108 protein-coding genes, 2 pseudogenes and 1 riboswitch (1 of these 111 running past the window's edge) are annotated in these 115,343 nt (G+C 52.5%); of the genes and pseudogenes, 30 read left to right on the top strand and 80 right to left on the bottom strand.

Annotated elements, in window-relative coordinates; genetic code table 11:
- Positions 1-748: the 3' portion of an oligoendopeptidase F gene (gene pepF, locus E1757_RS19050; protein ID WP_181956670.1), read on the top strand. The gene continues 1,043 nt to the left of window position 1, outside the view; only the last 748 of its 1,791 coding nucleotides appear in the window; its start codon lies beyond the left edge, outside the window; its stop codon occupies positions 746-748.
- Between the two features lie 79 nt (positions 749-827).
- On the opposite strand, the gene E1757_RS36545 is transcribed toward pepF, so the two are convergent.
- Both E1757_RS36545 and E1757_RS36540 read right to left on the bottom strand, forming a co-directional pair.
- The gene (locus E1757_RS36545; RefSeq protein WP_246079311.1) at positions 828-1,583 is read right to left on the bottom strand and encodes a class I SAM-dependent methyltransferase; all 756 of its coding nucleotides are present in this window, start codon (positions 1,581-1,583) and stop codon (positions 828-830) included.
- A 120-nt stretch (positions 1,584-1,703) separates the two neighbouring features.
- Positions 1,704-2,072: pseudogene (locus E1757_RS36540) on the bottom strand (GNAT family N-acetyltransferase); the annotation flags it as partial.
- A 303-nt stretch (positions 2,073-2,375) separates the two neighbouring features.
- On the opposite strand from E1757_RS36540, the gene E1757_RS19040 reads away from it, so the two are divergent.
- Entirely contained in the window at positions 2,376-4,856 is a 2,481-nt protein-coding gene (locus E1757_RS19040) for a beta-propeller domain-containing protein (RefSeq protein WP_133230991.1), read from the top strand.
- A 256-nt stretch (positions 4,857-5,112) separates the two neighbouring features.
- On the opposite strand, the gene E1757_RS19035 is transcribed toward E1757_RS19040, so the two are convergent.
- On the bottom strand, positions 5,113-5,970 hold the full coding sequence (locus E1757_RS19035; protein WP_133230989.1) for a DUF92 domain-containing protein: 858 nt from the start codon (positions 5,968-5,970) through the stop codon (positions 5,113-5,115).
- A gap of 120 nt (positions 5,971-6,090) precedes the next feature.
- On the opposite strand from E1757_RS19035, the gene E1757_RS19030 reads away from it, so the two are divergent.
- A complete protein-coding gene (locus tag E1757_RS19030) occupies positions 6,091-7,263 on the top strand; it encodes an HD domain-containing phosphohydrolase (protein WP_246079295.1) in 1,173 nt (390 codons plus the stop codon).
- Between the two features lie 88 nt (positions 7,264-7,351).
- On the opposite strand, the gene E1757_RS19025 is transcribed toward E1757_RS19030, so the two are convergent.
- Both E1757_RS19025 and E1757_RS19020 read right to left on the bottom strand, forming a co-directional pair.
- On the bottom strand, positions 7,352-7,978 hold the full coding sequence (locus E1757_RS19025; RefSeq protein ID WP_181956666.1) for a fumarylacetoacetate hydrolase family protein: 627 nt from the start codon (positions 7,976-7,978) through the stop codon (positions 7,352-7,354).
- A gap of 164 nt (positions 7,979-8,142) precedes the next feature.
- On the bottom strand, positions 8,143-9,606 hold the full coding sequence (locus E1757_RS19020; protein ID WP_246079293.1) for a CapA family protein: 1,464 nt from the start codon (positions 9,604-9,606) through the stop codon (positions 8,143-8,145).
- A 483-nt stretch (positions 9,607-10,089) separates the two neighbouring features.
- On the opposite strand from E1757_RS19020, the gene E1757_RS19015 reads away from it, so the two are divergent.
- From E1757_RS19015 to E1757_RS18990, 6 genes are all read left to right on the top strand, one after another.
- Positions 10,090-10,872 carry an ABC transporter permease gene (locus E1757_RS19015; RefSeq protein ID WP_133230987.1) on the top strand — a complete coding sequence of 261 codons (783 nt, stop codon included), beginning with the start codon at positions 10,090-10,092 and terminating at the stop codon, positions 10,870-10,872.
- The gene (locus E1757_RS19010; protein WP_133230985.1) at positions 10,869-11,660 is read left to right on the top strand and encodes an ABC transporter permease; all 792 of its coding nucleotides are present in this window, start codon (positions 10,869-10,871) and stop codon (positions 11,658-11,660) included. The genes E1757_RS19015 and E1757_RS19010 overlap by 4 nt, the downstream gene beginning before the upstream one ends.
- Positions 11,661-11,756: 96 nt before the next feature.
- Positions 11,757-12,725, top strand: a complete 969-nt coding sequence (locus E1757_RS19005; RefSeq protein ID WP_133230983.1) for an ABC transporter ATP-binding protein — start codon at positions 11,757-11,759, stop codon at positions 12,723-12,725.
- 143 nt (positions 12,726-12,868) lie between these two features.
- The gene (locus E1757_RS19000) at positions 12,869-14,080 is read left to right on the top strand and encodes an MFS transporter (protein WP_133230981.1); all 1,212 of its coding nucleotides are present in this window, start codon (positions 12,869-12,871) and stop codon (positions 14,078-14,080) included.
- 146 nt (positions 14,081-14,226) lie between these two features.
- Positions 14,227-14,514, top strand: a complete 288-nt coding sequence (locus tag E1757_RS18995; RefSeq protein WP_133230980.1) for a hypothetical protein — start codon at positions 14,227-14,229, stop codon at positions 14,512-14,514.
- Positions 14,515-14,584: 70 nt separating this feature from the next.
- Positions 14,585-14,773: a hypothetical protein gene (locus E1757_RS18990; protein WP_133230978.1), complete on the top strand. Its 189-nt coding sequence runs from the start codon at positions 14,585-14,587 to the stop codon at positions 14,771-14,773.
- Positions 14,774-14,885: 112 nt separating this feature from the next.
- Here the strand turns inward: E1757_RS18990 and E1757_RS18985 are convergent, their stop codons facing one another.
- Positions 14,886-15,524: an O-methyltransferase gene (locus E1757_RS18985; protein WP_133230976.1), complete on the bottom strand. Its 639-nt coding sequence runs from the start codon at positions 15,522-15,524 to the stop codon at positions 14,886-14,888.
- A gap of 408 nt (positions 15,525-15,932) precedes the next feature.
- On the opposite strand from E1757_RS18985, the gene E1757_RS18980 reads away from it, so the two are divergent.
- The 3 genes from E1757_RS18980 to sda all read left to right on the top strand — a co-directional run bounded on the left by E1757_RS18980 (position 15,933) and on the right by sda (position 19,089).
- The gene (locus tag E1757_RS18980) at positions 15,933-17,108 is read left to right on the top strand and encodes a THUMP domain-containing class I SAM-dependent RNA methyltransferase (RefSeq protein ID WP_133230974.1); all 1,176 of its coding nucleotides are present in this window, start codon (positions 15,933-15,935) and stop codon (positions 17,106-17,108) included.
- A 524-nt stretch (positions 17,109-17,632) separates the two neighbouring features.
- Positions 17,633-18,532 (top strand): SDR family oxidoreductase, encoded by a 900-nt coding sequence (locus E1757_RS18975; protein ID WP_133230972.1) that lies wholly within the window; start codon positions 17,633-17,635, stop codon positions 18,530-18,532.
- A gap of 395 nt (positions 18,533-18,927) precedes the next feature.
- Positions 18,928-19,089, top strand: a complete 162-nt coding sequence (gene sda, locus E1757_RS37240) for a sporulation histidine kinase inhibitor Sda (RefSeq protein ID WP_133230970.1) — start codon at positions 18,928-18,930, stop codon at positions 19,087-19,089.
- Between the two features lie 178 nt (positions 19,090-19,267).
- On the opposite strand, the gene E1757_RS18965 is transcribed toward sda, so the two are convergent.
- The 11 genes from E1757_RS18965 to E1757_RS18915 all read right to left on the bottom strand — a co-directional run bounded on the left by E1757_RS18965 (position 19,268) and on the right by E1757_RS18915 (position 29,913).
- Positions 19,268-20,137 (bottom strand): NAD-dependent epimerase/dehydratase family protein, encoded by an 870-nt coding sequence (locus E1757_RS18965; protein ID WP_165972180.1) that lies wholly within the window; start codon positions 20,135-20,137, stop codon positions 19,268-19,270.
- A 53-nt stretch (positions 20,138-20,190) separates the two neighbouring features.
- Positions 20,191-21,393: an enolase C-terminal domain-like protein gene (locus tag E1757_RS18960; RefSeq protein ID WP_133230966.1), complete on the bottom strand. Its 1,203-nt coding sequence runs from the start codon at positions 21,391-21,393 to the stop codon at positions 20,191-20,193.
- A gap of 372 nt (positions 21,394-21,765) precedes the next feature.
- Entirely contained in the window at positions 21,766-22,680 is a 915-nt protein-coding gene (locus E1757_RS18955; protein WP_133230964.1) for a DHH family phosphoesterase, read from the bottom strand.
- Between the two features lie 293 nt (positions 22,681-22,973).
- Complete coding sequence (locus E1757_RS18950; protein WP_246079291.1) at positions 22,974-23,228, bottom strand: hypothetical protein; 255 nt, start codon at positions 23,226-23,228, stop codon at positions 22,974-22,976.
- Between the two features lie 169 nt (positions 23,229-23,397).
- Positions 23,398-23,486: riboswitch (cyclic di-GMP riboswitch) on the bottom strand.
- A 302-nt stretch (positions 23,487-23,788) separates the two neighbouring features.
- Entirely contained in the window at positions 23,789-24,010 is a 222-nt protein-coding gene (locus E1757_RS18945; RefSeq protein ID WP_133230960.1) for a YuzB family protein, read from the bottom strand.
- 72 nt (positions 24,011-24,082) lie between these two features.
- Positions 24,083-24,385, bottom strand: coding sequence for an iron-sulfur cluster assembly accessory protein (locus E1757_RS18940; RefSeq protein WP_133230958.1), 303 nt, complete (start codon positions 24,383-24,385; stop codon positions 24,083-24,085).
- A 139-nt stretch (positions 24,386-24,524) separates the two neighbouring features.
- A complete protein-coding gene (locus tag E1757_RS18935; RefSeq protein ID WP_133230956.1) occupies positions 24,525-24,731 on the bottom strand; it encodes a CLC_0170 family protein in 207 nt (68 codons plus the stop codon).
- A gap of 42 nt (positions 24,732-24,773) precedes the next feature.
- Complete coding sequence (locus E1757_RS18930) at positions 24,774-26,009, bottom strand: Ger(x)C family spore germination protein (protein WP_246079289.1); 1,236 nt, start codon at positions 26,007-26,009, stop codon at positions 24,774-24,776.
- Positions 25,978-27,099, bottom strand: coding sequence for a GerAB/ArcD/ProY family transporter (locus E1757_RS18925; RefSeq protein WP_133230954.1), 1,122 nt, complete (start codon positions 27,097-27,099; stop codon positions 25,978-25,980). The genes E1757_RS18930 and E1757_RS18925 overlap by 32 nt, the downstream gene beginning before the upstream one ends.
- Positions 27,047-28,651 carry a spore germination protein gene (locus tag E1757_RS18920; protein ID WP_133231287.1) on the bottom strand — a complete coding sequence of 535 codons (1,605 nt, stop codon included), beginning with the start codon at positions 28,649-28,651 and terminating at the stop codon, positions 27,047-27,049. The genes E1757_RS18925 and E1757_RS18920 overlap by 53 nt, the downstream gene beginning before the upstream one ends.
- 392 nt (positions 28,652-29,043) lie before the next feature.
- The gene (locus E1757_RS18915; protein WP_133230952.1) at positions 29,044-29,913 is read right to left on the bottom strand and encodes an NAD-dependent epimerase/dehydratase family protein; all 870 of its coding nucleotides are present in this window, start codon (positions 29,911-29,913) and stop codon (positions 29,044-29,046) included.
- Between the two features lie 178 nt (positions 29,914-30,091).
- Between E1757_RS18915 and E1757_RS18910 the strand changes: the two genes are divergently transcribed.
- Together E1757_RS18910 and E1757_RS18905 are read left to right on the top strand one after the other, a co-directional pair.
- A complete protein-coding gene (locus E1757_RS18910; protein ID WP_133230950.1) occupies positions 30,092-30,463 on the top strand; it encodes a winged helix-turn-helix transcriptional regulator in 372 nt (123 codons plus the stop codon).
- A gap of 26 nt (positions 30,464-30,489) precedes the next feature.
- Positions 30,490-31,569, top strand: coding sequence for an AI-2E family transporter (locus E1757_RS18905; RefSeq protein WP_133230948.1), 1,080 nt, complete (start codon positions 30,490-30,492; stop codon positions 31,567-31,569).
- 308 nt (positions 31,570-31,877) lie between these two features.
- Here the strand turns inward: E1757_RS18905 and E1757_RS18900 are convergent, their stop codons facing one another.
- The 6 genes from E1757_RS18900 to melA form a co-directional block, all read right to left on the bottom strand.
- Positions 31,878-32,135 (bottom strand): YkvA family protein, encoded by a 258-nt coding sequence (locus E1757_RS18900; RefSeq protein WP_133230946.1) that lies wholly within the window; start codon positions 32,133-32,135, stop codon positions 31,878-31,880.
- Positions 32,136-32,178: 43 nt separating this feature from the next.
- The gene (locus E1757_RS18895) at positions 32,179-33,381 is read right to left on the bottom strand and encodes a M14 family zinc carboxypeptidase (RefSeq protein ID WP_133230944.1); all 1,203 of its coding nucleotides are present in this window, start codon (positions 33,379-33,381) and stop codon (positions 32,179-32,181) included.
- Positions 33,382-33,527: 146 nt separating this feature from the next.
- Positions 33,528-33,644, bottom strand: coding sequence for a LuxR C-terminal-related transcriptional regulator (locus E1757_RS18890; RefSeq protein WP_425464854.1), 117 nt, complete (start codon positions 33,642-33,644; stop codon positions 33,528-33,530).
- Positions 33,645-33,840: 196 nt separating this feature from the next.
- Positions 33,841-34,650 carry a glutamate racemase gene (racE, locus tag E1757_RS18885; RefSeq protein WP_133230942.1) on the bottom strand — a complete coding sequence of 270 codons (810 nt, stop codon included), beginning with the start codon at positions 34,648-34,650 and terminating at the stop codon, positions 33,841-33,843.
- Positions 34,651-34,876: 226 nt separating this feature from the next.
- Positions 34,877-35,947, bottom strand: a complete 1,071-nt coding sequence (locus E1757_RS18880) for a delta-lactam-biosynthetic de-N-acetylase (protein ID WP_133230940.1) — start codon at positions 35,945-35,947, stop codon at positions 34,877-34,879.
- Between the two features lie 277 nt (positions 35,948-36,224).
- The gene (gene melA / locus E1757_RS18875) at positions 36,225-37,523 is read right to left on the bottom strand and encodes an alpha-glucosidase/alpha-galactosidase (protein ID WP_133230938.1); all 1,299 of its coding nucleotides are present in this window, start codon (positions 37,521-37,523) and stop codon (positions 36,225-36,227) included.
- A 402-nt stretch (positions 37,524-37,925) separates the two neighbouring features.
- Between melA and E1757_RS18870 the strand changes: the two genes are divergently transcribed.
- Positions 37,926-38,786 carry an AraC family transcriptional regulator gene (locus E1757_RS18870; protein ID WP_133230936.1) on the top strand — a complete coding sequence of 287 codons (861 nt, stop codon included), beginning with the start codon at positions 37,926-37,928 and terminating at the stop codon, positions 38,784-38,786.
- Between the two features lie 129 nt (positions 38,787-38,915).
- On the opposite strand, the gene E1757_RS18865 is transcribed toward E1757_RS18870, so the two are convergent.
- On the bottom strand, positions 38,916-39,353 hold the full coding sequence (locus E1757_RS18865) for a hypothetical protein (protein WP_133230934.1): 438 nt from the start codon (positions 39,351-39,353) through the stop codon (positions 38,916-38,918).
- Between the two features lie 157 nt (positions 39,354-39,510).
- Between E1757_RS18865 and E1757_RS18860 the strand changes: the two genes are divergently transcribed.
- From E1757_RS18860 to E1757_RS18835, 6 genes are all read left to right on the top strand, one after another.
- Entirely contained in the window at positions 39,511-40,101 is a 591-nt protein-coding gene (locus tag E1757_RS18860; protein ID WP_133230932.1) for a CPBP family intramembrane glutamic endopeptidase, read from the top strand.
- 175 nt (positions 40,102-40,276) lie between these two features.
- Positions 40,277-40,969, top strand: coding sequence for a hypothetical protein (locus E1757_RS18855; protein WP_133230930.1), 693 nt, complete (start codon positions 40,277-40,279; stop codon positions 40,967-40,969).
- Positions 40,966-41,523: an accessory gene regulator B family protein gene (locus E1757_RS18850; RefSeq protein WP_133230928.1), complete on the top strand. Its 558-nt coding sequence runs from the start codon at positions 40,966-40,968 to the stop codon at positions 41,521-41,523. The genes E1757_RS18855 and E1757_RS18850 overlap by 4 nt, the downstream gene beginning before the upstream one ends.
- A complete protein-coding gene (locus E1757_RS18845) occupies positions 41,520-41,642 on the top strand; it encodes a cyclic lactone autoinducer peptide (RefSeq protein WP_133230926.1) in 123 nt (40 codons plus the stop codon). Before E1757_RS18850 ends, E1757_RS18845 begins: the two co-directional genes overlap by 4 nt.
- 78 nt (positions 41,643-41,720) lie before the next feature.
- Entirely contained in the window at positions 41,721-43,529 is a 1,809-nt protein-coding gene (locus E1757_RS18840; protein WP_133230924.1) for an EAL domain-containing protein, read from the top strand.
- A 94-nt stretch (positions 43,530-43,623) separates the two neighbouring features.
- Positions 43,624-44,760 carry a phosphodiester glycosidase family protein gene (locus tag E1757_RS18835; RefSeq protein WP_133230922.1) on the top strand — a complete coding sequence of 379 codons (1,137 nt, stop codon included), beginning with the start codon at positions 43,624-43,626 and terminating at the stop codon, positions 44,758-44,760.
- A gap of 64 nt (positions 44,761-44,824) precedes the next feature.
- Here E1757_RS18835 and E1757_RS18830 read toward each other — a convergent pair whose 3' ends face one another.
- Together E1757_RS18830 and E1757_RS18825 are read right to left on the bottom strand one after the other, a co-directional pair.
- The gene (locus E1757_RS18830) at positions 44,825-45,202 is read right to left on the bottom strand and encodes a YtxH domain-containing protein (RefSeq protein ID WP_133230920.1); all 378 of its coding nucleotides are present in this window, start codon (positions 45,200-45,202) and stop codon (positions 44,825-44,827) included.
- Complete coding sequence (locus tag E1757_RS18825; RefSeq protein ID WP_133230918.1) at positions 45,180-45,680, bottom strand: DUF948 domain-containing protein; 501 nt, start codon at positions 45,678-45,680, stop codon at positions 45,180-45,182. The genes E1757_RS18830 and E1757_RS18825 overlap by 23 nt, the downstream gene beginning before the upstream one ends.
- Positions 45,681-45,875: 195 nt before the next feature.
- Here E1757_RS18825 and E1757_RS18820 point away from each other — a divergent pair, with 195 nt between their 5' ends.
- The gene (locus E1757_RS18820) at positions 45,876-46,511 is read left to right on the top strand and encodes a bifunctional 4-hydroxy-2-oxoglutarate aldolase/2-dehydro-3-deoxy-phosphogluconate aldolase (protein ID WP_133230916.1); all 636 of its coding nucleotides are present in this window, start codon (positions 45,876-45,878) and stop codon (positions 46,509-46,511) included.
- Between the two features lie 184 nt (positions 46,512-46,695).
- Here the strand turns inward: E1757_RS18820 and E1757_RS37235 are convergent.
- From E1757_RS37235 to thiD, 4 genes and pseudogenes are all read right to left on the bottom strand, one after another.
- Positions 46,696-46,854, bottom strand: a pseudogene (locus E1757_RS37235) (transposase zinc-binding domain-containing protein); the annotation flags it as partial.
- A gap of 437 nt (positions 46,855-47,291) precedes the next feature.
- Positions 47,292-47,927, bottom strand: coding sequence for a helix-turn-helix transcriptional regulator (locus E1757_RS18810; protein WP_133230914.1), 636 nt, complete (start codon positions 47,925-47,927; stop codon positions 47,292-47,294).
- A 162-nt stretch (positions 47,928-48,089) separates the two neighbouring features.
- A complete protein-coding gene (locus E1757_RS18805; RefSeq protein ID WP_133230912.1) occupies positions 48,090-48,527 on the bottom strand; it encodes a DUF86 domain-containing protein in 438 nt (145 codons plus the stop codon).
- Positions 48,528-48,653: 126 nt separating this feature from the next.
- Positions 48,654-49,496 carry a bifunctional hydroxymethylpyrimidine kinase/phosphomethylpyrimidine kinase gene (gene thiD / locus E1757_RS18800; RefSeq protein WP_133230910.1) on the bottom strand — a complete coding sequence of 281 codons (843 nt, stop codon included), beginning with the start codon at positions 49,494-49,496 and terminating at the stop codon, positions 48,654-48,656.
- Between the two features lie 289 nt (positions 49,497-49,785).
- On the opposite strand from thiD, the gene E1757_RS18795 reads away from it, so the two are divergent.
- Both E1757_RS18795 and thiO read left to right on the top strand, forming a co-directional pair.
- The gene (locus E1757_RS18795; protein ID WP_133230908.1) at positions 49,786-50,415 is read left to right on the top strand and encodes a thiamine phosphate synthase; all 630 of its coding nucleotides are present in this window, start codon (positions 49,786-49,788) and stop codon (positions 50,413-50,415) included.
- A 94-nt stretch (positions 50,416-50,509) separates the two neighbouring features.
- Positions 50,510-51,640, top strand: coding sequence for a glycine oxidase ThiO (gene thiO, locus E1757_RS18790; protein WP_133230906.1), 1,131 nt, complete (start codon positions 50,510-50,512; stop codon positions 51,638-51,640).
- Here the strand turns inward: thiO and E1757_RS18785 are convergent.
- Positions 51,637-52,305, bottom strand: a complete 669-nt coding sequence (locus E1757_RS18785) for a tetratricopeptide repeat protein (RefSeq protein ID WP_133231285.1) — start codon at positions 52,303-52,305, stop codon at positions 51,637-51,639. The genes thiO and E1757_RS18785 overlap by 4 nt on opposite strands.
- 246 nt (positions 52,306-52,551) lie before the next feature.
- Here E1757_RS18785 and E1757_RS18780 point away from each other — a divergent pair, with 246 nt between their 5' ends.
- Both E1757_RS18780 and E1757_RS18775 read left to right on the top strand, forming a co-directional pair.
- Positions 52,552-52,809 carry a hypothetical protein gene (locus tag E1757_RS18780; RefSeq protein WP_246079285.1) on the top strand — a complete coding sequence of 86 codons (258 nt, stop codon included), beginning with the start codon at positions 52,552-52,554 and terminating at the stop codon, positions 52,807-52,809.
- Between the two features lie 411 nt (positions 52,810-53,220).
- A complete protein-coding gene (locus tag E1757_RS18775) occupies positions 53,221-53,847 on the top strand; it encodes an FMN-dependent NADH-azoreductase (protein WP_133230904.1) in 627 nt (208 codons plus the stop codon).
- 208 nt (positions 53,848-54,055) lie between these two features.
- Here the strand turns inward: E1757_RS18775 and E1757_RS18770 are convergent, their stop codons facing one another.
- Positions 54,056-54,349, bottom strand: coding sequence for a hypothetical protein (locus E1757_RS18770; protein ID WP_133230902.1), 294 nt, complete (start codon positions 54,347-54,349; stop codon positions 54,056-54,058).
- A 182-nt stretch (positions 54,350-54,531) separates the two neighbouring features.
- Here E1757_RS18770 and E1757_RS18765 point away from each other — a divergent pair, with 182 nt between their 5' ends.
- Both E1757_RS18765 and E1757_RS37230 read left to right on the top strand, forming a co-directional pair.
- Entirely contained in the window at positions 54,532-54,777 is a 246-nt protein-coding gene (locus E1757_RS18765; protein WP_133230900.1) for a hypothetical protein, read from the top strand.
- An 89-nt stretch (positions 54,778-54,866) separates the two neighbouring features.
- Entirely contained in the window at positions 54,867-55,034 is a 168-nt protein-coding gene (locus tag E1757_RS37230; RefSeq protein ID WP_165972179.1) for a DUF6254 family protein, read from the top strand.
- Between the two features lie 214 nt (positions 55,035-55,248).
- Here the strand turns inward: E1757_RS37230 and E1757_RS18760 are convergent, their stop codons facing one another.
- The 40 genes from E1757_RS18760 to E1757_RS18565 all read right to left on the bottom strand — a co-directional run bounded on the left by E1757_RS18760 (position 55,249) and on the right by E1757_RS18565 (position 103,490).
- Positions 55,249-56,013, bottom strand: a complete 765-nt coding sequence (locus E1757_RS18760; RefSeq protein ID WP_133230898.1) for a sugar phosphate isomerase/epimerase family protein — start codon at positions 56,011-56,013, stop codon at positions 55,249-55,251.
- 104 nt (positions 56,014-56,117) lie between these two features.
- The gene (locus E1757_RS18755) at positions 56,118-57,104 is read right to left on the bottom strand and encodes a cation diffusion facilitator family transporter (RefSeq protein WP_133230896.1); all 987 of its coding nucleotides are present in this window, start codon (positions 57,102-57,104) and stop codon (positions 56,118-56,120) included.
- Positions 57,105-57,515: 411 nt separating this feature from the next.
- Positions 57,516-59,129 (bottom strand): glycoside hydrolase family 43 protein, encoded by a 1,614-nt coding sequence (locus E1757_RS18750; RefSeq protein WP_133230894.1) that lies wholly within the window; start codon positions 59,127-59,129, stop codon positions 57,516-57,518.
- 401 nt (positions 59,130-59,530) lie between these two features.
- The gene (gene fdhD / locus E1757_RS18745) at positions 59,531-60,352 is read right to left on the bottom strand and encodes a formate dehydrogenase accessory sulfurtransferase FdhD (protein ID WP_246079309.1); all 822 of its coding nucleotides are present in this window, start codon (positions 60,350-60,352) and stop codon (positions 59,531-59,533) included.
- Complete coding sequence (locus tag E1757_RS18740) at positions 60,352-62,703, bottom strand: FdhF/YdeP family oxidoreductase (protein ID WP_133230892.1); 2,352 nt, start codon at positions 62,701-62,703, stop codon at positions 60,352-60,354. The genes fdhD and E1757_RS18740 overlap by 1 nt, the downstream gene beginning before the upstream one ends.
- Before the next feature lie 276 nt (positions 62,704-62,979).
- The gene (locus E1757_RS18735; protein ID WP_133230890.1) at positions 62,980-63,339 is read right to left on the bottom strand and encodes a Na-translocating system protein MpsC family protein; all 360 of its coding nucleotides are present in this window, start codon (positions 63,337-63,339) and stop codon (positions 62,980-62,982) included.
- 68 nt (positions 63,340-63,407) lie between these two features.
- Positions 63,408-64,109 carry a GntR family transcriptional regulator gene (locus tag E1757_RS18730; protein ID WP_133230888.1) on the bottom strand — a complete coding sequence of 234 codons (702 nt, stop codon included), beginning with the start codon at positions 64,107-64,109 and terminating at the stop codon, positions 63,408-63,410.
- Positions 64,110-64,236: 127 nt separating this feature from the next.
- Positions 64,237-64,893 carry an SGNH/GDSL hydrolase family protein gene (locus E1757_RS18725; RefSeq protein ID WP_133230886.1) on the bottom strand — a complete coding sequence of 219 codons (657 nt, stop codon included), beginning with the start codon at positions 64,891-64,893 and terminating at the stop codon, positions 64,237-64,239.
- Positions 64,894-66,142: 1,249 nt separating this feature from the next.
- A complete protein-coding gene (locus tag E1757_RS18720) occupies positions 66,143-66,934 on the bottom strand; it encodes an alpha/beta hydrolase (RefSeq protein WP_133230884.1) in 792 nt (263 codons plus the stop codon).
- Between the two features lie 302 nt (positions 66,935-67,236).
- Positions 67,237-68,007 (bottom strand): SDR family NAD(P)-dependent oxidoreductase, encoded by a 771-nt coding sequence (locus E1757_RS18715; RefSeq protein WP_133230882.1) that lies wholly within the window; start codon positions 68,005-68,007, stop codon positions 67,237-67,239.
- Between the two features lie 136 nt (positions 68,008-68,143).
- A complete protein-coding gene (locus E1757_RS18710) occupies positions 68,144-68,926 on the bottom strand; it encodes an SDR family NAD(P)-dependent oxidoreductase (RefSeq protein WP_133230880.1) in 783 nt (260 codons plus the stop codon).
- 93 nt (positions 68,927-69,019) lie between these two features.
- Complete coding sequence (locus tag E1757_RS18705; RefSeq protein WP_133230878.1) at positions 69,020-69,997, bottom strand: sugar phosphate isomerase/epimerase family protein; 978 nt, start codon at positions 69,995-69,997, stop codon at positions 69,020-69,022.
- A gap of 114 nt (positions 69,998-70,111) precedes the next feature.
- The gene (locus E1757_RS18700; RefSeq protein WP_165972178.1) at positions 70,112-71,374 is read right to left on the bottom strand and encodes an ABC transporter substrate-binding protein; all 1,263 of its coding nucleotides are present in this window, start codon (positions 71,372-71,374) and stop codon (positions 70,112-70,114) included.
- A gap of 40 nt (positions 71,375-71,414) precedes the next feature.
- The gene (locus tag E1757_RS18695) at positions 71,415-72,242 is read right to left on the bottom strand and encodes a carbohydrate ABC transporter permease (RefSeq protein WP_133230873.1); all 828 of its coding nucleotides are present in this window, start codon (positions 72,240-72,242) and stop codon (positions 71,415-71,417) included.
- Complete coding sequence (locus E1757_RS18690) at positions 72,239-73,165, bottom strand: carbohydrate ABC transporter permease (RefSeq protein ID WP_246079284.1); 927 nt, start codon at positions 73,163-73,165, stop codon at positions 72,239-72,241. The genes E1757_RS18695 and E1757_RS18690 overlap by 4 nt, the downstream gene beginning before the upstream one ends.
- Before the next feature lie 116 nt (positions 73,166-73,281).
- Positions 73,282-74,013, bottom strand: a complete 732-nt coding sequence (locus E1757_RS18685; protein WP_133230871.1) for a ThuA domain-containing protein — start codon at positions 74,011-74,013, stop codon at positions 73,282-73,284.
- Between the two features lie 89 nt (positions 74,014-74,102).
- Positions 74,103-75,149, bottom strand: coding sequence for a Gfo/Idh/MocA family protein (locus E1757_RS18680; protein WP_133230868.1), 1,047 nt, complete (start codon positions 75,147-75,149; stop codon positions 74,103-74,105).
- A gap of 145 nt (positions 75,150-75,294) precedes the next feature.
- Positions 75,295-76,797, bottom strand: a complete 1,503-nt coding sequence (locus E1757_RS18675; RefSeq protein WP_165972177.1) for a response regulator — start codon at positions 76,795-76,797, stop codon at positions 75,295-75,297.
- Positions 76,778-78,601 (bottom strand): sensor histidine kinase, encoded by a 1,824-nt coding sequence (locus tag E1757_RS18670; RefSeq protein ID WP_133230863.1) that lies wholly within the window; start codon positions 78,599-78,601, stop codon positions 76,778-76,780. The genes E1757_RS18675 and E1757_RS18670 overlap by 20 nt, the downstream gene beginning before the upstream one ends.
- A 315-nt stretch (positions 78,602-78,916) precedes the next feature.
- Positions 78,917-79,576: a GntR family transcriptional regulator gene (locus tag E1757_RS18665; RefSeq protein WP_133230861.1), complete on the bottom strand. Its 660-nt coding sequence runs from the start codon at positions 79,574-79,576 to the stop codon at positions 78,917-78,919.
- Between the two features lie 126 nt (positions 79,577-79,702).
- A complete protein-coding gene (locus E1757_RS18660; RefSeq protein ID WP_133230859.1) occupies positions 79,703-80,335 on the bottom strand; it encodes an ABC transporter ATP-binding protein in 633 nt (210 codons plus the stop codon).
- The gene (locus E1757_RS18655; RefSeq protein WP_133230856.1) at positions 80,325-81,257 is read right to left on the bottom strand and encodes an ABC transporter ATP-binding protein; all 933 of its coding nucleotides are present in this window, start codon (positions 81,255-81,257) and stop codon (positions 80,325-80,327) included. The genes E1757_RS18660 and E1757_RS18655 overlap by 11 nt, the downstream gene beginning before the upstream one ends.
- A 47-nt stretch (positions 81,258-81,304) precedes the next feature.
- Positions 81,305-82,120: an ABC transporter permease gene (locus tag E1757_RS18650; protein ID WP_133230854.1), complete on the bottom strand. Its 816-nt coding sequence runs from the start codon at positions 82,118-82,120 to the stop codon at positions 81,305-81,307.
- On the bottom strand, positions 82,117-83,106 hold the full coding sequence (locus E1757_RS18645) for an ABC transporter permease (protein ID WP_133230851.1): 990 nt from the start codon (positions 83,104-83,106) through the stop codon (positions 82,117-82,119). The genes E1757_RS18650 and E1757_RS18645 overlap by 4 nt, the downstream gene beginning before the upstream one ends.
- A 20-nt stretch (positions 83,107-83,126) precedes the next feature.
- Positions 83,127-84,677: an ABC transporter substrate-binding protein gene (locus tag E1757_RS18640; RefSeq protein ID WP_133231277.1), complete on the bottom strand. Its 1,551-nt coding sequence runs from the start codon at positions 84,675-84,677 to the stop codon at positions 83,127-83,129.
- A gap of 366 nt (positions 84,678-85,043) precedes the next feature.
- Positions 85,044-87,017, bottom strand: coding sequence for a YjhG/YagF family D-xylonate dehydratase (locus E1757_RS18635; protein ID WP_133230848.1), 1,974 nt, complete (start codon positions 87,015-87,017; stop codon positions 85,044-85,046).
- Positions 87,018-87,103: 86 nt separating this feature from the next.
- Positions 87,104-88,570 (bottom strand): alpha-ketoglutaric semialdehyde dehydrogenase GucD, encoded by a 1,467-nt coding sequence (gene gucD, locus E1757_RS18630; RefSeq protein ID WP_133230845.1) that lies wholly within the window; start codon positions 88,568-88,570, stop codon positions 87,104-87,106.
- A gap of 216 nt (positions 88,571-88,786) precedes the next feature.
- The gene (locus E1757_RS18625) at positions 88,787-89,668 is read right to left on the bottom strand and encodes a fumarylacetoacetate hydrolase family protein (protein WP_133230842.1); all 882 of its coding nucleotides are present in this window, start codon (positions 89,666-89,668) and stop codon (positions 88,787-88,789) included.
- A 14-nt stretch (positions 89,669-89,682) separates the two neighbouring features.
- Positions 89,683-90,453 carry an IclR family transcriptional regulator gene (locus E1757_RS18620; protein ID WP_133230839.1) on the bottom strand — a complete coding sequence of 257 codons (771 nt, stop codon included), beginning with the start codon at positions 90,451-90,453 and terminating at the stop codon, positions 89,683-89,685.
- Positions 90,454-90,462: 9 nt separating this feature from the next.
- On the bottom strand, positions 90,463-91,503 hold the full coding sequence (locus E1757_RS18615) for an NAD(P)-dependent alcohol dehydrogenase (RefSeq protein WP_133231275.1): 1,041 nt from the start codon (positions 91,501-91,503) through the stop codon (positions 90,463-90,465).
- Between the two features lie 214 nt (positions 91,504-91,717).
- Complete coding sequence (locus E1757_RS18610; RefSeq protein ID WP_133230836.1) at positions 91,718-91,897, bottom strand: hypothetical protein; 180 nt, start codon at positions 91,895-91,897, stop codon at positions 91,718-91,720.
- 412 nt (positions 91,898-92,309) lie between these two features.
- On the bottom strand, positions 92,310-93,098 hold the full coding sequence (locus E1757_RS18605) for a phytanoyl-CoA dioxygenase family protein (protein WP_133230834.1): 789 nt from the start codon (positions 93,096-93,098) through the stop codon (positions 92,310-92,312).
- A gap of 22 nt (positions 93,099-93,120) precedes the next feature.
- The gene (locus tag E1757_RS18600) at positions 93,121-94,104 is read right to left on the bottom strand and encodes a Gfo/Idh/MocA family protein (RefSeq protein ID WP_133230831.1); all 984 of its coding nucleotides are present in this window, start codon (positions 94,102-94,104) and stop codon (positions 93,121-93,123) included.
- 152 nt (positions 94,105-94,256) lie between these two features.
- Entirely contained in the window at positions 94,257-95,876 is a 1,620-nt protein-coding gene (locus tag E1757_RS18595) for a helix-turn-helix domain-containing protein (protein ID WP_133230828.1), read from the bottom strand.
- Between the two features lie 78 nt (positions 95,877-95,954).
- Positions 95,955-97,052, bottom strand: coding sequence for a Gfo/Idh/MocA family protein (locus tag E1757_RS18590; RefSeq protein ID WP_133230825.1), 1,098 nt, complete (start codon positions 97,050-97,052; stop codon positions 95,955-95,957).
- A 99-nt stretch (positions 97,053-97,151) separates the two neighbouring features.
- A complete protein-coding gene (locus E1757_RS18585; protein ID WP_133230822.1) occupies positions 97,152-98,828 on the bottom strand; it encodes a type 2 periplasmic-binding domain-containing protein in 1,677 nt (558 codons plus the stop codon).
- A gap of 37 nt (positions 98,829-98,865) precedes the next feature.
- On the bottom strand, positions 98,866-99,759 hold the full coding sequence (locus tag E1757_RS18580) for a carbohydrate ABC transporter permease (protein WP_133230820.1): 894 nt from the start codon (positions 99,757-99,759) through the stop codon (positions 98,866-98,868).
- 12 nt (positions 99,760-99,771) lie between these two features.
- Positions 99,772-100,734, bottom strand: a complete 963-nt coding sequence (locus E1757_RS18575; RefSeq protein WP_246079283.1) for an ABC transporter permease — start codon at positions 100,732-100,734, stop codon at positions 99,772-99,774.
- Between the two features lie 287 nt (positions 100,735-101,021).
- Positions 101,022-102,755, bottom strand: a complete 1,734-nt coding sequence (locus E1757_RS18570; protein WP_133230817.1) for a sensor histidine kinase — start codon at positions 102,753-102,755, stop codon at positions 101,022-101,024.
- A gap of 276 nt (positions 102,756-103,031) precedes the next feature.
- Positions 103,032-103,490, bottom strand: a complete 459-nt coding sequence (locus E1757_RS18565; protein ID WP_133230814.1) for a GNAT family N-acetyltransferase — start codon at positions 103,488-103,490, stop codon at positions 103,032-103,034.
- A 173-nt stretch (positions 103,491-103,663) separates the two neighbouring features.
- Here E1757_RS18565 and E1757_RS18560 point away from each other — a divergent pair, with 173 nt between their 5' ends.
- Positions 103,664-105,343, top strand: a complete 1,680-nt coding sequence (locus E1757_RS18560) for an S-layer homology domain-containing protein (RefSeq protein WP_133230811.1) — start codon at positions 103,664-103,666, stop codon at positions 105,341-105,343.
- A gap of 148 nt (positions 105,344-105,491) precedes the next feature.
- Here E1757_RS18560 and E1757_RS18555 read toward each other — a convergent pair whose 3' ends face one another.
- The 8 genes from E1757_RS18555 to E1757_RS18520 form a co-directional block, all read right to left on the bottom strand.
- Positions 105,492-106,319, bottom strand: a complete 828-nt coding sequence (locus E1757_RS18555; RefSeq protein WP_165972176.1) for a glycerophosphodiester phosphodiesterase — start codon at positions 106,317-106,319, stop codon at positions 105,492-105,494.
- A 26-nt stretch (positions 106,320-106,345) separates the two neighbouring features.
- On the bottom strand, positions 106,346-107,695 hold the full coding sequence (locus tag E1757_RS18550) for an ABC transporter substrate-binding protein (protein WP_133231270.1): 1,350 nt from the start codon (positions 107,693-107,695) through the stop codon (positions 106,346-106,348).
- Between the two features lie 62 nt (positions 107,696-107,757).
- Complete coding sequence (locus E1757_RS18545) at positions 107,758-108,498, bottom strand: carbohydrate ABC transporter permease (protein ID WP_425464853.1); 741 nt, start codon at positions 108,496-108,498, stop codon at positions 107,758-107,760.
- Between the two features lie 207 nt (positions 108,499-108,705).
- Positions 108,706-109,584 carry a carbohydrate ABC transporter permease gene (locus E1757_RS18540; RefSeq protein ID WP_133230803.1) on the bottom strand — a complete coding sequence of 293 codons (879 nt, stop codon included), beginning with the start codon at positions 109,582-109,584 and terminating at the stop codon, positions 108,706-108,708.
- The gene (locus E1757_RS18535; protein WP_133230800.1) at positions 109,581-110,642 is read right to left on the bottom strand and encodes an ABC transporter ATP-binding protein; all 1,062 of its coding nucleotides are present in this window, start codon (positions 110,640-110,642) and stop codon (positions 109,581-109,583) included. Before E1757_RS18535 ends, E1757_RS18540 begins: the two co-directional genes overlap by 4 nt.
- 43 nt (positions 110,643-110,685) lie before the next feature.
- Positions 110,686-111,447, bottom strand: a complete 762-nt coding sequence (locus tag E1757_RS18530; protein WP_133230798.1) for a DeoR/GlpR family DNA-binding transcription regulator — start codon at positions 111,445-111,447, stop codon at positions 110,686-110,688.
- A gap of 171 nt (positions 111,448-111,618) precedes the next feature.
- Entirely contained in the window at positions 111,619-112,815 is a 1,197-nt protein-coding gene (locus tag E1757_RS18525) for a sn-glycerol-1-phosphate dehydrogenase (RefSeq protein WP_181956668.1), read from the bottom strand.
- Positions 112,816-113,612: 797 nt separating this feature from the next.
- Positions 113,613-114,830, bottom strand: coding sequence for an aspartate aminotransferase family protein (locus E1757_RS18520; RefSeq protein ID WP_133230792.1), 1,218 nt, complete (start codon positions 114,828-114,830; stop codon positions 113,613-113,615).
- A 324-nt stretch (positions 114,831-115,154) separates the two neighbouring features.
- On the opposite strand from E1757_RS18520, the gene E1757_RS36225 reads away from it, so the two are divergent.
- A partial coding sequence (locus tag E1757_RS36225) for a hypothetical protein (protein WP_220446507.1) occupies positions 115,155-115,343 on the top strand: 189 nt, incomplete at its 3' end.

Below are 115,343 nucleotides of genomic sequence, written 5' to 3'. Positions count from 1 at the left end.
TGTGTACGAGAACGAAGGAAAGCGCAACGGCGCATACAGCTGGGGCGCGTTCGGTACGCATCCGTATGTGCTGCTCAATCATAAGGACAATTTAAACAGCATGTTTACGCTGACGCATGAGATGGGCCATGCGATTCATTCCTATTTGTCGGATGCGAACCAGCCTTACCGCTATGCGCAGTATACGATTTTCCTGGCGGAAGTGGCTTCCACGCTGAATGAAGCGCTGCTGATGGACTACATGCTGAAAAAATCGACCGATCCGAAGGAAAAAATGTACCTGTTGACGTATTACATGGATCAGTTCCGCACGACCGTGTTCCGGCAGACGATGTTCGCCGAATTCGAAAAAATTACGCATGAAAGAACGGAGAAGGGCGAATCCCTCACTCCGCAGGATTTGAGCAAAATTTATTACGACCTCAACCTGAAATATTACGGCAAGGATATGGTGGTCGATCAGGACATCGAGATGGAATGGGCGCGGATTCCTCATTTTTACAACAGCTTTTACGTATACAAATACGCAACCGGCTTCTCCGCGGCGACCAGCTTCGCCAAACAAATTTTGGAGGAGGGCCAGCCAGCGGTCGATCGTTATCTCGGCTTCTTGAAAAGCGGCGGCAGCGACTATTCGATCAACATTTTGAAACGCGCCGGCGTCGATATGTCTTCTCCGGAACCGATCAAGCAGGCGATGGAAGTGTTCAAAGGCTTGCTGCAGCAAATGGAACAACTGGCTCAATAAAAGCTTCTGATCGAAGCTTTTCTAAACACAACACACAAGCCCGGGGCGCGCCCCGGGCTTGTGTGTTGTGAACAGAGCTTTATTTCGTTGCAATCAGCATAAACCGACTGGCATTCGTTTGAATCCCTTTCTCGGTTTGATTCGCGTCGATAAACGACCGAAGCACGCTGAAATCATGTTCGTCGCGGCCAAAATCGGGTATGATTGGCGTATGCATCAGCAGAAACAACAAGTCCTCATACGTTGCGTAATATTCAACTGCGTCATATTCAAACGATTGGATATCCGAAAAACCGGCTTCTTGCAATTCTGTTATATATTTATTTTTCAGCGTCCCGTCGGCATCCGTATGCTGGCCCCTGCCAAACGCTTGCGCAAGATTGCGTTTATCGCTCTCTCCGACCTGCTGCGTAATAAAGACCCCGCCGCTAACCAACAATCGGGCGATTTCCCCGGCGCAAAACGGAGCATGACGGCAGGCCGCCACATGAAACAAACCATCCGGGAACAGGAGATGTTCCGAGTCCATTTGGAAAAACCGCACGTTCGCCGCATTCGCGCTTTGTGCATTCCGTTTCGCCGTTTCGATCATGCCGGCCGACCGATCGATTCCGATCAGCAGCAAGGCAGAGCCGGCGATCGTTAGCAGCCCTTCCCCTCCTCCCGTCCCCACATCGAGCAGCAAATCGGCTGTACCGCATCTGCGGGCCACTTCGTCATAATAATTCCAGGCAACGCCCTCGGAGCTAACTTTAAGCCGGCTGAAATTCCAGCCGTTCACGCGTCCGACCGCTTCGTAAAATTGATTAGTTGCCGATTCATTCGAACTTTTCATTTGTCCCCACTTTTCCGGTAAGTTTTTACGGTTTCCAGCATCGTCCAGCCACTTTATGAGGCTGACGCGAACGGTATCATCCCATATCGGACCTCGGCGCACTTCCCGGTAGCCCAGCTTCCAATTAAGCGCAACAACATGGTCATTCGCTTCCTCGGTATGCGTGTATATGACATCGATATGACGATCGCGGGCTTCCTCCTCCAGCTTCAGTTTGAGCCGGGTCGCCAAGCCTGACCTGCGATAGCCGGGATGGACCCATAATCCGAAAATTTCAATGAATCGGCCATCGTTTGGAAACCAGCTGCGATCTAGTTCATGGAAAATGGTTTTCCATGGATACTCTGCATCTCGATTGGCTATAGAGTACATGATCATGCCCACCCGTTCGTTCACTCCCGAAGCTTCAAACACAAATGCGCCTTTATAGTCGTCGGTGAGATAGCGTTTTATTTTGGCGCGATGCTCGGCCAGCTCCTGCTGCGTCATTTCCACTAGGTCTGAAGCTGTGTAACCGTCATTTTTCAAATCGATTCGTATTAAAAACTCCAGATCGGCGAGTCCCGCTTTGCGCATAGTAAGCATTTGAATCCATCACCTGCCATTTATCCCTATTGAACGCGGCTTTGTCCAGCCGGCTGAATTAATATCATTTTACCATAATTCCCCATTGGCTAAGCCGTATTTATTGATTATAAAATTTTCCTCCGCTTGCTGTAACATATCGGCCGCCTCCTTCGTTAGAAGAAATGATTGGAAACATTGTACAAAATGGTTCGGGAGGGGTTTGTAATGAAGAAAGTGTTACCGCTCGCATGTCTTCTTGCCGTTACCTTATTCTCATCAGGCGCTTCGATGCCCTCTGCGGCGACGGAAATACAGCCGGAAATCGGGTTAAGCCTGAACGGGCAAGCCGTCGCTTTCAGCTCCAGGCCGGTAATGGAAGGCAATTCGATCATGGTGCCGCTGCGCGATTTATCGGAAGCGTTGGGCGTTCAGGTCGACTGGAACGAGGGAGGACAGACGGCTTCCGCCGCAAAAGGCGAACGCAGCATCAAGCTGACGCTGGATAGCGTTCAGGCGACGCGCGGCGATCAGCCGGTTACGCTGGAAGCCGCGCCCAAGCTGGAGGATGGCAAATTGTTCGTACCGCTTCGTTTCTTCAGCGAATCGTTTGATTTTAACGTGTATTGGGACGGTATGAACAAAACGGTCGCTATTTATGATGCGGATCAGAGCTTGCCGACTGTCGGTTCCATTGAACATATGGTGGAATTGCTCAAAGAATCCGGCGCTTCCGACAATTTGACGATGAAAGCAGTAGCCATGCCTGCTATGAAGGAAAAATCGTCGGCATCCGTAACGTCGGACAGCGCATCCGCCTCTACCCCGGCCGCTGCAATGCGGGAACAGGCGCAGACGGAAGCGAAAGCGAATGTCAAGGCTGAATATTCCGAAACAAATGTGCAGGTCGAGGGCGTCGATGAAGCCGACATCATTAAAACGGATGGAAGCTACATCTATCAAATGAATAAAAATCGCGTCATCATTACAGCGGCTTATCCCGCCGACCAAATGAAGGTGGTCCAAACGGTCGCTTTCGAGGATAAAAGCTTCCGCGCGAGCGAGCTGTATATTGACGACAAGTATATGGTTGTAGTCGGAAGCACCGCCTATCGGAACGACGACAGAGCATACCCTGCCCAAAGCGGTCCCGCTGCCCCTGCATCCGTTCAATCGTCCGAACAGCGTTCCGTCAGCTCGCCTGCGGCTCAGAAAATGATCATGCAGCCGATCGGCAGCGTTGTTTCGACGACGAAGGCAATCGTATATGAGCTGGGCGACCGCACCAACGTGAAAAAAATCCGCGAAGCCGAGCTGGAAGGGCATTACGTCTCGTCGCGCAAGGTCGGTTCCTCCCTTTATCTGGTGGCAAACAAAGGACTTAACGTATATCCGCTGCTGCGCAAAGAAAGCTCGGCCGAGGAACGGCAGAAAGCCGCTGCGGAAGCAGTACCTTCCTATCGGGATTCAGCCTCGGGCAGCGAAGCGTTTGTAAAAATAGGCTTTGAGGATATCCGTTATTTCCCGAAATCCGTGCAGCCTAATTATTTGATGGTAGCCGGTCTTAATCTCGATCAGCCTGAGCAAAAAATAGATGTCACAAGCTATCTGGGCTCCGGAAATCAAGTGTACGCTTCACAGAAGCAACTGTATGTGACGACGGAAGAATACACCTCGGTCGTGCAGCCTATGGCCGAATCCGAGTCGATTGCCGCCCCGAAAAAAATACGTATCGGCCCGAGCGAAACGAACAGCGTTATTTATAAATTCGCTATGGACCAAGGCAAGGTGCTTTACACCGGACGCGGAAAAGTGCCGGGAAGAGCGTTGAATCAGTTTTCCATGGACGAGTACAACGGCTATTTCCGGATCGCAACGACAAAAGGCTTCGCCGGCATGGAAGGCGAGTTCACCTCCAAAAACAATATGTACGTGCTGGATGATGCGATGAACATTGCCGGAAAAATCGAGGATATCGCACCGGGCGAGCAAATTTATTCCGTTCGCTACGCCGGAAACAGAGCATATATGGTCACCTTCCGAACGGTAGACCCGCTGTTCGTCATCGACTTGAAGGAACCGCAGCAGCCAAAAATATTAGGAAAGCTGAAAATACCAGGCTACAGCAACTATTTGCATCCATATGATGAAAACCATCTGATCGGTTTCGGCAAGGATGCGGTCGAAGTGACGAACAATTACGGCAGCGGCGAAAATCAAAACACGGTCGCGTATTATCAAGGTATGAAAATGGCCATGTTCGACGTCAGCGATGTCGCCAATCCGAAAGAGCTGTACAGCGAAACGATAGGCGGCCGAGGCACTGAATCCGAGCTGCTCCATAATCATAAGGCGCTGCTGTTCTCGAAAGAGAAAAACCTGCTCGCATTCCCGGTCACCGTCAGAGAGACAAATTCGGCGAACGGCACGGCGTCTAAAGCGGATGCGGCTTCGCAGTACGGCCAATTCGCATTCCAGGGAGCTTATGTGTACAACATCGATTTGAGCGGAGGTTTTAAGCTGAAGGGAAAAATTACGCATCTGACCAGCGACGATTATATGAAAGCCGGTCAGTATATGGGTCCCGTCGGGCGCAGCATCGAACGAATTTTATACATCGGCGACATTTTGTATACCGCCTCGCAGCAAGTACTGAAAGCGACGGACGCGTCTTCGATGCAGGACGTTAAATCCATTGACCTGCCATAATCTCATCGTCATATAACGACCCGCTTCCCCCGGCTATGTTACCGGATAGGGACAGCGGGTTGTTTATGGTTTCAGACGGCTGTGCCGTTGTTTCATGCGGCCTGAAAAAGGTTAATGATCGATGAGTAAGCATACTGGAGGTAAGGCAATTGGTTACCGGAATTCTTGCCGTCTCATTTCTTATCGTACTTGGCGCGCTGGGCTTGTTGATCTGGGTTATGAACAAAACCGACCCTCGCTAGAACGGCGGGCGTTATTAACTAACCATCCACACATACAAACCCAGGCAGACAGCACCGCCCAATAATGAGCTGATCATATTCACGGCATCGTTAGTCATAACGGGAAGGCCGCGAATTCGAACCGCCGGCGAATCGCAGTGGCGGTTTTTTTCTATGTCTTTGCCACATACCCGGCAGCGGTACATAACCTGCAGGACAGCCCCGAGCCATGAATCGGCCAGCGAGCCTAGCAATCCCCCGGCTGCGCCCAGCAGCAGAAGGGCGCCCAAGCCGTAAAGCCAGGTCGACGAAAGCTCGGCGATTGCCGTTCCGGCCAGTCCCCCGCCGCCCCCCCAGCGGACAAATATCCACCCTGAGGCGCCGATGATCAAGCCGCCGCCCAAAGATGCGGCCAGTCCTAACCATGTAACGCCGCCTGACGTTCCGGCCGGCACCTTGCGGCCAGTGACGATTGATCGCGGGAGCTGACGGCTGGAGCCGCCAATTTCGGTCGCCCATGTATCCGCGTTGACGGTCGCCATCACGCCTATGTAGGCCGCCCACCATAACGGGTGCGGCCATAAGCTGCCGCCGATGCAGAGCAGCATGCCGATGCCGCCGTTCGCGAGAACCTGGCCCGCATCTCTGCGGCCGGACTTCGCATAGCCCTCCTCTATGACCGCTTTCTGTTTATGCCTCCACTTGGTCAAAGCGGTTGACGTAATAAAGAACACGAGCAGCGTGCCGTACCAAGGCAGCCCGCCCCACGCATACAAAATCGTTCCGACTGCAACCGCCGCCGCGGCGCCCGAGCCCGACAGCGACCTTTTCGCATAAGCGGCTCCGGCGATCAGCAGGCTGGCCGTCAGCCCTATGCATACATCGACCCACATTCCGGTTCCCCATTCCTATAGGTTTCGATAAAATCCAACAATAAATTTATTTACAGCCTACAGCCATTATAATATGATTTTCTTATGATGAAAAACGGCTAATCCATAGGGGGACAATTTGTGCACGAAACTCACCAATTAGGAATGCGCAAGCTCAAAAAGGATTTACAGCCTCAAGAAATGCTTCGAATTATATTCGAATATGCCGCGAAAATCGCCAATGAACGCCGCCTGGATCATCTGCTTATGCTGATGGCCGATATGGGACGCGAAATGATCGTTTCCGACCGTTGTACGGTATGGCTGCTGGATAAGCAAAAGAATGAAGTTTATTCAACGGTTGCCCACGGCGTTCCTCCGCTGCGCATGCCCGGCAGCGCAGGCCTGGTCGGTCATTCCATCGCCACCGGCAAGCCTATATTCATCGATGACGCCTACCAAAACATCGAGTTCAAGGACGTGCTGGAAAGCGGCGCCATCGCCATGGACAAAAAAACCGGCTACCGGACGAAATCGCTGATGGTTATTCCGTTTCGCAACAACGAAGGCGAAATTATGGGAGCTTATCAAGCGGTCAACAAGCTGACGGAGCAGGAGCAATTTTCCGTCAAAGATTTGGAGCATCTCTCGCTCGCGGCCTCCTACGCCGGGAAATCGCTCGAATCTGCGCTGCTCTCTCATGAAATCGAGGAAACGCAGAAGGAAATTATATTTACAATGGGCGAAATCGGCGAGAGCCGTTCCAAGGAAACGGGAAATCACGTCAAACGGGTGGCGGAATACTCGTATCTATTAGCGCTCGGCCTCGGAATGAGCGAGGAGGAAGCCGAGCTGCTGAAGATCGCCTCGCCCATGCACGATATCGGAAAGGTCGCCATTCCCGACGCCGTACTGAAAAAACCGGGCAAGCTGACCGACGAAGAATTCGATATTATGAAATCCCATACGGAGATCGGCTACGGGCTGCTCAAAAACTCCAAGCGGCGCATTTTGACTACGGCAGCCATCGTCGCCCACCAGCATCACGAGAAATGGAACGGACGCGGTTACCCGCAAGGCTTGAAGGGCGAAGAAATACATATATACGGCCGGATTACGGCAATCGCCGACGTGTTTGATGCGCTTGGAAGCGCTCGGGTATATAAAGCCGCCTGGGAGCTGGACCGCATTTTGAATTTATTCAAAGAAGAACGCGGCGAGCATTTCGATCCGCAGGTCGTCGACGCGTTCATCGAACAGCTGCCGAAAATTCTCGAAATCCGCGAGCAATACTCGGATATTGCACTTGGCTGAAGCCGAGCCAGACTGGATGCCATGCGAGTTTGTTTCTCTCCATGCAAACAGACAGGAGGCGCTGCATAAAGCGGCGCCTCCTCTTCTATTATTTCAGTTCTACCGTAAATGCTCCGAACAATTCCTCGCCCCATAACAGCTCCAGCCGGTCGCCCGACTTCAAAGACGCTACGCCTGCAGGCGTTCCGGTATAAATAATATCGCCTTTACCCAAGCCAAAATGCTCCGCAATATAATCGATTATTACCTGAAGGTTGAAGATCATGTCGTTAATATTGCCGCGCTGAACTTCCTCCCCGTTTTTGCGAAGTGAAAATTCCGTCTGTTTAACGGACTCGAAGCCGGTGAACGGACGAAACTCCGAAATCGGCGCCGAATTCAGGAAGCCCTTGGCCGGCAGCCACGGGTGCCCCTTTTTCTTAATGACCGATTGTACGTCGCGCAGCGTTAAATCAATACCGAGCGCCATTTGGTCCACCAGCTCGTCGACCTGGGCACCGGGCTTATAATCTTGGCCGATATGAAGAACAAGCTCCGTCTCATAATGGACCTCGCCGCGATTGCCGGGAAGTCCGATCGTTTGACCTTGAATCCCGACCAGCGAATGTGTCGGCTTGATGAAGATCATCGGTTCCTCCGGCACATCGTTCCCCAGCTCGGCCGCATGAAGACCGTAATTGCGTCCAACGCAATATATATTGCGAATCGATTCCATGATGCTCATCCTCCAGATGATAAAATAATAATGAATTGAAAACGTGTAACCTATCCTCACATTATAAGCCATCTTGATTGAAGCTACAATAAGAACCTCTATCGAGGCCTATCCAAGATGAGCGACCGCGGTTAAGCAAATACCGGCTGCCGCAGTCCGTAAAACTAAGGCTGTTTTTTCGAAGCTTCCGGCTCCTGATGCGATGCGGCATTTGGCGGCTCGTGCTTCGCCGCTCCGCCTGACGCAGGCTTTCCTGCGGGCTGGGCAGGGGTTGTTTTTCCGCTCGCGGCATTGGTACCGCCGTTGGCTCCTGCGGCGGCCCCTCCGCCTGCCGGTTTATTAGGGGCGTTCTGCTGCTTCTGCTGCGTTTGCGCCGCCGGCGGCTTGGCCGGTGGCGCAGAGTCGGAAGCTGGCGGTTCCGGCGCCTTATCGGACCAAGTCACCTTTCCATCCAAATCCAGCTTGGCGTTGACGGAGATCCGGGACATTTTATCAAACAGCTTGGCCCCATCCTCTTCGGTCATGCGAACCGGCTGTGCGCCTTTCGTCAAAATCGGAATCATTTGAAGATCGCATGACCGCTCCTTCGTACAGGTCGCGTTCAAAATCATCGACTCCCAAGTGGCCGGTTCCGTATTCGTCGTAAATATAAAGTTGCCAAGACTGTAAGCGATCCACTTGCCTTTGTACTGCTCGAAGCCCTGAAGCACATGCGGATGGCTGGCAATGACCAAATCCGCGCCCTGGTCGATATATTTATGCGCCAACTCCGTCTGCTCCTTGACGGGCCTATCCTTGCGCTCCACGCCCCAGTGGGCGAAGACAACGACCAGATCGGCCTCCTCGCGCGCCTTGGCTATCGCCTCGAGCGGCAGCTTGGTCGAATAGGTTTCCGCCAAGCCGGGCTTGTTGTTTCCGGCGAACCAGCCCGTTTCCGGAACGACGCGGCTAAATCCGAGGAACGCGACCTTGATTCCGTTATGTTCGATGATCTCGTGTCCGTACGCTTCCTGACTGTTTCGGCCGATACCGACACGCTTGATCCCGATTTTGTCCAGCTCATCCATCGTATCGAGCAGCGCGTCCTGGCCGTAATCCAGAATATGATTATTCGAAGCGTTGACGATGTCGAAACCGGCCTCTTTGAATGCAGGAAGCGCGTCCGGCGAGGAACGGTATATGTATTCTTTGAATTGGGGAGTGCCTCGCGTCGAGATCGGCGTCTCCAGGTTGGCGACTGTAATATCCGCTTTCGTCAAATAATCTTTGACGTAATGGTACGGATAATCCCAGCCGTTCTTCTTCAGCAAATCCTCCACCTTGCTTGCAAACATCACATCGCCCACAAACGACAGCTTGACGTCCGCAGCGGGCGGACTGACGACCGGTTTGCCGCTATCGGTCCCGACTGCCGTTCCGGCATTAGCCTCCGGCGCGGACCCCCCGGTCGACCCCGGCTGATCCTTCGCGCCGCTGCCCGGCTGTCCCGGGGCGGCCGGATTCGTCCCTCCCGGCTGCTTGGCCTGATCAACAGGCGGGCTTGCAGCGGCCGGAGGCTCCGAGGCTCTTGTCGTATCCTTCTCCGACAGCCACACCATCAAGTAGCTGAAGGAAGCGATCGTCAACACGGATAAAACCGCAATGGTGATCCACGTGTTCCGTTTATGTTTTACCGTTTTTTCCTTGCTGTATTTTTTTTTGCGAGATTCTATGAGTACCTACTCCTTTAATCGATCATTCCCCGGCATTGCGGTGCCGCAGCGCTTCATCGGTTAAAAACAGCCTATGGATTATTATAGCAAATATTAAACTTCAGGTCATGAATCCATAGAATTAAAATATCCCCACAAAGTGGGGCCTTGCTTCGAAGCTGATTCAGGTACTTTGCGGGGAGCCCCGAACTTATAATAAAAAAAAAGGATTGCCAACTGCACACCAATTTTGGTATGATATCTCTCGCGTCTCTTTTCAACTCTACGCATACACCCTCTCAAATCAGTCTTCAAGCTTTACAATTCTACTTCTTTCATTGAAGCTCTTGCTTGCTGCCGTTACCAGCAGGCCCATCACCAAGCTGCACGCAATTACAACTTCATCAGCCGGAGGTGTCTATGCTTTTTCCCGTATTAGTGAAAAAGGCGTATGCCCGAAACTTGCAGTACCGGTCCTCGCATGCGATCAATACCGTAGCCAGCGGGATATTCGGGCTTATTTACGTGTCGATTTGGAAAGGAATCGGAGATCCCGGTCAAGCGGGAGCATCCGGCTACACGCTGCAAAATGTCATTCATTACGTTGCCTTCAACCAGATCTGCCTATGGATTACGCTGTTCATCACCAATGGCCTGGGCATCGAACGCTCCGTCAGGACAGGACAGATCTCACTCGATCTGATGCGGCCGGTTCACCTGTTCTACCATTTGATGGCGCGGGAATGGGGGCAGGTCGGCTATCAGCTGCTTTATAAATCGGTGCCGATCTATTTTCTTTATTTATGGCTGCTGAACCTGCCGGTGCCGTATCATGCCGCAACCTGGCTTTGGACCGTGACAGCGCTTGTTTTGGCGGCTTACATGAATATTTGCATCAACTACTTGATCGGCGTGACCGCACTCTGGACAACGGAATCGAACTGGTTGTTTTGGGTGCATTTTTCGCTTTCGACCGTCCTGTCCGGGTTTTTGATCCCGCTGGAATGGCTGCCGGACTGGCTGCAGCGGATTAGCCGTCTCTCCTTTTACCCTTATTTACAGTATGTTCCGACCAAGCTGTATCTCGGCATGGAGCCTCCTTCCCTGCTGGCCGGTTCCGCCGTATGGAGCCTCGGGCTGACTGTGCTGTGCCTGGCGGTAACCGCCGCAGTCCGGAATAAGCTGGAGGTGCAGGGAGGATGAATATGATCCGGATGTACGGCCTATTGATTCGCGCCAGCATTCGCAGCAGAATGCAGTACAAATGGAATTTCTGGTTTTCCACCGTGCTGGCGGCGCTTATAAACGCGATGGAATTTCTGCTTATTTCCCTTATTCTGTGGAAGTTTGGCAGCTTAAAAGGCTGGTCCATTTATGAAATCGGTTACTTATATGCTACGATCCTGCTGTCCAAAGCGTTTTACCGCAGCCTGGCCAACGACGTGCATCACATTGAAAAATATTTAATTTCCGGCGACCTCGATCAGCTGCTGATCCGCCCTATTCCGCTGCTGCTTGCGCTCATGTCGCAAAACTTCCGCGTCATGGCCGGCGAATATGTTCAAAGCTGCGTCATTTTAACCATTTGTATGCAGAAAATGATGCAAACGGGACAAATCGGATGGTGGGCGATCCCCCAGACCCTGGCGCTCGTTCTTATCGGTTCCGTCATTTTATTCGCCATCGGGCTTGGTACGGCGACTGTCGGCTTCTGGATAACAAGGGTGAGCGATCTGCAAAATGTAACCGAGGATGCAGCCCGCACAGCCGTTCAATATCCGATGGAGCTGTACCCGATGTGGCTGCGAGGCATATTGCTGACCGTTATTCCGATGGGGGTAGCCAACTATGTGCCTGCCTTATATGTGCTGCGCCACGATTTCGGACATTGGCTGCTTCCTGCAACGTTGGCGTTCGCGGTTTTGTTTCTCGGAATCATGCTGCGGTTCTGGAAGCTCGGGATCAGCCGTTATCAAAGTACCGGAAGCTGAGCCTCTACGTTCAGCTTTACATCCTGCGGAAGATTTAGCCTGACCAGCCTGTTCGTTATACATGTTAATATAACGACTGAATAAAGGAGTGGTTCCATGATCCAGGTAAAAAATTTAACGAAATCTTTCCGCATTCCAATCGCCGGCAAAAGCCGCTGGCAGCGGTTCAAATCATACGTCAGCGGTGACCGTCGCGTAAAAACGGCTGTTAGCGACATCAGCTTTACGGTCCAAAAGGGCGAGTTTGTCGGCTACATCGGCCCTAACGGCGCGGGGAAATCAACGACGATCAAAATGCTGACAGGCATTTTGCACCCAACTTCCGGCGAAGTGCTGATTGGCGGCAGCAGCCCGCACAAGCACCGGCGCCAGGTTGTCCGCAAGCTGGGCGTTGTGTTCGGTCAGCGCTGCCAGCTTTGGTGGGATTTGCCCGTCCGTGATTCTTACGATATACTGGCGGAAATGTACCGTATCGAGCGCTCGATTAAAGAACGCACCTTGGCTGAACTGGGTGAACTGCTGCAAATGGACGAATTCATGGATACGCCGGTCCGCAAGCTGTCGCTCGGCCAAAGGATGCGCGCCGATCTAGCCGCATCGCTGCTGCACAACCCGGACATTTTGTTTCTGGATGAACCGACCATCGGACTTGATATCGTAGCTAAAAAGTCGATCCGCAGTCTATTAAAATCGTTAAACCGCGACTTCGGCAAAACGATATTGCTGACCACCCATGACATGGACGATATCGAACAGCTCTGCGCCCGTGTCATGGTCATTAATCATGGGCAGCTCGCCTATGACGGGACGATCGGCGAGCTTCGGGATAGAATCGGGCTGCCGACCGTCATGAAAGTCAGCTTCGCCGGCCCGGTAGCGGTTCCCGCCGAATGGAGCGGCAATTTCCTTATCGCCAACCATCAGGGCAATGAATTGACCATACAGTGCAACCGCCGCTCCATTCAGGCGATGGAAGTGCTGCGCCAGCTGGAGCAATGGGGCAGCATCGAGGATGTTCATATGGAAGAGCCTAATTTTGAAGAGGTTATTCACCGCATATATTAAAAAGCTTTATAAGCGCCGGAGCCTTGAATAGCGGATAAGACGCAAGGTCAGACCGCTACGAAGAGGGGACGGCGCTCGCTTGAATTATCCGCCCGCGAAGCGGGCATGGATATACCGTACATCCGGAAAGAGGCGAAATTGTTTTGGCGAACTGGAGAGTTAACTTATTCGTGCTATGGTTCGGACAATTTCTGGTCATGGCCGGAATGACGATGATTACCCCGTTCCTCCCTTTGTATTTGCAACAATTAGGGCTGCATGACCCGCATCAAGTTGCGACGTGGGCCGGGTTTATTTTCGCCGGCAATTTCGTCACCTCATTTATTTTTCAGCCGATCTGGGGCGGATTGGCGGACCGGTACGGCCGCAAGATGATGCTGCTTCGTTCCGGCTTCGGGATGGCGGTGGTCATGACATTAATGGGATTTGCCACCGGACCGTGGCATTTATTTATTTTGCGGATGCTGAACGGGACGATTTCGGGCTTTTTGCCTGCGGCCGTCGCCCTTATTTCAACGAATACGCCCAAAGACAGAATCGGTTTTGCCATGGGGACCTTACAGTCCGGTTCGATGGCGGGAGCAATTCTCGGCCCTTTTCTCGGAGGCTTAATGGCGGAATGGATCGGGTACCAGTACATTTTTTACATTACCGGCGTGCTGTTGTTTGCGGCTTCCTTGCTGGTCTTGTTTCTGGTCAAGGAAACGTTCGACACTGCGGCCGCCGCAAAAAAACCGAAGCAGTCGCTGGCCGAAGCCTTCCTTGCATTAAAACATATTCCGCAGCTGCCGTCCTTGTATACGGTCACATTTCTCATTCAATTTTCGCTGATGAGCACCATGCCGCTCATCCCGCTGTTTGTCCAAGAACTGCATGGACAAGGCGAATTTCTAGCCTTCTATGCCGGGCTGGTCGGGTCGGTAACCGGGTTCTCGAATATGATCGCCTCACCGCTGCTCGGCAAGCTTTCCGATCGGATCGGCCCCGAGAAAATATTGGGCGTTTGTCTGGTCGGCGCCGCCATAGCTACAATCCCGCAAGCATTCGTGCTCAATGTTTGGCAGCTTTTCGCCGCGCGCTTCTTTCTCGGCCTGTTTATGGGCGGGCTGCTGCCGACCGTCAATTCGTTGATCCGCAAATATACGCCCAACGGAATGGAAAGCCGTTCCTACAGCTTTAACACCAGCTTTTTAAGTCTGGGCAATATGATCGGCCCTGTAGTAGGCGGCTTTATATCCGGAATTTTGACGATTCAGCAGCTGTTTCTAATTTCTTCCGTGCTGTTGTTTGCCAATTCCTACTGGGTTTATTATACATTGGTTGTAAAAAACAAATCGGCTGTTGCCGGTAAATGACCCCGCTAACCGGAAATATCGCTTCTTCCTTTCGCGGACAAGCTGTACATTTTGTCAACAATCGGAAAATATTGTATACTTACCCTAACCGGAGCATAAGGTAAATGTAAAAATATGGTATGCACAACGGTTGCGGGGTGTACGCCTTGTTTACGATCTTATTTTATTTATTGGCATTCGTTGGAATATGGACGACTATACTGGCGATTTCGGCCCAAAGTCAAAAAATGTACGGGCTTGCGGGATTGTTTTGGTTCGGCGCGAGCGTACTGGGCATGTTTTCGATTGGAATTTATTTGCTCTTGCTGCCGTTCATTTTATGGACATTGGCGCTCGCGCACATGTTCGGTTGGGTACATTCGCGTTGGGGCACGGTACTCTTTATTACAATCGGCGCTGCTCTTTGGATGGTTTTTGCGCTGACATTAGGTTAATGGTCGAATGCCTTCCGTAAAGGTCTGGCACGTTTAGTTTACCGCGAGAAAAGTATTGGGGGTGCGCCGGTTGAAGGTTAGCCTGAAGAAGATTTTGTTTATTATCGTTTGCGCCGAACTGATGATTTTTTATTGGGCCTATTTGGACATTCACAAACCGGAACGGATCGTTTACAAAAACAATGAGCGTGAGCAGCCCGTGCCGGAAATCGCTCCGCCTGCGGAAACGGTCAGAGCCGACCTTAAGAAAGCATTGTGAACGAATTTGGAAGCGCTTATTGAAGCGCGCGCATGAAAAAAACACCGGCTGCTTCCGACCTCGGAGCTGCAGCGGTGTTTTGTTTATGTACGGCCGTTATGCAAAGGCTGAGTCAACGGACTCTGGCGATCGCCAAGCCATCGTAGGCCGGCAGAATGACGCCTTCCAAACGAGGATCGCCCGTCATTTTTTCGTTAAACAGGCGCATTTGGGTCACTGCGTTGCCTTTTTCCCGAGGATCCATGCTGCGGCCATGCATCAGGGTGTTATCTCCTACGATAATGGCACCCGGATTGGCCAGCTTGATCGCCCATTCCAAATAATTCGGGTAGTTGCCCTTATCCGCATCGATGAAAAAAACATCGAATCTTTGCCCTTCCTCGCCGAGCTGCACCAAGCTGTCCAACGCTTCTCCGATGCGGTATGACACCTTATCGCCCAGCCCCGCTTCCGTAAGATGCCGGTACGCCACATCCGCGTACTCCTGCTTCAGCTCCAACGAAATGAGCCTGCCGTCGTCGCTTAAGCCCCTCGCCAAACAAATGCCGCTGTAGCCGCCCAGAGCGCCGATTTCCAAAACCCGCTTGGCCCCGTTCATCTTCACAAGCAGCGTCAGCAGCTTGCCGTAGCCTGGCGCAATCGAAATTTCCGGCATCCCCTGTTCACGGATTCCTTCCTTCACCTTGTTCAGCATTGCATCCTGTTCCAAAAGCGACTCGACATACTGCTCGGCAGTCAAATTTCCCTTCATGTTCAGCCTCCCTATCATTAATTTGTGTAAACCAACCGTTTCGCCTATAATATCAAAAGAACCGATGGTACGAGGGAACTTTTTGATATTGCAAGAAATCATACCGCTAAGTCACGAATGTATCTTCGTCGAATTGCTTCGATCCGTTCCGATTTCTTATAATATCAAAAGAACCGATGGTACGAGGGAACTTTTTGATATTGCAAGAAATCATACCGCTAAGTCACGAATGTATCTTCGTCGAATTGCTTCGATCTGTATAAAAGAAGATCGCCGCTTCTCCACTTATTGTATGGTTTTTGCCAGCAGACTTCAACAAATGAATGTGTCCGGTAAGGCGCAGCGGATCGCAATATTGCGGTATCCGAACTGCCGTCTTTTTGTACATAGATATGGAGTGAGAGACGAGTGTCAGAAATTACTTTGATTGCGACCTGCGCTATGGGCCTGGAGGCCATAGTGGCGCGGGAGGTACGGGATTTGGGCTATGACCGGGTCACTGTGGAAAACGGGCGGGTCACCTTTGTCGGCGACGAGCTTGCCATCTGTCGTACGAACCTGTGGCTGCGTACAGCCGACCGCATCCTGATCAAGATGGGGCAGTTTAAAGCGCTCACCTTCGACGAGCTGTTCGAAGGCACGAAGGCGCTGCCCTGGTCCGACTGGATACCGGAGGACGGCGAATTTCCGGCCGAAGGCAGATCCCATAAATCTCAGCTGTCTAGCGTACCGGCCTGTCAGGGCATTGTCAAAAAAGCGGTCGTGGAGCATATGAAGCAGCGCTACAGCACGGAATGGTTCCGCGAGACGGGCGGCCGATACGTCATGGAGGTAGCGCTGCTGAACGACATCGCTACCTTGACGCTGGACACGACCGGTCCCAGTCTGCACAAGCGGGGCTACCGCAAGCTGATAACGGAAGCCCCGCTGAAGGAAACAATGGCGGCAGCGCTCGTGCTGCTGAGCCGTTGGCGGGCGGAACGCCCGCTGTACGACCCGTTCTGTGGGTCGGGCACCATCCCGATCGAGGCGGCGATGATCGGCTGGAATCTGGCGCCGGGCTTGCGGCGCTCCTTCGCCGCCGAGGCGTGGCCCGCCGTGCCGGAGGCCCTGTGGGCCGAGGCACGGGAGGAAGCTTTCGATCTCGTGCGGGACGACGTGCCGCTTGAGATCGTCGGCTCCGACATCGACAGCGCAGCGATCGATGTCGCTTTGGCCGCCGCCAAGGCGGCCGGGCTGGCGAAGGAACTGAGCCTGCAGGTGCTGCCGGTCGCGAAGGCCCGGCCGCGCGGCGACTACGGCTGCGTGATCACCAACCCGCCGTACGGCGAACGGCTGGGCGATCGGGACGAAGTCGAAAAAGTGCTCCGTCAGCTGGGCAGTATAACAGCCCGGCTGCCTACCTGGTCAACCTTCATACTGAACCCCAACAAACAGGTTGAGCATTATATGGGAAGACCTGCCGACAAAAAGCGCAAGCTGTTCAACGGCCGAATCGAATGCCAGCTTTACCAGTACTACGCTGCAGGCGGCCTGTACGGATGGAGAGACAATCCAAATAAAAGCAAGAGTCCCGAATCATAAGGTCGGGGCTCTATTCGTTTGGAAGCCGATATTGACGCACGCCCAGTTGGCCCACGTCACTTCCCCAGCCGGGCAATCTAAGAAAACCGCCTGACGACGTCTTTGAAAAAGCTCTATGCTGACCCCTACTCCCTGCGAGTTACCCTAACGGACACCAGAGTGTTTATTTGCTGCCAAATGAATGTTTTTCAAATCTAACGGACACAGGAGGCGCTGTTTTGCTGCAATTGGGGCAAATGAATGTCAGGCGAACCAGATAAGGTCTCACCGGTCCTTTAGAACGTCAAAAGGGCGAAATCGGGGCAAATAACGCCACTCAGGTCCGTCAACCCCGGCTTCGTCGAATCGAGCCGTTCGTACCTCGGGGATTTGAGCGTTCTCACCAGGTCATAGGCAATGCCTTCTCCGGATTGAAAAAAACTTCCCGGGATAAACCCGGCTCCCAGGCTCTGGGTGTACACTATTTTCCCTGGGTGAATATCCTGTATGTACGAGGAAAGTTCTTGGGGAGGTATTATTATAATATGTATCCTGTGTATCCGTATTACAGCATGGAAACGACCTGCAAACAGACGCCGGTCACGTTTCCGGCCCAACATCAGAACCGGCAGCCGGGCTTTGAATACGTCATGAATCCACTGCCTATATTTGATAATCCGTCTTATCGGGGAAGCGGCAAATTAGCCGGCAAAGTCGCCATTATTACAGGTGGAGACAGCGGCATCGGCCGCGCCGTCGCCGTCGCATTTGCCAAGGAAGGCGCGGATGTGGCCATTCCGTACCTGGATGAGCATCGGGACGCCGAGTATACGCGTCAGTACGTGGAGGCGTATGGAAGATCATGCCTGCTGTTGCCTGGAGATTTACGCGAAGAAGCCTGGTGCCGGGAAGTAGTCGATATCACATTAGACCATTATGGAAGATTGGATATTCTTGTCATTAATCAGGGCGTGCAGTTTCCGCAGACGAGTATTCTCGATATCAGCCGCGAGCAATTAGAGGACACGTTCCGCACCAATATATTTCCGAATTTTTTCTTGACTCAACAGGCGCTGCCGCATTTGAAGCCGGGAAGCTCGATTATTAGTACAACCTCTGTTACCGCCTATGCCGGTGCTCCGCTGCTGCTGGATTATTCCTCGACCAAAGGAAGCATCGTGTCCTTCACCAGATCCCTTTCACTTCAGTTGGTTTCCTATAGCATCCGGGTAAACGCTGTTGCTCCGGGCCCTATATGGACTCCGCTGCAGCCTTCCAGCTACTCGGCGGACTATATCCGGACGTTCGGAGCCAATACGCCGATGCGGCGCGCAGGTCAGCCCTTTGAGCTGGCTCCGACGTATGTATATTTGGCATCGGATGATTCCGGCTTTGTAACGGGCCAGGTTCTCCATGTGAACGGCGGAATTATGACGGAAACGTAAATAGCGGTTCAAGCTGATTATCATGGGCTGCGCAATTCGACTAAAACCGCACAGGTTTTAGTCTTTTTATTATGAAAGTATAAGTTTTCAGCGGAGCTGAAGCTTTCAATCATTTCAAGAAAGCCTACATTTAAATCGCGGTCGCTCATCTTGGAAAAGCCTCGATAGAGGTTTTCTTATCGGCGCAAAAGTTTTCAGCGAAGCGGATCAAACTCTTTTTCACAACAATTTCACCGCGCCGCTCATCCTCAAAAGACTTCGATAGAAGCTATTCATATAGTTTAGCCGATTAACGGCAGGCACCATATTGTCAAAATAGTACATGAATCGCCAAAACATTTTTAATACTATAATGATTTCAGGTGGGGGGTAGGATACCATTCGCTACAAGGAGAATGATTGTATTGAATCTTAATAACGATCACTTACTTGCATCCTACAAGAAAGCTCTTGAGCTGGAATTGGAAAAAGCGTTTATAGAACTTCTGGAGAAAGAACTGATGAAGAGAGGTATCGTTTTTTCACGGTTTTGCGAGGACAAGCAAGAAAGTAAGTAGTAATTAAAATTTGATGGGCGAACGGGTTCTACCCTTCACCATGAAAAAACCCCCGCCGGCGAAAGCTGGCGGGGTACGAATCGGAGTAACATAGTAACGAGCTTACACATGGGATTTATGCGTTCTCGATGCGGTAATATCTCTGCTTCGAACGGCATTGACTCCGACCGTGCAGCGCTTATCCGATGTGACTGATCCCCTGTTCGCCGTCCGCATCAGGCCAACCGTATTGCGGTATAAAACCAAGCATGTTCCGGGCTTTAGAATTGTCGAGGAAGCTTTCCCGGCCGCTGAACGGCTTCCGAATCTCCGCATCGGGATAATAGCGCGCCGCCAGCTCCATGGAGCTGATCCGGCAGCGCTGCTTGTCGTTCGCGATACAGAATACTTCGTGACCGGCAAACGAGCCCTCAATGCCTAAACGAAACGCCCGTGCGCAGTCGCGCGCATCGATAAAAGACCATACGTTCCAAGGACCTGCTTCCGGGTTTACAACCATTTCCGCATAATTTTCCTGGTTATATTCGTCTTCCCCGATGACATGCGAAATTCTGAGCGAGGCGACCGACATACCGAACCTTTTGGCCAATGCTTCCGCGGTTTGTTCACCGACCGTTTTGGACAGCCCATAGCAGTTATCCGGCGCTGTCGGATGCGCTTCATCCATTGGCAAATAAATCGGCTTCGTCTCCCGGTGGCTGAACGTAATGCCGAAGGCGCAGTCGCTGGATGCCACAGCAGCTCTACGGATGCCCTGCATTCCTGCCGCAAGCAGCACATTGTACACGCCCATCACATTATTTTGAAACACCATCGGTTCGGCAGCTCCGAATGGACTCGGGTATGCCGCAAGGTGAATGATTCCGTCGCAGCCATCCACCGCCCGCTCCGCTTGCTCCAACCGGGTCAAGTCGGCCTGCGCCTGCTCGACCGGACTTTGGTCCCAAGGGTACAGCGTAATCGCCTTCACTTCGTAGCCATGCTCCAGCAGCTCCCGAATCACATATTTGCCGACTCTGCCGTTTGCTCCGGTCACGCCTATTTTCACTCCGGTTGCTCCTTTCCAGTTTTCAATTTTTCCGTACGCGTAATCCTATCCCGTCACGGACGCACCGAAGTTCCATCCGGCGTTCGTGCCAACGTCCATTCCGGCAGCTTGTTCGTGCACGGATACCGTTCGGCCAGTTTTTCGTCAAGATCGATGCCGAGACCGGGCTTGTCGTTCGGGTACACATACCCGTCCTTCACCTGCGGGCATCCCGGAAAGACGGCCTGCAGTTCCTCGCCAAGCGGCGTCCATTCCTGAACGCCGAAATTATGGCTGCTTATATCCAGGTGTACATTAGCTGCATGACCGACCGGGGAAACGTCGCCAGGACCATGCCAGGCCGTCCGAATACCGAACGCTTCGCAGACGGTCGCCAGCTTCCGCGAAGGCGTAATGCCGCCAATTGCGCTGATGTGGACGCGGATGAAATCGATCAGCCGATTCGCAATAAGCGGCGTCCACTCCATTGGATGCACGAACAGCTCGCCCATTGCGAGCGGCGTCGCGCACTGGCTGCGGATCATATGGAAATAATCGATATGCTCGGGTGCAAGCGCATCCTCAAGGAAAAACAATCGGTACGGCTCCACGTCTTTGGCTAGCCGGACCGCGTCGATCGGCACCAGCCGCTCATGGATGTCGTGCAGCAGCTCCAGCTCGAAGCCGAAGCGGTTGCGAATATGCTCCAGCATGCGCGGCACGCTGCGGGCATAGGCTTGCGGATCGTAATAGGCCCCGTGCAGCGCGCCCTCCGGCTTATGCAGGTTGGTGTGCTTGCCGCCGTAGCCGCCCATCTGGCAGCGGATAAACCGGTAGCCCTGCTCCTTTAAAGCGCCGACGCTTTGTTCGAGCTCCTGCACGTCCCGGCCGTCCGCATGGCGATAGACGGCAGCCGCTTCCCGGCATTTGCCTCCAAACAGCTCGTACAAGGGCAAATTCGCCGTTTTTCCTTTAATATCCCACAAGGCCATGTCTACGCCCGAAAGCGCGTTGTTCAGTACAGGTCCATTGCGCCAGTAGGAGCTGACCATCGCGGACTGCCACAAATCTTCAATCCGGCTGACGTCTTTTCCGATCAGGAACGGCTTCAAGTATTGTTCGACTGCTTCAGCTACAGCCAAGTAGCGCTGGGTGAAGGTTGCGCAGCCAAGACCGTATAATCCCGGCTCGGAGGTCTCCACTTTGACGACAACCAGATTAATGTTTTGCGGTGCGGTCAAAATCGTTTTCACATCACGGATCGTTATGGGGGACAAGGGTTCATCGCTCCTCTCAGCTTTTCAAAGCGCGCCTGTAAACGGTTTCCGCACAGACTCTTTCAATACGCTACCATAGTTTGAATGCGCCTTCATCCGCGACAAACTTCCCATTTCGTGAAATTCAGGCTTATCTTCCGCTGACAGCCAGTTCTCCCCGGAGACTGTACCGTTTCCTTCCAAAAGTTCGTTAAAGATCGCGCTGCTTCGGATTCGACAAAAAAAGCGACAAGGAACGGCTTCGCCGTCCTCAGGAGGCGAGCGCAGTTACCAAGGTTGTGCGAAGCAAAGTACAAAATCTTATACTTTATATATCAACAAAATAAACAGCCCCGGCTGCTCGCCAGGACTGTCATTGATTGCCGTACAGGTTTACCCGTTTGCTTTCATCGTTTCAACCAGCTGTTCCAGCACCCGGTCGGCGTCCGCGTACGGCACTTGACAAGTTCCGGCAGCCCGGTGTCCGCCTCCGCCGTACTGCAGCATCAAGCTTCCGACATCCGTTCGGCTCGTCCGGTTTACGATGCTGTGTCCGCAGGCGAACACGCAATTTTGCTTGTTTCTGCCGTCGACGATCCAAATGGAAACGGTTTGCTCCGGAAACAGCGCATAAACCATAAACCGGTTACCCGGGTAGATCGTTTCCACATCACGCAGATCGGTTATGATCACGTTGCCGTCGACGCGGGTATGCCGCTTCAGCATATCGCGGTATGCAGCATCCAGTTCAACGTAACGCGCCGTCCGCTCCGCGACATCGGGCAAATTCATAATTTCATCCACGGACATCTCCGCACAATGATCGACCAGGTCTTCCATAAGCTGATAATTGCTGATCCTGTAGTCGCGATACCTGCCCAGCCCTGTCCGCGCATCCATAATAAAAGATAACAGATCCCAGCCCTGCGGATTCAAAATGTCGTCAGCCGTAAATTGCGCCGAGTCCGCCTTATCCACGCCTGCCATAATCGAATCGATATCGCCGAACCGTTCCCGTCCCCCGTAATAATCGTATACGACACGGGCCGCGCTAGGCGCGACGCGGGTTTCGCCCCGGAATTCGACATTCGGGCCTGTCCGCTCCAGCTCGCTGGAATGATGATCGAACCAGAGGCCGCAGCCCGGCACATATGGAACGTTAGCCAATATGTCGTTCTCCGTCACTTCGATGAGCCCGTCCTGTACATCCTTCGGGTGAACAAATTTCATTTCGTCGATCATTCCGAGCTTTTTAAACAGCATCGCACAAACAAGACCGTCAAAATCAGAACGAGTAATTAACCGCATACGGGTTCCTCCCTAATAGTTCTTAGGAACTATTCCTTTTTAGTTCATTATAATCAAAGCCCGGCAGACCGACAATAGCTTTACCAAAAAAAGAAAACCTCTATCGAGGCTCCGCTGAAAACATATAAATTCTGATATTATTAAAAAGCCCCCTCAGCCTGTCGCAAAACCGCCGCAACGATGCGCCCGCGACATCCCCTTGAACGAAAAAAAGCACGCCCTTTAGCCGAATTTGGCTTAAAGCATGCTTTTTCTCTATGATCCAGGCAGACATTGCGCGCTGGCTGCAGCGCTTACGCCAATCTTTTCGTTTCCGTACGGCAGCTCAAATAGTGGTACAAGGTTAAAAACATATCGTTCTCGTTACCACAACGGATCGACAGCTTCACTTCGCCCTGCCAGTAAAAAGTGACCAGGTGGCTGTTTTTGCCCATGACCATTTCCATATCCCAGCAAGCGTTGTCCAGCTCAAACACATCGTTGTTAACGAACAGTCTCGGACCTTCGGCCGATAAATACACGCCGATCCGGTTATTTCCAACTTTCATATAAAAGCCTTCTCTCGTCATCATATTGATTCCCCCATTCGACATATCCCACTTCCGCCTCTCAACTGTTTGTCGAGGCTGTGCGAAGCCGGGTTTTCATGCTTGTACAACAAAAAAGACCCCCCCTATCGCTCGGTCAGGAGCCGCAATATATGCGAATCACCGTTCCTTCGACAGCTGGCTGGCAGGATGCCCGATGCATCCGAAGCCCCTGTAGCTTTGCGTCACAGGCTTTCACCTGCTTTGCCATTGTCGGTCCCACAATCCATTCTTTGATCCGAATTTCACATAAAAAACCGTCATTTGAACCATAACAAAATTCCCGGTTACCACAGAAGTTGCATACGCATAATTTCCCAAGCAATAAAATAAATGTAGAAATTACGACAACTTTAGCATATAAGATAGGGCAGAAGGAATACATATACCTTAATACCCATTTTCATACAATTGGCGTAGTCTTTGCGAACTATTTCATTCAAAGCAATAAGCCCGGCTGCCTCCTGAACTGGAGCAAGCGGGCTTATTTCGCATGTTTTCCGTATTTAGGGGTTGAACGATTACTTGATATATTTCCTGGCTTTCTCGATCGCATCGTCCTCAGTCGCACCCGTAATATAGCGTCCGTTAATAAAAATAAAAGCAAACCGCGAACAAGGACCGCAATACGATTTACAGCCCACCTTAATTTCGGTATCCGGAGCGAGCTTCTGCAGCTTCGAAACCGTAGTCTTCATTTTCATATGCTTGCATTTATCGCAGACGCGAATATCATTCGCCATAACCTACAAATCCTTTCCTTACCCGTTGCCCAAGAAAAAAGCCCGCAAGGCTGTTAGCCTTATCGGCCGCGCTTAGTGGTCGCCGTGGTTTCCCTTGCTCGGATTGGTAACTGCAAAGCCTTCTTCCGGAGTATAAAAATAATCGATCCTGATGCCGTCGAGCAGCGGCTCGTCCTTTTTCAAAATAACATCGATGCCTTTGTCCGTACTGACCACAACGTCGTCGTTCGTCGGCGTGTCCAGACTCATGCCATAATGTGCATGATCGCCGTGGCTGTGCGTAATATAGACGCGAAGCTTCATCTCTTTGTTTTCTTCTTTTTCCAGCTCAGCCAAGAGAATTTTGGCGGCGTTGCGCGAAATTTTGCAATTCATGCGATATACATCTCCCAAACGATTATTAGATTCATCTTTCAGTCGAATCGAATGCTTTCAAATAATTATAAGGAAACCGATTGGGGAAATCAACCTGAATCGAGCAAATTTGCCGCCAGCCGGACAAAGCAAATATTCATCACAAATATTTTTGATAAAACCAATTGCCGGCGAGGGCAATGGCGCCGAGTACGATATTGAACCAGCCGAACCAGCGGGAAACTTTGGCTTCCTTATGCATATGCTTCGCTTTGTTGCTTTTGACATCGAATTGAATCACCAGCCAGCCCGTAAGCAGCAGCAACAAAATAATGTAATTCACATATCCGACTTTTAAGGTATGCATGCTTGCTCTCCTTCTTTGCTTGCCGTATCAGAATCACGTGCCTTATGTAGCCTTCATGCCGATCCGGCGAATGTGAATCGTCACCGCCACGTCTACAGTCGTTTCCTTAAAAATCTGCGCCCACTTCTCCGCACTTTGCACCTCCCGGTTCCAATACCCCGGCTGAATGGCCCGCACATGCTCGCCGAAGCCGAAGATGTCGGACCCCGATTTCTGGATTTTGGCGATAAAATCTTTATATTTTTTCGCTGCGTTTTTCTCGATCTGTCGTTCAATCAGCTTTGCGACATTTTTGTCCAATTCCGTATTACTGCTGCTCTTGCTCAGGATGTTGGCTTCAATCAAAACATTAATCGTCACATGAGGCTTGCCGTTAACGATGCGCGTTTTAAAATTGGATTTGCGGGACCGGCTCTGAACCATTACATAATCATTCGAATTGGGGATTTTGACATAAGATTCCCCGCCCGCCTCCCGCGATCCCATAATCCCCATATACAAAGTAATATCGTAAGGATCCGTCACCCCTGCGAGCTTATCACTATTGAAATAGGCCAGGCCGCTTATCTGGATATTTTGATCCTCCATCAGCACCACATAGGGCAAATATCCCTCCTTGCCTTTAGCCGATACTGCATTCCAGAATATGCCCAAAAAATCGTTTGGAAATCTCCCCATCTTCACCGCCTGCTCCATGGTCGTCATCGAATACAGCGTCGGCACGCGTTCGAGCTGCGGCGAAGCGTTCATGATGTCGGAGGCTTGCCCCTTGCACACGATCATCCAGCCCATTCTCCGAACTTCGGGATTGCGGCGAAAGTAATCGTTCAAATTATCGATTCCTCTGCGAGCCATACTTTCAGATAAGACAATGATGCGCAGGTGGCCGAAAAACAACGGCTGCGATACTCTCTGCTGCAGCACATTGAATGCATCCGAAACTGTACTGCCTATGGCATCTACAACCCATACCGTCTTCGGTCCACCGCCTCCGCCTCCGCCTCCGCCGCCTTCCCCCGGTCCTAGAGGGATTCGTCCGGGGACGGCGATCTGAACCGTAATTTTGATTAACCCGAGTTGTTCTACGTTCTCATCTTTCGCATGGCTGACGTCCTCGTTAATCGTTTTTTCCTTTGGATTCGCCTTATCTATGCCAACCCCGAGCACGACCGCCCGCTCTTCGATTTCCAGCCGATCCCAGCAACCGGTTAGTAAAGGAAATGCTAGAAGAAATACAAGCAGCATGCTAACTGACTTTCCCAGTTTCTTCCTCACCATTCATACTCCCCCTCTTTTTCCGCATAACGGCTATTAACAGCAGGCATAGAGGATAGCCTATCGTAATCAGCAATCCGTACTGGATGACCGACACGGTAATATGGTACATATGCAATATATTTTGCGGCAGCATAGCCAGCACGAACAAATACGGCAATATAAAGAAGGTAAACATCTTATGATCGCGTAATTTGAACAGCTTGCTGGCGACATGAATCGTTAAATAGAAGCTCGAGAACAGCGTTGTAAAAACAGCCGTCACCCATACGGCAAGAAACGCCGCATCCAGCCGCTCGAGAATATTGCCCGGCAATGTAGTCGTTTTCGCCAGCTCCAAAGTAGGCCACAGCAAGAGCTTCGTCTCCTCCGCTCCAAAGACGGCGACGGTACCGACAACGAATGAGAAATAGGAGCCGCCGGCAATCAACATGCCCCAAAAGCTTGCTTTCATCGCTCTCTCGGGGCGGCGCATCGCCGGTATAATGATGGCTTGAATAAAGGAGCCTTGAAATAACCCGGCGATCGCCAGTACTCCAGATACCAGGCCGCTGTGATGATTGCCCCAGAGCGGCAGCAGATTGATCATTTCCGCATTCTTGAGGGAAAATACGACGATTAACATCCCCGGAAATACAAGCAATGGCAAATAAAACGAGTGAATGTAGGCGAAGGTCGTCATGCTGTTTCTCGCAGATACGGTAGCCAGCAGGAGCATGACGATTACGGTAACCTCAAGCGGCGTTTTTTTCAATACGGAAGTTATGACAACTTCGCCGAACTCCCTTGCGGCCATGGATGTAATGACCGCAAAGAGCAAAATGATCATCACGGATCCGATCCATGCCAGCCATTTGCCGATAATTTGCTCGCTGTAGCTGACGATCGACTGGTTCGGAAAGCGCATCCCCAGCTTCGTTATGATCCACAACCCGAAATAAGCAAGCAGCATGCTGAGCAAGGTGACGAGAGGGGCGCCGGAATCCGCCGCACGCACGGCAAACAACGGCAGGGGCAAAACCCCGACTCCGATGATGGTGCTAATCAGAACCGACGCCGCCTGGATCACGGTCACTTGACGAGGATACTCCATCCTCTTCCCCCCATTTCTTGTTGCCGACTTTTAGCGGATTCAACGTATTATGTGCAGCCTCATTCAATTTGGCTTCCGTACTTTTTCCTATCCGCATATCGTTTGGCGTATGCAGTATCGTCGGCCGTTTCCGCATCGACCAGAGCGGCGATCTCATGATCGTATCCTTGATCCCTTCGAAATTGCCGGGGATTACGGGACTTAAGTAAGGAACCCCGAACGATCTGAGCGACAGCATATGATTCGCGATGATGATTAGCCCGACCATCACGCCGTACAGGCCGAACATTCCGGCCAAAAACACCATCGGAAAACGCAAAAGCCTGAGCGCAAGAGCGGCATTATACGCCGGTGTCGCAAAAGAGCCGATCGTGGTCAAGGCGATAACGACAACCGTGATCGGGCTGACGAATCCCGCAGCCACCGCCGCTTGTCCGATAACAAGCACCCCTACAATCGACAGGGCGCCGCCGATTTGTTGCGGCAGCCGGAGCGTAGCCTCCCTCAGCACCTCCATCGAAGCTTCCATGATAAGCACCTCGACCACCGAAGGGAACGGAACGCCTGCGCGCCCGCCCGATACGGCGACCGCGAACTCAGTCGGTATAAGCTCGGGATTGAATGAGATGATGGCCACGTACAACGACGGCGTAATCAGCGAAAAGAAAAGCGCCAGCAGCCGGGCCAGCCGGATAAAGCTGACCATGACGAACCGTTCGGAGTAATCCTCGGAGGTTTGGTAAAACTGGCTGAATACAGTCGGCGCCAGCAGCGCGAACGGAGAACCGTCCACGAGGATGATTACCCTGCCCTCCAGCATGTTGGCCACCGCTTTATCGGGACGCTCCGTATTTTGAATTTGTGGAAACGGCGAATAATGATTATCTTCAATAAATTGCTCCAAATAGCCTACATCCATAATGCCGTCGATATCGATGCCGGATAACCGATTTTGAACTTCCTCCACCAGCTCTTCGTTGCAAATGCCCTCCAGGTAACAAATAGCTACTTTCGATTTGGTGATGCGGCCGATTTTCATGCTCTTGATTTTAAAATCCGGCGTCGGCAAACGGTAACGAAGCAAGCTGATGTTCGTATCCAAATTTTCGATGAAGCCTTCGCGCGGTCCGCGAATGACCTGCTCCGTCTGCGGCTGGCTAATATTCCGTTTGGCGACGACCGACGTTTCGAACAGCATCGCCTGGTCGAGACCATCAACGACAACTGCGGAGATCCCTCTCAGCACAGACTCGATGATAACTTCCAAATCGCTTTCCCAGTCCCATTTGCAGTGGTAAAGCACATCCTGGAGCAGCAAATTTTTCAGCTGTTCCCCCTCCAGCGACTTCTTATCGCCTGAGGTATCGGTTTGGTAACGCATCAGTGGCTTTAAAATATCGTTATTAATGTTGGCCTGCTCGGTCATGCTGGACAAATAGACCAGCGCGGCCGGATATACGCCCAACGCATCAAATCTGTGAATTTTGAAATCTTCGTTCGAACCGAGAACCTTGTCCAGCAGCGAAACGGTTTCCTCCAGATTGGAGCCCATTCTTTTTAATTTGCTCGTAATTTCCGAATTGGTCACCTGCTTTTGAGGGCCGCCTGATTTTTGGGAGCTAATGTCCTGTTTCCTGTATTTCAGTTTTTGCCAGAAAAACAAAGTGTGCACCTCCTATACGCCGTTTAGAGCTTATTTCCAACAAGGACGATCAAAGACCGATTCGGACTTTTCGACATTATTCCGCATCCACACGCCCGCGAGCCCGATTTTTGTTAATATTTCCTGAATGGTGCGGATTTATGTCATTATTGGCATGCAGCCGATATTTTCCCATGTATGGTTCGCTTCGGTCCCGGTTCGGCCCGGAAGAACAAAAAAAAGACCCCTGGGCGGAGTCTTTCATGCGGATGTATGCCTTTATAAACTTTTTAAACGCCGAGCTACTGTTCCATAAAATAATACTGCTGCTTCCAGCCGAGCAGCTGCTTCACCAATGCATTGGACAGCAGCGAAGCACGGCCTTCCAGCGGCGCCCGAAGCTCCCGTACCTGCGGGAGATGCCGCTCGATCAACTGCTTTGTCGTACGGTCCGACGAGGTGTCGTCCGCAGCCAAAATCATCGCTCTTGCGCCCAGCCCGTCCTTCTCCAGCGCAAGTCTGCATGCTGCAGCCACGTCGCGGGCGTCGATGTAGGACCATAGAATCCGCTTCCTGCTCTCCGTATCCGCGAAGTTGGCGCGAATCGCCGCATAGCTTTCCGGCACCAAAATATTGCCGAGCCGGAACGAAACGACCTGCATGCCGGTTCTGCGGTGGAACGCTTCGGCCGTAAGCTCGTTGACGACCTTGGACAAGCCGTAGCTGTCTTCCGGCAGCTGCGGATGCGCTTCATCCAACGGCAAATAGTGCGGAGCGAAAAATTCGCCGGCGAATACGATCCCGTAGGACGATTCGCTCGAAGCAAGCACGACTTTGTCGATGTCCAGATTGGCTGCAGCTTCCAAAATATTGTATGTATTCATGACGTTATTGCGGAAGCATACATCATTAGGATGTGTGAACGCTTGCGGAATCGCGGCAAAATGAACGATCCCTTCCACCTTGCTGCGGTTCCGGCCGCTGAATGGCGCAAGCGCGTTATGAACCTGTCCCAAATCGTTCAGGTCGACGATGATCGTGCGGCATAACGGCTCGGCCGGAAGCTTCCAGTCCAGGTTGATCACTTCGTAATTATGTTCTATAAAATGCTTCACAATCCATACACCGGCCTTACCGCTGCCGCCGGTAACAATGATCGTTTTTTTCTCCATCCGCCACTTCTCCTTTTTCCTGATAAGCTGACCGAATTGCAAATTGATCTTCGGCTGCTCTTGCTATTTTAGCCGTTCTTCTTTAGTATGGAAAGTAGTGAAATTTTATTCATATTATTACAGGAAATATATCTAGTTACCTGTATGTAATCAGCTATCATGGGAAAGGATGATTTACATGTCTTTACTTGAAAGCGAAAGCAGTAAAAAAACGAAGATGGAAAAGAAAAATTATGTGCCCAAGCAGCCTACTCACATCGAGTGCTCAATCGAAAGAACGCTGGACGTCGTCGGAGGCAAATGGTCGTTTCTCGTGCTCCGTGAGTTGTTCAGCGGAACAAAGCGTTTCGGCGAGCTGCAAAAGAAAATCAATGCGATCAGCCCCAAATCGCTTACGGAAACGCTTCGCCATCTGGAGGAACAGGGCGTGCTTGAGCGCACTGCTTATCCGACCGTCCCCGTCACCGTAGAATATACGTTAACCCCCAAAGGGGAAGACCTTCATCAAATTTTAAAGGAAATGAAACTTTGGTCCGCCAAATGGACTTGATATTCCCCTTGTGACGAGGTGCGTGCATGATCGTTTTTTACAGGAAATATTGGAAAACCGCATTTGACATCGCTTTATTAATTTTGACCGTATACTTGTTCATGCTGCTGTTCAGCTATTTGTACGGGATCGCGACGCCGATTTTTTTGGCGTTCGTCATTTACTTGATAATTGAACCTTTGGCCCGCTTTTTACATAGAAGAGGAATGCCCAAAAGCTTGGCCTCCGCGATCTCGACCGTCGTGTTTGTGCTGGTGATTCTCGGGGTTATGACCGGAATCGGCGTTATTTTCACCAGCCAGATCCTCAATCTGAAGGACAAGCTGCCCGAGTATTCGGCGATTTTACAAAATCAGCTCATTTCCAAAAGCGCCTTTTTCCACAGCCGGATTGAAGCGCTGCCCGACGATGTGCTGCAAAAAATAGCCGAGTATACGACGCAAATTACGCAAAAAGCGACCGCAATCGCAGGGCAATTTCTGACCGGCACATTCACCATGCTGACCAGCTTCTCCACCTTTGTCGTCAACTTCGTCATTGCGATTATTTTGGCATACTTCCTCAGCATTGAAATCGAAACCTGGAAACGGGTCGCCAAGGAAAAAACGCCCAAAACGTTCAAGGCGGCGTTTACGTTTCTGAAAGAAAACGTGCTGCAGGGCATCGTCGGATATGTTAAAGCGCAGGCAAAGCTGATCAGCCTCACCTTTGGCGTCGTCTTTTTCGCTCTGATGGTTCTCGGTGTCAAAAATTCGTTCTCGGTCGCATTGCTATCGGCCGTCTTCGACGTGCTGCCGCTGCTGGGCGTATCCACCCTGTTTATTCCGTGGATCATCTATTTGTTCGTTGTCGGGCAAACCGTGCTTGCCGTATGGCTGACCGTGCTGCTGGGCATCGTCATTTTGGTCAGGCAAATCATGGAGCCGAAAATTACCGGCGACTCTTTGGGCGTATCCGCCTTTACCATGCTTTCGTTCATGATCATTTCCTTATCGCTGTTTGGCGTAGCCGGGCTGATTTTATCGCCTGTTCTGATTATTACCGTCAAAGCATTGTACGAGCAAGGCTATTTGCAGCGCTGGATCCGTTGGCCGGAAGACGAGTGATCTCGTTCAGGTTTGCTGAACATCGGGGAATCAGATGTGGACTCCACCCCACCTGATTCAAGGCCCACCTTAGAGGCTGGGTCTTAACCCGATAAAGTCGTAATCGGATAAACCGCTGAACGGCATAGGATGCGCCTTAGTTCATTGTCTTCTTGAATTTTGATCGCGTAAGGGACAGGTGGGACTGTCGACTAAAGGACGGGAACTCTATTAATCGACAGTCTCAGGTGACGATTAGTACTGCTATTGAAGCCGTGTTCCCCCGATTCAACGAGACGGTGGGGGCACGGCTTCAGCATGCGCACCCTTCATGTCGTAGTCGCCGCAGACGCTTCCTTCAAATATTTCCGTTCCGCCCGCTGTGTAAAAAAGTTCATCAAAAACAATGTGACCGCAATATCGTCGACAGGAATAAACGGCATCACATCAGGAATGACGCAGTAGACGACGGCGGGCACCGCAAACATCAGCTTTTCCCAAAGGGGCACTTTGTCGGATAACAGCAGCGGTCCGATACGCCGGAACACATGGCCCCAGTAACGGAATGAGATTAAACGCTTCCACATATCAATGTCCCCTTCCGGGCTGTCTTGAATGACAGCCGCTTCTCTAAAGGATCAACGCTTCCAGCATGATCGCCACGACCTCATCGTACATGCTGCGGAATTGACTCTGCGGCAGCGGATTGACCCCAAAACCGGCTTCAACCGTAAAGCCCGGCCGCCGGAACTCTTGAATGAACCAATCCTTGTAGCCCGCATCGCTGTTCTGCAGCTTAACCGCGCGATACCGGCTCACTTTGGCCAGCCGATCGGCTATCGATTCCGCGTCCTCCGGTTCCAGATCGCGGTAGTTCCAATATATTTCCTGTCCCTGCGTATGAAAAGCAATGACCAGCCGAAAATTATGCGCTCTTGTAAAATCAGCCATTGCCTTGGCTTCAGGCTCGCTGAGCGGGGCTGTTCCCGTATAATCCCTGGGTCCGGGTCCCGCTGCTTCCCTCCGCTCCCGTTCAATTTCCCAGCCTGCCGGGAACTGGTCGTTCAGATCGACGCCGCGGATATTAGCCTTCCAACCCGTGAAATCATGCGATCCGAAGTTCCATTCGATCAGCTGCTCATAATACGGATTTTCCGGCGAAGCTCCTTTGAGCACCAGCTCTACCCCATCGGGATCGACCATGGGGACGATCCATAGCGACGTCTGCTCGTACAGCTTCCGCACATCTTTGCCGCGCAGCGGCTGACCCGATTGGTAAGCCTCCGCGTAATCCTCGATAAACTTCATCAGCAGTTGGGACGTGATCCATTCGTTGGCGTGAAAAGCGCCGTTGTAATGAATCTCTTTAGGTCCGCTGCCCAATCGAATGGCGGGAATGCTCCTTCCCAGCACCGAGGTTCCGATTGTGCTTACCTGCAAAAAAGGATATCGCTGCTTGAGCAGACGAATGTCTTCCATCATTTCCTCATAGCCGTATTCGCTATTCGTGTTGACGACCGACATGCCTCTGCTGTGCGGAATGACCAGCGTTTGACCGGCCTGCAATTGCTGCGGGTCCGTATAAGGATTGGCTGCAATTAAATCGTTTAACGAAATTTGCAGCCGCCGGGCGATTTGATGAAATGTATCCCCCGGTTGAATAACATACTGCTGCGCTGAGCTGGCCGGGATTTGCAGCACCTGCCCCGGATAAACATATTGCCGCTCCCGCAGCTGCGGGTTCGCGCTGTACAAAGCCGTCACATTCGTACCGAAACGGCGGGCAATGCGAAACAGCGTATCATTATTTTGCACAATGTAGGAAATAGCCATCCATTAAACTCCCTTCATGTCCTGCGGCGGCGCCGCAGCAGTCTGGTAGCTTATATGTATGCCCGGACGACCTGCTTTCATGACGTTCCGGCCGCTCTTTCCGCGTTTATATCCAAGGATAATCGGCTGCGGTGCCCGGTTTTGGATCAACCCAGCCATCCGTTTTTTTCCGCGATACCGATCGCTTCGATCCGGTTTTTAGCCTCCAGCTTTTGGATAATCTTCGACACATAATTGCGTACCGTGCCGCCCGATAAAAAAATGCTCCAACTGAATAACAGGTTTCATCGTTGTGCTCGCCTCTCGTCGATTTCATGCTCTTAGCTTACTGTTTTCGGTATGTATCCGGTATTCATGAATGTCATCCGTTTTATATGACTTCTGTCATCTCAGTCCAGGCACACAAAAAGACGACCTTAAGTTTTTACCCTTAAGGTCGTCCTGACCGTAACATACATATCAAATAATGTGAGGAACCTGCCAAACTACCGGCGTTACTCTCGTCTCCTCATTAAGCCACGATTGCGCTATTTGCTTAAACAGGAACGGATCGCCGCTGCAAAAAAACTGGTGCACCGGAACCCGGTTCGACGTTGCCAGCATTCCTTTATGGTACAGGATAGTGCTGATTTCCCTCGCGGTTTCGTCGGCAGAGCTGATCAAGGTGACTCTCGGGCCCATAACCTGCGAAATCGCGTCAGTCAAAAAGGGGTAGTGCGTACAGCCTAGAATCAAGCAATCCAGCGGCAGTCTGGACAAATCCCGCAGCGATTGCTCGACGACTTCCAACGTATCCTCGGATCGAAACAAGCCTTTCTCTACCAACGGAACGAGCGAAGGGCAGGACTGGCTCACCACGTGAATGGAGGGCGATATTTGGCGCAGCGCAAGCTCGTAGGCGCCGCTTCGGATCGTGCCTTCCGTTCCGATGACGCCGACGATGCCATTGCGTGTTGATTTGATCGCAGCCCGGGCGCCCGGATGGATCACGCCGACGACGGGGATGGACAACCGGGCGCGGATTTCGTCAAGTGCGACCGCCGTTGCCGTATTGCAAGCGATGACGACCATCTTCGGTTGAAACTGCAGCAAATAATCGACAATTTGATGTGTAAATTGAATGACTTCATAAGGCTCTCTTGGACCATAGGGGGCGCGTGCTGTATCGCCGAAATAAATAATTTTTTCCTGCGGGAGCTGTCTCATAACCTCTTTGGCCACAGTAAGCCCGCCAACTCCGGAATCCAATATAGCTATCGCTTGCTGCACAAGTTTTCGCTTCCTTCTGCCTGTAAATTAATGAAAAGCTGCTTCAATCGTTACTATAAAGCCTCTATTAAGGTATGATGGTAGACAATGAAAGGTACCTGAAACGAGGCGAAGTCCAAGCATCATTTCATCATACCAGATGGGTGGCGCGTTGTCATGCTGCTTGTCTTGCCGAATCGCCGGTTGTCGACATATTCGGCGCGAGCAAGCTGCAGCCGGCTCTTTTTTAACGGGCTGGCGGCTTAATATCCGTTAACAGCGCAAATTCATAGCCCGCTTCGCGCACTCCTTTAATAATGCGGTCCAGCGCTTCGATATTTTCCGGCGAGCCCTGGTGCATCAATATAATATTGCCGTCATGCAAATTGTTCATAATATCGTTATACGGGTCTTCCGCCCCGTTTTTTCGCGGCTCCCAGTCCTTCATCGCCGTCGACCAAAATACGGACGTATATCCCATATCGGACACCATGTTCAATAGATGCATATTATATCGGCCGTACGGGAAACGGAAATAAGGCTGGATGTCTTTGCCGGTCACTTCTTTGTACAGCAGCTCGTAATCCTTGATTTCCTTCTTCACCTGCTCGTCCGACTGCAAATTCATGTCGGTATGCGTCATCGTATGATTGGCAACCAGATGTCCGTCCTTGACTAATGTGCGGATAAAATCGGGCGCCTTCTTCACATTGTAGCCGGCAATGAAAAAGTTCGCCTTCGCGTTGTTATCCTTCAACGACTTTACCAACAAATCCATATCGCCGAGAGGTCCGCCGGTATCGATCGTTAAATAGACCTTTTTCCCGGTGCCTACCCAGAGAGCCTTCATGCGGTCCGTGTACTGCTTGGTTTCATTCGGGAAATTCGGCACCTTGCCCTTCGACTGCTTCATGTAATACCAGGACAGCGCTTTGCGGCTGCTAGCCGCAGCGTCTTTGGCGCCCGACGAGCCGTCAGCTTTATAGGTGGCGGAGGTGGCGGTCGCCGCTGCTCCTTGTGCAGCCGGACTATTTGCTGCTTGGCTGGAGTCGCTCTGCGGCGCATCGTCCTTGACAGGCACCGGCGGCGGATCGACCGGCTTCGCAGCGGGTGAAGCGGCAGGCTCATGAGGCGCAGTGCTTGCTTCGGGCGCTGTGGGTTTCGTCGCTTCAGGCGCGCTCTTCTCGGCGGACCGGGACGATTCGGCAGCGGCAGCCGGACTGTTCGCCGGTGCCGCGGAGGAGCACGACGTTAAGGCAGCCAGGCCTATCGCCAACGTTATCCCGGCAGCGGCTCCTGTCATTTTCGATAATTTCATGCTGTTGTCATCCCCAATACGAATTGATGTTCGTGTATATTTTACCAAAAGGTGCAGACCGTGGCAATCGAATCCGGCTTTTCGCTCCATGATATCTCAATTACGGCAAACTGACGGTTCGGATGTCAGCAAAACGACAAAAGCTTCTGACGGCCTGAACCGGCCGGCAGAAGCTTTTGTTGTTGTAAAGCATTTATTCTTTGCTTCGCGCAACTCTGACAAACGCGACCGTCCTTGAAGACGGCGGTCGTTTATCCTAGCGAGACAAGCGCAGCGATTAAACGAATTTAGGCAGCCAATCGCCGTGGGCTTCGATCAAATCGTCGCACATCGCCACGATATCGTCGATGGAAAGCTCGGCAGCCGTATGCGGGTCAAGCAGAGCCGCATGATAAATATGCTCTTTCTTGCCGGTAATGGCCGCTTCCAGCGTCAGCAGCTGGGTATTGATGTTGGTCCGGTTCAACGCCGCAAGCTGCGGCGGCAGGTCGCCGACATACGTCGGTGTGATGCCGCTGGAATCAACAAGACATGGCACCTCGACGCAAGCTTCCTTCGGAAGATTGGTGATCAAGCCCGTGTTCATCACGTTGCCGCCGATTTTGAACGGAACGTTCGTCTCCATCGCTTCGAACATAAAGGAGGCGTATTCGTGGGAACGGACATGCTCCAAATTTTTGTTGTTTACGAGTTCTTCCCGCATCGTGCTCCATCTTTCGATTTGACGAATGCAGCGGCGCGGATATTCGTCAAGCGGGATATTGAACCGTTCGATCAGCTCCGGGTAATTCCGCTTAATAAAGTAAGGATGATATTCGGCGTTATGCTCGGAGGATTCCGTCACATAATAGCCGAAGCGGAACATCATTTCGTAGCGGACCATATCCTTGTGCTGCTCTTTTTGCTTCTCGCGTGCACGGCGCTTGATTTCCGGATACAAATCGACGCCGTCCTTCTTGGCCTCAAGCAGCCAGGCCATATGATTGATGCCGGCAATTTTCGTCTGGATGCCTTCGGTTTCCATCTCCAACGCTTTGAACAGGCTCGGCATGCACGTTTGTACGCTGTGGCACAAGCCTACCGTCTTAACGCCTCCATAGGTCGTCATCGCATTGGTCAATACCGCCATCGGATTCGTGTAGTTCAGAAACCATGCGTCCGGACATACCTCTTGAATATCTTTTGCAAAATCAAGCATAACCGGGATCGTGCGCAAATTGCGGAAAATCCCCCCGATACCGAGCGTATCCGCTATCGTCTGACGCAGGCCGTATTTTTTCGGAATTTCAAAATCGGTAATCGTACACGGATCGTAGCCGCCCACTTGAATCGCGTTTACGACATATTTGGCGCCGCGCAGCGCTTCCTTGCGGTCCGTATACGCTTTCACTACGCAGGTACTGCCCGAGGATAGCTTCAAATTGTTCAGCATGTTTTCCGAATCTTTAAGCCGCTCCAGATTAATATCGAACAATGCCAGTTCGAAGCCTTGCAACGATGCCGTCATCATGCAGTCGCCCAACACATTTTTGGCGAATACGGTGCTGCCCGCACCCAGGAACGTAATTTTAGACATTTAATCTTGCCTCCCCAATCCTATAAATTGAACTGCAAAAAGCTTATCTTCACTATACTCCTTCGCAGCGGGTACGCATATGGAGACAAACCATTTTCCCATGGACAAATGTAGTTTAATTCATCAAACATGGCTGCCTCAAAAATGTTTAATCAGGGTTGCATCCCGTCGAATCGGCGGGTATAATCACGAGTAAGCGCAATAAAAGCCGAATAAATCGACCGAATCGGGCGTTTCGGGCATATGTTTCCATTGCCGAAAGACGAACGTACGATCGATACAGCCTGTTCCTCAACCGTTCGACATATGTAGTCCATCCCGATCCGCAAATGCAGGTATAATCGGACTGCACGACGAACCGAATATGAACGTATCCAATTTGCAACAATCGAGGTGCTTTCATTGGCAGAACCGCATCATTCCGTAGCTTTCAACCCGCGGCCGGGCAAAGGCGAATTGTCCGTGCTGTTCAGCGGTAATTCGCAAACGAGACCGCTGCACAAGGTCGGCCCCCAGGTGCTGGATTATTACCTGGTGCATTATATCGTCGCAGGACGCGGAACATTCCGCTGTATGGGGCATGAGTACCATTTGGAACGCGGAGGCAGCTTCTTTATATTTCCCGGGGAATTAGTCAGCTACGAATCCGACGAGACGGACCCGTGGAGCTATCGCTGGGTCGGGTTTAAAGGCTCCCGCGCTGACGAATATTTATACGCGCTGGGCATATCGCAGCAGCAGCCTGTCCATGCTACGCAGCAGTACCGCAAAATGAACGCCTTATTCCGCCAGCTGGAGCTTACGCTGCATAGACGTCAGCCTCATTGCGACATGCAGTCCCAAGGCTATCTGCGGCTGCTGCTTGCCGAATACGCGGCACAGCGGCTCGAGACGGACGTGCCCGTGGAACAATCCAGCGGAATCCAGCAGCAGGTCGAGCAGGCGATCCGCTGGCTTACCCTGCAGTACCATCAGCCGATTTCGATCGAACAGATGGCGCAAAGCTTAGGCTATCATCGCACCCATCTTTCGAAAATGTTTAAACAGCATACCGGCATGTCGCCGATGAATTTCCTGCTGAAAATCCGGATGGAGCGCGCGAAGCTGCTGCTGCAGGAAACGTTGACGATCGAGCAGGTCGCGTCGTCCGTCGGATTCAGCGACCCTCTCTACTTTTCCAAGCAGTTTCGAAAATGGTTCGGCCGCTCCCCTTCCGATTACCGCCAGGACCAGTCGAACAATCCGTACGATTGCAGCAGGTAGCCGGCGCGCATGCGAACCGCAGCATACAATCCGGCCCTGTTAACGTCGACTTCTTGCTTCTGTACGGGCGACTGTTCTGCAATGGAGACAAAAAAAGCGCGCAAGGCTGCTCCTGCGTGCTTCCCGTCGTTATTTGCGTTTCCTTCCGTGCTTGACCAAGGTCATTCTCCGGGAATGCCGCAGCCAAGAATAATACGCTTTCAAATCGCGAAGCTGAATATCTTCCGATATTTTACCAAGAAAAGTGACAATTATCATCTTATGCAGCGGATTTCCCGCGATATCGGTTTCATCTTTCATCAAGATAAACTCGGCAACGACAACCAGATCGTCGTCCATGATATAAACGTCCTTCTCTTTCTCGTAATAAGGATGAATTCTTTTGTTCTTCAGAGTGTCCCATACATATGCACATATGTACTCGATGCTTCCCTGTTCGCTTCCGACGCGTTCGGCCCAACGGGACAAGGCATGGCTGGTAATGACGATGTCGGCGATTTTGTATCCGTTAAAGTCGATATAAAAGGGCTCATAGGTGCTCCAGCGGTTCATGATCTTGTCTCGCATCAACAGGATCCCCCTTCTTGTTGTAATGTGCCTTCCCTCACATCTAATGTAATATTTCTGTATGGAAGCGTCAAGTGATACCCTATTTTATTAACTATATTTTAGAATCATTCCCGGATTGTTAAAATGATAGGCGTTCCGCCGAAGGAGAACTGCTGTGAAAAAAAACGAACTGCTCATTTTGCTCATTTTTTTCGCCTTTGCCGGACCGGGTCCATCCTTATTTTTTATAAACAAATATACGGTATCGTTCCTGCCGATCCTTAGCATCGTCTCGATTGCATACTTGCTGAGAAAACAAATTGCGGCGGCCGACTTTAACCTGATTATCAAAAATTGCAGCTACAAGCTTGTCTGGCAAGGGTTGCAGTATTGCATTTTCGCTCATGCGCTCTGTACGCTCATCTTCAAGCCGTCCGGCATACTAACCGACGATTTGATGGCCCGGTATTCCATTATGGCCGTAAACGTCGTGCTGATCGGTCCTGTCGTCGAAGAGGTCGTATACCGGAAAATCATTTTCGGGTCTCTGCACGCCAAATGGCCCTTTGCCGCGGCAGCTGCTGTCTCCTCGCTTATATTTGCTGCGGCCCATCTCAGTCCGGAGCGGGCTCTCGCCTACTTTTTGGTCGGATTGATTCTCTGCTATGTGTACAAAAAATCAGCTTCGATCTTTCCGGTTATCGTCATTCACGCCCTATTAAACTTCATTCCCATTATTTACAATACGTTACTGGAAAAGCCATAACAACAACAATGCAAGCGCTTTAATTCGACAATATTCTACTTGTACATTCCAATAATCTAATATAAACTGGATGAGTAAGGTTTAGTAAACATCCTTTCTCATTTTTTTCCAAATTTGTGACTTTTAGACTACATTCAACCGGGCTTGTATGATTTATCATTAAGGAGAAATGACAGTGTACTTATCTTTATTCATTAAATTTCTTTTTTCGACATTTGAACTATGTACAATTACTGTACTGGCGTTGTCGATATTCCGTTTTCCATTACGGTATAACTATTGGAAAATTATTACGATATCGGTAACAATGGCGTCCGTCTCTTTCTATTTGCGGGAAATTGCCATGTTGAAAAGCTACGCGGTACTAAGTATGCTGTCTACCGAAATGATTTTGATTATGATATTTTTCAGTCTTCCTATTTATTATTCGCTTCTGATCAGTATAGTAGGTTTAATGCTGGGCGGGATCGTCGAGTACGCGGTCATGACCAGCGCCACCATGCTGAATTTGACGAACGCCGAAATTGCACGGACGAATTTTGTCCACTCCAGCTCGATTTTCCTTGTATCGTCCATTCTCGTCCTTTTAATTACCGTCTATATCCGATACCGCAAATTCGGTTTTATGTTTATGGCCAACAAGCTGACCATGAAGCAGGCGATCCAGAAATATAATTTTGCTCTGTCAGCCGTTATTGTCGTTTTCCTGCTTATTATGCAGCTGACTTCTTTATCCTACAACCAATTCTCGATCCATTCATTGATACTTGTTATTCTATCGATCGTATTTATAACAGGCATTACAATCGCTTATCGACATAATAAGAGATTGTTAAATGACAAATATGAGAGGTTGAAGAACCGATGAATTTTATCGACAAATCAGCTGACGCGCTTGCTGTCTCGATTCGAAAAAATAATCCGAATGCGGCATCCCAGGCTGTTTTGTTTTACGCGCTCAGTTTATTGATTAACATTTCGTTGACGATAATTACAGTTATCGTTATATGTTCGATCACGGGGCATCTGGCCAAGGCGCTGCTCATCATTGTAGTATATACGCTCCTGCGGTTTGTAAGCGGAGGAGCGCATTTGTCTTCTTCCTTGGCCTGCTGCATCGCCTCGTCGGTCATTTTCATTACCGCTTCGCATGTGGAATACGATTTTTATTACATAGGGCTCATATTGAATTCGGCGGCGCTGCTCATCCTGCTGAAGACCGCGCCCCAAGGTATTGAAAATATAAGCCGAATCGATAAAAAATATTATCCCCTTCTGAAGCTTTTCTCTGTAATTATCGTTGCATCCAACTATTATTTTCAGCTGGATTTCCTTTCAACCGCGTTTTTCATACAAGCTTTGCACACGACAAAGCTGTTTGAAAATACAATTCACTATGTAGAAAGGAGGGTCACTCCATGAAAAAGTGGATCGCTATCATTGCAAACTCAGCTTTAGTTGCCGTTGCTGCCGCATTCGTCACAACTAACTCCGTTTGGGATAACAGACCAGAAACTCCTCTTGAACTTTTAAAAAAATAAGCTTTTCAGCAGAAATGGCTGCCAAGCCAGCTTGGCAGCCAGTCTTTTATTTCATCCTTCTCTTTGGAGCTGAGCCTTATGCAGAAAATTCCCGTTACTCGAGATGGCAAGAGAGGGTCAGAGATAATAATAGTTGATACGAGTGAAATTGTTAAGATCGAGCGCATCCGGGATCGTGAAATTGCCATTCATACGAAAGACCAGCAGTATTATTTGGATTTTTCCTTCGACAATATGGAGGAATGGCTGTTTGAAGACGGATTTCGACTTTTGGACCATGCCAATTTAGTCAATTTGAACCATGTGCACGACTATGATGCCAAGAAAGGCATCGTATATTTGGACAAGGACGACCGTTTGAAATCCAAGACCGCTACAGCCGCACACATACATAAAGAGCATATCGTAAATATATTGCAGCTGATGAAAACGACCGATCCCGCCAATGCGGAATTGGACGACGCCGAACAGGACGAGCTGTTCACCCGGATTATAAGCGAGACAAAGGACGAACAGCTTCTTCGCTCCTACGCAACTATCCGGGCTGTCAATGAGCGCCGCAGAGCCGAGCATAAAATCGTACATATGGCTTATCACGATTCGCTGACCAATCTGCCCAACCGTCTGCATTTTGACCAAAGGCTGAAGGAATGCTTCGAGCAGGCCGAACAGGACGGCGGCAGAATGGCCGTTATTTTCTTCGATCTTGACCGGTTTAAAGTCATTAACGACACGCTGGGTCATCATGTCGGCGACCAACTGCTGCAATATTTGGCCCGCAAGCTGAAGGTTTATGTCAAGGAAAAAGATATCGTTGCGCGTTTCGGCGGCGATGAGTTTATTATTTTGTTAACCAACATATCTCACATCGATGAAGCAGCGCAGTTTGCAAAAGGAATTCCGGATCTATTGAAGGAACCGTTTGTCATAGAGGATCAGGAGCTGTTCGTAACCGCCAGCATTGGCATCAGTCTTTATCCTGATGATGGAATGGATGCGGAAACTTTGTTAAAAAACGCCGATATCGCCATGTATCGGTCCAAGGAGAAAGGTGGGAATTCATATCATTATTACTATCCCGATATGAACAAGCGCTCCCTGCATAGATTGAATCTGGAAATTCACCTGCGCAAGGCGTTGGAGCGCAACGAATTTCGGGTGTTTTATCAGCCGATTGTCGATTTGAACAACGGTAAAATTTTCGGAATGGAGTCGCTGGTACGCTGGCACCATCCGGAATGGGGGATTATCTCGCCGGGAGAATTTATCCCATTGGCCGAGGAGACGGGTTTAATCGTGCCGATCGGCAACTGGGTATTGAAGCAGGCATGCCGGCAAAACAAGGAATGGCAAAGCCTCGGACATGCACCGCTGTGCGTTTCCGTCAACATTTCGGCCATCCAGTTTCATCAGCCGTCATTCGTTCATTATGTCGAGCAAACTTTACTGGAAACCGGTTTGGAGCCCAGGCTGCTCTGTCTGGAAATTACCGAAAACGTGGCCATGACCAACGTCTCTTATATCATGGATACGATGAATAAGCTGAGAACGCTAGGCGTTTCCATCTCGATCGATGATTTCGGCACCGGTTATTCGTCATTCAGTTATTTGAAACGGTTCCGGGTGCATACACTCAAAATCGATCAGTCATTTATTCGCGATGTGACGTCGGACGAGGAAAATGCCGCTATCGTAACGGCTCTAATTGCGATGTCGCGCAAATTGAAAATCAAATCTTTAGCCGAGGGCGTTGAAACGAGGGAGCAGCTGGACTTCCTGATCTCCCAGGGCTGTAATGAAATTCAGGGCTATGTGTTCAGCAAGCCGATGCCTGCACCCGATTTCGAGCTGATGATCCGGGAAAACAAACAGCTGTATTTAATGTAAAATAGAGGAAAAAGTACAGTGAAAACTGAAACTTTTTTCTCTTTTTTTCGTTTATAAGGTAAAGACAACCAGATCATTGGAAAGGATCGAATTCATGGCAACCCAAATTTCACGCAGTCCGAACAGCGGCTCTGCCGTAAAAGCAAAGCCGCGCAAACCTAAAAAAGCTAAAAAATCATCCGCCCTGTTGACCTTATTTCTCTACACGGTTTGCGTACTGCTCCTATTTGGCATGCTGTTCAGCTTATGGTTCTTTCTGACGAAATCCGGAACCAACCTTCGCTATATTATGGCCGATACGCTGATCTCAACGCAGCATCGGCATTGGGCCGCTTATTTGATCGGCGAAGCCGAGCTGGAGAAGCGGGTTAACCGTTATTGGCAACAGTTTGATCATTTTGCAGAGGTTAAAGATCAGCATTTAGTACAAGTAAACAAGCCGGAAACTACCGAGGCCGTCGCCAAAAAGCCGCTGGTCGAAATCGAGCCGATTTCGGGCACGAATTTTAAAGGCTACCTGTTGATCGTCAACGATCCGAAAAAGCTTCGCATCGCCGTCCCCGGCGCCGTAGGCAAGGGAGAAAAAGTATCCTCCATGGTGAAGCGGCTTGGCGCCACGGCCGGTGTCAATGCCGGCGGATTCGTCGACCCTGAATGGATGGGCAACGGCTTTCAGCCGACCGGCCTTGTCATGTCGGGCGGCACCGTATTTTATAATGACGGCGGAATGAATACCCCGATTCACATCGTCGGCATCGACAAGGAAGGGCGCATGGTCGCCGGCAAATACAAACCGAACGAGCTGCTGCAGATGGGCGTGCAGGAAGCGGTTACCTTCGCGCCGCGTTTCATCGTGAACGGCGTCGGGCAGATCAAGAATCAGGCCGACGGCTGGGGAATTGCACCGCGTACGGCTATGGCTCAAAAAGAAGACGGGACGATCATGTTCGCCATTATCGACGGCAGAAAGCCAGGCTACAGCATCGGGGCTACCTTGTTCGACATCCAAAATATTTTTCTCGAGCATGGAGCGGTTACGGCCGCCAATCTGGATGGAGGCTCGTCCACCGTCCTCGTGCACGATAATAAAATCATTAACCGGCCGGCCAGCGAATACGGGGAACGTTATTTGCCTACGGCCTGGCTCGTGTTCGACGATCCGAAAAACGTCAACATCCGCAACATTTGGCAGGGGCTCGATCCGAGTAAAATCGACCCGTCCAAATGGTAGCAGGAATCCGAAAAAAACCTTCAAACCCGCTGGGAGCAGCGGCGCTTGAAGGTTTTTTCGCTTGTCAGTTCGCGTCTTCTTCGCGATCCACAACCGTAGCGGCAACCGGCGCTTCCAATGTCGCTGTGTTGGCCGACTTCCCGGTTTTCCAGTATTGCGCCGTCCCCTTGGCTTTCTCGGTCCATTCGGACGTTTGGCGGCCTAGGGATTGTACGGCCTGCTGCGTCTTTTCGCTGATCGTTCCGGCGATCTGCTTCGATTTATCCGCAACCGTGCCGGCTACCTGCTGAGTTTTCTCCGTTACGTTCTGAACCCCTTCCGATATATCGGCTCTAAGCTCGCGACCCGACTTCGGCGCAAGCAGCAGTGCCGTAACAGCTCCCAGCACAGTGCCAATAACGGCTCCGATCAACAAGTCCTTACCTTTTTTCTCCGCTGCCATCTTTTTCATCTCCCTCATGATTGTTCACTCGCAGGTCAGCCGCTTTGGCGGAAGATTTGGAGGTTTGCCATCGCTGCCACAATTGCATACTGATCGAGGTCAGCTCCAACAAATCGCGCACCGTGTCCTGGCGGTGATGCATGGAGCTTCGCGCCTCCAACAGCGTATCCGACAACGATTGCGAGACGAGCTTTACCGTCCCAGAGACGCGCCGGGCCGCCTCCCCTGTCTGCTCTACCGCTTCTACGAACGAATCCGCGGCCTTGATGTTATTGTGTACATCCGAAACCGCCTGATGCGTCAGCCGAATCAAACGGTTGGACTCCTCAGCCGTCTGCTCCAGCTTCACCTGCAGCTGGCTCAGCGTGCTCCTGGTTTCCTTCATCGTTTTGCGCGCTTCCCATACCGTCGGAATCATAAAGCAGGCGACAACGACAACCGCAATGGAAGCCGCCAACACGCCGATCTGCCAAAGCATGTGTCTCCCTCCTCCCGAAGCGACTGATCTGGACGAATGCCTATGGAATAGTACATTATAGTCGGAACGGCTCGATTTGACACACAATTTCCGAATTTAACACAACTTTTTTACAGAATAGCCGTTCCCGGTTTGAAAAGTCCGGAAAGCATGGCATAATAGACGTATAACTTGGGGATGAGGTGGATGCAGGTCATGAATCGCGAGCAAGGATTACAATTAATCGAGGAAACCCGTATCATCGCGATCGTTCGCGGTGTTGAGGAACAACATATTACAGGGGTCGCCCAGGCATTGAAGGACGGAGGCGTCCGTGTCATGGAAATTACGCTGAATACGCCGGGAGCCTCGAAAATGATAGCGCAGCTTCAGGAACAGTTCGGCGAAAGCATGTATATTGGCGCGGGAACGGTGCTTGATCTGGACGATACGAAGCAGGCGCTGGAGGCCGGCGCATCGTATTTGGTTACGCCAAATATGGACGAGGATGTGATCCGGTATGCAGCCGAACGCAATGTGCCGGTTTTCCCCGGCGCTATGACCCCGACCGAAATCGTGAAGGCTTGGAAAGCCGGAGCTACTGCGGTTAAAATATTTCCGGGAGCGAGCCTCGGCATCGGTTATATCAAAGAACTGCAAGGACCGCTTAACCATATTCCGATGGTTGCCGTCGGCGGCGTCAACGAGGACAACATTGCCCAGTTTATGCAGGCGGGCTGCTATGGCGTAGGGATTGGCGGCTCGCTGGTCAATCTGAAGGAAATCGCCGCGGGTAATTACGGCTGGATTCGTGATAAAGCATCACGCCTCGTCGCCAATGCGAAGCGCTGATCCGTCTTCTAAGAAAAACCGTCAGGGAAGATCATCCTGACGGTCCTTGGTTCTAACCATACGTTGGTGCGTTGGGAGGGAAATGGGTATGGGGTTCCAATCGCTGTTGAAATCGTGTCCCATTGAATGTATGTAGCGGTATTGACACGATTTCAAAGGCGACCGCTATCGCTTTTCCACCCCATAGCCCCTCATTGACCGTAAATACAACATGTCGATGATTCACTTGGACTACGTCTTCGCACATCAATCGGCTCCATTCCTCGGTTTCACCGCAAGAGCAAGTCGTATAGAACCGACCTTTACACCGATAGGGCACCCATTTTATGTCATGGCAACCCTCGCTCTCTTAAAGTAGCACAATCCCTTGTCTGAAGCCACTTTTTTTAGGTCTCAACATTTATAAATTCTTATATTTCGAAGAAAAACGCCTTGCGGCCTCCTTGGTGTAGGATTTGCGTTTGAGCGTTGGGATGATGGATGTGGGGTTACAGCCGTTGTTGAAGTCGTGTTCCTTCGATTAAACTAGGCAGGCAGTCGCGCCTTCACATCTCCTTTCTGCTTAAAGTTTGGAGAACTTATACTTTCAACAAAAAAAAACCGTCCGGGAGCTTAAGCTTTCAGGATGATTTTTTTTGTTGAATGAAAGACATATGCAGCAATACTTTCATGAATAAAAACAAAGGAGCCCCCGATTATGCACAGAAATAGGCTGCGCATAATTTCCTAAACAATGAAAAAACCGTCTCCGGCCATTGATTGAAGGCGCAAAGACGGGTTTCAATTTTTCTCGTTATGAATGACGTAGGAGCATTTAATGCCGCCCTTGACCAGACACTCGGTCCGTTCGACATCCGCTTTCAGCAAGCTTTTAAACATCATCAATTCGCACTGGCAAGCATGATTGTACGCATTCGCCACTTGGGAGATCGGGCAGTTATGCTCGTTAATGACATAGCTTCCGTCTTCCGCTGCGTTCCAATCGACCATATAGCCGTTGGCATTCTGGATTTCAGCGAGCGTCTTGACTCGGTCGGCCAGCGGCTTTCCCTCCATCTGCTCTCCGTAGCGGCTGATCAGCCGCTCCTTGCGCCGTTCGAACAAGCGCTCCACCTGCTCCTCGCCCGCTTCTGAAACGAGCTCGCCAAGCAGATCGAGCGTTAAATGATGGTACTTTTTGGGAAATAGCTCATCCGCCAAACCCGTCAATGAATACAAATTCGTCGGCCGTCCCATTGCCTGCCGCACCAGTGTCGCTTCGATCAGACCATCACGCTCCAGTGTGTTCAAATGCCTCCGCACAGCCATCTCGGTTATGCCCAGCTGCTTCGCCATATCGCTAACGGTAAGAGATCCTTTTGTTTTCAACATCGTCAATATGACTTTTCGTGTGGATACATCCATCTCCTGGTTCATCCGGTCCTCACCGCCTTCCCGATCAAACGCTTGCCGCCCGCCGCTCGGGACGGAGCAAGTTAATACAGCTATTGTATACGAATTTCGACAATAAGTAAATTAGTATACTAAAATGTATCAAAAATCAAAAATATTGGAAATCGGCAAGCACGAATCGGCGGCTTACACCATTTCCTTACGGATAAAGATCGGTACCGCAGCGGCAAAATCGGCTATCGCGCCGGGCAGCTCCGTAATTAACGGGTGCAGGCGTTCCCGCGGGTAGGCTGCATAGTCCTGGACCAACGGCTTGCGCAGCTGAACCAACCGTCTGAGAACGGCTCCCGTCTCCGGCCCGAACACGCCTTCGCCCTGCAAAATCTCGATAATATCCTCATAGCTGCTGGCGTCGCGCATCATAAAAGCATCGATCAACAGGCTGCCGACGTCAGTCACCGCTTCAATCGTCAGATGCAGCGTCCGCTCCTGGGCGAATTGCAAAAGCAGCCGCTGCCCGGCATCGGCCGCCCGCCACTGCTCGGACAAATGTCGGCAAGCATCCGACAATATAGGTATGAACTGCAGCCGCAGCTCTATTTGTTCATGGTTCACGTAATACATGGCATTATCTCCGTTTCTTTTTCTTCCATCGGGACCATAGGATCATGGCGGGAAAGCTGATAATGACTAATACGATCAATAAAACGGCCTGCATTAAATATTCGTAGCTTAATTTGGCTTCCATGATTATTCGGACTCCTTTATCGCTGGCGTGTTGTCGCCGTTCCCCGTTTCCCGGCGGGAATAGGCCCAATGATTCGTCGGCCCGTGTCCTCCGCCGATCCCGAGCTCATGACGGATCGCGAGCGTAATAAACTGCTTCGCCGTCTGAACGGCATCAAGCAGGCTGCTGCCCTTCGCAAGCTGTGCCGCAATGGCGGCGGAAAACGTACAACCGGTGCCATGCGTATGGCGCGTTTCATAACGCTCTGCCGTAAATTCATGAAACTGCCGTCCGTCGAACAGCACGTCGGTCGGATCGCCCAAGCGGTGCCCGCCTTTCACTACCGCCGCCGCCGCACCGTATTGCTCCACGATTTTAACCGCCGCATCCTTCATATCCTGAAGCGTTTCGATGGTCATTCCGGTGATCACCTCGGCCTCCGGAATATTCGGCGTCACCAGCGCGGCCAACGGGATGAGCTTAAGGCGCAGTGCGTCCTGCGAGCTTTCCGCCAGCAAGCTGGCGCCCCCTTTGGCAATCATCACCGGATCGACGACCAGTTTGCTGATCCGGTGCTTACGCACCTGCTCCGCAACCAGCTCAATCACTTCCGGCTTCGACAGCATCCCGGTTTTGACCGCATCCGCGCCGATATCGCCGATCACCGCTTCAATCTGCCGTTCGATCCCTTCCAGCGGAATATCGTAAATCCCGTTGACACCCAGCGTATTTTGCGAGGTTACTGCCGTAATCGCCGACATCCCGTATACGTCCAGCATTTGAAATGTTTTTATGTCGGCCTGAATGCCGGCGCCTCCGCCGCTATCCGAGCCCGCTATCGTCAATGCTTTATATATTGGTTTCATTCCCGCTTCTCCCTTTCCAACCGGTCCAATTGCGAAATATACTCATTCCAGTGTATCTATCCCGTTTGGCATCGTCAAGCCGGATGATCTTGATCATTTTATGACAACTGGGACAAACGCTTTACGGTACCGGCAGGCTGCGATATGATACAAAGGAACGGTCAAGTCCGGAATACTGCAAGCATGGGTCGAATGAAACAAGAAATCGGTTGTGAAACTTGGCCGAGCGGAAGCCCGTTCCGGCAAAGCCCATTTTCGCCTGCCAATGGATAGTAGAGGAGCAAAAGGAATGAAAAGGCATGAGCTACACGTCATTACGACCGGCCGGCAACAATTGGCTGAAATCGAAGCGATCGCCCGCCAATGCCCTGCCGGACTGATCGACGCTGTGCATTTGCGGGAAAAACAGCGCGGCGCCAAAGAGCTGGCCGCCTGGTACGACGCCTTGAAGCCGCTCTTTGCCGGAGCGGATATTTATATCAACGACCGGCTCGATACGGCTTTGGCAGTCTCCGCTCCCGGCGTGCAGCTGGCGTACGGCAGCCTCAGCGTCAAGCAAAGCCGCCGCATATTGCCGGCGGCCATCCGGATCGGCTGCTCCGTTCATTCGGCTGCGGAAGCCGTTGAAGCGGCTAACGACGGCGCCGATTATGTCGTGTACGGGCATATTTTCGACTCCGGCTCCAAACCCGGACTTCCGCCCCGCGGAATCCGGGCTTTAGCAGAAGTCGTGGAAGCTTGTCCCGTACCGGTCATCGCCATCGGCGGAATCGAGCCGGACAATGTCGGCGAGGTGCTGGCGACCGGATGTGCGGGCATTGCCGTGCTGTCCGGTATTTTGCTGGCCCCGGAGCCGACACGGCAGCTAGTACGGTTCCGCGAAGCGCTCGAGCGGAGCGCGCGCATGCCCGGGACGTAAGAGACCGCCCAGCTGCGACAAAGATACAGCGCGGGCGAATCCATGTTTGATACAAGCTTCGCCGCGGCGAAGCCTTTTTTAGGAGGAGTTACCAGTGAACAGCAATAAGACATCGGCGATTATTATCGGCGGAGGCGTTATCGGCTGCAGCATTGCCTTTGAGCTGCAGCGCGCCGGTATAAGCTGCACCCTTATCGATAAAGGAGCGCTCAACCGGGAAGCATCGACGGCAGCGGCCGGCATGCTCGGAGCCCAGGTAGAAATTCATCACCCGGGCGCATTTTATGAGCTGTGCCAATGGAGCCAGCAGCTGTACCGCGAGTGGACAGCGGATCTGCAGCAAGTCGGCGGCGTTTCGCCGCAATATATAGATGAAGGGATATTGCGCGCCGCATTTAGCGAGGAGGACCGGCTGGAGCTGGAAAGCCGGCTGCCATGGATGCATAACGCAGAGTGGCTCACGTCGGCGGAAATGCGTGCAATCGAGCCGGGATTATCGGCGAATATTTTGGGCGGATTGCACCTGCAAAACGATCATCAGGTGCACCCGGTTCATCTGGCGCAGGCGCTGCAGGCCAGCCTGCACAAGCTGGGCTGCGCGATCCGCGAATGGACGCCGGTCTTCAGCCTCATCGAACGCGGCGGCCGCATCGAAGGCGTCCGGACCGCTGACGGCGAATTGTACGCCGATCAGGTCATTCTCGCCGCCGGCGCGTGGGCATCGGCTTTGACCGAGCCCTTCGGCCTGAAGCTGCCGCTGTTTCCGGTCAAGGGCCAATGCATCTCACTGAGAACGGAGGCGCCCGTCATCCGCAGCACCGTATTTACGCAAGGCTGCTACGTGGTCCCGAAGCTTGACGGCAGCATGATCGTCGGCGCCACGCAGGAGGAATGCGGCTATGACAAGCGCTGCCACGCCGCAGCGATCGGCTCGCTTCACGCCGCGGCTTCCAGACTGCTGCCCGAGCTGCGGGAAGCGGAGTTCGTCGGCACCTGGGCCGGGCTGCGTCCGGGCTCGCGCGACGGTCTGCCTTTTCTGGGCCATTCCGCAGCGCTTCCCGGCTTAATATTGGCGGCCGGACATTACCGCAACGGCATACTGCTGGCGCCGGCCACGGGACGGCTCGTCAAGCAGCTCGTCCTTGGAGACAAGCCGCAGTTCGAGCTGAAGCCATTTGCGCCGGACCGCACTTCGGAGCATAACGCTGCCGAGACGGTCAATTAAGTCTTTTTCAATCGGGCCAGCCAAGCCCATTTGCGCTCAAAACGTCGCTTGTATTTGGGCAGCCCGCGATAAAGCTCAACCGTCTCACGGTACGCTTCGCGGGCTTTTTCGCCATGTCCCAACCGGCTGTACAGCTGACCCAAACGGTAGTACGCCTCGCACGAGGACGAGTTCACTTCTCTAAACCGTTCCAAGTAGGCTATAGCCTTGTTCGGGTCGCGATCCGCCCACGCTTCCGCTAATCGCAAATACGGCTCGCCGTATTTGACGCGCGGGTTCATCTCCACCGCCTCCAGCATCAGACTTTCGCCCTGCTCCAATTGGCCCAGCTTCAGCCGGCAAAGGCCCAGATCCGCGCGCACCTCCGCCGAGTCGTCCATCACGGCCGCCACCTGCTCCAGCAGGTCAGACGCTTCAGGGTACTGCTTCTTCTCGATCAACAGGCGTGCCAGCTCCAGCTTGGCCGACGTCTGGTGCGGGTTAAGCCGCAGCTCCTGGCGAAGCCGCGACAGCTTTCGGCTCCGCTGAATCGGTTTTACGATACTCGGCGTCAGCCCGATAAACCTCCGATCCAACACATAAAAAATGACAAGCAGCACAATAATCGCCACAATCGGGCTGCCTGTCAGCCAGGTCAATAAGAAAAACAACAACACTTTGCTCATCATGGCCATTCTCTCCTTCCTGCATTACCAAAAATTATTGTACCATCCAGCATCTGCTGAATAAAGCGGCGGATCGAGGGGAATTCTGATTACATCTTATATGACTTTTGATCACATCTAATATGACTGATCGGAGCTTGAGATAGTTGTTCCAAAGTTGTGAACAATTTGCGGCAGGGCAGGAATTTAATCGCGCGGCAGCGAAAAGCTCTACTGAGTACTTTTATTCGGGAGGAACTGTCGATTATGAACAAAATGACGGAGCAACAAGCCGACAAATGGCGTAAAACAAGAACGATGGGGAAAGGAAAGTATGTCATGTACTTCGGCGTGCTGACCTGGGGAATTATACTTGCGGCCCTGTTTACCGGGATGGAATGGCTGACCCAGCAATCGTTCACGCTGTCATGGATGTATATCCGGCTCGCTGTTTTCGGAATTCTCGGATTTTTCATCGCCAATTTCCGTTGGGATGCCCGCGAGCGGCTATTTCAGTCCCGTTAATATAAGCTTCTTCCCCAAGGATAAACGCTGCATGACCCGGACGGACCGGTTTAATCGTTTCTGAAGGATGAGCGCGACTGTCAAAGGCGGCATCATGCAAAAGCTATCTAAACCTATACTTCCCTTGCAACCCAAGGATAAACGGCTTCGCCGTCCTTCGAGGACGAGCACGGTTTTCAAGGCTGTGCGAAGCAAGTTTAAAATCTTATACATTCACTAAAAAGAACCTGGCCGACGGTCAGGTTCTTCGTCTGTGCTGCCGTAAGACCGGTGCCAGGCAAGCACATTTAATCGTAAAATGCAAGAGTCAAAATCGTCAAATAATAGTTACTTGACAAAAGTAAGTAATTGATTTAATATACTGAATTAGAGTTAGTAAATAATTAAGGATTAGTTGGGGAGGAATTATTCATGTCAACTGTATTATTTGTAAAAGCCAATGGTCGTCCCATTGAGCAAGCGGCAAGCGTAAAAATGTACCATACTTTCCTGGATACTTACAAGCAATCGCATCCCGGAGACACAATCGTTGAACTGGATTTGTTTGCCGAAGAGCTTCCTTACTACGATACCGATACGCTGAACGGTCTGTTCAAGCTTGGCAAAGGCATGGAATTGAGTGCAGTCGAGCAGCAAAAAGCGGCAAATGTAAACAAATACCTGGATCAATTTCTTGCAGCCGATAAAGTCGTTTTCGCATTCCCGCTTTGGAACTTTACCGTTCCGGCACAGCTTTTGACCTACTTATTCTACATTTTGCAAGCAGGCAAAACGTTCTCGTATACGCCTCAAGGACCTGTCGGCCTGCAGTCGGATAAAAAAGTCGCACTATTGAACGCCAGAGGCGGCGTCTATTCGGAAGGCCCTGCGGCTGCAATCGAAATGTCGCTCAACTACGTGAAGACAATCATGGGCTTCATTGGCGTTACCAATGTTTCCACTGTCGTGATCGAAGGCCACAACCAATTCCCGGACAAAGCTGCGTCCATCATTGAAGAAGGGTTGAAGCAAACTGCTGCAGCCGCACAAAGCTTCTAATTTCTTAACAACCCGCGTCACTTAACAATCCGGGTTTCCAAGCGAGCTCCCCGCCGTAATGGCGCGGGAGTTTTTCGGGCTTTGAAAAGAAAAAGACCCGCAATCATCGGATTGCAGGCCGTCAAGGGTTTCTATATGAAAAAGGGGGGTCGTATATAAGTATAGCCCACCAACATTAAGGACGGATGAAATCCATGTTACAATTCGGTTACTGTATGGGCGGCTCTGTCTTTTTTCTTAAAATAAACAGGCCGAATACGAGCAAAACTTCAATATTGACAAATGCAATACCGTAGCCGAACAGCCCGAACATCTGTGAAAATCCTTCGAACATGCCGGCCCACCAGATGCTCGCAGGCACAAAAATGGCAAGGTTAACGGCCAAAGAAACGAGAAAAGACAGCAGCAGCCTCTGGGTTTTCAGCATGAGAGCTGCGCCTACGGCGTTGGTAATAATAAAGGCGGCGCTCATAATAAACCAATAGTAAAAATCGTAGGACACCCCTGCTCACTCCTGAAATTGTTAATTTCGACCGCAATCTTCTCCTAGGTTACCAAAAGATCATGCTGAAAACAACCTTTCCTGCACAATGTTTCAAAACTGTCATATAATTAGCCGGATGCAATCCATTCGAACATCGCATATAATAGAGTCGTACACATAAAGCCTTAGGAGGTGCCGCCATGGCACAAAGCAAAGCGAAAAAGCAGCGGGTGAAGCTGCAGAAGCAGGGCAAGCTCAACCCCGAGCTGAACCGTTTGAACTGGAACGGCGTTGTTCCGGTCGAGCGCCGATTGCCCACTTTAATGGAACGCAAACAAAAATTGCAGCACAAGCACAAAAACAAATGGAACCGCGCACTGCAGGACAGCAGCGACGGTTCCATTTTGTTTTATACCGCGCCGATACATAATATTGGCTTCAGCTAGTCATTCTAGGATTGGGGGCAAGTGCAAAAGTCATGCATCTGCGTGTACGCGGCACGACCCCAATCCCGCTTGATAAGGAGGTTGCCTTGGTGAGCCAATCCAAAAAACGCAAAGAAAACGAAGCGAAAATCCGCAAGCAAACGCCGCACCCGCATGGCAAAATTACGTCTTTGACGGAATTTGCAGAGGAGTACGAGGCCGGGAATCAGCAATCATCCAATCGTGCACGGCAAGCCGAGCAAGATCGGCAATTTTAATGTTTTATTAACAACCAAGGATAAACGGCTTCGCCGTCCTTAAGGGACGAGCGCGTTTGTCAAGGTTGTGCGAAGCCAAGTATAAGAAACTTATACTTTCAACTGAAAAAACCGTGCCGCCTGCATTCCGCAGACGGCACGGTTCCAACGCGAATCTCCTGACGCCCGTTACGATGCCGCATGGCGAGCTCGGCCTTGCAGGCAGCGCTTCACTTTAAGCCCAATGGCGTTTCATAAATTCAAGCGCTTGAGGCAGTTCTTTGTCCCGGTCCTTTAACGTACATTCAGCGGAAACCATGCCGTTGTAGCCTGCCGCTTTCAATTGAGCGACGAACTGCTCGTACGGATAATGTCCCGTCGCTGGCGCCAGGCGTCCTGTGTCCGCCACATGAATATGGGCAAGCCAATCCTTGTGTGTCACGATCGTATCCAGCGGTTCATTTTCCTCGTCCATATGATAAAAATCAGCCAGCACCCGAATGTGTGAATGGTTCAACAACTTGGCGAACTGCACGCCTTCGGCGACGCTGTTAATAATGTTCGATTCCTTCGTGTTCAAAGGCTCAATCACCAATGTCAGCTTGGAGCCTTCAAGCTCGCCGGCATACCAGTTCAGTACATTCACAATTTGCTCCTCGGCGCGTTTCCGATCCCAGCCCTCGGGTACGGAGCGGGCAGCGCCGCTGCCAAATACGAATATGGACGAGCCTACCTGCTGCATCGTATCGACGGCTTTTTTTATATATTGTTTGACTCTGTCTTCGTTCACATCCGGTCCGACTACTTTCAAATCTCCAGGGAACAACACATTCCATGCTTTTACCGGAAGCGGACTGTTCACATAAAGCGGAAGCGCCTTCTTAACCGCATCGTCATCCTGCTTTAAAAAAGGTGCCAGCGCGCATTCGATATAATCGTATCCGTACTCTTTTAATTCACCTGCGTGTTCAATAGGCATACACCAGCCGAAAGTCGTCATTCGATTGTTCCTCCTTAAATGATCTCCATGTTATTTTACAGCAAAAAGAGAGATGTTTCCTAGCTTTTCTTGCTGATTCACGCTTTTTTTCCACATATTTTGCTCTAAACCTTCAGCGGTTGATGCTGGATGGCCGATTTTTCAATTTGAATCGTCGCATGATGGATTTGAAAACGATCCTCCAGCCGTTGAATAGCCTGCTGCAAAATGCCTTGGCTGTCCTGATGATCCTCGACCAGCAAATGGCAGCTTAGCGAATCCATGCTTGAGGTGATCGTCCAAATATGGAGATCGTGCACCTCGATGACTCCCGTTATTTGTTCCAGCTCCATTCGCACATCGTCTCTGTTCAACGCGGCCGGAGTTCCTTCCATCAACACATGGATCGTATGCGAAACGAGGCTCCACGCGCTTTTTAAAATAAGCAGAGACACAATGACACTGATGATCGGATCGGCGATATACCATCCAAACGCCAGCATCAGCAAGCCGGCAGCAATCGCTCCGACAGAACCAAGTGCATCTCCGATCACATGGAGATAGGCGCTGCGAATGTTCATATTGTTGCGGATATCGCCTTTGCGCATCAGCGACCAGGCGCTGAGCAGATTAGCCAGCAGCCCTACGATAGCTATGATGATCATGGAGCCGCTCGCTACTGCCGGAGGCTGCAGGAAACGGTGATAGGCCTCCCACATAATAACCGCTGCGACGATAAACAAGGTGACTCCGTTGAACAGCGCTGCGAGTATTTCAAACCGGAAGTACCCGAACGTTTTGGAGGGCGAGGCCGGCTTGGCGGCGAACCATACGGCAACCAAGCTGAGCGCCAATGAAGCCGCATCGCTTAACATGTGGCCTGAATCGGACAGCAATGCAAGACTGCCTGTGGCAATCCCGCCGAAAAATTCCAGCAGCATAATACTCGCCGTAATCAGCAGCGCGATAGTCAATCCTTTACGGTTGCCTTCTGACAACGGTAAATGATGGTGCCCATGGCCGTGATGATGGTCATGTTGTTGATGTTCATGGTCGTGCCTATGACCGTCTAAGCGCTCATGAGATCGTTCAATAGAATGATGTAGATGCATACGTATTGCCTCCCTTGATAATTGCCATTATGGCGTCCAAAGTTTATTTTAATAATATATGAACATGTATTCATATATATTATCGGCTGCGTTGCTTGCTTTGTCAATATCAAAAAGCATAATATCGTTCATTAAATGCTTAGACGCACGGGCTTAAGACAAGGAAGCGGCATTGAACTAGCATATCAATTCGAATATTACTTTATACTTCTATCACGAAAAAATTGTCAAGGCTGAACGGAACAAAGCAAGCTTATGTTATCCGGTTCCTCCAGGATAAACGGCTTCGTCGTCCTTCGGGGGAGCGCGTTTATCAAGGTCGTGTGAAGCAAAGTATAATGATCTTATGCATTCTATTCATGCACAAAGCCTGACGGAATTTGCCGTCAGGCTTTGCTGATATTCATCCGCTTAATCAAAGGCAATCCAGTCAAAATCCGCATAGCCGGATGATTGCGATGATCCGGAGTCAGGCACTGTGCCGAAATGGGAAGCCGCTCTGCCGCCTACCGCATAAAGTCCCGCTTTCGCGCCTACCCACCGGCCTTTACTGGCATAAAAGCTGCTCCCGATTTTCCGGAATTGCTCCCCGTCCAGGCTGTAGCTGAATTGACACAGCGCCATTTCGCCGACGGCTGCGCGCAGATAGACCGGTCCTGCGCCGTCCGGAACGTCTTCGCTTGCTTCCACCCGCTCGCTGACTCCATCGTTGCCGGCTTCTCCGTACAGCAGCTCGACCCGCAATCCGTTTCCGGTCTGCCGCAGCGACAAACTGCCATAAGTATAGCCGAACACGATCAAGCCCGCCTGCTCCCCTGCGTGTTCCGCATGCAGCTCCATTTTGGCGGTGACTGTAAAAACCTCGGCAGGAAATTTTTGCATCAGCAGCTGCGGCGCGTCGTACATAACGTTGACCCCGTCCGGCAGCGGCTTGGCGAACAGCCGCAAATGACCGGGCTTGTCCTTGAGCGAATACCAGTTATTCTGGGGGTTCGCCTGCCACTGCCACTGCAGTCCGAGGCGCTCGCCGGCGAAGTGATCGGTCGTGTCGGGTACGGCAGCCGGCCATTCCCGGCCGACCTTCGGCTTGCCCGTCCGCAGTACCGGCTCGCCGATTCCGTCGCCGTTCGTATCGGCGCCCATCAGCGGCCAATCGTCCATCCATCGCACCGGTTGAAGATGAGCAACGCGCCCGTAAGCGTCTTTATCCTGAAAATGGATAAACCAGGACTCGCCGGACTCCAGCTCGACCCAACCGCCTTGATGCGGTCCGTTGACGACGGAATCGCCTTGATGGAGCACGATTTTTTCCTGGAAAGGCCCGTATATGCTCCTCGAACGCAGGATCAGCTGCCATCCGGTCGGGACCCCGCCGGCCGGCGCGAAAATATAGTAATATCCGTTGCGCTTGTATATTTTCGGCCCTTCCAAAGTCGGATGGTTTTCCGTACCGTCAAACACGATCACGCCGTCGTCCAGCAGTCTGGTGCCGTCCGGGCTCATTTTGCATACCTGCAGCTTATGCTTGATGCCGCTGCGGCTATGGGCGAAGGCATGAACCAAATAAGCCTGCCCGTCATCGTCCCATAAAGGACAAGTATCGATCCAGCCCTTCGCTTCCTTCACGCAATGCAGCGGCGTCCACGGTCCGCGCGGGTCGACCGCCGTCGTCATGAAGATGCCCTCATCCGGCGCTCCAAAAAATATCCAGAATTTTCCTTCATGATAACGAAGGCTCGGCGCCCATATGCCTTTGCCGTGCTGGGGAAGATCGTAGCCGGGCAGATCGAGCCGGTCGACCGCATAGCCAATGATTGTCCAGTTGACCAGATCGTTCGAATGCAAGATGGGCAATCCGGGTACATGCGAAAAGCTTGAAGCCGTCATATAAAAGTCTTCGCCGACCCGAATCACGTCGGGATCGGAATAATCGGCATGCACGATTGGATTTTTAAAAGTGCCGTCGCCCAAATCGGGCGTCCATACGGAATGGCTTTGCGCGGCGCGAATATCCGCTTTGCTCATCAACTGATTCCTCCGATAACGTAATATTTGATTGTGCGCATTATCCGATTACGACTTTATCGGGTTAAGACCCCCACCTCTAAGGTGGGCCTTGGATCAGGTGGGGTAGAGTCCCCATCTGATTCCCCGATGTTCAGCAATGCTGAACGAGTTCACTAACTGCATCCACGTACTGAATGCGTATGAACCGCTTTGGAAAATTCGCACACCATCAACTATACGTCGCGGTTCCCGTAACGTCTATAAGCCGATCTTAACCTGTTTTCGTCAACATACATTTGGCGGTCGTCCATGGATCGTCATTTATTCCGATCGGTATGCAAAAGTTTAGATAAGCTGATGCCGCGGGATGCCTAAGGAACGTTTACCGGTTCAGCCTCCGGTTTCGCACGGCTTTTGTTTCATGTCGGTCCAGGTCCGGACAATCCTTGTATCCGCTCCGGATGCGTGTATACGTTGAACGATTGCCCGCGGATAAATCCTGCGACCGTAATGCCCAACTCTTCGGCAAGCTGAAGCGCCAGCTCGGTCGGGGCCGACTTGGACAGCAGCACGGCAGCGCCGATTTTGGCCGCTTTCAACAATACCTCCGAGGAAACTCTGCCGCTGAAGGCGATGACTTTCCCTTTGAGCGGTATGCTGTGGCGGATGCAGCAGCCATATATTTTATCCAGAGCGTTATGACGTCCGATGTCCGTACGCACAATCAGCAATTGGTCCGCGCTGCATAGTGCCGCATTATGAACACCTCCCGTGCTCTGAAACTCGGGGGATGACTGCTGCAGCCCGCGCATCAGCTCCAGACATTGCGCTGCAGTCAGTACGGCGCCGCCTGCCGGAATCGTTTTGGCCGTACGGGCGTCGTTATGAAAGTAAAACTGTCTGCTTTTGCCGCAGCAGGAACCGATAAACCGTTTGTTCACCCATTCTTTGGCGGTATTTTGCTTGTTGACGAGCTCGACCTCGGCTATGCCCCGGCTTTCTTCGATTCGCATGCTGCGCAGCTCGGAAAGACTGCGAATAATGCCCTCGGATGCAAGGAAGCCGAGCACAAGTTCTTCCAAATCGGTCGGCGTACAGACCATGGTCGCGAATTCCTCCCGGTCCAGCCGGATCGTTAGCGGATATTCGGTGACGATCTCATCCTCAAGCTCTTGCCGACCGTTTCCGGTATATTTGATCGTGGGCCAAAGGGCCGTTACCGGTTTCTCCATTGCTTCCATCACTCCATTTCCGTCTCCAGCTCCGCGATCCGTTTTTCCACATATCGCGTATCTTTAAACGCGTGGTATGTCTCGGCTTTCTCCACGATGGCTGCCGTGTTGTATTCCGGAATGCCAGCCTTTGGCTCGTAAACGCCTTTAGGAATTAACGAGTTGCCTTCCGGCCAATGCACTTCAATATTGCCGTTCTGCACCGCCACCGGCTTGGCCCGGCCGTGCAGCATCCCGTATTGATTATAAACGACGACGGCATCGCCGGCCTTTAAGCCGAGCGCTTGCGCATCGGCGGGATTGATCAGCACATCGTACCGGTCCGCCCCGTTAAAAGGGTCCTTGTCGCTGTAGATCATCGAGTTGAATTGCTTGCCGCGCCGCGTCGTTACGCGGAAATGACCTTCCGGCTTGCGCAGCTCGGGCAGCTCGATCGGAATTAACTGCCCGCGTCCGTCCGGAGTCGGACATATGCCGTCCTCGCACAGCCAGGCGCCTCCCCATTGAAACACGTCGCCGCGTTCGGACAAATGCTGGATACCGTCATAATAGGGCGCGGCGGCGGCGATCTCGTTGCGGATATCGCGGGCGCTTTCGAAGCCGACCAAGCGCTTGTACGCCGGATCGACCTTGGCCGCAAGCTCCGCGTAGATCGCCCACTCGGCGCGCGCTTCGCCGATTCTCGGCCCGTCGATTTCCGGCGAGAAGTATACCATCCGTTCCGTCGACGTCGACGTCCCGCCGCCCGGCTGCTCGTAGCGGGTCATCGCCGGCAGGACGATGACCGCCTCCCTGGCGTCCGCCAGCGTAGACGTATTCAGCACGATATCCTGGTGCACCCGGATTTCAACGCTTTCAAGACAGCGTTCGACAAAGGCCGGGTCCGGCATCGTTTCGAGAAAATTGCCGCCGGACGTGTAGAACAGCTTCAGCTTCCGCTCGTGCGCTTCGGGCAGCAGCGCATTTTCCAGCGAGACGCCGACGATGTCGCCCTGCCACTTGGGCAGCTCGAACCCCCAGAGCCGTTCGATACGCTCGATATCCGGCGCTTTAAATTCGCCGCCCGGCAGACTGAACGGATCCGCGCCCATTTCGCCCGAGCCCTGCACGCCGCTGTGGCCGCGGATCGGCATCAGCCCGCAGTGGGCGCGGCCGAGGAACCCGCGCAACAGCGCCAAATTCGCCACCTGCGAAATGTTATCCGTGCCGAAACGGTGCTGCGTTAAACCCATGCTCCAGACGAACACGGCCGATTTCGCTCCTGCGAGCAGACGGGCAAATTCAAGCATCCGCTCGCGGCTCAACCCCGAGGACTGTTCCAGCAATGCCCATTCCTGCTTCATGACATGAGCCCGCAGCTGCTCGTACCCGTTCGTATGTCTGCGGATAAACTCTCGGTCCAGCGCCGAGCCCGGTTGAAACGCTTCCATCTCGAACCAATGCTTCATGACGCCGTTCATGAATGCAATGTCGCCGCCGATGTTGACCTGATAGAAATCGTCGGCCAGCTTCGTCCCGAACAGCGCCGATTCCGGAATTGACGGAATCCAGTACTGTTCCATCGACGGCTCGTAATACGGGTTAATGACAATAATTTTCGTACCTTTCCGCTTGGCGGCGTACATATATTTGGTCGACACCGGCTGGTTGTTGGCGGCGACGCTCCCCCAAAATACAAGCACGTCGGTGCCGATCCAATCCTTGTAGTTGCAGCTCGACGCTCCGATCCCGACGGAGCGTTTGAGCGCGGTTTTGGAAGGCGAATGACAAATGCGCGAAGCGTTGTCGATATGGTTCGTGCCCAGCAGTCGGGCTACCTTCGCAGCCGCGTAGTACGACTCGTTCGTTATGCCGCGAGCCGTCAGGTAAAAGGCGAGCTGCTTGGGATCGATCACGCGGATTTTGGCCGCGATCGTATCCAGCGCTTCGTCCCACGACAGGCGGGAGAAGCGGGTCTCTCCCTGACGCCGGATCAGCGGATACGGGATCCGGCCGAGCTTGCGCAGCTCGGTGCTGTCCATCGTCCGCAGCGCGGCGATGTCCCGGTGCAGCACCTCGGGCTTGATCGGCGGCATCGTATTGAGCCGCAGCACATTCAGCCGTGTCGTGCACAGATGCGGTCCCTCCAGAGTCCGGTCGTATAATCCGGACACCCCCAGCGCGCAGCCGTCGCACACCCCCTGAGTCAAGATGCGGTACGCGTAAGGCAGCTGATCCCGATTGTCCCATGCGACCTTGAGCGTGTCTTTAATATGATGCGGCTTGATATGGCCCAAGCCGAACGGCGCCTTGCTGACCCACAGCTTCGGGTCGAGCTTCTTCGGCAGCCGGATGGGCCCTGTATGCTTTGTTGTTCCCATCGTTCATTCCTCCCCGTTCATTCGATTAGGCGCAGCGTTATATCGTCATTCGTCCCGCTTGCCGTATGGTTCATTTGGACAAAAAAGCCGCAACAGACGATCTCTCGTTTTGTTGGACTCGGTTCAACAAAAAGAAAGTGACTGTTGCGGCGGTTAGTCTTGAGCAGGATCGCTGCCAAGTGCCAACGGCACATGTATGGTCTTGTACGAAAATCGGGCTGTCCGGCCCGTCAACGACGGATGCGGGCAAGCCAAGTCTTCAGCTGCAGGTTTGCATTATGACGAAAATTTACGTTGAATATCTTGATCGAACACGAAGATCGACATACCGAAGTCTTTATCCAGATCGATATCGACAAACAGCTCGATAAATTTGGCGCCCAGCAGCTCCTCCATCTCGACAGGCGGATGGTTGCGGTACATTTCCTTCACCATCTCCGTCCTTGCCGTACGCAGCACCTGTTTGCCATCCGTTCCGGATGCGATAAATTTCTCAACCGGCGACAAGTTGCCCTCCATTTCACAAATCGCCCACTGCCTGCAAAAGGTGGTACGGATTTCTCTCGGTCCTTTGCCCATATGGCGTTTGCGAAACGCTTTCACCAAATTGCTAAATTCCGCTTCTACCTTATTCATAAACGGACTTCCTCTTTTTCTTCGTATACGTTAAAGTTTATCATGGTCCTGATGAGAGTTCAATATTGCTACGGAAGAAAATAGGACCCAAATCGGCCCTTCAACGCCGCCATGTCACCCGGCAGCTGGCTTACGTGCCGGCGCAGCAGCTCCTCGGTCCGCCGTTCGTCATTGGCCTGTACGGCGGCCCAAATGTTCCGGTGCTGCACGGTCAAATCTTCCATATTGTTCAGCTGCCGGAGCGATAAATAGCGCAGCCGGTTCAAATGCCCGCGCATTTGATTAACGACCGTCAGCAGCGTCTGGTTTCCGCTCAGCGCCAGCAGCTTCCGGTGAAACGATTCGTCCAGCTGCAAAAAAGCGCCGGCATCATTACGGCCCGCCGCCTCCGCCTGCTGCTTCAGAAGAACATCAATTTCCCGCGCAATGCTCGCATAAGGCTCCGTTCCGCCAGTCCACTGATTTGCCGCAATCCGGAAAGCGGCGGATTCCAGACTCTCGCGAACGAAACGCGTCTCCTCTACCTTGGTTTCGGAGATCAAGGCGACCTTCGCGCCCTTTTGCGGCAAAATCTCGATCAGCTCTTCCGACAGCAGCATCCGAAACGCTTCGCGCACCGGAGTTCGGCTGACGCCAAGCGATGTGGCCAGCTCATTTTCATAAATCATTTGACCCGGCTCAAACTCCAGCGATATGATCGCCTCGCGGATCGATTCGTACGCTTTTTCGCCCAAGGTTTGCCTGGTCGGTTGCAAATTGTTCCATTTCATTACGAATAAAGCCACCTGCTTCCTACTGCACTTCTTATGACATTATACTTGTGTACTTGTATACAAATCAAATGCTTCCGCAGGAAGGTTCGGCTGCGATCCACCCGATGCGTCTGCACTTCATCGCTTACCTTTTATTCCAATCAAATCCGACTTCGTTCAAAAAGGCTCTGGCAATAACCATATGCCCCGTCATATTTGGATGGACTCGGTCCCACGCGAGCTCGGCCGGATATGTATGCTCCAACACCGGTTGGAACGCAGCCTGGATATCGACGAATCTCGTTTGATGGAGCGCTGCGATTTCCTTGACCGCTGCGCCGTATTCATCCATCGTTCGGCGCATACAATCTCCGGCATTCGGCTCGATATAAAACGGCGTCATCAGGATAATGCCTTTGACAAGCGGCTTCGTAATTTGGATCAGCTCGCTGAGCGTGCTTTTGTATTCTTCTAAATAAACATGCGTTTCTTTGATAACCGGCTGGTCGTATTGGCGCCATACGTCATTGATCCCGATCATGATCGATACCCAATCCGGCTGCAAATCGACAACATCGGTCTGCCAGCGTTCCTTCAGACTTCGTACCGTGTTTCCGCTGATGCCCATATTGATTATCCGCAGCGACAGCTCGGGATAGACGGAATTGATCAAGGCGCTAACCGCGGTCACATAGCCTTTCCCGGTCGCATCGTTGCGGCCTTCGCCAAGCGGTCTCTTGCGTTCCGTATCGGTAATCGAATCGCCAATCATGACCAGCTTGTCATGCTTGTTGAATATCATCGTGAAATCTCTACCTTTCTTCAGTTGGATTCGTTCTGTCGGATTCGTTCGTTGCGGTTGGCATTGCGCATGTTCAAATCATACCTAGCCGGGACCGTCTTTTCAAGCATTTTCTTGCTGCGGGTAAATGGAATGCATCCTATCGGAACTATGGTAGTATCGGACTTTCCCTTTTTTCGCGGTTATCCGGTTCCGCCAGCCATCATGGTTATGCCGCCTGTTCCGGGGTTGCCTTTGCATACTCTGCAAGCATCCTCATGAAGTATGCATTATGCATCGGCTATGTACTTCCGCTACCTCACGGTGTACTGGAGACTTTCACTCCCTAGTCGGTGCGCTGCCAAGCGCACAAAAAACGCCTTGCGGCGTCCTTGGTGTAGGATATACGTTTGAGCGTTGGGAGGGATGGATGCGGGGTTACAGCCGTTGTTGAAGTCGTGTTCCTTCGATTAGACTGGGCAGGGGGAACACGACTTCAAAGACGGCCCGTAAACTTTCCACCCCACATCCATACCCTCTTACTGTTCTACTCTTCTGTCTTCTGCTGCCTCTTTTTTACTAACCGGTCTTCGATCCGGTATTCATACCATGCACACCTCTGTAGTATTCCGGGTACATGGCTCCGCCGCAAGCTTTATTATCCGTTGTACTTATCTGGATACAGCAGCGTGTTACTAGACTGGACGGTGACTCGATCACTTGAAGGCGCACAATTCCTGCAGTGAGCATACGTAACAATGCCTTATAAATTTGAGGCACGGACTTCAGAGCCCTTATTTGCTGTCAAACGAATCGTTTTCAATTCCAACGGATCGAGTAGACGTTATTCCACAACAGATGGGGCACATGAACGACGGGCACGGCATTTAACATCTCTCCGGTCCGTTACAATTCAGAAAGGTAGGAATCGGGTCAAATAACGGCAGCTCTGTCCGTTACGTCGCCGTTTCCCGCTGATTACGGAGTATTCCCTCCCAATGCTGCAAGCGGATGAGCATGCGGAATCCCTTGGCTGGAGCCACTTCCCTTGTTTTATAATTCGCCATATGTCAAAAAGGGGCGGCTGTCCCATACGGGGATCAGCCGGTGAGACAGTCCCAAAACATATGCAAAACCGCCTCCAGCACTACTATATAAGTAGGGGCGGAAGCGGCATTTCACATGCAAATTCATATCAGACCGGGGGTGAAACTCCAAAATGACCTTTAGTAAAGCCCCTTTTTGCAAGCGCAGCCGGCCCGCAGCGGTTTTATCGATTGCCGGAAACTTCCCCGTTTAACGGCAGCCAGGCCAGCACATCCTGGATTTTCCGGTCCCAATAGCCCCATTCATGCGTACCTGGACCTTCTTCATAGGTGAAATCCAGGCTCGTTTGGCGGCACGCGTCACGGAAAAGCACATTATCCGCATACAGAAAATCCTCCGTCCCGCAGCATTGGTACAGCTTGGGCTTGGGCCCCTCGCTCGACTCGCATTGCTGCAGCAGCCAGAACAGATCATTAGGCGTACCCGCCACACTGTCCTCGCCGAAGGTAAGCGTATAATCCCGCAGTCTTTGCGGCTCCTCCGGCACTCGGGCCCGGTTCACCCCGCCGGACAAGCTCGCCGCTGCGGCAAACCGGTCCGGCTGCGACAACGCCCATTTCATCGCCCCGTAACCGCCCATTGACAGCCCGGCGACAAAATTGTCCTCGCGCGCATCCGACAGCGGAAAAAACGAGCGGCAAATTTGTGGCAGCTCCTCGCTCAAAAACGTCCAATACCGGTTGCCGTAAGCCATATCGGTATACGAGCTGCGGTGAACCTGCGGCATGACGACGGCAAGACCGAGCGGAGCGACATACCGTTCGATCGAAGTGCGGCGCAGCCAGATCGTATCGTCATCCGACATGCCATGAAGCAAATACAGCGTCTGATGACGCTCCTGCTTTTGGACATTTTGCATCCCGATTTGCGCCCGCGTCTGCTGCGGCAAAATAACGGTCATCGAGGTGCTCAGCTGCAGCGATTCGGAAAAAAAATGACATTGGATCAGTGCCAAATTGGAATTCTCCTCTCCTGAAAATACGATGAATAAATTGCCGCTTGCGAGGCGGATCATTTAACGAAACGCTGCTGTTGTCTCCCGATTTTCTTGAAATGAACCCGTTCCAGCTGTTGAAATCCAAAGACTCAGGCGAACGCAAGCTTCTCCGAACGCAACAACGCAATTAAAAAACTAGCCCTGAAGCCATTCTCCAAGCCCTTATCCTCCTGATGTCCATTATATATGACCGTTCTTTATTAATCAGCACATGTTGTCCAAAAATGGAAACATAAACCATGCAGTCCCGCTAATTTGACTTATATGTTCAGTCCGCCGGAAATCGCCAGCTCGGAGCCGGTTACCTGATTCGATTCGTCGGACAGTAAATAAATAACGCCGTATGCCATATCCTCCGCCGTTTGCATGCGTCCGCTCGGCACGTTTGTTTTGGCGCGTTCTTGCAGCTCCTCAAGCGTCGCGCCCATGCTTTCGTGCAGCTCGATTTCGCCCTCGGAGGCGACCCAGCCGACCGTCACCCAGTTGGAGCGGATTTGCTGCCTGGCGTAGTGGGCGGCGATATGCCGGCTCAGCGTCCGCAGCGCCCCTTTGGAGCAGGCGTATGCCGCCAGATTGGGCGAGCCCTTGTAGCCATGGGTGGAGCCCATATGGACGATCGAGCCGCCACCGTTCTGCTGCATCGCTTCAATCGCATATTTGCAGCAAAAAAACGGCGCCTTCATATTCACCGCAAAGATCGACTCGTACATATCTTCCGATGTATCGAGTATCGTTCCGCGCGGAAATATCCCCGCGTTATTGACCAGACCGTCCAGCCGTCCGAACCGCTGTACCGTCTCCCCGACCAAACGCCGGCAGGCCGTTTCCCGGCTGATGTCCCCCTGCACGAACAGCGCCTCCGCACCGTATCGGCTTTCCAGCTCGTCTACAACCCGACGGCCGTCCGCCTCATTGCGTCCGCTGATGGCGACTTTCGCCCCTTCGGCGGCGGCCATGTACGCGATCCCTTTGCCGATCCCCTTCGTACCTCCCGTAATAATGACCGCCTTATCCTTCAATCGGCTGCTCATGTCATCTTCTCCTTCCGCTGTTTATCGCTGCGTTAATGATCCGGATTACCCGCGTCTCCGAGCGATGCCTCATAAAGCTGTCCGGGGCCGGCACTCGCCTGCCCGACGAATCGGCCCGGCTCCGGTCCGCCGGCCGCTACTTCCAGCAAACGATCGTTTCCCCCGTCAAGTAATCGGATAGCGGGCCGCACAGGAACATGACGATCTTGGACATATCCTCCGGCTCGGCAATCCGCTGCAGGCGCGATTTGTCGTCCTCCGCCTGCACCGTCCGCGTAGCCAGAAAGCGGGCCGTGTACGTCGGCGCCGGGGAAATGCAGTTGACGTTGACGTCATAGGGCCGCAGCTGCTCCGCCAAACTGCGGGTATAATGCGCGATCCCGGCTTTCGCCGCCGCGTAGATGATTCCACCGCGCACCGGTATATGTCCTGCTATCGAGCCTACGTTGACGATTTTGCCGGTCCGGCGGTCGCGCATGTGGCTTCCTGCAAATTTGCAGGCGTACATGGTGGTGAGCAAATTGCGCTCGACCACCGAACGGATATCGTCCGCGCCGATGTCCAGCGCGTCGTTCGGATCCGGACGCGGCGTGTTTTTCCCGATATCGCCCCCCGCATTGTTTACCAATATATCGATCGAGCCCAACCGCTCGATTGCCTGCTTTATGAGGGCTTCAGCCTGTGCGGGCTCGCTCAGGTCCGCTGCGATAAACTCCGCCTTCACTCCCAGCCGAGCCATTTCCGCCGCCACGTCATGGCCCGATTCGGCTTCGTTAAACTCCTGGGCGGACTTGTCGCTTACATCGTGGATGATGACATTCGCACCCCGTTTGGCCAAATCCAGCGCATACTGCTTGCCCAATCCCCGGCTGGAGCCGGTTACGATCGCATTTTTCCCCGCTAATTCAAGTGCTGTCATTCATATCACCTCATGTATTTTTATGATAGACAGAAGGGGCCGCTTCCGAGAAGCAGTGAGGCCCCCGCTGCCGGTCTGTTGGACACGATAAAGTCAGGATACCCTGGTGCGGCGGATTAAGGAGGTCATGTAAGCCAGCCCGGTTTCCAGCTGGTCTCTTTCATAAGCCGCGATAGCTTCCGGCGGCTCGCCTTTTTCATACGGCGTCCGCCAATCACCCTGTTCCTTCACATGATCCTGAATAAAACGCATCAGGCGTGTCAATTGGCTGGCCGATCTGCCCGGATATTCGGTCCAGTAGTCTTCTTCCAGCACCCGCACATGACGGGCTTCCAGCGCGCCGTGCTCCAGCGATAAAGTAACGTCGGGCTGCGCTTCGGACAGGATGCGGATAAGCTCGGCAAACGGCACAACCCCTTGCCCCATCGGGCAGCGGACAAGCCGGTAGCCTTCCTCCGAGCCATACACCCAATAATCTTTCAAATGCACATTTTTCACGAACGGCGCGACGCGCCGGAAAAAGCTGACCGGCTCCTCGGCCGTAGCGAGCGGATTGCCCGTATCCAGCGTAATCCCGAACCGGTCCGAGCCGATCCGGTCGCACAGCCACAGAAGCTCCTCCGAGGCCAGGTCCTGATGGTTTTCGACCGCCAGATTGACCCCCGTCCGCTCCGCCGTCTCGACAGCCGCCTGGAAGCCGGTTAATATATCGTGTAAAAACGGCTGCCATGTGCCGGCCATATGTCTGCGGTCGCCGCCGAATTTGGCGCCGCCGACGACGGTCCGGACCGTTACGGCGCCGACCCGCTCCCCGAGCTCCAGCGCTTCCTTCAAATGAGCGGCATCAAATCCGCCGGAAGCGATGTTAATAAACATTCCTTTATCCTGCGCATATGCCGCCACCGTATCGGGATCATGCTCCCTCAAAATACGGTCCGGAATTTCAATCCCTTCCAGTCCTCTTACTGCAGCCATATCGATTAATTCCTTCGGCGTAATCGGCTGCCTGCCCGACTGCGGATGAATTCCCATATCGAATACCGTACCGTATACCGTCAAACCCCATTTCATGCGCCAGTCCTCCCCATCCAAATGGATTAGCTTGGAGATTATCGATGAACGGCAGGAGCAGCCTTAATTCCCGTTCATCGATAAACTCAGCTTGTTTACTATCCTCTTACTATCTTATTGATTCAACTTGTTAAAAAATACCTCGTCGGTTTTTTTCAAGAAGGCGTCGATATCCCCGGAGGCGAATAGCCCTTGCGTCGCTTTGGAGAAATCGTCGCCGATTCCGGCCGGATACAGGCGGGAGATCGACGGGAATGTTTTGCCCGCTTCGATCATGGCGTTCAAATCCTTGATTTCCGCAATGTTGTTTTTAACCCCTTGGACAGCGGAAGGATACTGCGTCTCGTCCACATAATATTGAACCATATCCGGCGCTGCGAGAAAGTCCACGAATTTTTTCGCTTCCTTCGCGTTTTTTCCGTCCTTCGGCAGCCCTATGGCCGTATCCACGAAGGCGCCGATTTTCGTAGCCTCGGCTTTGTCCGCGGGCATTGGAAACATCGAGAACTTGATGTTCGGGTTCGCCTTTTTCATCGGCTGGATCGACCAGATTCCCTGGAAATACATCGCCGATTTGCCAAGCGCGAATTCGCGGACGGCGTCGTCCATATCGGTGCCCAGCGAGTCTTTTTGACCGTATTTTCTCATTTCAAGCAGCTTTTGAGCGTATTTCCGCATATCGGGATTATCCATAATATGCTTCTTCCCTTTCATCACATCGACGATAAACGTTTCCGCGTCCGGCACATCAAGGCTGAGCTTATAGTTGATCTCCTGACCGAGGATGCCGACATTTTTGTCCGGAAACAGAAACGGAAGCTTGCCTGCGCTCTTGATTTTCTCGGCAGTCTGGATCAGCTCCGCGTACGTCTTCGGAATTTCCAGCTTCAGCTCGTTGAACACATCGAGATTGTAATAAACGCCCCACGTTCCGATCGCAATCGGCACCAAATAGTTTTTGCCATTGATTTTCGTTTCCTCGACGAATTTAGGAATAACGTTTTTCAGCAGCGGGTCGCCCGTCAAATCGGCCACAAATCCGTCGGTCGCCGCTTTAATAAATAACGGAGACGTCGTATAATGGGTAAATATGGGCGGCGTGTCCTGCGTAGACAACCGCATATTGAAGACATTCTGGGCGTTCGGCACGTTATTTTGCTCGATATGGATGCCCGGATTTTTTTCTTCGAATTTTTTGATCATGTTGTTGACGGTTTCGACGACTTCCTTTTTCATTTGAAAATATTCAAGCTTGACGGTGCCGCCCGCGGCTTCGTTTTTCCCGCCGCCGGCCGGCTCGTCGCCTCCCGAACAGCCCGCTGTAACCCCCAGCGCACCGACAATCAGAACGGATGTCCATTGCTTCATTTTGTTCATGCGATCCACCACCATTTTTTTTTAAGTTTCATATTCACGCTTATTTCAAAGCCCCTTCGGTCAACCCGCTAATAATGTACCGCTGCATAAACGCGTACAGCGCAATGATCGGCAGCATCGACATAAAAAAGCCCGCAAAAGCCAAATTATAATCGATCGTATACTCGGTTTTAAAATTGTAAATAAACAAGGGCAGCGTCCAAAACTTTTGGCTCCGGTTCAGCAGCACGAGCGGCAGCATGAAATCGTTCCATATCCAGAGGCTGTTCAATATGAGAATCGTCGACGTGATCGGTATCATCAGCGGGAAGATGATGGTTGCAAACGTTTGCCAAACGCCGCAGCCGTCGATCCGCGAAGCTTCGTCCAGCTCCATCGGAATGTTTTTCAAAAAACCGACGCTTAAAAACATGCCCTGCGTAAACGACAGCGAGATGTACATGATGATGAGACCGGTGTGATTCAGCAGATGCAGGTTGGACATATGCTTGACGATCGGGAGCATGATAACCTGAAACGGCACGAAAATGCCCGATAAAATAAAGTAGAACAAAAAGATATAATACTTTTTCTTGAAATTGCGGGAAATCGCAAAGGAGACCATCGGAATCAGGAGAAGCATCAGCACGATGGAAACGACCGTAATATAAACGGAATTTCCTACATAGTTCCAATACTTCCCGGCGTGAATGACCTTCTCGAAGTTGCCCAGGTAAAAGCCGGAGGGCAGCGAGAACATGCTGCGGGCGGATTCGGCCGGCGTCTTCATCGCCACGACCACCGTAATATACATCGGAATCAGAATCGCGATCATGCCCACGGCCAATATCGCGTATTTGACCGTCTGGAGCGCAGGATGGGTTCTCATTGCTGACCCGCCTCCTTCCGGTTAAGCACCTTGATCTGAATGATTGAAATAATGCCTACCATCAGAAAAATATAAATCGACTCCGCCGTGCCATAGCCGAACTTCATCTCGTTCATCCCGTGCCGGTAAATCAGATAGCCGATCGATTCGGTCGCCTGTGCCGGCCCCCCGTCGGTCATCGCAACGATATAATCGAATACCGTCAGCGCCCCCTTGATCGCCAGCACCAGATTCACATTGAGCATCGGAATGAGGAAAGGCAGCGTAATCGAGAAAAACCGTTGAAAAGGCGATGCTCCGTCAATGGTAGCGGCCTCGTGCAAATCTTTGGGGACGCTCGACAACCCGGCCATAAATATGACCATCGGAATGGAAATGCCCTGCCATATGTTTGTCAAAATAATGCCGTACACAGCCGTATCCTTGTTCGCCAAAATGTTGCGCGACAGCAGCTCGATGCCCAGGCTTTCCCCGATTCTCGGCAGCACCGCATAAAACATTTGGTTGAATATGAGACCGACCGTGAGCAGGCTGAGCACCGCCGGGAAAAAGTACACCGATCGGATCAAGCCTCTCAGTTTTATATTGCTGCTCAGCAGCATGGCCAGAATCAACGCCAGCAGCAGCTTGACAATAACGTCGATCATCGTGTAGTACAGCGTAAATCGCAATGCATGGAGAAACCGTGTGTCTTTCATGATGTCGATATAATTTTTAATGCCGACGAACTTGTAAACCTTGGAAATCCCGTCCCAGTTCGTAAAGCTGTAAAAGAATCCGGAAATGGCGGGGTAAAAAAAGAAGGCTAAATACAACAACAGCGCCGGCAGTGTGAACATGAAATAAACGAGACCGCTTCTGCGCATCGACAGCCATTTTTTGCGCGCTGCGGCAGCGGCATTCGTTGCTTGAACGGCATCCACAGGCATCCTCCTCTCCAGTTCATGGACCGTCGACCGATCCGGTCGTCCCCGGAATGCGCAAGTATGCGCGCAAAGGCGGCGATCCGAATCGATCCGTAACGGTTCGTTTCGAACCGTTACGATTTAACCTTGGGCTTCACTTCCTCCAGCGCCTTCGCGTTTCCGTATACCGGCTTGGCCGAACGGGTCGGCGCCGACCAGCGGATTCCGTTGGCAATGACTTGCAAGATTTGCTTGTTATGGTAAGTAGGATAAGTTTCATGGCCGGGCCGGAAATAAAATATTTTCCCTCTCCCCCGGTGATACGTTACGCCGCTGCGGAACACTTCGCCCCCTTCGAACCAGCTGACGAAGACGATTTGGTCCGGGGCCGGAATATTAAAATGCTCGCCGTACGTTTCTTCCATCGGAAGCTCGATATATCTGTCGATCCCTTCGGCGATCGGATGCGCCGGATCAATCACCCACAGCCGCTCCTTCTCGTCCGCCTCGCGCCACAACAGCTGGCAGGTCGGCGTTCCGAGCAGCTTGTTAAATATTTTCGAGCAGTGAGCCGAGTGCAACACGATCAGTCCCATGCCGTCCAATACGCGCTGATATACCCGGTTCACGATTTCGTCCTGCACGTCTTTATGATGCTTATGGCCCCACCAGACGAGCACGTCGGTTTGTGCCAGCACCTCTTCGGTCAGCCCGTGCTCCGGCTCGTCGAGCGTTGCGGTCGCGATGTCGAACCCTGCGTCCGCCAACCCGTCTTTAATCGCATGATGAATGCCGTTCGGATACACCTGCGCAACCTTGGCATTTTCAACTTCATGGCGGTATTCGTTCCATATCGTAACTTTCAACCCGATCACTCCATTCCTGTATCATTTTCCAAGCCTATCCCTATTCATCGATAGCCTTACGGCCCGTTCGAACGAAACCGGATTGAAGGCTACAGCGTTACCCATGTTTTATTTTCAAATGACGTAATAATCGCGTCGATCGTCTTCTGGTTGATGTAACCGTCTTCAATTGTTGCCGACAAACCGTCTCCCATGCCGGTGACCAGCTCGTAAAAGCTTTGCATCTGATCGGCGTAAAATTCCTTCGGAACGTTGATTCTGTGATACTCGAGCGCTTTTCCGTAAACGGGCCCGATGCTTACGCGAAGCGTATCCTCCGCCTCCAGCTCATAGACGAGTCCGCCTTCGCTGCCGTACACTTCGACCCGCTGGTAGTTGCCGCGACTGAACGCCATTCTCGAAATTTGAAACGCGCCGTGAATATGGCCGTTGATTCGCGCCATATAGTGGCAGTAGTCGTCGACATCGACCTGCCCGAAGTCGTCGCTGCCGGGCAGCTTTCTTTGCTCCGTAATGACGCCAGCGTCACACGTAAGCTCGGTTATTTCCCCGACCAGAAAACGGGTAAGGTCGAGCATATGAGAGCCGAGATCACCCAATGCGCCCGATCCCGAGTGCTTTTTCGACAGCCGCCAAACAAGCGGTGCGTCCTTGAGCCCCCAGCTTTGCAAATATTGCCCGTAAATGTGGTTAATTTTGCCCAAATGCCCCTGCTCGATCAAAAACTTCGCATAACGCGCGGCCGCTTTATACCGGTAGGAGAAGGCAACCATGCTCTTCACCTTCCGCTCCAGCGCCAGATCGCGCAGCTCCCGCGCCTCCGCTTCATTCATCGCCACAGGCTTCTCCAGCAAAAACGGCTTGCCGTGCAAAATCGCCTCCTTCGCAATCTCATAATGGACGAAATTCGGCGTACAGATCGAGACGGCGTCAATATCCGGTCTGCTGAGCAGCTCCTTATAGTCCAGATGACGGTTCTCCGGCGCGACGCCGTACTGCTCTCCGCATTTTTGCAGCTGCGCCTCCTGCACATCGGAAATAGCGGCAAGCTCCAGGTTGTCCGATCTCAATATACCTTTAATATGCGTGTTCGAGATGCCGCCGGTCCCGATGACTCCCATTCTTAATACAGACATGCTCCGATACCTCCGCAGTTAGGATTGATAGCCGGCAGCCAATGATAGCGCTTACCGGCTTACATGCTTTATTGTAAACGAGTTGCATCCGGTCCAAAATAAATAAACTGACTTTCCGGCTATAACAAATCTGTGTTCCAAGCTTCTAGACTTCCTTCGCTTTAATCGATTTGCCCGGCGTCTCGCCAAAAAACTTTTTGTACATCTGGATAAAATAGGAGCAGTCGTTAAAGCCGACAGCGTCCGCGATTTCGGCAACGGCCAGACCGGGGCTCGTCTCCATCAGCTTTTTGGCGTTATACATCCGGACTTCGGTCACAAATTTGGAAAAACAGGTGCCGCTCTTCTTTTTAAACAGCCGGCTTAAATACGATGGGTCCGTAAAATACGTGTTTTTGGCCAAATCCTCCAGCACGATGTCATGGCGGTAATTGTGCATGACATACTGCCGGATATCCTCGACGACATCGACCTTCGGGCTGCTCTTCTCGAGCGCCTTCGATATCTCGGTCAAATGCCGTGTAATGTGGTCGGCGATTTGATCCGTGGAAAAAAAACGGTACAGGTCGATCCGCTCCCAATACGATTTGGTTTCTAGACTCCGGTCGTTGAACGTTTCAATGACCGAGTTCAGCACCGCGATCAGCTTGGAGCATGCATTGTTCAGCGCATAGATCGACGGTCCGAGCTCGACGATCAGCTCGAAAATTTTATTGACCGTCTCCTGCACGTCCTTCATTTGATTTTTCACAATTTTGGGGTAGAGCGGAACGATCATATCGTCCAGCAGCTCCAGGCTGTAGCGGCTGTTCTTCACCACTTCGCTGTACAGATGCACCTTGCCGCTGCCGCAAAGAAGCCGATGCAGCATCGCCGTCTTCGCTTCGATGAACGCCCGCTGCAGATTGGCCCCGTCCTGATGGACGCCGCCGATGCCGGCCGACAGCCGCTTGCCGGTCGATTCCGTATACGTGACGATCAGTTCGTTCAGCTGCTCCCTCAGCCTGGACAGCTTCCCGGCCGCAAGCGGCTCGTTCAAGGCCAGCCGGATGACCAGCATATTGGCATAATGGCGGTCGGGGATCGCGATCATATCCAGTCCGCATCGGGCGAGCGCTTCAGCCGCGACGGGCTGGAGCTGATTCGCGTCCGCGCATTCCGCCTGTACAACGGCGAAGACGTAGGAGTCGGGCTCATCCAGTCCCGATAGCTCGTGCTTGACCTCATCCGCTTCATACAGCAGAGCGGCCAGACGCTGCTCTCTCCCCTGAGCGGCCGCAGCCTGAAGCTTGCCGTCGATCGCATTCAACAGCTCGACGATTTCGTCCTTATCCGCCGGCTTGATCAAATATTGCTCCACTTTGTAGGCAATCGCCTTTTGCGCATATTTAAAGTCGTCGAAGCCGCTGATAATGACGTTGAACACCGCGGGATAGCTCTCGGCAATGTGCGCAGCGAGCTGAATGCCGTCCACCTTCGGCATGCAGATGTCGGAAAATACGACATGCGGCTGCGTCTTTTCCAGCAGCTCCAGCGCCTGCAGGCCATCCTCGGCTTCATATACGATCGTGTCCGGCTCCCAATCCTGAATCATTTGGGCCAGCGCTTTGCGGGCGTAGTATTCGTCATCAACCAAAAGTACGATCATTTCGTTCATCTCCTTTTTTAGATGATATAAACATTTCCACGCATGTGCCTTCATTCGGCTTGCTCGTTACTTTCAACCCGTAATGGGGGCCGTAAAAGTTCCGGATTCTCGCGGCCACATTGCGCAGCCCGAGATGATGCTTGGAATCGCTTTCATCTTTCTCGGCCGTCTGCACCAGCGACGTCTTCAGCGCTTCCAGCTTCGCTTCGTCGATGCCTACCCCGTCATCCTCGACACGAATGCGCAGGATATTCCCTTGCCTGCGCATGCCGATCAGGAGCGTGCCGTGGTCTCCCTTCGGCTCCAGTCCATGCTGGAAGCTGTTTTCGACGATCGGCTGCAGCAAAAACTTTAATATTTGGCAGTCGTACAGCTCTTCGTCGATATCGTACACGACCCGATGCTTATCCAAAAAACGGATTTGCTGTATCTTGAGATAATTGCCGATCTGCTCCAATTCACTGCGGACCGTCACGATATCTTTGCTCTTGACGTTATAGCGGTAAAGGTTCGACAAAGCTTTGGTCATAATCGAAATTTGCTGGACACGGTGCAGCTCCGCAATCGAATGAATGACATTCAGCGTGTTGTACAAAAAATGCGGGTTGATCTGCGCCTGCAGCATGTGAAGCTCCGCTCTCTTTTGCAGCTGCTGCGATCTCATCTCGACTTCCCGGCTCCGCTTCATCCGCATCAGCATCGCATTATAGCTATGCACCAATTGGCCGATTTCGTCGCGCCGGTGCTCCTCATCGATGACGAGATCCAGGTGGCCTGCATCGGCCAGCTTCATTTTCGTACGGAGCTTATGAATCGGTTTGAAAAAATGTTTGGAGAACACAACGGCCAATAACAGGGCAATGCCTAACGCCAGCGCGCAAATCAACACATAGATTTGGATGTTCTTATGAAAGGCGGCCGTGATGACTTCGGATGGAATGATCTGAACGATGATCCAATTCGTCAGCTTGTTGATTCTCGCTGTAAACAAATAGCTCTTGGAGCCGATCGTGATTCGCATCAATGAGTTCATCTGGTTTTTCTCGTCATGCAGCCGGGACAGGATACGTCCGATTTCTTCGTCCTGCAACAACGAGCCCCATGTCGTATACAGCAGCTTGCCGTCGGCAATCACGACCGTTCCCAGCTCCCTGTTCGTTTCCGCTACGCCGCCGAAGTTTTTTTCGATGGCTCTGTAATTGAGATCGACCTTGACGAAGCCTTCCTTATTCGTATCGTCGCGGTTAATATCGGATAAATACCGGACCAGGGAAACCCGTTTATTGTGGCCGCTTGGACCTTCCTCGACATAAACCATTGTCGTCCCGCGATACATATCATCGACAGCGATTCGGTTCCTGATCATTTTCGCATCCGTCGAATACGCCGCGTAGCTGCTGTACTGGCTGCCGTTCGTCCCCATGATCGTCACGCCCGTGATTTGCCCGTTCATCAGCACAACCTGATCCATCGCCTTCTGCATGCTACGGGCATCCTCCAACAGCTCTATCTTGTCCTGAACGTATCGTTTCTCCAAAATATTTTTCAAATTATTGTCGGTTAAATAAAAATACGAATTGCGCGCGGTGTTGGCAATAAACTCGTTCGTAATCGTGTCGGCCCTGCCGCTGAGCTGGTTCATAAATTCTTCATAATAACGTTTCGTATCATTATATGAGTTCAGTCCGAAAATGAACAGAGCGGATAATACCGGAATCAATGTAATCAAGCCGTAGGAGAGCAGCAGCTTGTTCTGAAATGAGATTGGAGGCATTCGTTTATCTTTGTTCCTTTTACTCAGCAAGTTGAACCATCCCCTGTCCGGGAAACTTTGAAGATCGCTTCAACAAAAGAATAGACGTGAACAATAAACGGGAAGAGCGAGGAGAAGGAATGAACGAAACAAGCCGAAAACCGATCCGGAACCGCTCGGAACTGAAGAAGGGCTGTCTCCTTTTCAGATTACCAAATTGCGGTCGCCGGGTCATATTATATTTCTGACTATTCGAGTATAAGAAAACCTCCATCGAGGCATTTCAACGATGAGCGACCGCGGTTCAGCGGAAGTTTTTCTTGTCATAAAGAAAGGTTCAGCTCCGCTGGAAATTCAGGCGTTGAATCAATCCGGGGCGATCAAGGTGTGTATCGTCTTATAAGCCTGCAAATGGTCGACAAATTGGGCTTCCGCCAAAGACGGGTCGCCGCTTCTCAGCACGTCGATCAGATGATAATGGGCCTGGGCCAAACGCTCGGTGGAAAACCGGTAGTTCGAAACCGCTATAAACCGCATCACCTTCATTTTCATTTGCTCCCACATCTGCTGCACGACATGATTGCCGCACAGCTCGTAAAAGCAACCGTGAAAATCATGATCGAGTTCGACAAGCCTTAATTTATTTTTATGCCGAATCGCATCTTCCATACACTGAACGATCCGGCCAAGCTCTTGAAAATGATTCTCCTCCAAATAGGGGAGCGAATGCTTGACCGCAAAGCCTTCCATCATTTCGCGAACCGCAACAATATCTACAATTTCTTTGGCGGTGATTTCCGAAACGACCGAGCCTTTATTCGGTTTGCCGAGGATCAGACCTTCCTGCTTCAAACGTTCCAGCGCTTCCCTGACCGGCGCTTGGCTGATTTGGAACGTATTGGCGATGTCCAGCACCAACAGTCGGCTTCCGGGAACCAATCTTCCTTCCATAATGGCAGCTTTAAGCGATTCATAGACTTGCGCGCTGATTGAATTCGGCAGCAAGGAGCTCGGAGCGGCGTTCATCGCGATCACATCATCCTTTACAAAGGTAGTTATCGATTATCGATAATTTATGGTATTAACATATCATAGATTGCTTGAAATGTACAAATGTTTATTGGAACAACAGCCCGGCCGCCGGGCTGCTGTTTAAACCGATTCGTTTGCGGAAGAAAGAGGCATGAATGCAGCGGCATCAACGATCCGGGAACATAACCGTTCCAGCAAATGACGATCATGGCTGATGATCAGCATTCCCATACCCCGCTGCGCCGCAATATCGAGCACGGCGTGCCAGAGCTGGGCTTGCGTGATCGCATCCAGCATCGTCGTCATCTCATCGGCGATCAAATATCGCGTCGCCGGGCCGAGAGCGCGGGCGATGCAGAACCGCTGCAGCTCGCCGCCGGACAGTTCATGGGGCCAACGGTTCAGCCAATCCGGCTCGACCCCGAGAGCGGCGAGCACCTCTTTCCCGGGCTCCCAGCCTTCGCGAAGCGTCTTCGCCATCATCCAACGGGGATTGACCGCTTTCTCCGGATGCTGGAACACAAGCTGCGCCGGCCGATAACCGGAGCTCGAGACAGAAGCGTCGTCCAGCGTTACGCTGCCTTCCAGCGGCTGCCGGTACCCGGCCAATAGTTGGCCCAAAGTCGATTTGCCGCAGCCGCTGGGGCCGGCCAAGCCGACCACCTCACCCGGATGAAGATCAAAATCGAAGCCGCGTAATATCCATGGCTCCTGCCCATAACGGAAACCGATGCGATGCGCTTCAAGTGACATGCAGGCAGCTCACCTTCCCTCCGCGGATTTCCCGGACCGCCGGTCGGGCCGCAGCGCATTCGCCCGTCGCCAAGCTGCAGCGGGGAGCAAATAAGCAGCCCGGCGGCATCGCGTTCGGATGCGGCTGTACGCCCGGTATCGGGGCAAACTTATTTTGCGGCAGCGCATTCCATAGAGCGCGGGTATAAGGATGGCGCAGCCGGGAGCCGTCGCCGCTAAAATCTCCCGCTGCCGCAACCTCCACGGTAGTTCCGGCATAAAAGACAGCCACTTTGTCGGCGATTTGCAGCGCGGCTTCGATATCGTGCGAAATCAGCATAACCGCGCAGCCCTCCTGTGCCAGTTGCTTGAACAGACGCAGCGCCTCCGCGAGCGCCTCCGCATCCAGCCCGGGGGTCGGCTCATCGGCAATGATGAGCCTGGCGCCGCTCAAGGTTGCCGTTGATACAAGCACCCGTCGGGCCATTCCTCCCGATAGCTGAAAAGGAAACTTGCCCGCGGTGTCCGGCCCCAGCTTGTAGCGCTTGAACACCTCCAGCACGCTGTTCAATCTGAAGCTGCGGCTTGCGCCGCACACCGAAGCTTCAACCTGCTTGCCGACGCGCATGAGCGGATCCAAATAATTGACCGACTGCGGGACGAGAGCGATCTCCCGACCGCGCAGCGTCTCCTGCCGCTCCCGAGTCAGCGGAACGCCGTCAAACCTTATCTCGCCCGTAACTGTCGCATTGCCGGGAAGTATGCCAAGGACGGCATGGGCCAGCAGGCTCTTGCCCGAACCGCTGGCGCCGAACACAGCGGTAATTTCTCCCGGCTCGATGCTAAGATGAAGACCGTGAATGACCTTAAGTTCGGTCTGGCGAAGCCCAGTCGAATACTGCCTAAAGCTGACGGCCAGGTCTTCCACTTCAAGAACAGGCATCTGCTTTCAGCCCCCCTTTATTTAATCGAATAGAACGGATTGCGTGTTCATTCATGCGAGCTATGCGGATCCGCCAGCCGGCGCAGATTTTCGCCTAACGTATCGAAAGCCCGTACCATCAGCAATAAGCACAGTCCCGGAAAAAAGGCCAGCCACCACATCCCGGTCGATAAATAACGCATAGACTCCGATAAAATGACGCCGATTGCCGGCTGATGCGGAGACAAGCCCATCCCGACAAACGTAATGGCCGCTTCATGCAGGATCGCATGCGGGAAAATGAGCAGCAGGCCAACCGCAAATTGTGGAAGCACATGCGGCAGCAGATGCCTTGTCGCAATCCACCAGCGCGACCTGCCCATATGCCTCGAAATTTGCACATACTCCGCATTCCTCAGCTGCATTACCTCGGCCCTAATAATCCGGGACAGGCTCGGCCAATGCGTTAAAGCGATTCCGATAATAATGCCTTTCGCGCCGCCACCCAAAACAAATGAGATCAATATCAAGGTCACCAAATGCGGAACGCTCAAGAACAAATCGGTAAGCCAGCCGACGATCCGGTCGACGGCTTTGCCCATCGTAGCGGCCGCCAGCCCAAGCGTCATCGCAATCACTACGCTCGATACCGAAGCTGCGATGCCGACAACTATGCTCAGCGTCAAGCCTTTGAGCGTGCGCGTCAGCATATCTCTGCCCAGCCAATCGGTGCCGAACGGGTGCTCCCAGGAAGGAGCCGAGTTCCGCAGCTCCAAATGCGTCGCGATTTTATCGCTGCCGAGCAAAATCCCGCCAACAGCTACGGCAAGCAAGCCGGCAGCAGCCAGGAAGATGAACAGCAGCGTTCGCTGTCTCCGGTTCATGCTCTTCCCCCTTCCCTGAGCCGCGGGTCCAAGATGCGATACAGCAAATCGGCCAGCAAATTGCCGGTAAATACGAAGCATGTACTAAATATGATTAATCCGAGCAGCAGCGGAACATCGCCGCGAAGTCCGGCCTCGACTGTAGCTTGGCCCAATCCGGGATAAGTGAAAACTTGCTCGGCCAAAACGGCCCCGCCGAACAATTCGCTGAACGAGGCGAACTGCAGCGTAACCGCCGGCAGCGCTACATTGCGCAAGCCATGCCTCCAAAACAGCCCGAAGCCTTTCTCGCCCCTAGCCCTTGCGAACAGCATATAGTCGCTGTCCAGCACCTGCAGCAGCTTCTCGCGCGTATGAAGGGCAACGCCGGAAACGCCGATGATGCTTAGTGTCAATGCCGGCAGCAGCATATGCAGAAGCAGGTCGCTCCAGGCGACGTCGGCGGCAGCCACGCCGATCGGTACGGCCATGCCCACCGGGAACCACCTCAACCAAACTGCGAATACGATGAGCATCAGCAATCCGAGCCAAAACGTTGGCGTTGAAGCGAGCGTATAGCAATACCATTTGATGACGCGGTCGGTCCACGTTCCTTTTTTCATAGCTGCCAGAACGCCGAGAACAAAACCGATAATACCCGACAGCAGCCAGGCGATGCTCATCAAGGCAATGGAATGCAGGAACCGGCCGCCGATCACCTCCGCAACCGGCCTGCGATAAATCATCGAAGTGCCCAGATCGCCGTGAAGCAGCGCCGTTGCCCAGCTCAGCAGCCGCTTCAACGGAGGCTGATCCCATCCCCAATGAGCCGCGATTTGCGCCCTCTGCTCGGGGCTGACGCGCATCATATCCGCGCCGATGTATGCCTGAACAGGGTCGATTGGCGAATAGCTGACCAGTACAAACGAAACGGTACATACGGCGGCCAATAATATAACAAGCCTTACGCTTTTGAGCAGAAAAAAAGCAAGGATGCGCTTATACATAACTACGACTCCGTTTCCTTCTAATTCAGCCGTTTCCATTCCTCTATATTGTCCGTTACCGGCCAGCCGTGGCCGTGAGGGTGTATTTTTTGCTTGCCGATATCCAAATCTTCCTTCACCAGGTACAAATGATCGATATTGACGAGCCAAGCCCAGGGGGCATCCCCTTTGGCACTTAAACCGGTGCTGCCGTCCCACTGCGCCTTTTTCCAATAGTCGAGCGCGTCCTTTTCGTTCAGCGCCCGCATGGCCTTTTCCATATAAGCGTCGACAACGGGGTTTTTATAAAAGCCGGGGTTATAATAGTCGACCCCCATATACTTGCTGCTGTATACATTGTACATTTCCAGCGGATCTTGACTGCCAAAGCCGAACAGCACGGCATTCGCGTGCATCAGCTTCTCCAGTTCGTCCCAGCTTTTGCCGTCGACCTTGATGCTGATGCCAAGCGGCTTGATCAAATCGGAAACCGCGATGGCCAGCGATTGCCGGGTTACGTCGTTAGACGGGTACAACAAGGTAAACTCGGCCTTAAGCGGCCCTTTTTCCAAAATGCCGTCCCCGTTCGTGTCTTTCCAGCCGTCATCCGCCAAAATTTTTTGTGCTCCGGCCATATCCGCATCGGCTATGACCGAGCCCGGATTAAACCACGGCAGCCCGTCGTTGACCGTGTAGGCGGGCGTACCGTAGCCCTCAAGCACGCCTTGGACCAAAGCCTTCCGGTCCAGCGCCGTATTAATCGCTTTGCGGATCGATATTTCCGCCGTCACGTCATTCCCGATCGGATAGCCTTCCTTCGTCCTGCCGCCGGACTTTACATATGGAAACGTCAGTCCGCGGTTATCCACCGTATGTACCGCCTCCAGCCGCATGCCCGGCACCGGCTGCCTGGCGAAGGCCGCCGGGATTCCTGCGATGTCCACCTTGCCTGCCTTGGCGGCGGCAAAGGAAGCATCCTCGTTCAGAAACAAAAACGTCAGCTTCTTAAAATAAGGCTTGGCGCCGTAATATTCGGGATTCGCCTCCACGATCAGCTGCTGGCCTTTATCCCATTGCACGAGCTTATAAGGTCCCGAACCGATCGGCTTCTGCGCATAATCTTTTCCATAGGCATGCCTCGGTACGATTCCGGTTGCCACCAGCATCTGCGTGAATGTCGATTGGGGTTCTTTCAGCGTGAACCGCACCGTATACTCATCGGCTGCCGATACGCTCTGCATATTGCCGAGATCGATGCTCGAGCCGCTTTTGGCGGCAGTTTCAAACGTAAATTGAACATCGCCGGAGGTCAATGGCTTGCCGTCGGAAAATTTGGCATCCTTGCGCAGCTTGACCGTCCAATTCAATCCGTCGCTGCCGACCTCATAGCTTTCGGCCAGATCATTGATGATCTTCAAATCTTTGTCCCGCGTTAAAAGCGTGCTTTGAAACAGCGGCGATCCGTAACGTCCCCAGCCTGTCGTCGGATCGAAGCCGGCATCCGGTTCTCCGCCTACCGCCAAAACCAGCTCGTCCTTTTGGGCGTTCGCCTCTTTCTCGGGAACTGCCTGCGAGCAGCCGGATAATAACATAACGGATACAAGTACTGTAATCCAAATATGGCGAAAAGCCTTTTCTCTCACGATCTCTCCCCCTGATGGTTATGATTTGTGTCGACTGGAAGGCTTAGAAAGCGGGGTGCGCATCAACGGAAAAAGCAGCCGATTCATACCAACATCATCCAGTAACACGAATTATCGGTATTGTAGCACAACTTCCCGTGAACGTCATCACTTTCGTGCTACTTTTTCGATATTTCGTGACACAAATATGACAACCAAAAAAACAGCGTGCGCCGCCCTGGCCGACCCGACGCAATAGGACCTGTTCATTCACGGTCCTACGCAATGGTCATGCCAGGCAGCTCACGCTGCTTATTCTAAAGCTCCGGCTTGAGCTTACCAGCCCAGCGCCTTTTTACCCGCTTCGATCGCGGCCGTGATCCGCTCCACGTCGTAGACGCTGCCCTTCCACGTACCGCCGCTGACCGATTGCAGCGCAGCCCAAAGCCGCGTATCGTCAGGCAGCTTCGCATCCGGCCGCATCTCCGGATGCGGCTCCCGCTCCGCCAATATCGCCGCCCCTTCCTCCGGGCTGACCGGCGCATCCTCGCTGCCGATATAATGAATCGTACCTTCCAAATTGCGCGTATCGACCACGATATCGATCACATCGCCGGTCCGCAATTTGCCGATAGGCCCTCCGGCCAGCGCCTCCGGACCGACATGACCGAAGCACGCGCCCGTCGATACACCGGAAAACCGCGCATCCGTAATGAGCGATACATGCTTCCCGAAGGGGAGATGCTTCAACGCCGAGGTAAGCTGGTACGTCTCTTCCATTCCGGTACCGGACGGACCGCGTCCGATCAGCACCATAATATCGCCGGCCTGGACACCTCCGGTCTTGATCGCGGCGATCGCTTCCCGCTCAGTCGTAAACACTTTGGCTTTGCCGCGGTGACGGTATATGCCTTCCGCATCCAGCACCGACGGATCGATCGACGTCGATTTGACGACCGCTCCTTCCGGAGCGATATTGCCGGTCGGGAACGTCACCGTCGATGTCAGCCCTCTTTGTTTCGCCCGCTCCGGGCTCATGATCACATCGTCCGGATCGACGCCGTCCAGGCGGACCAGCAGCTCGCGCAGCTTATGTCTGCGCTCGCTCTTCTCCCACCAGTCCAGCACCGTTCCTAGCGTCTCGCCTGTAACCGTCAGCACCGATTCATCCAGCAAACCGAGGCCGCGCAGATGAAGCATAACCTCCGGCACGCCGCCGGCCAAAAAGACGCGGACGGTCGGATGATACTCCGGGCCGTTCGGCAGCACGCTGACCAACCGTGGAACGAGGCGGTTCACCTGCGTCCAATCCTGCACATCCGGCACGCGAAGCCCCGCCGCATGGGCGATGGCCGGTATGTGCAGCAGCAGGTTGGTCGAGCCGCCGAAAGCCGCGTGAACGACCATTGCATTGCGTATCGCCCCATCGGTCAAGACATCCTTCATGCGGATGCCTTTGGCTTCCATCGCCGCGACGGCGCGCGCGGACTGCCGCGCGGCTTCCTCCCACACCGGCTGTCCGGAAGGCGCCAGAGCCGAATGCGGAACCGTGATGCCCATCGCTTCGGCCACAACCTGGGCCGTTGCCGCGGTTCCGAGGAACTGGCAGCCGCCGCCAGGCGTCGCACAGGCTCTGCAGCCGAGATCGGCCGCTTCCTCGAGCGTCATTTCGCCGCTCGCGTACCGTGCGCCGATCGTTTGAACCTTCCCCGCATCCTCGCCCTGCTCCGGCGGCAGCGTGACGCCGCCGGGAACAATGATGCAGGGCAGGTCACCCATCGCAGCCAAGGCGACCATCATCGCCGGCAGCCCCTTGTCGCAGGTTGCGACCCCGATCACGCCTTTGCGTGTCGGAAGCGAGCGGATCAGGCGGCGGAAGACGATGGCTGCGTCGTTGCGGTACGGCAGCGAGTCGAACATGCCGTCCGTGCCTTGCGAGCGGCCATCGCACGGGTCGCTGACGAACCCGGCGAACGGAACGCCGCCCATGCCGGAAATTTCCAGCGCCGCCGCCTGCATCAGCAGACCGACCTCCCAATGGCCGGTATGGTAGCCCAATGCGACCGGCGAGCCGTCCTCCTTGCGGATGCCGCCCTGCGTGCTCAAGATCAGATACTGCTTGCCGCCCAGCTTCTGCGGCGACCAGCCCATGCCGACGTTTTGCGACAAGCCGAACAGATCGCCGCTCGGCGCATGGAGCAGCATGTCGTGGGTCAATGGCAAGGAGCCGGAGGGGCCCGGCGCCTTCGAACGGATCTCATATAATTCGGGCTTGGAAGCCCCTATAATTTCAAGTAACGAATCGGTCAAGAGGATCACATCCTTTACGCGATATCGGAATAAAATCACGGTCACACCGTGCGGTATATCCGCAGGTGCGACCGGTCAGCGTCGGATTAAGATTTTACGAACACGGTTTTGATCGCCGTGAAAAATTCGATCGCCGCCTGCCCTTGTTCGCGCGAGTGCGAGCTCGACTGTTTCATGCCGCCGAACGGAGCCTGCAGCTCCACGCCTGCGGTTTCGGCGTTCACGCGGACGAGTCCCGCATCCATATCTTGAATGAACGACATCAAATTGCCGATGCTCGACGTATAGATCGAGGCGCTCAGCCCGAAATCCGCATCGTTCGCCGCTTCAATCGCTTCCTCCATCGTATCCACCTTGATCAGCGCCAGCACGGGTCCGAAAATTTCTTCCTGGGCGATGACCATGGAGCGGCTGACTTTATCGAAAACGGTCGGCTGCACATAAAATCCGTCCGAGAGCGCTGCTTCGTCGGGACGTCCGCCGCCGTGCAGCAGCTCGGCGCCTTCTTCGATTCCTTTTTGAATGTAGGAAAGGACCGTATCCAGCTGGTTCTCGTTCGCGCAAGGTCCCATCCACGTTTCGCCCTCCAGACCGTTGCCGACTTTAATCTCGCGCACCTTAGCCAGCAGCTTTTGCTTGAACGCTTCGTAGACTTCGCTTTGCACGATGACGCGGCTCGTCGCCGTACATTTCTGGCCGGTCGAGCGGAGCCCGCCGCTGACCGTGCCTTCCACCGCCAGATCGAGGTCGGCGTCCGCCGCGATGATGACCGGGTTTTTACCGCCCATCTCCAGCTGATACTTCGCGCCTCTTGCCAATGCCGCTTGACCGACCTGCTTGCCGACCTGGTTGGAGCCCGTGAACGTAATGCCGTTAACGTCCTTATGCTCGGCCAAGCCTTGGCCGATGACGGAGCCTTTGCCGGTAATGAGGTTGACCACGCCGGCCGGGAAGCCGGCTTCAGCGAAGCATTCGATGATTTTAGCCGCTGTAACGGCTGTTTCTTGCGCAGGCTTCAGCACAACGGTGTTGCCGTATGCGAGCGCCGGAGCCATTTTCCAGATCGGGATGGCAACCGGGAAGTTCCACGGCGCGATAACTCCCACAACGCCAAGCGGTACGCGCGTCGTAAACATCAGCGCATCCGCATCGGTCGAGGGAATCACGTCGCCGACTTTGCGCATGCCTTCGCCGGCATAGTAGCGCAGAATCGCGATGCCGCGCGCCGTTTCGCCTTTGGCCTCAGGCAGCGTCTTGCCCATTTCGCGGGTCATCGTCTCGGCGATTTCGTTCAACCGGCGTTCCATCGCATTGGCAGCTTTGTACAAAAATTCGCCTCTCGACGGTCCGGCCAGCTTTCTCCATCCTTTTTGCGCCTGCTTGGCGCTTTGTACCGCACGGTCCAAATCATCCGCGTTGGATACCTGGATGATACCGACTACCTCATGCTTATTGGCCGGGCTGATGCTCGTAGCGGTTTGTCCGCTTGAAGCGGCGCTCCATTCCCCGTTGATATAGTTTAAATAGACGGGCGCGTTGACTGCTGTAGACATGGTTCATTCCTCCTAAAATAAATGAATGTACAAATTGACTATTATATACAAGTCCGGCGACTACATGCCCGCGGTACGCACGGATCGCGTTACCGCCCGGTGTCGGCTGCTGTTCGTTGACTCCCTCTTCAAAAACGATTATTCGGAACAATTCCGCCCTCACAGCTTATATGGTCCGGACTCATCAGGATTGAATCCGAAATATGGCGGATCCGCTTATTCCGCGGCTAGAACCGGATTGGACAGCTTGCCGATGCCGCTGATTTCGATGTCGACCCGGTCCCCGCCGGCCAGCGTAAACTCGTTCGGCGGTACGATGCAGGTGCCCGTCATCAGGACGGTCCCCTCGAACAGCTCGTTGTCCCGTTTCAGGAACGAAACGAGCTCGTCAAGCTTGCGCTTCAGCTGCTTCGTGTTCGCCGTTCCTTCAACGACTTGCGCCCCGTCCCGGAAAATACGGCAGGCGATTTGAAAATCGTACGGATTGTCGACCGATTCGGCCAGACGGATCGCCGGGCCAATCGAGCAGGAGCGCCTCCACATTTTCGCCTGCGGCAAATAAAGCGGGTTTTCTCCTTCGATATCGCGGCAGCTCATGTCGTTGCCGATCGTATAGCCGAGAATCGTACCGTCGCCGTCAAGCACCAAAGCCAGCTCCGGCTCCGGAATTTGCCATTGCGAATCGCTTCTCAGCTGCACGCCCTGACCCGGACCTACCGTACGCGCAGCAGTCGATTTGAAAAAGATTTCCGGACGCTCCGCGTCATACACTTTATCGTAAAATGTGCTTGCGTCCATTTTGCCGCCGGTCGCTTCGTAATTGCGCGCCTCGCGGCTTTTCTCGTACGTCACGCCTGCCGCCCATACTTCCGGCGCTTCGATCGGCGTCAGCAGATCAAGCTCCTCCAACGCCGCTTGCCGGCCCTCGCTGGACTCGACAACCGATTGAACATATTGCAGAACGGTCCGGCCTTCCGACTGCGCCTGTCTGACAACGCTTAAAAAATCGGCCTGCTGCAGTTCGACCAGCTTTCCCTCATCCGTCAACGCCGCCAATACCGCAGCGGAAGCCGATGTCCTGTAACGAATAATTCTCATGTTCGACCATCCTCTCAATATGGAAAAAAGTTTTTAAAACCGAGCGCTTGAGAAATTTGCGCCGTTTCAAGCTTCAGCAGCTCAATGCAGCGCGCGAACTGCCCATCGTCGACGACCGAGATCATGGTCGAGACGCTCATCGACGCCGCCACATCTCCGGCATGGTTGAAGATGGGAGCCGCCGCGCAGCGGACGCCCGGCTCGTTCTCCTGGTCGTCCACCGCATAGCCTTGACGGCGGACGCCATCCAGCTCTTGGAGGAAGCTCTCTTTATCGCCGATGGTCGAAGCCGTCTGCCGGACGTAGCGGTAGCCTTTCAACAGCTCCTCGATTTCCGGAGCGCTGCGGAAAGCCGTCAGCGCCTTGCCTACGGCACTGCTATGCAGCGGCACGCGGCCGCCGATGCGCGAGTAGCGGATCGCGGCCTTGTCGCCCTCCACCTTGTCGATGTAGACGCCTTCTTTACCGTCCAATATGACCAGATGGGTCGTCTGTCCGGTTTGCGCCGATAACAAGGTCATATGTTTGCGCGCCGTCCCGCGTATATCCATGCTTTGCAGCAGCTGTTGGCCTTTCTCCACCAGTTTCAGGCCGAGCCTGTATTTCCCGCTCTCGATGTCCTGGTCGATATAGCCGTGCAGCTGCAGCGTCTTCAGCAAGGAGTGGACCGTGCTCTTATGCAGCCCGATCCGCGAGCTGATTTCCGTAATTTTCAATTCCTTCGTCTGTTCGTCGAATAAATCCAAAATATTCAACGCGCGGTCCAACGATTGTATAATCGGCATGTCGGCTCCTTAAGCTGTCGGGTTCGGGTAAACCATGACCTTCAGACTGCCCGCCTTATTGGTCCGCGCCCGTTCCAAAGCTTCCTTCGTCTGCTCCAACGGGTACCGGTCCGTAATCATCGTCTGAATATCGAGCAGGCCCGACGATAAAAATTGAATCCCTTGCGGATACGTATTCGCATAACGGAAAATACCGTAAATATCGATCTCGTTATCGCAAATAAAAGGTACCTGGAAGCCTACCTCATCTACCGGCGGCAGGCCGACGATCGCCAGCTTCCCGCCGCGGCAAAGCGAGCTGAGCGCGGTTTTCAACGCCCGCGGATGCCCGGCAGTCTCCAACGCGACATCGACGCCGAGACCGCCTGTCAGCCGGACGATCTCCGCGGCCGCCTGATCGCCGGCCGGTACGGAGTCCGTCGCGCCGAGCGCTTCGGCCGCTTTCATCCGGTTCGTTTCCACGTCGCTGACGATGATACGGCTTGCGCCGAACGATTTGGCCGCGGCAACGGCCATCAGGCCGACCGGTCCCATGCCGATAATCGCCACAGTTTGTCCCGGCTGGAAGCCTGCCCGCTTCAATGCGTGAATACCGACGGAAAAAGGCTCGTTCAGCGCCGCTTCCTCGTAAGACAAATGATCGGGAATCGGGAACAGAAAATCTTCGCGGTGCACGATATACTGTACAAAAGCTCCGTCTACCGGAGGTGTCGCCAAAAATTGCACATCCGGACATAAATTGTACCGGCCCTGCTTGCAGGCGTCGCAGCGGCCGCACGTCACGCCGGGCTCGATCGCAACCCGGTCTCCGGGAGCGAAGCGGTTCGCCTTCTCCCCGCAGGCAACAACGACGCCCGCACATTCGTGGCCGAGAATAATCGGCTTTTTAACTACATACGGACCGATGCGGCCATGCTCGTAATAATGGAGATCCGAGCCGCAGACACCTACGGCCATCACTTTGACCAATACTTCGTCGGGACCGACAGGCGGAACCGGAAGCTCGACGAGCTCGATTTCGAACGGCTTTGTCATCACGGCAGCCTTCATGACCGACGGGACGGTCAAATCGCCGGCAGCCGCTCCGGCCGCACTGATGTTTGCGTTTACATTCGACAAATGAAACGATCTCCTTTCCGGAAACAATTTGATTTCTGTTTTATAATATAAAACAACAAACGGTATTACAGAACAATATACATTTGTATTGTATACCTGCGACTGGAAAATTTCAACGACATTTCATGATTTCCTTGCCACAAATTTACGGCTTCTTTATCTTTTTGGCGATAAACTCCACTATGCCCGTTATAATAATCGTGATCGATAGCACGCCCAGCGCGTAAGGGGCGAAAAGCGGGATCACCCTCAGGTCCGTAATTTTGACCCAATGCAAAAATAAGGGGTACAGCAGCAGCAATATAAGGAATAACGCCAGCTTCATCTTTCAGGTCCTTCCAGGAATAAATTCAAGAACATCCGTACTCCGCCAGGTCCGTTAGCGGTTACATTCAGTTTACAGGAGCCTTTCCGGCAATTCAAATATAAAATGCCTGACCCAACTCCTCTGGGCAGATATGTCGGACTTCCGCCGGCCAGTCATGTTACAACTGGAAAAGGGGCTTCTTATAAGGGGTATCAAACTGGTGATACAGTCCAAAAAAATATGCAAAGCCGCCTCCACACCACGATATAAGTGGGGATGGAAGCGGCTTTTTACATGCAAATTCATATCTGAGTGAGGGGATGGAAATTCAAAAATGACCTTTGAGACAGCCTTTAACAACGTTCAAATCTTTCTTTCAGCAGTTATTCGGTTTGATAGCGTAACAATCAATTTACAATGCGGATCACCGCTACTTCTTAAACTCATCGGGCACATCGTAGGACTGGCCGAAAGGCGCATCGGGCCTCTCAAACTCACCCATTAAATAGCGGCGCATCGGTGTCGTTCGCTGTAAAAATTCCTTTGAGTTTTCAAACCGGTCGGAGCAGCGAACCCAAGGCGGGCTGTATATATAGTGCATCGTGTAGCGGTCGTAATCGAGATCATGCGCATAAGTGCGGTGCCATACGGCATTATGAAACAAAATGGCTGAGCCGGCATTGGCGCATATCACCTGTCCGATCGGTAAGTCGCCGCGCTCCCGGCGGATCGAATCGGGCATCGGAGCCTGGCTGCGGTGGCTTCCCGGCACCATCTGCATATTGCCGGTGCGCGGCTCCGATTGATCCGTCAATAAATAGGAAGCCCGAAGCTGAATTAACGGGATCGGGTAACCCAGCTTATTGAAATTATACGCGCCCGAGCCGTCCTGATGCCAGCCGCCCATCCCTCCGCGCGCGGGCTGCTTCGTGCACCACGCCGATTGCAAAACGAACCGGTCTCCGTAAAGCGCTCTCACCTTCGGCAATATGGCCGGGTGATCGATCAAGCTTTCCAGCGCAGGCTCGCTTTCATGGCCTTGGCCAACCTGCGCCCAGCCCGTCGTTCCCGCTTTTTCATGAATTCGGATCGAAGCCTCCAGGCAGCCTTTGACTTCCTCTTTGTTTAAAACATCGGGAATGATAATATATCCCCATGATTCAAACATAAACCGGTCGAGATCGGTAAACTCTCCCGCCTGGGAAATCGGACTTAGCATGCACATTCCTCCTAAAAATTCGTTATTTAAAATCGACTGTTCTTTTTTCCCTGTGAGCAATGTAAGCCGTTTCCAGCAGCTCCGTCAGCTTCGTCCCATCCTCCAGCCCGAACAAAATCGGTTTGTCATGCAAAATGCCGTCCACCCATTGGTTGAGTGCGGGCGGCAGCGCTTCAGGCAGCTTCGCGGGCGTGATCCAACCGCCAAATGGCGCTTCCAGCTTGTTTGAAGACAGCTTGACATCGTTGCCATGAATGATCAACGTCCCGTCTGTTCCGTACATTTCAAAGCCGGCCGGCGTTCTATATGTAACGAGACTCGTCTCAAGTATGGCTACCGCATTGTTGGCGAATTCAATCGAGCACTGCGCATTATCCTCGACCTTGCGGTTCGTGAAATAGTTAAACATGGAATTGATCCGCTTAGGCTTCCCTAACAGCCAACTGGCCAAATACATCGGATGGCAGCCGAGGTCCATCATCGCCCCCCCGCCTGCCGTTTTCTCGTCATACCAGTAATCGGGCAGCCAGTTTTTAAGCGCCCCGTCATGCCCGTTGCGAATACGCAGCAAGGTTACGTCGCCGATGAAACCCTCATCAATCAGCTGCTTGGCAAATAAATGATGGGGCCTTGTGCGTGCCGGAAAGGAAATGCAGAACTTCACACCCGCCTTTTCGACGGCAGCGGAAATCTCTTCACATTCCCTGGTTGTCAGCGCCATCGCTTTTTCCGTAAAAATATGCTTGCCTGCATTCGCCGCCGCAACCATCACTTCAGCGTGCATGCTTGTAGGCGCATCGACAACAACACCGTCGACATCCTCCCGCTTCAGCAGCGTGTTCAGGTCGGCTTCAAAGTCGGCACCCAATTGTCCGGCCCACTCTTTTCCCCTATCTGCAGCTTCATCCCACACGGCGGTAATCGTTACGTTTTCAAGAGATTGTAAATATTCAGCATAGCCTTGCGCATGAACATGCCATTTGCTCAACATTGCTACTCTCACCATTTCGAATCCTCCCATCATCGTTTGAGTTCATGAAATGCATCCTATAATATCATTATGCTGGCTTTGTCTTTCTTACAAAAGTCTAAATTGATTGGATCATGTATCACTTTTATTCAAAGCGTTCAAATCGATGACAGCTCTTTCAGGCCGATTTATCCTGTTAGCTTTTTGATCACCTTATCGCGATACTGGCTTGGCGTTAAACCGACATGTTCCTTGAACACCCTTGTAAAATAGCGATAGTTGCGATAGCCGATCTTTTCCCCGATTTCAATGATCGTCAACTGTGTTTTCTCCAAAATTTCCCGCGCTTCTTCCATGCGCAAAGAGATCACATATTCGATAAAATTCCGTCCCTGCTCCTGCTTGAATAGCGTGCTGAAATAAGAGGGACTGATCCCGGCGTATTCAGCCACCTCCTGCAGCGATAAGTCTCTGTTCAAGTTCAGTTTAATATATTCAATTCCTTTGGCTACAGGACTCAGCTTCAGACTGTCAACCTCGAACATGCTTTCGATAAATCGGATCAACTGCTTCATTTTCACTTTAAGCTCGACAAGCGTCTCCATTTGCTCCAGCTCATTGAGCAGCTTGCGCATCCTTTCGCTGTTTACATGAACCGATTTCAGATCGGTTAACTGCTTGGTAATGTTGGTCAGCAGTTCCCCTGCCACCCAGCGGACTCCCTCCGCCGTACCCTGTCTTGTGTAAAGATCAAAAAAACGGTCCAATTCATCGTAAGCGCTGACAATATCGTTCCGCTTCAATTCCGAAATAATCCTTTTCTCCCAATCGAGCGAATACTGACATTGTTCATCCCATACCGTCAGCTCACATCGGTTAATAATCGAAGCTACGCCCGTGAAAAACTTGTGCTCCAGCGCTTTAACCGCTTGTCGGTACCCGTCGATAAGACCTTCCGCTCCGTCCACGGGCCCGCTTCCGCCTACGGAAATCGTAATATCGAACACCTTCAAATATTTTTTCAAGGCCTGTTGGAATTGATAGCCCAGCTCCCGAGTATAATCTGCGGCACACTTCCCGCCGTTCAAAGGGATAAAAAACACATGCCGGTTAGGCTCCAGAAAAACAGCTTCCAGCGGCTGGTAGGACTGGGTAATTTCACTTAAAATATTCATCACAATAAAGCTGCAAAGCCTTTGATCCTTCATGCTGTAACTCATTGTAAAATGGCTGTAATGATCGATCGAAGCGACGATCGTCAAATAAGGGCTGCGCAGAAAACGTTTATCCAAAAGTTCCAGTCTCTGGGCAAGCTCCGGCATCTCCTCTTCCTGAACGAGACATCTTTGAAATATTTCCGTTTTGGTCAAGCTCTCTTTTTCCTTGCGGATTCGTCCAGCCTCCAGCAGCTCATTTTTCCGCATATGCTTTTCATCCAGTTCTATCTTCAGACGTTCAAACTCCAGCTTCAGCTGTTCTTTCGTAACCGGTTTTAACAAATATACGGCAACGCCGAGCCTGATCGCTTTTTGTGCATAATCGAATTCACCGTATCCGCTGGAAATGAGCACCTCAATATCAAGAGCGGCGCTGCGTATACGGCTGATCAATTCAATGCCGTCCATATGCGGCATCCTGACATCCGTCATCACGACATCGATGTTAGGATCTTCCTGAATTTGCGCCCATGCCATTTCACCGTCCTCGGCAACTCCGATGATCTGAAAACCGAATGTTTCCCACTCAATCTTGTGCGTCAACCATTTTCTCGTGGACATTTCGTCTTCCACCAGTAACAGACGGTACATAATGATCTCCTTTCAATATCGGAAGGGGTTTGAACTGACGCACGTTCGAAATTCGCAGGCGGATCGTTGTTCGCGCTTTTAGAGAAAGCTCGGCATCTCAATTTCAACTTCTCTTTTAAGCTTGGCGGAACGGTATATCCCGTCGCAGATTGCCTGGTTATAAATAATTTCCTCCCCTGGAATCGGAGCCGGACGTCCGTGAATGATCGCGTCGCAAAAATCGCGCACCTTCGCAGTGAAAGGATCATTCTCTTGCGTTCCTTCATAAGCGTTGAAGGGATGAGACGGCAGCACGTAACTATCCACTTGCTGACCGTTCACATCGGTAAAGAGCATGACACGCGAAGGTTTATTGGCATAATCGAAGCCGTTTACGATTTTGATGCCCCCCTCTGTCCCCAGCCAGAGCGTATCTCCCAAGGAATCGGCATGCATCGCCCATGCCTGCTTGAATACGAACGTAACGTCGCCTTCCATACGCACCAAGGCCACGGAAAAGTCGTCTACATCGAATGATTCCGCATCCTCCCAATATTTCGGATTTTTACCGAAATAGTCCGTCGCAATCGCTGATACGGTCAAAGGCTTGGGGTATTTTACGGCATGCAGACACTGGTCGATGGAATAACATCCGATATCGCCCAAACAGCCGTAACCAGCCTTCTTGCCATCCACGAACGTACCCGCCGGGATCCCTCGCCTGCGGCCGCCCCCGCTCTGAATGTAATAAATTTTTCCCAACGCTCCCGAGGCAATGATGTCATCTACTTTTTTTCGCATGTAACTGTACCTCGGCTGGAAACCGATGGTCAAAATCTTGCCGGCTTTGCGCGAAGCCTTCACCATATCTGCAGCTTCCTGCAGTGTAAATGACATCGGCTTCTCGCACTGTACATGTATGCCCGCTTCCAATGCAGCGATAACGCACTCAGCATGGGTCGTGTTATATGTACAAACGGTCACGCCATCCATTTCTACATTTTTTATCAATTGTTCGGCACTGTTGAAAGCCTTTGCTTCAGGCAATTCCCATTGCTCCAAAAATGCCTTCGCCTTACCGGGAACAATATCGGCGCCTCCGACAATCTCAACATCGTCAAACTGTTTGTAGGCTTTCATGTGCACGCCTGCTATTCCGCCCGTACCGATGATACCGATTCGTAATTTTTTGCCCATTTGGCAACACTCCCAGTTTAGAATACGCGAATCAGTTGCGCTTCATAATAAATGATTTCGATCCATGTATCTTTTAATTGTGAAAATAAATCGTCGTCCTTAGTTCGGCATTCGGAACTTCAATACTTCTTTGCCTTTCAAAGCATCGTTCGTGTACTTTATCGCCTCATTGTAGCCTGTCTTGATCATTTGATTTCGCAGGTCGTTTAACACACGGAGGGCGGCTTCGTCGGATTTAGCGAAGATGGCTTCCTTCCAGACGTCGTTGATTTTATCCATGGACGGCTTCAAGGTCTCCCATGTCGGAGCTTTAGTGATGACATCCGCCGGATTATAAGCGGAGATGACTTTAATGCCATTAGGACGCAGGATTTTGCGCGCTTTCTCCATATCCGCCAAATATCCCTCGTCGGCCCATATATCGCCGCCTGCCTTCGAGTTAATGCGATCCAGACCGGTCAAAGACTGGAACCCGATGTTAATGCCTTCGTTTTTTTTCGCTTTGCCGGTATTATCGTTCACGAACTTGTCGAACCATTCCTTCTTGGCGGTCGGCTTGCCGTTCTGCATATCCCAATGAACGCCTTGTACACCGTAACGGACCAGCCTGAACCCTTCGTCGGAAGCAAGGTAATCGAGCAAGCGCAGCGCAGCATCGACATCTTTGCATTTCTTCGTGATCGCCGTCACGTTGCCGCCCTGAATGACCAGATCAGCCGGACGGCTTGCGTCTGCGCCCGCTCTTTCCAGCGGACCGATCGGTACGTAGCTGCTGCCGGGATGTGTTTTGACATATTCCTTCGATGCGTCGAGAATAGCCGGATAGTGAGCGGCCAGTACGGCTATGCGTCCTTGATTCACCTTCTCGTTGGCGATCGGATCTGTCTGGGTAAACGCCTCGGGATCGAGCAGCCCCTCGGAAATCAGCTTCCGATAATATAGCGTGTACTCGTCATACGCCTTCGTAAAGAAATAATTTTCGAACGTACCGTCGCCTTTATCCGGGAAGCTGGAGCTGTAGAACATCGTATCGCCGATGTTAACCGCCCAGCCGTTATGGAACCCTCCGAAAGGAATGACCGGCTGGCCGCTTTCCTTCAGGCCTGCGTCCTTGATTTTCTTAAAGAGGTTATACAGGTCGCTCTTCGTCTTGACCGATTGCGGATCGACATTGAGCTTCTCGGCAATATCCTTGCGGATATAGAAGCCATACAGCCAATCCTTGCCGTCCTCGGCGGTTGCGGGATGTCCTTGGTACAGCAAATATTTTTTGCCGCCATACGCGTCGATCGCCTTCTCATACAAGGCTGGCGGCACGTTCTCCTTGGCGATTTCCTTGGCTAAATTCGGGTAATTGGCCAGTTTGCCGGAGATGTCCACCAGCTGCCCTTCCGTCGCCGCCTTAACAATGCCGTCCAATTCACCGCTCCAGGCGGGACCGGTATAAATGTCCGGCAAGTCCTGGGTTGCGAAGATCGTATTCACTTTCTCGACTTCGCTGCCTTTCGTATACGACCATTGGACGGTTACACCCGTTTTCTCCTTGATCACCTTTGATATGGCATTCATCTCATTCTCGGCGCCGCTGGAACCGTTCCAGTTATGCAGCACCTTGAGCGTTACCTCTTTGTTGGCCCCCGCATCCGGTTTGGCCGTGTCATCGGTGTTCTTCTTGGTTGTGGACGACGTCGGTTCCTGGTCGGTACAGGCCGCCAATGATCCGGCCAGCGTAACGGCAACGACGATATATGCGCCTTTTGACCACAGTTTTCTCATATGAACCCTCCTTGCAATCTTGAATAGCCTTTCGGCCTTATCCTTTCACGGAACCGAGCATGACGCCTTTGACGAAATATTTTTGCAGGAACGGGTACACGCACAGAATCGGGAAGACGGTGATGACCAGCAGAGCCATACGAAGCGATTCGGGAGTGAAGCCTGTGGCAGTTTCGCTGATCGTCTGCCCGCCTTGCTGAGACGCCCGCTGCATGGAATTCGAAAGCGCATCCGCTTCGGTAAGCATTTGCTGCAGCAGCGTCTGCACGGGAATCAGATTTTTGTCGGATACATAATAGGTACCTGTGAACCAATCGTTCCAATGCGTCACACCGATGAACAAACCGATCGTTGCCAGCACCGGACCGGACAGCGGCAGGATGATATTGATGAAAATCATGAAATCCCCATAGCCGTCGATCTTCGCCGACTCCTCCAGTTCCTCCGGAATCCCCTGCAGAAATGTCCTGATGATCACAATGTGAATGAAGTTGAACAGCAGCGGAATGATATATACCCAGAACGTGTTGATCAGATGCAGCTTCTGCAGCGTGATAAAATACGGAATGAAGCCCGCACTGAAGATCGTCGGCAAGAAAATGTAGAAGGTGAAGAACGTCCTGCCCGGCAGTGACCGCTTGGCGAGCGCGTACGCCATAAGCGTACAAAGCAGCACATGCAGGAACGTTCCGATGACCGTGCGGAGCAGCGTAATTTTGTAGGCCTGCCAGATGTTCGGGTTGTTGAACACCTGCGCATAGTTATCAAGCGTGAACTGCCGCGGCCAGAAATAAAGAGCGCCTTGCATCGAATCCTTCCCGTCGTTAAGCGAATACACCAGGATGTAGATGAAAGGATAGACCATGGAGAAAGCGACCAACGTCAGAATCATGTAATTGAGCAGGTTGAAAAATTTCAGATCGCGTTTCATCTCATCACCTTTCTAGAACAAGGATATGTCGCTGACTTTGCGAGCGATTCGATTGACCGTCAAAATCATCAAAAGTCCGATAATGCTCTGGAAGAGACCGACGGCGGCAGCATAGCTCAGACGCCCTTCATTAATGCCCGAGGTAATGACATGCACGTCGAGAACGCTGCCGATCCTGGCCGTCGCAGGGCCGTTGAGCAGAAGAAGCTGTTCGTAGCCTGCGCTCATTAAACCGCCTACGGCCAGAATGAAAAGGATCACAGCAATGTTGCGGATACCGGGAAGCGTTACGTGCCAAACTTGCCGGAATCGGCTCGCACCGTCAATCTTGGCGGCTTCATACAACTGTTGATCGATCCCGGCGATAGCTGCTATATAGATGATGGAGTTCCAGCCGATATTTTTCCAGATGTCCGAACCTACGATCATTTGATAAAACCATGCCGTGTTATATAGAAATTGGACACGTTCCAAACCGAACGAGGCAAGCAGGTCGTTAACCGGCCCTCCGTACACGGAAAGCAGACGCTGCATCAGGGTTACCACGACAACCCACGAAACGAAATGCGGCAAATAAGAAAGTGTCTGCACAACCTTCTTAAATTTCATCCTGTATACTTCGTTCAAAAGAACCGCCAGAATGATCGGCATCGGGAATCCGATGCCTAGCTTCATCAAGCTGATAACGATCGTGTTGCGGATGATTTCCGTCGATTGGTAATAGTCGAAAAATTGCCGGAAGTACTTCAGACCTGCCCATGGACTTCCGGTGAAGCCTCCGTTAAACGTATAATTGCGGAACGCCACTTGAATCCCGAAGAGCGGGACGTAGGAGAATATAAAAAACCACACGATGCCGGGAATCATGAAGAGGTAAAATATTTTATGCTGCCAAATCCGCTTCCATAAGATTCGCCGAAAATTGTCCGAAGGCCGGCTCTCGGCCTTCGATGCCGGTTCGGTCATGGGTAACATAGATTGCGCTGCCTCCTCTCCCCCAGTTGATTCGCATTGATTTGGGTTCGTCACCCCCTGAAAAAAGTCACGGCATACGCGAGTTTCTTTCATTCAAGGTATTGGCATCGTACCGCCGTTCTTGTTGTTTACGCTTACATACTTATCATAGCGGCGCATTGTCAGGAACCGAAAGTCCAAATATTTACGATGAGGTATCACTTTTTTTTGCATCCGCAGGTCCATGGAATATCGGACAGGTGCCTGCACATGGCGCCGGGCCTTGGCGAAAACCTCGACGCAAACAACTATTCATGCTCTCCGCTCTCCTTGATCGGCAATTTCAACATGATTTCCGTCCCTTTTCCTCGCTCCGACTGAACGGACAAACCGTATTCGTTTCCGAAGTACATACGGATCCGGCTGTTCACGTTGAACAGTCCGATCCCTTTCGGCGAGGAGCTGTTCTGCAGCAGAGCGGCAGCCTGCTCCTTCGTCATGCCGACCCCGTTATCTTGTACCGTGATGATGACCGACTCCTCGTTCGCGTGCTTTCCTTTGACGACGATTTTACCGTCCCGTACATCCTTTAGTCCGTGCTGGATAGCATTCTCCAGGAGAGGCTGAAGGATGATTTTTAAGGTATAAAGATGCGGGAGCCGAGGATCAATGTCCCACTCGACGGTATATTTGGTGCCGAACCGGATTTCATGAATTTGAAGATAGCATTTCGCGTGGTAAAACTCTTCATTGAACCTGATCATGTTGCTTCCCTTCGATACGGAAATACGGAAAAGATCGGCCAGCGAGACGACCATCCGAATCGCCTTTTGCTTCTCGTCCATGTCGATTTCATTTTTGATCGCATCCAGCGTATTGTACAGAAAATGCGGATTGATCTGAGTTTGCAAGAAATTGAACTCCATTTCCCGCCGCTCCAGCTTCTCCACGTAATTCTCGTGAATCAGTTCCCGCAAATTATCGAGCATATTGTCAAAGCTGCGCTCCAGCCCTGTTATTTCATCGCCTTTCGCCGTAGTCCGGCGGTCTGTGAACAGCACCCCCCTGCCGGCACGAGACACTTTTGCATGGAGCCGCCGAATGCCCCGTGTCAATCGACGGGTAACGAGCAGCGTCATCAAGGAAAAAATAACCGAGCATATAAACGCCGCCGTAATGATCGTTTGCCGCATTTCCTTGACCTTGAGTTGGATCGAATCTTTCGGCACGAGCAAATACGCGGTCCAGTCCACATTCTGCAGTTTACGGTACCACATGACGTAAGCGGTTCCATGAATGTCCATACTAAGCTCCGACTCGCTGCTCAGCCGCTCGCTGGTCCGGTTCGTGATTTCCTCCGGCAGCTGACGGTCCAGCATATTCTCATCGGGATGGAACATGACCCTTCCCGTACTGTCGGCGATAATGAAGCTCCCGCCCGGGATTGAGGGGTTGTCCGCTATCTCCTGAACATAGGTGATCGAAGGAATCTGAACCGTAAGCTTGATGTAACCGATCTTCTGAAATTCGCCGATGCTATGAATCGGGCGCACGAGCGCATAAAAGTACTTGTCTTTCGAATATTCGAGTCTCCAAAACTTGGAATCCGGAATTTCCGTCATGCCGAGCACACGCTGCAGCCTGTCGAACGGAAACAAGTAAACTCCATCCGATATCATATCGGGCGAAGCGGAGTAAAATTCGATGCTCTCCACGTCGGTCGCCTGATGGGCTTGAATAAACCGGACCGAACGGGAAATTTCCCGGTTCATAATGTAGACGCCCTTCTCCCGATATACATCCGGATGGGTGAGCACATCCTGAACGGTCTCCGAAACCGTCAGATTATCGAGGATGCTTTCGTAAAACCTGATATTATAATAAATTCCGCTGCTGGATTGGGTTAATATTTTCTGATACGAATCTGAAACATACCGGATGATCAAATCGGACATCTGATTAAGGAAGTATTGCGTCAACCCGATAATCGGAAGCAGAATGGTCACAAAATAAACGAGCATCAGCTTTTTATGCAGTTTCATGCTACGCCCCCTTTACTAGTTATTGTAAAGAAGCGCGCATACGAATACTGTCGATATTTGCAAAATTGCCGATTCGAGGTATGAAGATAATTGATATTATGGAGATTATGAATTCAAGAGGAGGCTGCGGCTGGGCCGTCGTAGACCGGAGCCGCGAGCCGTTTCGGCTAGAAGCCGACTATACGGGGCGAAGATGCACAGGCGCATTATCTCGTCCAGCTGCCGGAGCTGTTTCGGAAAGAAAGGGTCGACGGCGCCTTCGTATTTGCGAGTTCCTTATAAATCCTGCGCCATTCGCACCATATCGACAACCTGAATGCCATTTTCATAGATCGGCTCGTCATAATGGCGTATGAAAAAATCTTTATCGATTCCCGTTATCCGGAATCCGCATTTTTGATAAAGCGCCAGCTGAACGACGCCCGAATTCCCTGTACCGATTTCCACCGTCTTAAAGCCCGACTCCCTCGCTCTTTGAACCGCGTCGTTCACGAGCCGTTTCCCCAGCCCTTTGCCCTGCTCCCGTTCATCAACCGCAATATTGACGATTTCCACCGTCTCCGGGCGGGTTGGCAGCAGCACATATACGCCTACCGGATGCGGATTTCCTTCCAGCGTTGCTACATAGCATTCGCCTCTCTTGAGATAATCCTCCACGAGCTTGCGCGACGGATCCGCCATCAGCAGCAAATGCATGGGCGGCCGGTCCGACTCGTTCAGTCGGGCAATCTTCATTGCTTTCCTCTCCTTAAGTGCAATCTTAGGCCTTATCTCTTCGGCAAGATCACGGGTATATCCTTCCTGCTTTCCATTATTTTTATTCGGCCAAAGTTGGCATTTTCATGACAGTAATAGTATGATTTAAATGATAGTTTCATATTTTAACAGACTAAGGAGAACCTTAAGCTATGAAAAAAAGCGCTATCCTCATTGCCACTGCAGCCATGGCTTTTTCGATGGTTGCATCTGCAGCCGCAGCCGATACGACAACCGTCTCCAAATCCGTTTCCGACTATAAAGACTTAACCAACGCCGACCCGGCACTGCAATCCAAAATCAGCACGCTGCTGGCCAGCGGCATTGTCGAAGGCGTATCGGACGATACGTTCGGCATCGCGCAAAATATGACCCGTGCCCAATTCGCCAAGGTGGCCGCACTGATCTTCGGTCTGCAGGTTGACGCTTCGCTACAAACCTCCAGCTTCGCCGATGTCCGCGCCGAAGACGCGGCCAACGGCTGGGCCATTCCTTATATCGAGGCGGCGAAAAAAGCCGGGCTCATCGACGGAATGACGGACAGCCTGTTCGCGCCCGGCGATAACGTGACCGTCGGACAATTGGATACGGTGTTCGTCAAAGGACTCGGCCGCACGGTAAGCACCGCTGCCAGCCCATGGTATGCGGATGCCGTGAAGCAAGCTGCGGCATTGGGTATCCACCCTGCGGACAAGAGCGGCGGCGACGCAGCTACCCGGGCCGACCTTGTAACAGGCGCTTACGGCTCGCTGCAGGCGGCTCAAGGACAACAGGATCAACAGCCGGGTAAAGATCAAGGACAGGGACAGCAGCAGGGCAAAGTATCGCTGGATACAGTACAGGCATCCGGCGATCAAGCGGTGAAGGTAACGCTGGACCAAGCGATCGATACGGCGAGAGCCACCTTGACGCTCAGCAAAGACGGAACAGATATCCCCGCTACCGTATTATGGTCCGACGATCATAAGTCGGCTGTCATCTCTTTGGCGAAATCACGTCAGCTGACCAACGGCATTTATAAAGTAACGCTGGGCGGTCTCAATGACTCGGAAATCCAGTCCGCAACGCGCAATCTCGTCATTGGCGCTTCAGCTACCGGTTCCGGCAGCATGAACTATACGATCGCGGATACGTATGATATCAGCAACGTCATCGACCGCGGACTCACCTCATCGGCATCCGGGAAAAACGGCTTTGCTTCGAGAGCCGAAGCCGAGGATCCGACGCGCAGCTTATTTGCCAAAGAAATCGAAATTAAAGCGATCAACGCATCCGGCGAAGAAGTGGCCGTGCCCGGCCTGATTCAATCCATTACCTCTTCCGTGCCTTCAATTGTGAAAACCGCCGTCTCTGCAGATCATAGAGGCTATATATTAGGGAATAAAGCCGGTACGGCGACAGTGGATATCGTCTATGTCACGCCGGAGGGAACCCCCAAGCAAATGTCTGTCAAGGTTAATGTGAAAGACGAAGCCGTCAAAGGCGAGCTTGTTGAAATTAGAGGCCGTTCTTTGGTGCAAGCCTTGTCGGTGACGAACGGCGTTTATTCCGGCCAATTCAATGCATTCGACATGCTGGACATGAAGGTAACGGACAACTATGGCAACGAATACGAGCAGGATGAAGTGCAGCGGTATAACTTTGCATTGGCGACGACCTTTATCGTCAATGACATTTTGGGTGATTCGTCCAATGGAACGGTCGGCACGGTAACGATCGATTCCGACGGCACCGTTCATACGACCGGCAACGTAACCCGGTTTACGATTACGGCTGTAATGCCTGGCGGCAAGCAGGCTGCGGCTGACGTGAGAGTCGTCAAAGAGCAGTAATCTCCGGAGCGGTTGTGATTCATCTTTAAACTTCTGCATGCGAAAAGACGCTTCCATCTCCACTTTATGGTGGTTTTGGAGGCGTCTTTCCACATTGTTCGGGACCGACTCCTGGTTGGTACACTACCGGGAGCCCTTCCGCAATCGGTTATACTTGCCGCTGCCGATAACGGCTTAGGGTTTCCACGAATACTTTCGGCTCGTCAACGGCAAAGCGGCGAATTCCGATATCAAGCAGCGCAAACAGGGAATCTTGGTCAAAATGAAACGGCAGCACCTCCAGCTCGCGGTCCGTCTCGGATAATCGGCTTAACGCTTGCTGCAAATAATCGCGTCCGACTTTATACCGCCATTCTCCACCAGCTTCGGCATCCTTCAGATGCAGCTGGATAATATCGAGCGAGTCGAAGCCCGTTTCAAGCGCATTGGCGAAATTGCCTTCAATCTCTCCATCCGGAATCCACAGCATCGTCCGGACGGCTGGAGCGAGCCGCTTCATCGTCTTGCAGTTTTCATGCTCCCGGTGGCAAAATATGATTTGCCTGCCAAGTCCGTACCGCCCGATAAGTTCAGCCAGCTTCTCCAAATCGACCTGCTTGTAATCCAGATACAGCTCCCGTTCCGGATGACCGGCCAATACGGCCAATATTTGCTCTAATGCCGGTACCTTTTCGCCGCGGAACTTTTCGCTGAATTTGATTCCCGCATCCCAGGCTTGAACCTGCTCGAAGGTGCATTCCGCAATCAGTCTGTCCTGATCGGCTTCGGACGCCGATGTCGTCCGCTTCGGCGTCGGATCGTGCATGCCGATAATAATACCGTCCGCCGTCTGCCGGATATCGATTTCCGGAATGCCGCCAAGCTCCCATGCATACTGCATGGCCGCCATCGTATTTTCCGGCATTTCCGCATTCGTGCTTTGGTGAGCCTGCCAATGAATGCGCGGCTCCGCCGCTTGGTGATCGGTTGCGCTCAACAGCGTCATCTCCTTTTCTCAAAATACTACTTCTTCAAGATCCGCTCAGCTTCCTTCTTGAACGTATCCAACGTCGTCTGCACGTTTTTACTGTCGTACATGATCGCTTCGATCGCCGAGAAAAATTCGTGCATCACTTCCGGCCACGCGACATCCTTATTCGTATCGACTGCATACTGCAGCTGATCGTAAGCGACTTTGCGGTTCGGTTCTTTCGTCCATAGCTCCTTCATTTCCTTGGATTCGACCATCGCCTTCGTAAACGGCAAATATCCGGATTGTAAAATAAACTGCAGGCCGCCCTGCGGGTCGGTTTCCATCCAGCGCATAAATTCCCAGGCCGCCGCTTTATTTTTGGTGCCGGACAGCATCGCCACGTTAGCCCCTCCCGTCGGGGTCGCGAACATTTGATCCTTCGGCAGAAACGCGGTCACATAGTTAAATTTGACTGCGCCGGCAAGGCTGCCGATGCTGCCTGTCGATCCGAACATAATACCCACTTTCCCGTTGATGAACATTTGCGACGTAATATTGCCGGAGTCTTGGGCCGGCGGGTAATACAAGCCTCCCGTGCTTTGCAGCTGCTTCAAGTAGTTGAACACTTTAGCGCCTACGCCGTTATCGTAAAATCCGATCGACTTGTTCGAATCGTTGAAAAACTTGCCCCCAGCCTGGGAAATCATCGCAATCGGATACCATGTATCGTAAGGCATCGTCAAGCCGTAGCGGCTGTAAGAGCCGTTTTCCTTGATTGCCAGCGCCTCGGCGACTTTTTTCAGCTCATCCCACGTTGTCGGAATGGCGAGCCCTTTCTCGTCCAGCATCGTTTTGTTAATATGCATGATCGGGGTTGACCGGTTAAACGGCAGCGCGACCAGCTTGTTGTTAAATGTGGAGTGGCCCATCAGTCCGGGAGTGAACAGATCGGAGCTCAGATTGGAGCCTTTCAGCAGCGGGTTCAGGTCCTCCAGCACGTCCGCATCGGCAAACATCTCGATATATGCCCGTTCCAGCATGCTGACGTCCGGCGCGGTTTTTGAGGCGATTGCCTGCTGCAGCTTCGTCACCGTCTCGTCATATCCGCCCTGGAACGTTCCTACTACTTCGATGTCCGGGTGCGAATCGTTGAACCTTTTGATCAAGCCGTCGATGTACTCGCCGTTTTTGCCGCCCAGCGAATGCCAGAACTGTACGGTCGTCTTGCCGCCGCTCTTGGCGGGCTCCGCCGGCTTGGCCTGCTGCTCGGTTGCGGCGGGCTTGGGGGGTGCGGCATCCGGCTTGTCGGTCGCGGCCGGCTGCGATGCTCCTCCGCTGCAGCCCGCAAGCAGGCTGAGTGTCATAGGTATTGCCAATAGGATGGACCATTTTTGTTTCATCATCATATTTCCTCCTCGTGTGAATGACAAATTTTTATGGAGCAAGGGACTGGACGCAGGCTTTATTTAATCCCCGAATACACGAATGCTTTGACAATTTGCTTGGAGCAAAACAGATATACCAGCAATATCGGTACGACGAGGACCACGTTTCCGGCCATAATGATATGCCAGTTGCTGATCCCTTCTGTCTCGCGGAGCATCGCAATCCCGATCGTCAGCGGGCGGACCGGAGCGGAATCGGTCATAATGAGCGGCCAAAAATAATCGTTCCAATGGCTGACAAAGCTGAATAGCGCGATTGTAGCGAGCGCCGCTTTGGACATCGGGATCATGAGCTTCCAAATGATTTTGAACTCGCTGGCGTTGTCCAAGCGGGCCGCCTCGATCAGTTCCTCCGGAATTTGCATAAAATATTGCCGCAGCAGGAAAATGCCGAAGGCGCTCGACATAAATGGAATGATTTGCGGCAGCAGCGTCTTGATCAGCCCCCAATCGGCCATCATGATATAGACGGGGATGAACGTTACTTGACCGGGGATCATAAAGGCAAGCAGTACCATCCCGAACAAAAGCGGCTTCCCGGCAAACCGATATTTGGCGAACGCGTACGCGGCGGGAATCATTACGGCCAGCTGCAGCACCAGAATAGAGACTGTAATGATAAGCGAATTTTTGGCATAGGTCATAAACGGTCCGGCTTTCATCGCAGCGGCGAAATTAGTCCATTGCGGAACGGCAGGAATCATCGTCGGCGGAAACGACAGCGTCTCCTGGAACGTTTGCAGCGAGGTGGAAATCATCCATAGAAACGGGAACACGAACACGAGTAAAACCGCCGTTTTCAGGATCGTCTCTACGGCCCGTCCCAGGAAGCTTATGGATTTGTAATCGTATGTTTTCAAGTACGAATCCCCTTTTTCATGGTCATTCGAAGACTGACGAAGAACTGCGGGAACAGCCTATAGAGAGATGACTTCGAAGCTCAATCGACAGCCTCATTCGGACCGTTACTGATAATGCACCTTTCTGGACAGCACGCGGAAGTAAATAATAGTGAGCAGACCGATGATGGCCATCAACACGACCCCCGTCGCAGCCGAGTACCCGATATTCGTCGTTCTGAATCCGTAAATATAGTAGACGATCGTGCTTGTCGCATCGTTGGGCCCCCCTCCCGTCATGACTTTAACCGTATCGAACACTTTGAACGAGCCGATTGTCATAATAATCAGGATGAAAAACAGTTGCGGCGAAATGAGCGGGATCGTAATTTTGTAAAAAACTTTGAATTTACTGGCGTTATCCAAAGCCGCCGCTTCGTAAATGGTCGGCGGGATGCTTTGCAGCGCAGCCACGATAATCAAAGTATAATAGCCGATCCCCTGCCATACGGAAACGATAATGACGGACATGAGCGCCGTTCTGGAGCTTTGCAGCCAAGTCGAAGGCGGCAGCCCGATCGACTTCAACGCAAAATTGAGCAGGCCGTGATTCGGTTCCATCAGCCACAGCCATACAAGCGATATCGAAACGATGGACACGATATGCGGGGTAAAAATACCCGCTTGCACGAATGCATTGAAGCGCTTTTTTTTACTCAGCCATAAGGCGATGAGCAGAGACAGTGCCATCGTCAGCACGACCACGCCGACCGAATAAATGACCGTGTTCATCAGCGCCTTGTAAAAATCGCCGCGCGTAAAAATTTGCATGTAATTGTCCAACCCTATAAATTTGCTCTTCGCCTTGTTCAGCAGATTGTATTTGAAAAGGCTCAAATAAACCAAATAAATGACCGGGTACATCACAAAAAGACAAATGCCTGCCATCGCCGGAGCGATCATGACATACGGACGGAGCGTTTCCCATAATGTTTTCCTATTCATGCGGATGCCCCTTCCGCCTCTCGCAACGCTTGCAAATAATCGCCGTACCGGCTGTCATCCTCCCCGATCCGGTTCTGGTCCGCTCCGAAAAAATACAGATTTGCGGCCGCAACCCCGAGACATACAGGTTGATCGACAATAAACCGGTCCTCCGTGCATTTGACCATAAAGGAATGATCGCCGGCCCTTACCTGATACAGCGTTTCCGAGCCGAGCATCTCTCTCGTCGCAATCGTACCGCGCACGGAATAATGCCGTTCGCCGCCGGGCTCAACGGATAGTACCGCACATTCCGGACGAAAGCCGAACTTCACGCCATCCACACCCAGATCCCCTATATTCATCGGCGGCACGCCAATGAACTGCGCGGCAAACAGGTTGTTCGGCCTGCGATAAATGGCTTCCGGCGGAGCCTCCTGCTGGATCAGCCCCCGATTCATAAGCACGATGGTGTCGGCCATCGACATCGCTTCTACCTGGTCGTGGGTTACGTAAACGAACGTCGTCCCCAGCTTCTTGTGCAGCTCTATCAACTCTAGGCGCATCTGCGCCCTCAGCTTGGCGTCCAAATTGGACAACGGTTCATCCATCAGAAAAACGGACGGCTTTTTCACCATGGCGCGCGCCAATGCTACCCGTTGACGCTGGCCGCCGGACAGCGTCGACGGCTTGCGATCCAAATAATCGGACAAGCCGACCGTGGCGCTGATGCTCTCCACCAGCTCGGTTCGTTCCTGCTTGCCCACCTTGTTGTTTTTTAAGCCGAACTCAATGTTTTCGCGTACCGACATGGTCGGATAGATCGCATAGTTTTGAAAAACCATCGCAACGCCTCTTTGCCCCGGCGCAATCCGCGTCACATCCTTGCCGTCGATATGTACGGAGCCCGACGTTTGCGGATCGATGCCCGCGATCATGCGGAGCAGCGTCGTCTTCCCGCAGCCGGACGGTCCTACCAGCACGGTAAATGTCCCGTCCTCGATCCGTAAATCCAAAGCCGGGATGACCTCGTGCTTGTCAAACGATTTCGTTACTTTCACAAACTCGATGGATGCCAAAGCGATACCCCCTCCTTTTTTGATGCCGTTCGAGCCTTACCATTTATACGGTATACACTTGCATACCCCAGTCGCGGAAAGGCTTCAGCGTAAACTCCGCCGCCTCGACTCCCGTGATCAGCGCATGAATTGCGCTGTTGGGAGCTACCGAATGGAGCGACAGCTTGCCCAGCTTGCTGTCGTCCGTGACGACAATAATATCTCTGGCCGCCCGGATCATGCCCTGCTTGGCCGGTACCAGCTGAGCCTCCGGATGCATCAAGCCATGCTGCGGATGCAAGGCCGGCGTCCCGATAAACGCCTTTTCCACATGCAGCGACTTCAACACATGATCCGTGAACATGCCGTTCAGCATGTAGCTCGACGGATACAGCTCGCCGCCTGTCAAAATCACCTTGATCCGCGGGGCGTCGCGCAGCTCCGCGGCGACGTTCATATCGTTCGTGACGACTGTAATATTCGAACGGTGCACGAGATTTCTCGCGATATGCAGCGTCGTCGTCCCGGAATCGATAATGATGTTCTCTCCGTCCTCGACCAGACTCGCGGCCATTTTGCCGATTCTCATCTTTTGCTCGAGGCATTGATTGCTTCTTTCGTTAAAAGAAGGCTCGTCATGCGTCCACTGCTCTACAACGACGCCGCCATGCGTTCTTTTCAGCAGCCCTGCCTGCTCGATTTCCGTCAGATCGCGCCGGATCGTCGCTTCATGTACGTTGAATTCCTTGGCGAGCACTGCGATCGTCGCCGTACGGTATTGCCGCACATATTCCACAATCCGCATCTTTCTTTGAACTGCCAGCAAGTACATCCCTCCATTTGCGCACTGTTGTTTATGGATGCGTTTTTTTATCGGATGATGTTCATTTCCGTTCATTTCGATTGTACGGACTAACCGTTAACGGAGTGTTACGCCCGTATGTAGATATCGTAAAGTTCATACATTTCACAACGCGTACCGGGAAAAGCCGGCTCCTCATGCGTTAGCGGCATTGGCCCGCTCGTTGTACGCTCTCAGCAGCGTATAGCGGTTCATGCGGACGCGGTGCGCCTCGCGCATGCTGCGTGCCAGCAGCTCATCGCTTACTTGAAGCTCCGAGACGGATGCCGGACCTCCGATGCCGCGCAGCAGTCCTGTCAGCGTTCCGCTGTCGGGGATGTCCGCAATATGCTTGCGGATTTGCGGCCAATTGGCTGCAATAGCGTCCGCCGCCGCCGGACTCTCGCGCTCATGCGAGCCGCTATTCGACCAGCCGTCTATTCCTTCGTCGGCGATCCGGTGGTACAGCCTCGCGATTTCGACGCAGGCCGCACCCACTTTGGCTCCGTGGAGCAGCTGTCGCTTGCCGAGACGGATGTACTCCATTTCCCAGTAATGCGATAAATGATGCTCCGCGCCGGATGCCGGATGCGACTGCCCGAACGACAGCATGGCGAGACCGGATTCGATCAGCGCGCTCATCAGGGCGGCGATGCCTTCCTCCTGTCTCCGTGCAATCAGCTCCGACTGATTAACGCATTGCAGCAGGGCTGACCGCGTTCGCTCCGCCGCCGCGAGCGAATATGGCTCTCCGGCCGTCAACGAGCCGAAGCTCCAATCGAACAATGACGTATACTTGCCCAGCATGTCGCCGAAGCCGGCGGCCGTCAAAGCCGAAGGCGCTTTCATCAGTACATCCAGATCGGCGAATATCGCATTCGGACCGATCGCGGCGATTGTAATTTTCTCCCCTCTGATAAGAATGGGCGCCCCCTTGGAGTTGAAGCCGTCTACCGAAGGCGCCGTAGGCACCGAAATAAACGGGATGCCGGCCATATACGCGCAGTATCGGACAATATCGTGAATCGTGCCTCCGCCGACTGCAATCACGGCTTCCGCGCCCTGCTGCTTTACATCATGAAGCAGCTGGATGAGCGACGCTTCGTCGGCGATCACATCCCCTTGACGGTCCGGTTTGATAATCGTCACGTGAACCGCTAGGCGTTTGGCTCTGAGCAGCTCTTCCAGTCGTTGTCCCGCAGCCGGATACGTATTGGCATCAACCGCGACGATAATGCTTCGGTAAGCCTGTTCCTCCACATACAATACGGCTTCGCCGATGGCCCCCGCTCCGATCAGGATGGTATCCACATCATCGGTCGCGGAACGTACCCGCCCGCCGCCCGACGGCATGTTTATTTTGCTTGATTCCGCAGCTGCCATGTTCGTTTTTCCTTTCCCGTTGTAATTGAAAGCCGCGGTCATTTGCGCCATCATTGCGGTTCATTGCGCAAATCCGATCACATTCACGCTTGAATGCGGCTTTCTTTTGCTTGAATTTGTTCATTTATGAGTATATATACTTAACATTATGCGAATGTTACGGCGGTATGAATGTTTTGTAAATGGATCGGCAAAGTATCGAATGAAACTTGTATAAGCGCCTTGCGGCGTCTTGGTGCAGGATTTACGTTTGAGCGTTGGGAGGGATAGATGTGGGGTTACAGCCGTTGTTGAAGTCGTGTTCCTTCGATTAGACTAGGCAGGGAGAACACGACTTCAAAGACGGCCCGTAAACTTTCCACCCCACATCCATACCCTCTTACTGTTCTACTCTCGTGTCTTCTGCTACCTCTTTTTTTACTAACCGGTCTTCGATCCGGTATTCACAACCATGCACACCTTTGTCGTATTCCGGTTACATGGCTCGACCGCAAGCTTCACATGCGAATTGCGGGGGCACTTCCGGGTCTCCATCATCCATTCTATCGAAGTCGCGGATCACACTAAGCGGTATCTTTTCGCTCTGCATACAGGCAAGATTTTATAGTTTCTATTTAAGATCAGCATAAACGGCTTCGCCGTCCTTAAAGGACGGGCACGTTCATCAAGGTTGGCACAGCAAAGGTTAAAACTTTCTTTGCAATCGATAAAGACCCTTTTTGCACAAGGCAAAAAGGGTCCGGCCAGTAAATTCAAAATAAATGTTATTATCGTGGCTGAACGAACAGCCTGCCGAGCGCAGCGGCCAATTTTTCGAGCATAGCATCAATTTCTTGCTTCGTTACGATGAGCGGCGGCATCAGACGGATCATCTGCGGATTGGGCGCATTGATCAGCAAACCAAGCTTGCGGCATTCGTTCACGAGCTCGCCGCTCCTTGCTTCCGGCAGCTCGAAAGCAAGCAGCAGGCCCATGCCGCGGATATGCTCGAGCCCGTGCTTCGATGAAAGCTCGCGCAAGCCTGCGCAAATATAAGCTCCCTGTTTTGCCGCATGAGCGGCGAGGTTTTTTCCGACGATTTCACGGACGACCGCGGTACCGACGGCCATGGCCAGCGGCTGACCCGAGTAGGTTCCGCCCTGATCGCCGGGCTCGAACAGATTGAACCGCTCCTTGACCAGCATTGCCGAAAGCGGAAACCCGCCGCCGATGCCTTTGCCCAGGGTCATCACATCGGGCTCAATGCCGTAATGCTCGTAAGCGAACAGCTTCCCGGTACGCCCGAGTCCGGTTTGGATTTCGTCGATTATTAGCATAATACCGGAATCGTCGCAAACGTGGCGCAGTCTGCGTACATATTCGGGATCGGCCGCATGCACGCCGCCCTCGCCCTGCACCAGCTCGAGCATAAACGCGCAGGTGTTCGGATTCATCGCCGCGACTGCCGCATCAATATCATTGAACGGGACATGCCGAAAACCCGGCACCTTCGGCAAAAACAGCTGCTCCCACTGCCGCTTGCCGGTCGCGGACATCATAGCCAGCGTGCGCCCGTGGAAGCCGTTGGCCGTTGTAATGACGTCATAAGCGCCGCCCAGATGAAGGCGGCCGTACTTCCGCGCCAGCTTGACGGCGCCCTCGTTAGCTTCCGCTCCGCTGCTGGCAAAAAAAACCTTGTCAAACACCGACAGCCCGGTTAATAGCCGAGCGAACTCGATCATCGGCTTGTTGTAAAACGACGGGCTCGCATTGACCAGTGTCGCCGACTGTCTGGATAAGGCGTCCCGGATGACTGCCGGCGAATGGCCCAAACAGGTTACAGCCCAGCCGCCGGTGAAATCGAGATACGAATGGCCCTCCGTATCCCACAAATACATGCCTTCGCCGCGCTCCATGACAAGCTCCGGACGCGCTGCCGTAAACAAAATCGATCGATCGGCATCTTGAAGCAGCTGTGCGGTTTCCGCGCTTCCTTGAACATGCATGCAATCACCTCTCATTCATTTCGTATAATTATACAAATTAATGTATATAAATACAATATTTTTATGCAATCATCTGCAATCCACGATTTATATGTAGGTTTTCTTGAAATGATTGAAAGCTTCAGCTCCGCTGAAAATATATAAATTCTGACATTATAAGAAAAGCTTCTGACCGAAGCCCTTTCGATGAAGATACATTCGTGTTTTTGATGTAGCTTTTCTGATATGAACGAGGTCTGTCAAGAGCGTCTCTTGAAGCTCCCCGTTTTTTTGAATTTTGAGTAAAAAGTAACTCTTTGTGATGCTTTACATGGAGGGGCGGGTATGATAGGCTCATTGGCCTATGGCGATGAAGTGACCAACGTAATCGCTCTCTCGCCAGGATGTCATACCCGCAGAGGCTCCATGTCAAGCATTACAAAGTTCCGCTTAAAGGCTGAGCGTGAAGGCAAAAATCTTTTCGACGTTGAGCAATCTGATATACGTGGGTTGGTTACACACATTTTATCTCTC

Origin of the sequence: Paenibacillus piri (genome assembly GCF_004354045.1) — a bacterium.
GTDB lineage: Bacteria > Bacillota > Bacilli > Paenibacillales > NBRC-103111 > Paenibacillus_S > Paenibacillus_S piri.
The sequence above is the reverse complement of the archived record's forward strand: the minus strand, read 5'-3'. Positions and strand labels throughout refer to the sequence as shown.

Bases quoted from the DNA above. Each gene is read 5' to 3' on its own strand.
- E1757_RS18830 (WP_133230920.1), bottom strand. From the start codon at position 45,202: ATGGCAGCGGAGAAAAAAGGTAAGGACTTGTTGATCGGAGCCGTTATT.
- E1757_RS18705 (WP_133230878.1), bottom strand. From the start codon at position 69,997: ATGAAATGGGGTTTGACGGTATACGGTACGGTATTCGATATGGGAATT.
- E1757_RS18575 (WP_246079283.1), bottom strand. From the start codon at position 100,734: ATGTTACCCATGACCGAACCGGCATCGAAGGCCGAGAGCCGGCCTTCG.
- E1757_RS18825 (WP_133230918.1), bottom strand. From the start codon at position 45,680: ATGCTTTGGCAGATCGGCGTGTTGGCGGCTTCCATTGCGGTTGTCGTT.
- E1757_RS18795 (WP_133230908.1), top strand. From the start codon at position 49,786: ATGAAAAGGCATGAGCTACACGTCATTACGACCGGCCGGCAACAATTG.
- E1757_RS18545 (WP_425464853.1), bottom strand. From the start codon at position 108,498: ATGATTTCCACCTCGCTGCAAACGTTCCAGGAGACGCTGTCGTTTCCG.
- E1757_RS18755 (WP_133230896.1), bottom strand. From the start codon at position 57,104: ATGCATCTACATCATTCTATTGAACGATCTCATGAGCGCTTAGACGGT.
- E1757_RS18865 (WP_133230934.1), bottom strand. From the start codon at position 39,353: ATGCGAGACAAGATCATGAACCGCTGGAGCACCTATGAGCCCTTTTAT.
- E1757_RS18900 (WP_133230946.1), bottom strand. From the start codon at position 32,135: ATGTGGAAGCGTTTAATCTCATTCCGTTACTGGGGCCATGTGTTCCGG.
- E1757_RS18595 (WP_133230828.1), bottom strand. From the start codon at position 95,876: ATGTACCGTCTGTTACTGGTGGAAGACGAAATGTCCACGAGAAAATGG.
- E1757_RS18935 (WP_133230956.1), bottom strand. From the start codon at position 24,731: ATGCATACCTTAAAAGTCGGATATGTGAATTACATTATTTTGTTGCTG.
- E1757_RS18580 (WP_133230820.1), bottom strand. From the start codon at position 99,759: ATGAAACGCGATCTGAAATTTTTCAACCTGCTCAATTACATGATTCTG.
- E1757_RS18955 (WP_133230964.1), bottom strand. From the start codon at position 22,680: ATGCGGTTAATTACTCGTTCTGATTTTGACGGTCTTGTTTGTGCGATG.
- E1757_RS18895 (WP_133230944.1), bottom strand. From the start codon at position 33,381: ATGGCTATTTCCTACATTGTGCAAAATAATGATACGCTGTTTCGCATT.
- E1757_RS18985 (WP_133230976.1), bottom strand. From the start codon at position 15,524: ATGAAGGGAAATTTGACTGCCGAGCAGTATGTCGAGTCGCTTTTGGAA.
- E1757_RS18700 (WP_165972178.1), bottom strand. From the start codon at position 71,374: ATGAACAAAATGAAGCAATGGACATCCGTTCTGATTGTCGGTGCGCTG.
- E1757_RS18695 (WP_133230873.1), bottom strand. From the start codon at position 72,242: ATGAGAACCCATCCTGCGCTCCAGACGGTCAAATACGCGATATTGGCC.
- E1757_RS18520 (WP_133230792.1), bottom strand. From the start codon at position 114,830: ATGCATGTTCAAGGAAGCGCGGAAACCGCACAGCTGCTTCAAGATGCC.
- E1757_RS18550 (WP_133231270.1), bottom strand. From the start codon at position 107,695: ATGAAACAAAAATGGTCCATCCTATTGGCAATACCTATGACACTCAGC.
- E1757_RS18945 (WP_133230960.1), bottom strand. From the start codon at position 24,010: ATGGCGAATGATATTCGCGTCTGCGATAAATGCAAGCATATGAAAATG.
- E1757_RS18820 (WP_133230916.1), top strand. From the start codon at position 45,876: ATGAATCGCGAGCAAGGATTACAATTAATCGAGGAAACCCGTATCATC.
- E1757_RS18880 (WP_133230940.1), bottom strand. From the start codon at position 35,947: ATGAAATTATCGAAAATGACAGGAGCCGCTGCCGGGATAACGTTGGCG.
- thiD (WP_133230910.1), bottom strand. From the start codon at position 49,496: ATGAAACCAATATATAAAGCATTGACGATAGCGGGCTCGGATAGCGGC.
- E1757_RS18650 (WP_133230854.1), bottom strand. From the start codon at position 82,120: ATGAACCGGAGACAGCGAACGCTGCTGTTCATCTTCCTGGCTGCTGCC.
- E1757_RS18680 (WP_133230868.1), bottom strand. From the start codon at position 75,149: ATGTCTGTATTAAGAATGGGAGTCATCGGGACCGGCGGCATCTCGAAC.
- E1757_RS18525 (WP_181956668.1), bottom strand. From the start codon at position 112,815: ATGCCGTCGGGCGGCGGGCGGGTACGTTCCGCGACCGATGATGTGGAT.
- E1757_RS18640 (WP_133231277.1), bottom strand. From the start codon at position 84,677: ATGTTATTATCCGGCTGCTCGCAGGCAGTTCCCGAGAAAGAGGCGAAC.
- E1757_RS18725 (WP_133230886.1), bottom strand. From the start codon at position 64,893: ATGATATTCAACAAGCATGACAAGCTGGTCATGATTGGCGATTCGATT.
- E1757_RS18920 (WP_133231287.1), bottom strand. From the start codon at position 28,651: ATGGGCTCCAATCTGGAGGAAACCGTTTCGCTGCTGGACAAGGTTCTC.
- E1757_RS18645 (WP_133230851.1), bottom strand. From the start codon at position 83,106: ATGTATAAGCGCATCCTTGCTTTTTTTCTGCTCAAAAGCGTAAGGCTT.
- E1757_RS18740 (WP_133230892.1), bottom strand. From the start codon at position 62,703: ATGGGAACAACAAAGCATACAGGGCCCATCCGGCTGCCGAAGAAGCTC.
- melA (WP_133230938.1), bottom strand. From the start codon at position 37,523: ATGTCTAAAATTACGTTCCTGGGTGCGGGCAGCACCGTATTCGCCAAA.
- E1757_RS18570 (WP_133230817.1), bottom strand. From the start codon at position 102,755: ATGAAACTGCATAAAAAGCTGATGCTCGTTTATTTTGTGACCATTCTG.
- E1757_RS18610 (WP_133230836.1), bottom strand. From the start codon at position 91,897: ATGAAGCTGGCGTTATTCCTTATATTGCTGCTGCTGTACCCCTTATTT.
- E1757_RS18565 (WP_133230814.1), bottom strand. From the start codon at position 103,490: ATGAAGATTGCCCGACTGAACGAGTCGGACCGGCCGCCCATGCATTTG.
- E1757_RS19010 (WP_133230985.1), top strand. From the start codon at position 10,869: ATGAATATGATCCGGATGTACGGCCTATTGATTCGCGCCAGCATTCGC.
- E1757_RS18765 (WP_133230900.1), top strand. From the start codon at position 54,532: ATGGCACAAAGCAAAGCGAAAAAGCAGCGGGTGAAGCTGCAGAAGCAG.
- gucD (WP_133230845.1), bottom strand. From the start codon at position 88,570: ATGTCTACAGCAGTCAACGCGCCCGTCTATTTAAACTATATCAACGGG.
- E1757_RS36545 (WP_246079311.1), bottom strand. From the start codon at position 1,583: ATGAAAAGTTCGAATGAATCGGCAACTAATCAATTTTACGAAGCGGTC.
- E1757_RS18585 (WP_133230822.1), bottom strand. From the start codon at position 98,828: ATGAGAAAACTGTGGTCAAAAGGCGCATATATCGTCGTTGCCGTTACG.
- E1757_RS18850 (WP_133230928.1), top strand. From the start codon at position 40,966: ATGAATTTTATCGACAAATCAGCTGACGCGCTTGCTGTCTCGATTCGA.
- E1757_RS18665 (WP_133230861.1), bottom strand. From the start codon at position 79,576: ATGAACGCCGCTCCGAGCTCCTTGCTGCCGAATTCAATCAGCGCGCAA.
- E1757_RS19005 (WP_133230983.1), top strand. From the start codon at position 11,757: ATGATCCAGGTAAAAAATTTAACGAAATCTTTCCGCATTCCAATCGCC.
- E1757_RS19040 (WP_133230991.1), top strand. From the start codon at position 2,376: ATGAAGAAAGTGTTACCGCTCGCATGTCTTCTTGCCGTTACCTTATTC.
- E1757_RS18805 (WP_133230912.1), bottom strand. From the start codon at position 48,527: ATGTATTACGTGAACCATGAACAAATAGAGCTGCGGCTGCAGTTCATA.
- E1757_RS19035 (WP_133230989.1), bottom strand. From the start codon at position 5,970: ATGTGGGTCGATGTATGCATAGGGCTGACGGCCAGCCTGCTGATCGCC.
- E1757_RS18675 (WP_165972177.1), bottom strand. From the start codon at position 76,797: ATGATCGTACTTTTGGTTGATGACGAATACTACGCCCGCAAAGCGCTG.
- E1757_RS18750 (WP_133230894.1), bottom strand. From the start codon at position 59,129: ATGAGCAAAGCGGATATTCGCGCCGCGCAAAGCCATTCCGTATGGACG.
- E1757_RS18730 (WP_133230888.1), bottom strand. From the start codon at position 64,109: ATGAAATGGAACAATTTGCAACCGACCAGGCAAACCTTGGGCGAAAAA.
- E1757_RS18975 (WP_133230972.1), top strand. From the start codon at position 17,633: ATGTATCCTGTGTATCCGTATTACAGCATGGAAACGACCTGCAAACAG.
- E1757_RS18540 (WP_133230803.1), bottom strand. From the start codon at position 109,584: ATGAATAGGAAAACATTATGGGAAACGCTCCGTCCGTATGTCATGATC.
- E1757_RS18840 (WP_133230924.1), top strand. From the start codon at position 41,721: ATGCAGAAAATTCCCGTTACTCGAGATGGCAAGAGAGGGTCAGAGATA.
- E1757_RS18660 (WP_133230859.1), bottom strand. From the start codon at position 80,335: ATGTCACTTGAAGCGCATCGCATCGGTTTCCGTTATGGGCAGGAGCCA.
- E1757_RS18735 (WP_133230890.1), bottom strand. From the start codon at position 63,339: ATGAATAAGGTAGAAGCGGAATTTAGCAATTTGGTGAAAGCGTTTCGC.
- E1757_RS18915 (WP_133230952.1), bottom strand. From the start codon at position 29,913: ATGGAGAAAAAAACGATCATTGTTACCGGCGGCAGCGGTAAGGCCGGT.
- E1757_RS18925 (WP_133230954.1), bottom strand. From the start codon at position 27,099: ATGGAGTATCCTCGTCAAGTGACCGTGATCCAGGCGGCGTCGGTTCTG.
- E1757_RS18710 (WP_133230880.1), bottom strand. From the start codon at position 68,926: ATGACAGCACTTGAATTAGCGGGGAAAAATGCGATCGTAACCGGCTCC.
- E1757_RS19015 (WP_133230987.1), top strand. From the start codon at position 10,090: ATGCTTTTTCCCGTATTAGTGAAAAAGGCGTATGCCCGAAACTTGCAG.
- E1757_RS18600 (WP_133230831.1), bottom strand. From the start codon at position 94,104: ATGGTGAGAGTAGCAATGTTGAGCAAATGGCATGTTCATGCGCAAGGC.
- E1757_RS18620 (WP_133230839.1), bottom strand. From the start codon at position 90,453: ATGCCGATTATACAATCGTTGGACCGCGCGTTGAATATTTTGGATTTA.
- E1757_RS18560 (WP_133230811.1), top strand. From the start codon at position 103,664: ATGAAAAAAAGCGCTATCCTCATTGCCACTGCAGCCATGGCTTTTTCG.
- E1757_RS18715 (WP_133230882.1), bottom strand. From the start codon at position 68,007: ATGAGCAGCCGATTGAAGGATAAGGCGGTCATTATTACGGGAGGTACG.
- E1757_RS18940 (WP_133230958.1), bottom strand. From the start codon at position 24,385: ATGAATTGCAAAATTTCGCGCAACGCCGCCAAAATTCTCTTGGCTGAG.
- E1757_RS18775 (WP_133230904.1), top strand. From the start codon at position 53,221: ATGTCAACTGTATTATTTGTAAAAGCCAATGGTCGTCCCATTGAGCAA.
- E1757_RS18780 (WP_246079285.1), top strand. From the start codon at position 52,552: ATGAACAAAATGACGGAGCAACAAGCCGACAAATGGCGTAAAACAAGA.
- E1757_RS18810 (WP_133230914.1), bottom strand. From the start codon at position 47,927: ATGAACCAGGAGATGGATGTATCCACACGAAAAGTCATATTGACGATG.
- E1757_RS18950 (WP_246079291.1), bottom strand. From the start codon at position 23,228: ATGAAAGTTGGAAATAACCGGATCGGCGTGTATTTATCGGCCGAAGGT.
- E1757_RS18910 (WP_133230950.1), top strand. From the start codon at position 30,092: ATGTCTTTACTTGAAAGCGAAAGCAGTAAAAAAACGAAGATGGAAAAG.
- E1757_RS18605 (WP_133230834.1), bottom strand. From the start codon at position 93,098: ATGCTAAGTCCGATTTCCCAGGCGGGAGAGTTTACCGATCTCGACCGG.
- E1757_RS18835 (WP_133230922.1), top strand. From the start codon at position 43,624: ATGGCAACCCAAATTTCACGCAGTCCGAACAGCGGCTCTGCCGTAAAA.
- E1757_RS18615 (WP_133231275.1), bottom strand. From the start codon at position 91,503: ATGAAGGCTGCCGTGATGACAAAGCCGTTCGAAATCGAGCTCGTCGAG.
- E1757_RS18625 (WP_133230842.1), bottom strand. From the start codon at position 89,668: ATGAGAATTATTCGTTACAGGACATCGGCTTCCGCTGCGGTATTGGCG.
- E1757_RS18590 (WP_133230825.1), bottom strand. From the start codon at position 97,052: ATGGGCAAAAAATTACGAATCGGTATCATCGGTACGGGCGGAATAGCA.
- E1757_RS18655 (WP_133230856.1), bottom strand. From the start codon at position 81,257: ATGCCTGTTCTTGAAGTGGAAGACCTGGCCGTCAGCTTTAGGCAGTAT.
- E1757_RS18905 (WP_133230948.1), top strand. From the start codon at position 30,490: ATGATCGTTTTTTACAGGAAATATTGGAAAACCGCATTTGACATCGCT.
- E1757_RS19025 (WP_181956666.1), bottom strand. From the start codon at position 7,978: ATGGAATCGATTCGCAATATATATTGCGTTGGACGCAATTACGGTCTT.
- E1757_RS18930 (WP_246079289.1), bottom strand. From the start codon at position 26,009: ATGGTGAGGAAGAAACTGGGAAAGTCAGTTAGCATGCTGCTTGTATTT.
- E1757_RS18845 (WP_133230926.1), top strand. From the start codon at position 41,520: ATGAAAAAGTGGATCGCTATCATTGCAAACTCAGCTTTAGTTGCCGTT.
- fdhD (WP_246079309.1), bottom strand. From the start codon at position 60,352: ATGGAAGCAATGGAGAAACCGGTAACGGCCCTTTGGCCCACGATCAAA.
- E1757_RS18785 (WP_133231285.1), bottom strand. From the start codon at position 52,305: ATGAGCAAAGTGTTGTTGTTTTTCTTATTGACCTGGCTGACAGGCAGC.
- E1757_RS18760 (WP_133230898.1), bottom strand. From the start codon at position 56,013: ATGACGACTTTCGGCTGGTGTATGCCTATTGAACACGCAGGTGAATTA.
- sda (WP_133230970.1), top strand. From the start codon at position 18,928: ATGATTGTATTGAATCTTAATAACGATCACTTACTTGCATCCTACAAG.